This window comes from Paenibacillus sp. P2(2022), from assembly GCF_029522175.1.
Taxonomy (GTDB): Bacteria; Bacillota; Bacilli; order Paenibacillales; family Paenibacillaceae; genus Paenibacillus; species Paenibacillus polymyxa.
On the sequence record NZ_JAKWFI010000005.1, the window covers coordinates 57,672 to 173,014 of the forward strand.

Genomic DNA, 115,343 nt, shown 5'->3' on the forward strand with positions numbered 1-115,343 from the left:
TGGGTCGATTGATCATTAGTCTGGCGGAAATGCTGCAAATTACGACTCGAAACAAAAACGAGACCTGGAGCCTGGAAACCGATCTGAATTGGCTGGAAAAATACATTTATATTATGCAAAATCGCTTTGAGAACAAGTTCACAGTGGAGTATGATATTGATCCCATTTTACTTCAGATGGAGGTTCCCAAACTCTTCTTGCAGCCTTTTGTGGAGAATTCAATTATTCACGGCTTCGCCGAAATGGAATCAGGTGGTCGGATTAAGATCACAGCCTGGGTCGAAAAGCAATTGGTGTGTTTTAAAGTCGAGGATAATGGATTAGGAATTCAAGAAGATCATATACGCCGCATTCAAGCTGGAGAAATCCGGTCAACGGGCATTAAAAATGTAGACAGAAGAGTACGGCTGTTATATGGGATGGAATATGGGGTTGCGCTCCACTCACCAGAAGATAAAGGGACATTTGTCCTGATCCGAATCGGAGAAACACATAGATCTAATCAAATGACACCAATCCAATGAGAGTGCGACTTTCAAAAATGTAAGCGTTTGCTAAAATAAATTTAGTGACGAAGCAACAAACGAAAAGATAAAAAATAAACGGTTTGGGGGCGTTACTCATGTTAAAACGAAAGTTATGGATCATCTGCATGTGCTTGGTCGTTGGACTGATGTCAGCCTGTAGTTCAAATGAGAGCAGCAGTAAGCCAGTAGATTTGCAGGGGCACGAGCAAGTGACACTGACCTATGCCAGTTGGGGGAGCACCAATGAGAAGAAGGTTCAACAGGAGATCGCCCAAAAATTCACAGACAAATATCCGTGGATCAAAATCAACTATATGCACATCCCCGGGGATTACGTCACCAAATTAACGACGATGTTTGCCGCCAATCAGGCACCAGATGTATTTCCTATTTATAAAGCACAGGCTCTGCAATGGGCTGAACAAGGCAAACTATATAATTTAAATGAATTTTTGAAGGAGGATAAGGAGCTAACGAAGGAGAGTCTCATTCCTAATTCAGTCATCTATTGGGATAAGGATAAAGTGGCAGGGGTCAAGGTGACGGAGGAAGCCTTTGCGCTCTATTACAACAAGGATTTGTTTGATGAGGCTGGTGTTGCCTTGCCGCCAATCAAAGCTGAAGAGGCTTGGACATGGGAACAGTTCTTAGAGACAGCGCAAAAGCTCACCATTGATAAAGCGGGAAATAATGCGCTTAGCCCCAATTTCGATGCAAGTAACATCAAACAGTATGGAGTTCGGTTTGACACATGGATGTGGCATCTGCTAGTTCCTTCCAACAACGCAAGCGTTATTTCAGATAAAGGGGACTCGCTTAATCTTGAAAACCCTGATGTGATTGAAGCCGTGCAAAAGATGGCGGATCTGATCAACAAGTATCATGTGGCACCGTCGCCCACGCAGTCCAAAAATATCCCTTCCCCGGCCGTAGCATTGCAAAGCAAACGTGTAGCGATGGATCTGGATGGGCAGTGGGTCCAATTGGATCTCGGAGAATCGAAGGTGAATTTTGGTGTAGGCGTGTTACCCAAACTGAAAAGCAGCAAAACAATCCTGTTTGGCGAACCGGAAGTAATCTCTGCCAAAACCAAACATCCGAAAGAAGCATGGATGTTTTATAAATTCTTGCTGGATGCTGAAAGCGGGCTTGACATGCATTCCAGCGGATTGTGGATGCCTGTCATGAAAAAGTGGTACACCGAACCAGACTTGATTAGCAAATGGGCAGATGTCAAGCCAGGCCATGCGGATGGATATCGTGATGCAGTCATGAACCAAACGCTGCATAACGGTGTCAATTCTTACGACTATTATTTGAAGAATTCGGAAAAAATCAATGCAATTATTAACCCGGCGCTGGATCAGGTATGGCTGGGCAAGAAAACGGTGGAGCAAGCATTTAAGGAGGTTTCCGCCAAGGCCAACGCTGAATTTAAGGGGACATATCCGAAAGAATAAGGTGAGGGTTTTGACAGAAAGAGAGGGATAGAATGCAATCATTATCTTCTATTCGTAAGAAGGAAAATGGGTTGGGGTGGCTTTTTGCCGCCCCTGCTATTCTCGGCTTTGTCATTTTTGTTCTGGGACCGATGATCGCTAGTCTCTGGTTCAGTCTTACCGATTATAAGGTTGCTTCACAGGCCCATTTTATCGGTCTGGATAATTACGTCCACTTATTTGACGGTACGGACCAATTTTTTTATAAATCCCTTGGGGTTACGTTTTATTATGTGTTTTTGAGTGTGCCCCTGCAAATTATAGTAGCCTTCTTTTTAGCGATATTACTTAATCAAAAGGTAAAAGGTCTGGCTTTTTTCAGAACCGTTTTTTATCTGCCTACGATTGTGCCACTCATAGCATCGTCTATGATCTGGATGTGGCTGTTTGATCCCGATCTTGGTTTACTGAATGTGGTGCTGCGTGCGCTGCATTTGCCGGAAAGTCAATGGATTTATAGTGAAGGGTCGGTAGTTCCTACACTGGTTTTAATGAGTTTATGGACCGTTGGGGGAACCATGATTATTTTTCTGGCTGGCTTGCAAGATATACCTAGGCATTATTATGAAGCCATTGAAATTGATGGCGGGAGTGCTCTTCATAAGCTTGTTTATATTACAATTCCATTGACATCGCCTACGATTTTTTTTAATACGATTATGGGCTTCATCGGTGGATTTCAGGTGTTTGTCCAGCCTTACGTCATGACTCAGGGTGGACCCAATAACTCCAGCTTATTTTATACATTTTATCTGTTCCGTGAGGCATTTACTTTTTCGAATATGGGTTATGCCTGTGCTATTGCTTGGGTGCTCTTTATTGTCGTTTTGGTATTCACTGCCTTTTTGTTCAAGACAGCCCGCAAATGGGTGTATTACGAAGGCGGGGGGGCGTGAGCATGAAAAAACGCGGATGGAGTTGGAGCAGGGTTTTACTCTACGCAGTTCTCATCGTGGGCTCATTGTTCTGCATGTTTCCTTTTTACTGGCTGGTGAGAAGCTCCATGATGGATTTAAGTCAGATTTTTTTGATCCCACCGAAATGGATTCCGGAGCCATTTGTACTTGAGAATTTTTTTCAGCCGTTTGAAGAGTTATCGTTTGGGCGCTATTTTGTGAACACATTTATTGTCGTTGCAGGTACTTTAGCGGGTGTACTCCTGTCGAGTACCATTTCTGCCTATAGCTTTGCGCGAATGAGATGGAAAGGAAGAGATAAGGTATTTGCCTTGTTATTAAGCAGCATGATGCTGCCGTTTGCGGTCACGCTGATTCCGTCATTTATTGGTTGGCAGGCACTAGGCATGGTTAATTCATACGTTCCATTGGTATTACCTTCTTTTTTTGGTGGAGGCGTTTTTAATATTTTTTTGCTAAGACAATTTTACATGACTCTTCCGCGAGAACTGGATGAAGCTGTATTTGTGGATGGAGGCAACCATTTTACTATCTTTACTCGCATTATTTTACCTTTATCCCGGTCAGCGATTTTGGTCATCGGATTGTTTACATTTTTGAACACATGGAATGATTTTATGGGACCGCTCGTTTATCTTAATGATGAAAGCAAATTTACGTTGGCGATTGGGCTACAGCAGTTTCAGGGAATATATTCGGCGCAATGGGGTGTTCTGATGGCCGCTTCTTTAATTGTCGTGTTGCCAGCTATCATTCTTTTTGCCATAGGACAGAAGTATTTTATGGAAGGTATTGCCTTAACGGGGATCAAGGGATGAGGACAACTGCCAGGTACGCACTTTGCTTTTTTTGGAATCTAATAATAAAATGGAAGTAACTTTCGAAAAGGAGATGACGTGAATTGGCAGAGCAAGTGCGTATTGGCAAAACAGATTTATATGTAAAACCAATCGGTTTGGGTGCGAATAAGGTAGGAGGACATAATCTTTTTTCCGGTTTGAACAATGAAACGGGCAAAGAAGTCGTTCGCACAGCTTTGGATAACGGCATCAATTTTCTGGATACAGCTTTTATTTATGGGCCTGAGCACTCAGAGCGGTTGATCGGTGAGGTACTTAAAGAGCGCGGCAAACGTGAGGAAGCTGTCATAGCGACCAAGGGAGCGCATAAATTTGTGAACGGAGAGGTTGTTTTTGACAACTCGCCTGCTTTTTTACGTGAATCCGTCGAATCCAGTCTGAAAAGATTACAAACGGATTATATTGATCTGTTCTATATCCATTTCCCAGATGAAGCTACGCCAAAGGCAGAAGCAGTCGGAGAACTGAAGAAGCTTAAGGACGAAGGCAAAATTAAAGCTATTGGTGTATCTAACTTTACCATTGAACAACTTAAGGATGCGAATAGTGACGGCTATGTAGATGTGCTTCAATCCCATTATAATTTGTTGCAACGGGAAGCTGAGAAGGATCTGCTGCCTTATACTAAGGAAAATGGCATTTCGTTTGTGCCGTATTTCCCGCTAGCTTCTGGACTACTAGGTGGTAAGTATACGAAAGACATGACTTTCACGGACATCAGAGCGAAAGATCCATTGTTTCAGGGAGAGGCATTTGCTCGTAATTTGGACAAAGTGGAGCAGGTACGCGAGATCGCTAATGCGTTGAATGCAGAGGTTGCTCATGTGGTGCTTGCATGGTATTTGACCCGTGATTCGATTGATGCCCTCATTCCAGGCGCGAAGGGACCGGAGCAGGTTCTGGCGAATCTGAAAACGCTGAATGTCCAATTGAGTCAAGCGGATATCGAGAAGATTGACCACATTTTCAAATAATGAGTTGAGCTTGGACTGAATCGTATTTGAAATCATATATGTTTACCACCAGGAGGAGCTGCCGGACGGGCGGCTTCTTTTTCGTTTATTTGCGGCATATCCTTCTAAAGTAAGCTCATCGCTGCGGGGGGATCAGAATGAATAGAAAACCGCAATGGCACAGCAGACCGAACAGAAGGCGACGTGGCAGACGCAGGATGTGGCTCATTGTGGCATTGGCGCTGCTGGTAGGAATCGTACAGGTGGCCGCCTATGTGGAACAGCATTTGAAGCCACCCATGATGCATCTGGCTAAAGTGCGGGTCAAACAAATGGCGACAGAGGCTATTAATTCAGCAATTACTGCGCAGGTAGAGCAGGGGAAGACTGCTGATAATTTGATCGAATGGAGAACGGATACGCAAGGGAGAACCTCTGGATTTGTTCTAAATTATGCGGAGCATATGAGAATTACGTCAGACACGCTCAAAGCAGTCAAGGCAACGATGGACAGTATGAGTCATTTTGATGAAAGTGTTCCGATTGGTCAGGCATTGGGGAGTCCGCTACTGGCAGCTTATGGACCCAAGGTTCCCCTAAAAGTGGAGCCGCATGGAGCAATCAAGGTGGATTTAAATACACGTCAGCAGGATGCGGGCATAAACATGATCTTGGTGGAAGTGTACATTCGAATTACGACGGAAGTGTCTGTGGTTATACCGTTTGAAATGCAACCTCAGATTGTGGAGACGGAAATTCCGGTTTCTTATTTGCTGGTAGTGGGCAACGTCCCGATGTACTACTATGACAATCAGGGGAAACCAGTCGGCAAAAATGGTGCAACCGCTCCGCAGTTGGCACTGCCTTCCCATTCCATAGAGAGTAGCGGTGCTGTAGGTTCCAGCATAGAAAGTGTTCCAGAGATACAGGAAGACCCCAATTCCCTCAATCAGTCCCCAACGCCATAAACAAGAGGGGATGAGTGTGAGTTACTCAAAAAAACCAAAGGGACCTATGAGGAAGTCCCTTTGGTTTTTCCTGATTTGAGCGCTTTACGTTCACTCTGCTCCCACTGTCTTAATAGCGGATATGGATCAAAGGACCAGTCTGTCCAGCCATTGTCCCGGTATATACCATAGTGTAGATGTGGTGGGAATTTGCCTTGGGTACCCGGTTTCCCATAGCCCGAGCTTCCGACCCAGCCCACCGTCTGACCAGGCGTGACGATGTCTCCGTTATGAACGGTTTTATCAAAGCCGGAAAGGTGTGCATAGTAGTGATAGCGGTTGTTGAGATCACGAATACCGATTCGCCAGCCTCCGAAGGGGTTCCAGCCCTTCATTTCAACTACACCGTAGCAGGTGCTGCGAACCGGAACTCCGTAGCCAGCAAACAGGTCAGTCCCCTCGTGTATACGGTAGCCCCCCCAGCTGCGTCGGCTTCCCCAAGTGCTGCGGTAGCTATAAATGCTGCCTAGAGGCAGCGGAAAAGCTTGACTGACCAGATCAAGTTTGCCATACCTCTGATACAGCTTGGCAAACTGCTGAACTCTTTGAACCGAGCGGCTGTTATGGTAATATTCCCACATGGCAATACCAAATTCATCCTCGTTATTTCCATACTTTCCGAGATAAGAAGCGATGCTGAACAGCAAATCCTTGTCATTATTGCGGTCAGCGATTCCATCGCCTGAGCCGTCTTGTCCCAGCCCGGAAAATAGTTCAATGGAACGTGGATTTTGATCCTCGGCATCAGGGTTCAACAGACCGGACCATACCGGTCCCGTCACAAAAATACCTATGATCCGTTCCGCATGCTTGCGATCCTTGGGATGGGCCACCGTGAGTGTGCGTTCGTACTGGTCGATGGCAGCCAGTCTGTACCAAGGGACTCCTGTCAGGGCTTCAATGGAGTGATATAAGGCAAGTCTGGACGTATACGATGAAGACGAAGCATGTGAAGCATCCATATTTGTTGTCAGGTTATTTCCGGCTGACGAGGACTTTGTGTCCTCGGTAAAGGCGTGAGCAGGAAGCGGACAAGCCGTTGTCAGTGTAGTAGCGCACAACAGCAGCGATAACAGACGAACAGCGCGGACTGCCCGCATAGGGTAAGACACGTGAACCGACCTCCTATAAAAGGGCTTAAGCGCCCGGTAAATTCTTGGCCCGTATTTGCGTAATTAGGGCGCTTTTGATTAGATTGAGCCATATCCGCCGCTTTTATCCATCTCAAGAGTTTACTTTTTCCGGCATCAATGTCATATCAAAAAGGGAACAATGAATGGAGGTTTTTCCATGGCTTTCATGCTATAATGTATGGCAATGACAGCTTAAGCTTATCAGAAAGAAGGTCTATGCCATTGTCTAAAAAAGTGAAGGAAGCTAAACCCGATTGGATTCGTATTAAACTTACGACAGGCGATAACTATCAGGAAATCAAGAGCATGATGCGTTCCAAGACATTACATACCGTATGTGAGGAGGCACGATGCCCTAATATATATGAATGCTGGGCCAACAGGACAGCTACATTTATGATTTTGGGTGATATTTGTACGCGTGCGTGTCGTTTTTGCGCAGTAAATACGGGAATGCCTACGGAACTGGACTTGCAGGAGCCTGAACGCGTCGCAGAAGCGGCTGAGAACATGAATTTAAAACACTGTGTCGTAACCAGTGTGGCCCGCGATGATTTGAAAGACGGGGGCGCTACAATATTTGCAGAAACGGTTCGTGCGATTCGCCGCCGATTACCTTTTTGCAGTGTAGAAGTATTGATTCCCGACTTTATGGGCGACATTGAGTCGCTGCGAATCGTCATGGATGCCAAGCCAGATATTTTGAATCATAATATTGAAACGGTGGAACGCATGTCCGACAAGGTTCGGGCTAAAGCGAAATATCATCGCTCTCTGGAATTGCTTCAACGTGCAAAACAATTAAATCCGGATATCCCAACGAAATCAAGCATCATGTTAGGTGTCGGAGAAGAGTGGGACGAGATCTTACAAACCATGGATGATCTGCGCAAAGTCGATTGTGACATTATGACAATTGGTCAATACTTGCAGCCATCCGAGAAACATTTATACGTGCAAAAATATTATCCACCGGAAGATTTTGCGAAGTTAAAGGAAGAGGGATTACAGCGAGGATTCAGCCACGTCGAATCCGGTCCGATGGTCCGCAGCTCCTACCAAGCGCATGAGCAGGTGAAGTCGGCCGCTCAGCATAAGGAAGAAAGCGCCCTTTCGCAGGTTTGATCCGGGAAAGGCGGTCAGAATAGCTTGTTTCAAATTGGTGGTAAAAACTATGAAGTGTTGCAGGATCACAAGAACGGGTGGAATCCCGAAGCCTTTCGTGATCGATATAGTGAAGTGTTGGATCGCTATGATTATATTATTGGCGATTGGGGTTACAATCAGCTTCGTCTGAAGGGGTTTTATCGAGAAGGGCACCCCAAAGCCAATAAAGATACATCCATTGTGGTATTGGACGATTATATTAATGAATACTGCAATTTTGGCTGTGCCTATTTTGTGCTGCAAAAAAGCCGTGAAGTTGAAAATAAGAACGGTACCAGTGATGACTTCGTTCCTCCCGACATCCAGCAGTTGGTAGATGCTCAAAGGGAACAAGCGGAAATGTCAGAAACTGAAGAGCGCCAAGAAGGTTCGCAACCTTCAGCTGGACAAACGGAATGGCCGCAACCACAGCAGGATTCCGCAGCTACAGAGGAGTCGAGAGTGGAACAGCCTTCAGAAGCCCGCCAACCACGAGAGTTGCAACGTAGGGAACCGAAGGATGCGCAGGAAGCACGTGAACGACAGCCGCGTGAAGCTCGCGAAAGTCGCCCATCCAGAGAAGGACGTGAAGGAAATCGGCAGCGTGAAGCACGTGATTCGCGCCAGCCAAGGGAACCGCGTGAAGCAAAGGATGGGCGAAGTTCGGGGGAAGGGCAGCAAGCCCGGGAACCACGTAGGCAGCGCAATCCACAAGGAAACTTCGATAAAAAGGAATCGCGTGGGCCACGCTATGATCGCCAGCCAAAGGAAAATCGGGAGGGACGGCAAGTTCGTGTTTCGCGTGAACCCGAGGGCCAGCGTCAAAAAAATAAAACATTCACATCTCCACAACAAAACGGTTCCTGAATTTTCAGGAGCCGTTTTGTTTGTAAGTCCTCCACAACTGCCCATGTTATGATCAACTTTTTGCAAATTTTAAAATGGGACTAACGCTTCCTTCTGATCAATTAAAAAAAGAGCCAGGATTTGGCTCTTTTACAGATTCTAATTGAGGAAAGCGTTGCGTACCCGATCCCAAAATGGGAAAGGACGGTAACGAGCGAAGCTGATCTTCTGACTTGCAACCTGACATCGAACAGAGATCAAGTCATCCACAGGAAAGTTCAGGTGATCTACAGTCAGTAAAAGACGCTGATCTTTCCGTGAAAAAATATCACAATGATGATGTTTTGGCAGTAGCAGGGGGGATCCCAATGTCCGGTACACACGGTTATTAATGGAAGCGATCTCAGTCAACTGTAATGCTTCAATGGTAGGGTGAACCATAGCTCCGCCAAGTGCTTTATTATAGGCGGTTGTTCCTGAAGGTGTAGAAACACATATACCATCACCACGGAACATCTCAAAGGTGATATCGTTAATATCTACTTGGGCAACGACCGTGCCATCTACCCCTTTTAATGTAAACTCATTTAAGGCAATAAAAGAAGCATTGCCTGACTTCTTGTGAATTTCCAACTCAATCAGTGGATACTTAACGATTCTCGGGTTAAGCGGTCCCTTAGATCCGCTTTGGCTCATCAGGTGGATTAGCTCCTCCAGCTCGTCCGCACGCCAATCCGCGTAAAAGCCCAGATGACCGGTATGTACACCAACAAAGGCAATATCCGGAATGCGGTCAATGAAGGTATGAAACGCATGAAGCATCGTACCATCGCCTCCAATAGACACGACGATTTCCGGCGATTCGGCATCCAGCTTGAAATTCTTTTCTTGGGCAAGACGGTGAAATTGCTGACTCAAGTCCATGGAGTGCTGATCCCCGCGATCCAGAACATAATATCTCAAGATGAAAAGCTCCTTTGTCATGGGTATATATCGATCATAATCAATTATGAGCAAGAACACAATCGTTCATTGCCGGTGTGTTCCTTTCAATCGTATGAATAAGCGACTTGTACCCACGCTTAACCAGGAGAGAGCAAGCATTCCGGCCAGTATGCAGGCAAGAAGCAGCAGACTTTGCAGCAGCATAGCGGACGAGAAGCCAGGGGACCATGCGATATCGTGGACCGGAGAAAAGACTGGAGAGCTTCCCTGCCCCATTAATGGGCGCCATAATACGAGAGCTAGCAATGCAGAGATGATCCCGTGCGCAGCCCGGGCCAGCAAAAATGGCATATAGCGGAGATTTGTCATATTTAAAATACTTGCAACCTGTGCATGGACGGATAGCCCGCCCCAGGAGAGAACAAAAGCTGCTGCGGCTACCTTGAACGGTAATGCCGCTGCTGCGGCTTCACCCGCAGCTTGCGCACCTAAAGTGACTTCAAAAATACCACCTACGATGGACTCTGTTAATGTAGGAGGAAGACCACAGGCAGACAATAGGCTAGCCGTAAGCAGATGAAGCCCGCTCATTAAGCCGGAGTTCGTCAAAGCTTCTAAAATGACGCAGAAGAATACAACTAGCCCTCCTACGACAATAATAAGGCGTAGGGAGGAAGCAATCGCCTGACGAAGCAACTCACCCAATGGACGGCCATCTTCCAAACGTGCTGTATGCATGGCACATAACGCTTGGCGCAGTGGCCCAGGCTGTTTATTGCGACCTGTTGTTAATGTGTTAGCAGACTTCGACCAGGCTTTTTGAGGAGGTTGAGAGCGTTCGCTGCGAATATCGTTTTTTTCTGAACGGGAACCATGGAAGCGCATGAGTAGTCCGATGATGAGAACGCCACCGTAATGAGCCGCTCCCAGGACGAGTGCAATTTCGGGTTGATGGAAGAAGCCAACAGAAACTGCACCAATCAGAAATATCGGATCAGAGGAAGTCGTAAACGCGACCAAACGTTCACCTTCAATGCGAGTGATCCATTTTTGTTCCCACAACTTAGCGGTTAATTTGGCCCCTATAGGGTAGCCGGATGCACAACTGACCGCCGCGACAAACCCCCCGCACCCAGGTACACGGAATAGAGGCTGCATCAGTGGGTCCAGTAGCGCACCTATGAAATGGACAATTCCAAAGCCGAGAAGAAGCTCGGAAATAACGAAAAATGGGAATAGGGACGGGAACAGCACATCCCACCAGATGGCAAGACCGCGAAGCCCGGCATTCAAAGAAGATTGCGGATACGCGGCCATCAGTATGAATAGGAATAACAGCATAAGGATGAGCAAAGGAAGCGAGAAACGGCGGTACAGCGACATAGAGGCCCCTCCTTTGGAGTTGTACTATTATACCTATGTCGAGGATGGACAAAGAGTACAAAAAAGTAAAGAAAACGATTACATGGAATGCTGTTTTTTTGTAAAGAGTATGTTAAAATAAGAAAACAACGATTCCATAACCTTAAGGATGGAGTGATCAGGATGAGTATCGTTGCCGGTCTGTTTGTATGTGCTTTTGTGTATGTCATTCGTGCCTCTCTCGTCCATCCCGGTGAAGAGGATTGGCGGAGTTATTAGTGGTATTCATGGAATGACGAAGCGATGTGCAGTGAAGCAAACCTCTTCATATGTTAAATTGATAAAATGACGCTTATTTTTAGCGTCATTTTTTGTTTTTTGTTATAATACGAGTGTATATTTATTACCATAGCACAGAAAGTTGGAGGAAAAGTGAATCCTAGCCTGAGCATTTATGACAACCTTGGGGGTGCGGAAGGTATTCGTGCTATTATTGAGGCCTTCTACCCGAGAGTTTATAAAGATCCGTTGTTAAGTCCCCTGTTTCCTAAAGACATGGAGCCGGTAAAGGAAAAGCAGTTTATGTTCCTGAGCCAGTTTTTTGGAGGGCCGTCCCTCTTTTCTGATGCATATGGTCATCCGATGTTACGTGCCAGACATATGAAGTTCCCCGTGACGGAGGAGCGAGCAGAGGCATGGTTGTCTTGTATGGCAGATGCGTTAACGGATACGGGAATTGAGGAGCCGCTTCGTTCCATCATACTTAGTCGTTTGTCCGGTCCTGCGCATCATTTTGTAAATACCCCGTAAGCTTTCGGGGATTGCCGAATTTTGGAGAGGGTTGTAAAAACATTGGAACTTGAACCGTTATATCAGATCAAAATCGTCTGTCCGCAATGCGAACAAGAATTTCAGACATCCCGTGTCAGACCAAGCCTAAAGAAGGCTATTCGTACCGATTCAGATTTTTGCGCTTATTATAAGAACGAAAATCCCGATTTTTATGTCGTACGGGTCTGTCCTCATTGTGGATTTACTTCGACAGAGCACTCTACCGTTCAGTTAAGCGATCAGCAAACCAAGCTATTTAAGGATAAAATCGGTAATCGCTGGCAGCCTCGCGAATATGGCGGGCATCGTAGCTGGGAAGAGGCGTTAGAAACGTACAAGTTGGGTTTACTCTGTGCACAGGTCATCGGAGAAAAGGAACGCGTAGTAGCCAGTCTATTGCAGCATATTGCATGGATGTACAGATACCAGGGGAATGAGGAGCAGGAGCTTCGCTTTCTCAAATTTAGTTTGGATTCCTATGTTCGAGTCTATGAGCTGGAGGGCGTTGGTGCGAATAATGCCAAACTGCTTTATCTGATTGGTGAACTGCATCGACGTACGGGTAACTTTAACGAAGCAGTGCGCTGGTTTTCGCGTGTCATTAATGATAAGAAAATTATGGATGCAGCGATGATTAGAGCTTCTCGTGAACAGTGGTCTGTCCTGCGTGAACAAATGCTGGCAAAAAACTTCCAGCTACCTGAGGAAATGCAGAACGCAAGCTCCTCTTGAAGAAATAAAGGTGTGCACTATGACCAATTTAGGCTCATGGTTCACACCTTGTTTGTAAAACGAGTTATCTTGCAACTGCCTCATGAATTAATGATGGCGCAACGTGGTATCTGACAGCAAATAATCGTCGTCACAATCCACCAAAGTAACCTTGTTATGGCAGCATGGAAACACAAGCAGCTTTTTCATGCCTTCATGAATGAGCTTAAGCTCTTTGGGCTTCAGGGGCAGCAAGACGTTATCATGGTTGCAAAACGGACAAGACTGTACATAAACATCTCCCATGACAATGTCATAAGGCCAGGTTTTATCAAAAGGAATCATGATTTGTCCGATTCTCCGCCGTTCGAGCCAGCGGCTTCTTCTTTAGCTAGTTCGGCCAGCTTTTGCATCAAAATGTGCTGGGGTGTATGCATAAGGTGTTCCAGCGGAATGCCGAGTTTTTCGGATAATTTCACAGCCGTTTCCGGCGAAATTTGTAAGGGTCTCATCCTGTTTTCCTCCTAATTGTAGTGATTGTACCATCACGATGTAGCTTTATTGTATATGAAACCACATGAATTCGCCAAAAAAGAAAGGTGGAACTATTATGAAAACACCGTTAAAGCAAACATGGGATCTGGAATCTATTTTTAGCGGAGGCTCTTCCTCTGCCTCATTTCATGCATTTTTGGAAGAACTGGAGAGCAAGGTCCAACAGCTGCAATCCCAGCTTAAAGTAGCCAAAGTGCCACAAACGGTGTTGGATACCGAGCGTCTGGATAGTGTTCTGAATAGCATACAGGAGCTGTTTAATGGAGCATCGCAGGCAGGTTCTTTTGTATCTTGTTTAACTGCTCAAAATCAGCATGACAAGCTGGCTGTTCAACTGGGGGCGCGTGTCAATTCGTTGTATGCCCAAGACAAAAGTGCTTTAGTCGCTTTCCAGAACTTGCTGGCACAAACCAGTGAAGACATTTGGCAGAAGTGGATGGAGCGCGAAGCGATCAAGCCGATTTCCTTTGTCCTAACTGAATACCGGAACGAAGCGCGCGAAAAAATGGCTCCTGAGCTGGAGAGCCTTGCATTGGATTTGGCAGTGGATGGTTACCATGGCTGGGGTGATTTTTATGATACCATTGTCAAAAATATGACGATCCCGGTGCCTGAAAATGGTGAAATTGTACACCTGTCTGTAGGTCAGGCAGCGAATAAACTGGATGAAGCAGATCGCAGCGTACGTAAAGACGTATTTGCACGTTGGGAAGAGGCATGGACTCAGGTAGAGGACTACTGTGCCGATACGCTGAATCATCTGGCAGGCTTCCGCCTCAAGCTATATGAAAACCGAGGCTGGACTGACGTGCTTAAGGAACCGCTGGAAATCAGTCGTATGTCAGCCCAAACGTTGGATACGATGTGGCAGGTGATTAATGAAACAAAGCCTATTGTAGTCAAGTACCTGGAGCGGAAAGCCAAGCTGCTAGGCTTAGAAAAACTGTCCTGGCATGACATTGAAGCTCCGCTGGGAACATCGACCACTAAAATCCCTTACGACGATGCAGCCGCAACGATTGTTGAGCAATTTGGTAAATTTAGTTCGAGAATGGCCGACTTTGCCCAGATGGCTTTTGAGAAAAGCTGGATCGAAGCAGAGGATCGTCCAGGCAAGCGTCCGGGCGGGTTTTGTACATCTCTGCGTCTAAGCAAAGAAACCCGTATTTTTATGACCTATGCCGGATCACCATCCAACGTTTCGACACTGGCCCATGAGCTAGGACACGGTTATCATCAACATGTGATGAATGAATTGCATCCATTGAATCAAAATTATGCTATGAACGTGGCTGAGACAGCATCGACGCTGGCAGAACTGATTGTATCAGATGCTTTGCTGGAAGCTGCTGAGGGTCAGGAGAAGGTAGCTTTGCTGGAGGATAAAATTCAGCGTGGTGTAGCCTTCTTTATGAACATTCATGCCCGTTTCCTGTTTGAAACCCGTTTTTACGAGCTGCGGAAAAAAGGTGTTGTAGGAGCACAGCAATTAAGCGAGTTGATGGAAGAAGCGCAGCGTGAAGCGTTTTGTGGGGTTCTGGATGAGGCTCATCCTCATTTTTGGGCTTCCAAGCTGCACTTCTATATTACGGAAACTCCTTTCTACAACTTCCCATACACTTTCGGGTATATGTTCAGTGCAGGGATTTACGCTTTTGCGAAGGAAAATCCGGATGGCTTTGCCGACCAATATGATGCTTTGCTGCGTGATACAGGTCGCATGACAGTAGAAGAACTGGCCTCCAAGCACTTGGGGACCGATTTAACACAGGCTGACTTCTGGCGTAACGCCGCACAAGTTACTGTTCAGGATATTGAGCAATTTTTGCAAATGACAAAATAACCGAGTTACATTTTAGAAGGTCTCCCGTAAGGGGGGCCTTTTTTGTAATTTTTGCAGAGGATGATGAATAAAGTCGCAAAATGTCGAAGTGCAATTGATGCTACCTGTTAGCGAAATTTAAAATGATGGGTATACTTAGAAAATAGTTATAAATACCCAATTATGTTGAATTTGATTGTAAGCTTAAAAACCTTCGCATATAATTGAGCCGTAAGACCTATTAAATATTTTCATATAAGGTATATAGGAGGGTTTTTGATGAATGAAGTAGGTCAATTGTCGTTGGTGAGGCAGATGGATATTGTTTTTAAAGAATTGGATAATGAATTGGCGGGTTTATCGTCAGGGATCGTATTTGTACAAATACGGAACAATGTGGTTGGTAAATTTGGGATTCGGCATAATCCAATTGCAGGCAAAGGTGGCACATTTGCAGCAGTAGAACCAGGCTTATCTGTAGAGCATCGGGACCATTTTCGGCGTATGGCCCTGGAAACGCTAAATCACAAGCGTAGCTGGACTCATGGTGAGATTGCTTTCGATTTTGCCATCAGACAAGGAACAATCTTGGTAGATGCAACATTAGAGTCTAACTACAACATGGCGAATCTCATGATCCGCTATAACAAGCCTACATATCGCGCGGCTAAATCTGAATAACCATCGACATTAAAAGAGCAAAGAAAAGCGGCCTTCCGAAGGAAGACCGCCTTTGTTATATACCCGTTATAACGCATTTTGGTAAATTACGATAACGGAATGCTCATGTGGAATAATGACGCTTATTGACCTGAACGACCTGATAATTGCTGTTCGGCCAGCTGTACTAAGCGTTTAGTGATATAGCCTCCCAGAGACCCAGCTTCACGGGACGGCATATCACCATAGTAACCGTCTGCCGGAATGGTGATGCCCAGTTCTTGCGCAGCTTCATATTTCAATTGTTGCAATGCGTTGTTGGCTTGAGGAACGACCAGAGTATTGCTACGACGTCCTCTGCCTTGATTGGCTTCATACATGTGTAGTCACCTCCTTCGGCTGTGATGAGGTTAGTATGCGACAGAGTTATGAAAATATGCGCCGAAGGAAGAAAAGCGACTATAGGGAAATTAAGGATATATGATATGAATCTGAGTTTTGAGGTCGATGGATTGTTGAGGCTCCAGACGAATCAGCCCACCATCTCCGACTGGGTCAGGAAAATTGGGAGCATCAGATAGCCAGGTATAAGGCTCAATGCAAAGATACTGATCGCATTCCCCTTTGGTATATAGTACCCAATACTTAAAGTATTGCTCATCTGCGGTGTAGCGGATTTGATAGCCATCATCACGAGTCAAAACAGCTTCAGCAGGGCCTTCCGCTGCTCGCAGCACAGTATCCAAATTTGTTCCTTTCAAAGATAAACCTGAGGAGAGCTGTTCCAAATGATCTAAAGAAGTAATGACACCTGTAGGCAGCTGCTCAGCATCCTGTTCATATACTCCATTCACCGGTAGCTTCAGGCGCCAGCGCTGAGGTTCTCCATCCACCATAAACCAAGTGTGGTATCCCAAGCCGAATGGGGCTGTTTTTTCACCTAGATTAGTGACGCGCAGCGTTTGGCTTAATACAGTTCCCTGCAAACGATATGTCATTTCCAGCCGCAAAGGAATGGGGTATTGTTCCATCCAGTGCGGATCACTTTCTGTCAGAAACTCGGTTGTTACGCTGCAACCTTCTTCATCCTCTTCAATATCGCTGCAACGCCAGGATTGATTACGGTGCAGACCGTGTATATGATTGTCGTTGGCTGTATTACGGTCAAACTGATATGGGACGCCGTCAAACTCAAATTGTCCTTTGCGAATTCGGCCAGGAGGAATCAAAATAGGTAAGCCAAAATGATATGGCTTTTGTAAATAAAATGCCAATTCTTCCTCGCCAGGTCGACGTACGATATCCCGGTTCAGCTTCAGATCACGCACGGAGATAATATTATTCCCCAGACGAGGGATCATTGTAACTTCCAATTCACCACTATGTAAAACATACGTGTCGTAACCGTTCCAGTGTTCTTTGGTCACTTGTTTCATATTCATGCTCCTTTGTCCACTATAATCGGTTGAAGCTTCGTGTCATTATGATAACAGATTTTTGGTCATATGGCACAATCGTCATTTGACAATAACAGTAAGCGGAATTATCATTAATGTAGCTTAGAAAGAAATGACATGGATAACACGATGATGAGGACAAGTAAGCTTTTGCATAAGCTCTTCAGAAAGCCGGTGGTGGATGAGAATCGGCGAGCCTGCACTGCTGAATGGACCTTGGAGTGCCGTACAGAACAGGATTTTACTTTCCTCAGTATGACGGCCGATTGCTCCTCGTTAACGGAGCTTCAAGATTGCAGCGGCCACGGAGGATAGCTCCGACAACTCATAGGCTGACAGCAATGAATAAGGGTGGTACCACGGTCTCGCGTCCCTTGAGGATGCGGGGCCTTTTTGCGTTCTAAAATATTGAAATAATCGGAGGAGGAAGAATATGAAAACCGTACTTTCAGGTATTCAGCCTAGTGGACAACTTACTTTGGGTAATTACATCGGCGCAATGAAAAACTTTGTCAAATTGCAAGAGGATCATCAATGTTACTTTATGGTCGTAGACCTTCATGCGATTACTGTACCGCAGGAACCAGCTCAATTACGTGAGCAGTCGGAGGCGGTAGCGGCATTATTTATCGCAGCGGGTATTAACCCAGAGAAATCCAATGTCTTTTTACAATCCCATGTTCCACAGCACGCTGAGCTGGGATGGTTGATGACAACACTGACGAATATGGGCGAGCTGGAGCGTATGACTCAGTTTAAGGACAAAGCCGCTGGCAAGGATTCCGTAGGAGCAGGGCTGTTCGTATATCCGTCATTGATGGCAGCTGACATTTTGCTCTACAATGCGGACCTTGTCCCAGTAGGCGACGACCAAAAACAGCATCTGGAGCTGACACGTGATTTAGCGGGCCGCTTTAATCACCGTTATGGAGATTATTTTACTGTTCCGGAGCCGTATATCCCTGAAGTAGGGGCGAGAATTATGTCCCTGGATGATGCATCCAAGAAAATGAGTAAGAGTAATCCGAATGCAGGCAGTTTTATTGCACTGCTTGACGATCCAAAAGTCATACGCAAAAAAATCAGCCGCGCTACTACCGATTCGGGCAGTGAGGTTAGATATGATCCAGCCAATAAACCGGAAATTAGTAATCTGATGGGCATTTACAGCCAGTGTTCCGGTTTGTCGCTCCAAGAAGTGCAGGATCGCTATGAAGGTCAAATGTACGGGACATTTAAAAAAGAACTGGCAGAGACGGTTGTAGCTATGCTTGAACCGATTCAGCAGCGCTATCGCGATATCCGGGAATCCGGTGAAATTGGGCATATTTTGGCCCAATCCGCAGAGCGTGCTCAAGAAGCTGCTGAAGTCACGCTGTCTGCGGTCAAAGAGCGCATGGGCTTTTTGCCACGTCTACGCTAGAGCCAATTGAAGACAGACAGATGGGGTCTTCTACAAATTAACTTAAGAGCGGCGTTGTCGGGCCTTGATTACGAAGCCCCAGCCGATATTACCGACAGATAAAAGTCCCAGTAATATAGCAAGCCATGCAGAATAGCTGATGGATATAGCGGCTGCTGTCAGCAGAACAATGGATGAAACGGCGAACCATAGGGATAGACCTTTGCTCATGGTAAAAACCTCCAGCCTTCGAATGTTGAATTTCAGGAATAAGTAGATGTAAGTGAGCCATAATAATCTTGCAAGCTTGCAATGAACCTCACTCACAAAGAACTGAAAGGAGATTCAAATATGAGCAGACGTCGTTCAAACAACCTGCAAGTACCGCAGGCCAACGCCGCTTTACAACAATTAAAATATGAGGCAGCTCAAGAACTTGGCATCACCATCCCTCAGGACGGTTACTTCGGTAATGTCGTTTCCCGCGAAACAGGTTCTCTTGGGGGATACATCACGAAAAAGCTGGTCCAACAAGCAGAACAATCCTTGTCGGGCAGCAGCCGCTTGCAGTAATACACATAAACACTCCCATCTTGGAAGCTGTATTATGAGCAGCTGTGATGAAGAAAATCCGGAGCAAACATGCTCCGGATTTTTTTGCGCATGTTTATGACCATTGTGAATCACGTTAGTCTGCTTCGTCAAGAGGGCGCTTTCATGAAATGCTTTTTTTACGGGAATAGTCAAAAAAACAGCAAGCCCCCGTTTAAGGGAGACTTGCTGTCTGTAATACACTCGGCCTATTGTTAGCTTGGAAATATTTTAATTCGTATGCAAGGAAAGACGTTTTTGCATCTTTTCGTCACTGAGCCATCCAATATAACTGTTGATCAGTCCGAATTGCTTATCCATCGCGACCACCGCTACAAATGGATATTGCCTCCGGTGTCGATACCTGACGTCTCCCCATCGCACAATATAGCCCCACTCCAGTTCTTCCACCTCGGCAACGGCAAAGGAGGAAAAATAGCGAAATGCTTGCACATCGCGATAGGATTTGGAGGCCTCTACGGCTGGATGTGTGGATGGAGTTGCGTGTTTCGTCCAAAATAAATGCTTGCCATTTAATCCGCCAATGTCATAGCTTCCATTCTGATGAGCTTTTACCACATGCCACCGGTTCCATGATACCGTGGGAATGATATAATAGGTGTCGCCTTCCTGACGCTTGTTGTCCATATCACGTACCGCTTTTCTGGTAATAAAATGACTCCAGGTTCGCCAAATGTAATACAGGCCAATAATGACGTACAGCGTAATAAATAAGGGGGCGGGCGGAACCAATCCGGTGATCCACAGCATGATCGCAGCAACATGGGTGCCGAAAATAAAGGGATCAAAAATATGGATGATATTCCAAGATATCCACTTATTCGTAAACGGCCGAAATGCCTGGGTTCCGTACGTATTGAATAAATCTGTGAATACATGCAGGCAGACGGCAATCGTTACCCATAATGCTACATGACCTGGGGGCACATCCCTGAAGATCAGACAAATCAGTCCCGTTATGGACAAGATCCATATCAACCAGAAGGGGATAGAATGCGACAGTCCACGGTGATTGCGAATATACGCTGCATTATTTTTCAACCGAAGCAAGGTGTCAAAGTCCGGAGCTTGTGACCCTACGACTGTAGCGAGCAGTATGACCGCTGCTAGCTTGGGATCTCCGGCGACGACAGGATCAGTATAGGCCAGCCCGGCCAACCCGACTCCCATGACAAAGTGTGTGGCTGTATCCATATCTGTCGCTCCTTTTGTATTGTTTCCTGTACTTATTACTACCCAAATTTACTGTAAACGATCAGCAGGGGTGATTTGCCATCTGAATTGTGAACGTTTTGTGCGTTTTCTGTCAAACTTTTTGGGGTAGGTATATGATAAAATTTATATCGGAGTTCAACTTACTCCCGAATTCATACATCTCTAAGGGGGAGTTACTCACAATGGATAATATTAGTTATAAGACTTCTTCGGATGCGGCTACCTATTCTGTAAAATCTAAACCACCCGGTAAGGCGGGAACTTGGAAAGATTTTATTACAGTTACCAAGCCAGGCATCCTTCGTACTAATCTGGTTGCAGCCTTCGGTGGTTTTTGGTTGGCATCGCAATGGGACGTTGACTATATAAAGTTAATTCTTACACTCTTAGGTACAATGCTGGTTATGGCGTCTTCTTGTGTCTTTAACAACTACTTTGACCGTGAGTTGGATTTGAAGATGGAGCGCACACGTAATCGCTCACTGCCAACAGGACGTCTGACCCCTACAACGGTGTTGTCATACGCTATTATTTTGGGTATTGTCGGATTGGCTGTTTTATTCTTCTTCTCTGGTGTGAAGGCAGGACTACTGGGCATATTGGGTATGTTTGTCTACGTTGGCATCTATACACTCTGGTTGAAACGTTCATCTACATGGAGTACATCCATTGGCGGTATTTCTGGGGCTATGCCTCCGGTAATTGGTTATGTGGCCGCATCGGGCCGTATTGACATGGGTGCTTGGCTCTTATTCGCACTACTGTTCTTATGGCAACCGCCTCACTTCTGGGCACTTGCCATTCGCAGAGTTGAGGAATATCGCGCAGCAGGATTTCCATTGCTGCCAGTCGTGAAAGGCATTCATCGGACTAAGATTCAGATGATTCCTTATATTGTGCTGCTGATCCCGGTACCCATCCTTATGTATGCTTATGGATATGCCGGTATGATTTTTATGATCGTGTCCGTGTTACTGTCCGTGCTATGGGCGTTTTATGCCTTTAAAGGCTTTACGATTAAGGAAGAAGAAACGGATTCGTGGGCAAAAAAAGTATTTTTCTTTTCCATTAACCATTTGACACTCAGCTTCTTGCTGATGATTGTTGATACGGTTCATAAGTTCTAATACCAATCTTAGAAGCTGTACTATATAGAGCTGTCCAACAGGCATGAAATTGACCTGAGGACAGCTTTTTTGTTATTTGCAGGACTAAAGAACAGGAGGGTATACAATGTATTCCTCAAGCCCTGCTTTTTCCAGCTGGGCAATTACATATTCATCTGGAGTACCTTCTACGCCTGCATAGCCTTTGCGTGTATACATATGAAGGGCATCCGGAAAAGCGTCTGCAAGCACACCTCTTATTTTTTTCCCTGAGCTGTCGTTGTCCATAAATAAAAATATTTCGTCATGCTTGGTCCGCTGGCGGAGGGATTCTAATTTTATTGAGTTTAGTGTGCCGAAGGTGCATAAAATGTTGACCTCCGGATCGAGTAATCGGCGGAGTTTACTGCGGTCATTTTTTCCTTCGACAATCACGGTTATCGCCATTTTGCTCACCCCTTGCTTGATGCCTGTGCTCGAAATTCCCCGGGAAATGAAAGAATATGTGTATAGTTTAGCTCTAAAAGGGGTTCTCATGCAAAAAACAACAAAACAGCCTGCCGTAAGTGGCAGGCATGGGTTACAAAGCCGGATGTTAGGGCTAATTAGAACATTAGAACCAGCAAGTACGAAGAATGATGACGAGCAGAATATAAAGAACAAGAATGGTACCAGTTGAAGTTCCAAAAACAGGGCAAGGGCTTACAGGATGACAGTGGCTCATGGGCTGCACCTCCCTTTGTATTGAATTGTTCAGTCAAATTAGTCTATGAGGAGCAGGGTATTAGGTACTGTGCGTAAGCCCTCTAGAACGTATTTTGGGCTTTAAAGGTAGCATCTCAGCATGGCCCCTTAGTTATAATTAGGAATGGTAAGGACCCGAGGCAGATAGTGGTGGTGTAGGAGATAATCGCTGAACAGGAACGAATAGTAGACCAGTCATCAAAATTAGAAATGCGATAAAAAAAGGAGATATGTGATCCGGAAGCTGACCCGCCAGTACAGGCCCGGCAAAGGAGCCGATAGACGTTGCAATGGATTGTAGGGCAAAGGTTTTGCCCAATCGAGCCCCTCCGATTCGTATGAAAAGAGAGGCCAGCGCTGGAAAAATGATGCCTTTGGCTGTTCCCAAAATAAACAGGATGATGCCTATGGTCGCTTCAGGCGTGGTGGCGAGTGCGTAGAAGCTTAAAGACATCAGAATAATGCCGCAAATTAACCTTACCATCGGTGAATATTTGTTCAGAAAAAGCAAACTGAGCGTACAGAGTGCTCCCAAACTGATGATGGAAAAGAGCAATCCGGTGGACATCATGGACGCAGAACCGTTATTTCGTAATGGGATCTCGTAAAATAAAATGCCTTGTGCGCACGCCAAAACAAAAGGTAGAAGCAGATAACGCCAATTGAAGGGTAACCGCGTCTGTGCTGCTGACTGTGGAGCAGGTGTCGTATGACCATCAGATAATTGGGCCTGAGGAGCGGGTGCTTTTTTGGGTAAGGTGAAATAAGCCATAAGCCCCGTGATCACGAGAATGATGCCAAGGGAACTAAATGTCTCGCTAAAGCCGAAACTGGCTACAATAAATGCGCCTGCGGCTGGAGACAGAACAGAGGCCAACGTGTGGACGACACCATGTCCCGACATATATTTGCCCTGCGTAACCGGATGATCGGACAGTTGCGCCAGCATGGCCAGACAGGCTGGAGATAAAAAGGCCAACACATAACCACTAATCGCACGCAGAAAAAGCAATTCCCACGGTGTATGGATGTACGATTGAATGATCAGGATCAGGCCTGCAGCTGTCAGGCTGAACATAATATATCGGCGACTGCCGTGTTTGTCGACTTTGGGACCTGCCATCAAGTTACCAGGCAGGTGAGTCAGAGAGTAAATTCCCATCATCCAACCGATAAAGGTAGGCGCTGCCCCCAGAGAGATGGCGAATGGTGTCAAAATAGGATATTGTGCATGCAGATCAAAAAAGGCAATGAACAAGAAGAGATACAGCCAGAGGGCTGTTTTCATGTGAATGACCCCCTTTCCTAAATGTAAACTTTCATGTTACTTCGTATTGGCCCTTCCTAAGTTGTACGCCAGATTGGACGAACATAGACCACTTTGTATGGACAAGAATTGATTGACAAGGTATGTATAAGACCTAAGCTGACAGGACATTGCGTAATCATGTATAATTACAGAGACAATTTTGCAATTTGAATCATGTAGTTGGAAACGGGAGTGTAGCGAATGGATAAGAACGTCTGGTCAGAGTTTTTGGAACATAATTGGCAGATCGTTCAGGATAACTGGCTGTATATAGTGATTGGGCTTGTCCTATTGTTAGTCATATTGAAGATTGTAAGAACTCTCGTAAAATGGCTGATCGTCATTATTGTGATTGCAGGCTTGCTAGTCTACAGTGGTATTTCCTTTGAACAGGTTGGCAAGGTCGTGACTCAGGCAAAGGATGATGCAATTAACAAGGTTCAGAGCGAGGCTTTGAACATGATGATAAAAGAGGGGCAAAATGCCAAATACACCTCCAACGGAGATGGTACATTTACAGTGACCAGTTCCAACCTGGAAGTAAAAGGTCCGTTTGAGGGGGACAAGGTCAAGGTATGGTTTCAGGGAATGTCGTTGGGCGAATGGAGTATGAGTGACACAGTCAAGAAATATATCGAAAGTGCGAAAGACTTGGCTGCTGCACAGCCGCCACAGTCGCCGTAAAGACAGGAGGAACACAATGAACCCATCCTGGCTGGAGTCTATTCTTCATTGGAATGGCGTGACGGTGTTTCTGATCGCCATCGTAGTATTGTCGTTAATACAGGGGTGGAGGCGAGGAGCCTCCAGATCTGTAGGTGCGCTGTTTAGTCTCATTGTGGATGGCATACTCACTGTGGCGGGTATTTTGTGCTCGCTCGGGTTAGCGATGTGGCTTTCACCAAAGGTGCAGCAATGGCTGGCAGCTTACATGGAGCATTTGCCACAGCGAAAACTAAGTGGGATTGAGCAATTTTATTATACGCTTGTGGCGGGGATAGAGGGTTTTCCGCTGCTGCGGTTTGCCGTATTGTTCATGCTCAGTTATGCTATCGCCCAGTTTATACTGCGTGCCATTTATGTGCTGATGGTAGGTGGCAAATCAGATTCCTCTCTCCATGAGCATCCCCAAAAATCGGGCTTTTTCAGCAGGGTGGCAGGGGCCGGAATAGGTACTCTTATTGGTGGTGCTCGCGCCATGATGATCATAGCCCTGCTGTTCATAGGCGTAAGTCTGTACCCAGACAGCGGGTTTAGCAGCTACGTACAAGCTTCGCCGATTTATAAGCAAGGTGCGCAATCGGTCATTGAGCCGTTGTCCGGGACTCTGATTAAGGATAAGCTCCCTGTATTTACGCAAGCTGTTACCAAGGAATTGAATGGTATCATGCAGCGCAAATACGAAATAATTGACCGGGACATTCCAAGCGATATCGTTCAGGCAGCGGCCAAGATTACAGAAGGGGCTAGCGGTGACGAGCAAAAAGCCAGAGCGTTGTATGAATGGGTAGGCACCCGCATTAGCTATGATTACAGTAAGGTGGAGGCCTATGAGCAACGTGGTGACTGGCATGAACAGACGCCTAGAGATACGTTTGGTACACGTAAAGGAGTGTGCATTGATTATGCCCGCCTGTACTCAATGATGGCTCGTTCGCAGGGACTACAGGTCAAGGTCGTAACAGGTCTTGGATACAACGGACAGGGAGGATACGGGTCCCATGCCTGGAATGAGGTGTATTTGAGCGGACAGCATCAGTGGGTTCCGTTAGACCCGACCTGGGCACAAAGTGGAGACTGGTTTAACCCGCCAGGTTTTGCCCAAACACATATCAAGGATAAAGTGATTTAAGAAGGAGTGGAAAAGGGCACATGAGAAAGATGGACAACGAGCAAGGAAAAGACAATGAGACATCCGACCGAAAAAGATTTAGCTTCCGGATTAATCTGTTCTTTTTCAGCTCGTTCATTATATTTACAGTCATAATTGTAAGATTGGCGATACTTCAATTTGTAGATGGACCTCAGCTCAAGCAGCAGGAGGCCAGTAATGTTACTAAAAATGTACCACTTACGCCGATTCGCGGAACGATTTATGATTCAACCGGACAGAACCGACTGGCGTATTCGACACCTGTACAATCGCTGTATATCACGCTCTCCAAGAACTATAGTGACAGCATGGAGAATTTGCGTAATCCAGATAAGAAGTTATTGCCTGAGCTAGAAAATATGACACAAAAGCTGGCGAATCGATTTGCTCAATACGGCGATAAAGATGAGCCGCAAATGACGGCAGAACAAATTATGGACGCTATGGATCGGAACTATCAACGATTTAGCGGTTTTACGCCGCGTCTGATTAAAACGAATCTTAATAAAGATGAAGTTGCCTATTTTATGCAGCATAAGAGTGAGTTTCCAGGCGTAGATGTCGTTGAAGAGACGGTACGTCATTACGATCCTGATACGGTAGCTGTTCAAGCGGTCGGTTATATTAAAAGCTACAAAAGTGCGCGTGAAACGTTGGATAAATATAAGAATATTCAAAAATCCATGTCAGCTGAAAATGATCCGGGCCTCATTTATATGGATAATGAATCTGTTGGCTTTGATGGACTGGAATATCAATATCAGGAACAATTACGAGGGAAAAATGGCTATAAAACGGTTCCGATTGATCCTCGAAACATGCCGGAGGGTGTAGATTCTGTTACTCCTCCGCAAAAAGGGAACAACATTTATTCCACGATTAATAAAGAGATTCAGGTTAAAACAGAAGAAGCCATTACGGATCAATTGAGATGGCTCCATTCACACGCTGTGTCTGGCAAGACTCATCCTTATGCCAAAACAGGCTTCGCTGTAGCGATGGAAGTAGATACAGGAAATGTGGTAGCTATGGCTAGTATGCCGGATTACGATGCAAATTATTGGCAAACTGGAAATATATCCAATGATAACTATAAAAAAATTCAAAATGTATATTTAAATGGTACTATCCGCTCCTTTGGATCAGGTCAACCGGGCCAGCATCCAGAGTCAGTTGTCCTGCTCGGTTCCACCATTAAACCACTTTCAGTGTTAATAGGTCTGGAGGAAGGTTTATTCAGTACTTCATCTTACTACCAGGATACAGGAGCAGCCTATTTTGGGCGTAACAATTCTTCACGAGTACGGAACTCTTCTGGCCACGTGTATGGCGGGTTGGACCCGGCTTCTGCCATACGGCATTCCTCGAATGCATTTATGGTCGATATGGTAGGTAAGAGATTGTATAACAAATACATTAATAATGCCAAGGAAGATCAGGGTGTGAATGTATGGGACCGCTATATGAAGGAGTTTGGGCTAGGTGTGTCTACAGGTGTGGATTTACCAAGTGAATGGTCTGGTCGCAGAGAGTATGCTCATAATTCGAAAGAGTCCTCATTATCTAAACTGGCATATGCTTCTTTTGGTCAGCAGGGTAAATATACAACGCTTCAGCTTGCACAATATACAGCAGTATTGGCTACCAAGGGCAAACGGATGGAGCCCCATTTGGTCAGCCAAATTAAAGATACCAACGGTAATGTAGTTCAAACAATTAAACCGAAGGTGCTAAATGAAGTGAAATTCCCGGATGCCTACTGGAATGAAGTCATACGCGGTATGGCAACAGATGTCAGCGCATTTAAAGGTTTTCCGTATGACTTTGCTCGCAAAACGGGGACATCTCAGCAGAGTGTAGGCAGGGAACTGAAAGATAACGGGGTATTTATCGCCTTTGCACCACGTCAGAATCCTAAACTTGCAGTAGCAGTTGTCATTCCTGAAGGAGGCTTCGGAGCTTGGAGCGCCGGACCTGTGGCACGTAAAATCTTTGATGCTTACGACGAAGTGTACGGTTTGGACGGTGTTCCAAAGAAAAAGGATGCAGCGACAGCCGATCCTAATACAGCCAAACAGCCATAATCATTTTTATACAGATATTATTTCAGGTAAGCTTTCCTTAGCCATTGAGCTGAGGAAAGCTTTTTTGTGTTTTTTTATACGTTTTCTTACAAAATTGTCATCTTGGATTTCCTTGTTTCTTGTTTCAAATATGGTAGGATCAGGAATATGAGACCTGTTGGAAGGAGTAATGATCAGCTAATATGGACAGAGGAAGTTTGGATAAAAAATTTTCATTCAAAAAGAAAATTGGTGAAGAGGACGAAGAAACGCGAAAACAGCGGACGGTTTTACGAACCAACCTACTGTTTTTTAGTGTTTTTGTGCTGTTTGCCCTGATCATTACCAGACTAGCTGTATTGCAGTTTATACAATCAGAGGAGCTGAAGGGCCAGCAGCAATCCATAAATACAAAAAATGTTCCGCTAACCCCGAGTCGCGGTACGATTTATGACTCCACGGGTAAGGTTAGACTGGCATATTCGACTCCAATGCAATCCCTGTATGTGACTTTGCCTAAGGATTACAGCAAACGTACGGAGAAAGACCGCAAGCCGGCGGATAAGCTGCTCCCTGAGCTTAATGCTTTTGCTGGCAAACTTGCTAGCAAATTAAACGAGTTGGGGCATAGCGAAGGAGAGCGACTTGATGCAAAGGAAATTATACAACGACTCGACCCGGATTATATTCAATATAGGGGATTCACCCCACGTTTGGTCAAATCCAACCTGAGTCAGAAGGAAATCGCTTATTTTCTGGAGCATCGAACAGAGTTTCCAGGTGTAGAGGTTATAGAAGAAAGTGTACGCCATTATGACTCGGATCGAGTGGCAGTGCAAACGATTGGATATATGTACAAATTCAAAGGAGCTCGGGCGAACCGACCCAAATATAAAGAGTTGTATGAAGCCAATTCGGAGGTTCTAAGACCGGAACAAGTGTATTCGGAAAGCGAAATTGTCGGATATGATGGCTTGGAGCTTCAGTATCAAGACGAGTTAAGAGGGAAAAATGGCTATAAAACAGTAGAGGTTAACCCTCGAAGCATGCCGGAGGGCATTAGATCCATTACACCTCCAGCGAAAGGTCATCATCTGTACTCTACCATCAACAAGGAAATTCAACAAAAAACCGAACAGGCGATTATGGATCAACTCCGCTGGCTTCGTACCCATGCCGTATCGGGTAAACTTCATCAGGATGCAACTACTGGCTTCGCTGTAGCGATGGAGGTAGAGACCGGACATATCGTAGCAATGGCCAGCATGCCGGACTATGACTCGAATGTATGGAAAACGGGAAGTGCGTCGCCTTCAGTGTATGACGATATTCAGCATAAAATGGGGAACGGAACGATTAAATCTGTACCTAGTGGAAAAGTGGGTCCGCACCCGGAATCCTCGGTTCTGCTGGGTTCAACCATTAAGCCGCTGACTGTGCTGATCGGGTTGAAGGAAAATCTGTTTTCGCCTGGACAAACATATCAGGATACAGGAAGTGCGTACTATGGAAAAAATCGCTCCAGCCGAGTCGGTAATTCAGGCGGACATGTGTATGGTTCACTAACACCTAGTAGGGCGATTGAGGTCTCGTCAAATACGTTCATGGTCGATATGATCGGCAAGCCGCTGTATGCCAAATACGGAAGTAATGCAGGAATGCATCAGGGAATTGATGTATGGGACAAGTATATGAAGCAATTTGGACTGGGTGTACCGACGGAAGTCGATCTGCCCGGTGAGTGGGCAGGCAGACTGGAGTACACCAGTAAGCATGAAAGTGCACTGACACGTTTGGTACAGGCATCCTTTGGTCAGCAGGGGAAATATACAGCGATGCAGCTGGCCCAGTATACGACTGTACTGGCAACCAAGGGCAAGCGAATGCAGCCTCATCTAGTCAGTAAAATTGTGGATGACCAGGGGAATCTCGTACGTGAGTTTAAGCCGAAGGTGCTGAATGAGGTCGCTTTTTCAGATACGTACTGGAATACTGTGATTCGCGGCATGGCTACCGATGTTAAAGCCTTTAACGGATTTCCCTATGACTATGCCCGCAAAACGGGGACTTCTCAGCAGGTGGTGGGACGTACGGTTAAAGATAATGGGGTATTTATCGCTTTTGCTCCGCGTCAAAATCCGAAGCTGGCTGTAGCCGTGATCATCCCGGAGGGGGGCTTTGGTGCGACGAGCGCGGGACCCGTTGCGCGTAAAATATTTGATGCATATGACGAAGTATACGGGCTTGATGGTATTCCCAAAAAGCCTCTGGCAGCGAATTAAGGACTTGAATACTTTTGTGGGCTTCTCTTTTTCATGGTAAAATGTCGTTGGACATAAGGGACAACAGGAGGAAGAGAGACCATGGGAGAAAACCAATATAAATACAAACTGCTTGCGCTCGACATGGATGGAACTTTACTGAACGATAATCATGAAATAAGCTTGGAAACGATTAATTGGATTAATAAGGCGATTCAGGAAGGGATTCATGTATGCTTGTCTACTGGACGTGCAGCGATGCATGCTTTACCTTACGGTCAGCAACTCGGCCTAGAGACGCCAATGGTAACTGTAAACGGCAGTGAAGTATGGAAATCACCTCACGAATTGTGGCGCCGCTATTTACTTGATAAGGAGCTTATTCGCAAGATGCACCAGATTGCCGTAGAAACAGGCTCCTGGTTCTGGGCTTACTCAACCGACGAGTTATACAACAGAGATCGTTGGCCGGACACATTGGACACACAGGAATGGCTCAAATTCGGTTATAATACGGAAAATGACGAAATTCGCCATCAAATTTTGCTCAAGCTTCAGGATATGGGGGGACTTGAAATTTCCAATTCTTCGATGACGAATCTGGAAATTAATCCAGCTGGTATATCCAAAGCCAGTGGCATCGCTGAAGTGTGCGACCTGCTCGGCATTACCATGGAGCAGGTGGTTGCCGTAGGTGATAGTTTGAATGACCTGGCTGTGATTCAAGCGGCTGGACTGGGTGTAGCGATGGGGAATGCTCAGGATACGGTAAAAGAAGCCGCTAATGTGGTTGTGGCTTCGAATAATGAGGACGGCATTGTAGAAGTGATTCGAGATTATGTGCTTGTGTAATAAAATGATGGTGCACAAGCAAGATGAATAGACGAGAAGGAGGAGGCCCATGGACGTTGTAGGTTGGATTGTTGTCATTGTACTGTTCATTGTGGGCATGGCGGGAGCGGTGTATCCCGTATTGCCGGGGGCGCTCGCCATTTATTTTGCATTTTTTGTATACGGTTGGTTTTTCTCGTTCGCTCCATACAATGCATTGTTTTGGATTATACAAACACTAATCGTCGTTGCCCTTTTTATTGCGGATTATGCTGTGAATGCGTGGGGAGTCAAGCGATTTGGCGGCTCGCGTCTGTCAGCGATCCTTAGTACTGTGGGAATCATTATTGGCCCCTTTGTTATTCCAGCATTCGGTTTGATTTTGGGACCATTTATCGGTGCTGTGCTGGGTGAGCTGATTGGTAAAGCACCGCTGGATCGAGCTATAAAAGTGGGCTTTGGCTCCGTCTTAGGCCTATTTACTAGCACCGTGATGAAAGTAATTTTGCAGCTTGCCATGATTATTGTATTCTTAATTTGGGTGTTTTAACCTGAGATTCGTTTATTATGATTTACAGAGACAGAATCGACATGCGGCTCCGCACCGGTGATGGCTCAGGCCATGACTGTTTTTCGCGGAGCTTTTGCATGCATGTGAACAGCAAGAAAGAAGGGAACGCATTTTGTCCAATAAAGAAACATTCCTTAAAGGTACGCTTATTTTAGCCGCTGCCGCTTTGGTGGCCAGAGTGCTTGGTCTGGTACAGCGCGTTCCATTGGAGCATTTGCTCGGCTCCGTCGGGAATGCCTCGTTTACCATTGCGAACAACGCTTATTTGATGCTGCTCACAGTCGCTACGGCCGGTATTCCTAGCACACTGAGTAAAATGGTTTCGGAACGCTACGCACTGGATCGGCCTGCGGAAGCGCGACGTGTGTATCGTGCGGCTTTGATATTCGCGGCCGTGGCGGGTATTATCATTACGGCGCTGCTGTATTTTGGAGCGCCTTATTTTGCCGAGCATGTAGCAGGGGTTCCGCAGTCTGCTTTGGCTATTCAGGCTTTGGCACCCGCTTTGCTGTTGTTTCCTGCTATTGCCATGATGCGTGGATACTTCCAAGGACGTGGTAATATGACCGCAGGCGGTATTTCACAAATTGTGGAGCAGGTCGCACGGGTAGCAACCGCAATTCTGCTCGCCTTTATTATTTTGAAGCTTGGCTATGGAGATCGTGAGGTTGCGGCGGGTGCCTCCTTTGGGGGTGTCATGGGAAGCCTCGGCGCTCTGGCGGTCATGTTGTATTACACGGTGAAACTGCGTCGTCAGGATCGCCAAGATCGTCAAGAGCAATTCCAAGAGGAAAGCTCCGCGTTACCGATGATGCGGATTTACAAAGATATTTTTAAGCTCTCTATTCCCATCGTATTGTCGTCTCTGACGGTTCCGGCGGTTAATTTTATTGATACGTCGATTGTAGTTAGACTGCTGTCTGGACAAGTGGGATTGGATCAGGCGACTACTCAGTTGGGTTATCTAGGCTCTAGGGCACAGAGTGTGGCAGGTATTCCTCCAATTTTGGCCATTGCACTCAGTCAATCGCTCATTCCGATCATTTCGGCGGCTTTTGCCCGTAAGGATGAACAGCATTTACAAAATCAGATGACGCTTGCCTTGCGTATCTCTATTTTGACCGGAATGCCGATTGTGTTGGCTTTATGTGTAACTGCATATTCTATTAATGGTCTGTTGTTCAGCTCGCTTGGAGGCAGCGGAATTATCGCTGTTTTGACACTCGGAACGATCTTCCAGATTACGATGATGACTTCTAATTCGATATTGATCGGTATGGGCAAGCCGCGTATTTCAATGGTCAATGTGATGGTTGGTATCGTCGTGAAGTTGGCAGCGAGCTGGCTGCTGGCTGGTTGGCTTGGAATTTACGGAATTATTGCCGCAACCGAATTATGTTTTCTCGTCATTACGTTGCTGAATTTGCGTGTGCTGAAAGGTATTGTTACTTTCTCAATCATGGGCCGTCGCTGGGTAGGCTTCCTAACCGCCGTCGTAGTCTCGGGAGCTATCGGGTACGGAGTAAATGAAGCCTGCATTTTGCTGGTACACCTGATTCCTGCGCGTGTAGCCTTCTTGATCGCGTGCTGTATTGCCGGAGCAGTTGTACTGGTATGCTACTTGGTATTGCTGGTTGTATTGCGCGTATTGCGCAGGGACGAGCTGGGCAACTATCCGCGTATGTTGCAGAAGTTATTGCGTCCATTAATGCGCCTACAGCGTGAGTCCACTGGACAACGAAGCTAAAAGAATCCTTCCTCTGTTCAATGAAAGGACCTAAAGCTGTTATGAGCATCATGGGCCATTGCTGTTTTTTGAATGCCGTAGCGATGCTCATGGCGCATAGCAAATAACAGAGGCCGTCTTGGTTCACTGATATGCCCAAGTGTAGAACCGTCCTGAAACCAGTCATAACGGGGAATCGGATCATAGGCTGTATCTGACCAGACGGCGTTCAGTTCTGGGCTGTACAGACGTTGACTTGGCGGGAGCCATTCATGTGCTAAAAGCGTTGCACTCTCTTCTGGAGAGCGCAGCGCTTTTTGTTCATTTGGAGTGAACAGTCCCGGCCAATAGTCGCTGCGAGAACCGGTATGCGGCACACTGGCAGCAAATGCGGATGCCTGATCCAGTACCTGCTGATGGCCAAATAACATAGCGTAGAGACTTTTGCCAAAGCCGATCCGCTCGTCCAGATGGCCGAAACGCTCCATGACAAGTCCGGCAAGGCCACCGTTTAGCCCAAGCGGAAATATAACTTGATTGAGCTGAAGCCAGTCATGCAAATAAAAGCCCGGCTTGTGTGTCACAAATTTTTGAAAATACGGATCTTTCACGACACGTCCTTCAATATAGTTTTGTTCATTAATAATGAGCGCCACCGTCAAAAGAGAACTATCCCGCCAAGCCCAGAAACGTTCCCAAAAGGGCTTCATGAATGGCGAAACGTGAAAATAGGGCAACAAATGGAAGCAACTTCGTCCCAAATGACGGCTGTGCATGTAAAGCTGCAACTGTGGATAAGCGTCCTGAAAAATAAGGGCGTTACAGCGCTCAAGTAGTCGATACAGCCACTCCTTTTCCTGTTCGCCGAACAGGTCGCCAATGAGCTCTCCTTTCAGATCAGTCATATTATAGCCGCCATTACGAGAAACCAGATGGGCCAGTAATGCCCAGTGTAATTCCGGGTAGCCACGATAGCATTCAAGGTAAGCGGCAGTGCGCGTGATGTTGCTGCGATTCTCCTGTGCTGTATCGTTCTTGATCCGCTCCAGCAGCTCACAGTCTGTTTCGCATAAGGGCATATTAAGAGAAGAGGGACGCGTAGCGGGTCCGTTCACCAGCATTAATGCTTCAGCTTCATTCATGGCGGCTTGTGCCGAATGATAATCCCACGGCAGTTCACGTAAGGGATAGCGTAATTTACGGGATTCGGTCCAGGCCGCACGTTTGCCCTCCCATGCCTCCTCCGCAAAACGCGGAACGGAGCCGAGTAGCTTGAGCCCTCCCTGAAGCTGTCGAGATGCGACATGGAGCCATTCGGTGAGAGACATGTTTAAATAACCTCCTTTCAAGTGCAGGCATCCCCGTATTCCACTAAGTATGTTGGGTATGCTGTTAGAATGTCGTCGCTTATGTGGATTCTTAAGTATATCTTTAGTATGCCTCAATGAGAGGGCTTCCAATCGGCATGTGAGCATAATAGGGGAGTGTGCAAAAGCTTCACTTGGCGTTACAATAGAAACTACAGGATTTCCTGCATAAAAGAAGTTCAAGGAGGAAGTATGTATGCAAAAAATCGTCTCTCATGAAGACTTTAATAAGGTAATATCCACTTCAGGTGTAACGGTAGCTGTGTTTAAGGCGGACTGGTGCGGAGATTGTCATTTTATTGATCCGTTCATGCCTGATGTGGAACAACAATATGCAGACAAGCTTACATTAATTGAAATTGATGTAGAGCAGGCCGAAAGTGTCAGTCAAGAGCAAAATGTTCTAGGGATTCCCAGCTTTATCGCTTACAGCGAAGGGCGAGAACTGGTACGTCTGGTGAACAGGCTGCGTAAATCCCGCGAGGAAATCGAGCAGTTTTTGGACCGGGCTGTAGAAGTCCATGCTAACTTGGCAAAATAAATGATAACGGTATGTATGAGGGCTCCGAAGGGAAACCTAATCATCACGATATACAGAAAGCCGCTTCCTTCCGAAGGAGGCGGCTTTCTTACGGACACGTTCACATTTTGTCAACAAAGCTCGTATGTCAAGGAACGATATATCAGTTATAATTACTTTAAGTGATCATTTCACAACATCTAAAGTGAATAAATATTATATTTGGAAGGATACGGGTGAATTCATTGAATAACAAAATCAGAATATTAAAATGGCTGGCACTCGTAACATGTATTGTCATGTTTTTGGCTACCTTCGGTGGAGGTGTCGTGACGCGAACGGATTCGGGTCTCGGCTGTGGACGAGAATTCCCGCTTTGTAATGGTAAGCTGGTTCCGGCACATACCATCGCGTCCCTTATTGAGTTCTCTCATCGCTCCGTCAGTGCCATGGCCGGAATTCTTTCTATCGCCTCGTTTGTCGGCTTTTTGCTGTTTATGAAGCATCGGAAGGATTTACAGCTATTCTCGTTGCTTACGCTATTGTTTGTTATCATACAAGGTGCGATGGGGGCGTTGGCTGTCATCTTCTCCCAATCGGCTGCAGTCATGGGACTGCATTTTGGCTTTGCGCTTATCGCTTTTGCCAGTGCGACTATGATGACGCTGGGAGCCTGGCAGGAGCATGCGGATTCACGCTACACTCCACGTCTGATTCCTGGGCGTGTCAGTCGGGGCTATCGTAACTTTATATGGCTATCAACGATCTATACCTATATTGCTGTTTATTCAGGAGCGTTGCTTAGTCATTCGGTCATCCAGAAGGTTGTAAATATTGGGGGCTTCATATCTCCACTGCTGCTTCATCAGATTTCAGCCGGACTGCTGTTCGTCATTATTTTGGCTGTGGGTCACTACTCGTACCGTTATCACCCGAATCACCGGGATATTCGTACCCTAGGTGTCGTATCGGTCGTATTGATCATACTTCAAGTGGTGATTGGCATTATCCTGCTGTACGTCAACAGACCTGAAATTTATATGTTTATCGTGCTGGGACATATGCTGGTGATTGCATCGTTGTTCTCCATTTTGGCTTATCTGAGCTATCGTGTATGGCAATTGTCACCGGACCGCAAGCTTGTTCCGACCCAAGCACAGCGTACCTAAGCATTTCGTAGATCATTATAAAACGTATTTTGCCCAAGAGGCGTTGAAACACGTATAATAACATCATAAGAAACAAACCAGGCCCACGAGTTTCTCGAGGGCTTGATTTGCTTAGGAGGAATCATCCAGTTGATCTACCAGAATTTGCGCCAATTTATTGAAGCGCTGCGAAAAGAAAATGATCTTAAAATTATAGAAGCACCTGTCGATCCTTATTTGGAGCTGGCTGAAATCCACCGGAGAGTCATTGAGGAAGAAGGTCCGGCACTGCTGTTTACCAATGTCAAAGGAACCCCGTTTCCTGTCGCCAGTAATTTGTTTGGCACGAATCGCCGTGTGGACATGGCTTTTGGCCCTCGTCCAGAGCAACTGATGGATGCAATTGTAGGTGCGACCAAGACGCTGCTTCCACCTACACCCAAAGCGTTGTGGAATGAACGTGGCCTGATTAAGGACATGCTAAAAGTAGGACTAAAAACAGTATCTCATAACGAAGCTCCTGTATTGGGCGTTCGCCGTACGGATGCTCCGCTGGCTCCGCTGCCTAGAGTAACCAGTTGGCACGAGGATGGAGGACCGTTCATTACGCTTCCGCTCGTGTATACCGAAAAGCCAGGCCAGTCCAAGGACCATAATTTGGGGATGTATCGCATCCAGATTTATGATGATCAGACGACAGGGATTCATTGGCAAATCCATAAAGGCGGCGGCTTCCATTATCATGAGGCAGAGCTGCGTAATGAGCCGTTGCCTACGACGATCATCATCGGTGGCCCGCCTGCTCTGATTGCGTCTGCCATTGCTCCTGCCCCGGAAAACTTGCCAGAGCTGTTGCTGGCTTCTCTGATTATGGGGGGCAAGCTGCCCATGACAGAAGACCCGCTTGGAGGCCATCGCATTCCGGCAGAAGCCGAGTTTGCGATCAGCGGCTATGTGCCGCCTCATGAACGTCGCCCGGAAGGGCCGTTTGGCGATCATTTTGGCTATTACTCATTACAACATGATTTCCCTGTGTTTCATGTCAAACATATGCATCACCGCAAAGATGCCATTTATCCGGCAACCATTGTAGGTAAGCCACGGCAGGAAGACTACTATCTCGGCGAATTTTTGCAACGTCTGTTGTCGCCCGCCTATCCGCTTGTGATGCCTTCTGTCAAGTCGTTATGGGCATATGCAGAAACAGGTGTACATGCGCTGGCAGCGGCAGTCGTACGTGAAAGCTACTCCCGTGAAGCGCTGGTATCCGGCTTTACCATTCTGGGTCAAGGTCAATTGTCGTTGACCAAATTCCTGATGCTGACGGATCGGGTGATCGATTTATCCGACTTTAACCTGTTGCTAGAAACCATTTTGGAGCGATTTAATCCAGCCAGAGATTTGTTTATTTTTAACCATACGTCTCACGATACACTCGATTACACGGGCCGCAAGCTGAATCACGGCAGCAAGGCGATTCTGATGGGGGTAGGCGAGCCTGTGCGTGAATTGCCTCGTGTTTATGAAGGCGGCGATCTGCCGGGAATTCGTGAAATCGAACCCTATTGCGGAGGTTGCCTCGTTATATCCGGCTCGTCCTTTGAGCAGGAGCCTGAACTCGCTGCGCGTGTATTGGAGCGATTAGCTGCGGGTGAGCAAGAGTGGCCGCTTGTCTTTATCGTGGACGATGCCAAAGAAGTTGTTCGCTCCCAAGCCTCGTTCCTGTGGACGGTATTCACACGCTTTAACCCGGCTACAGATATGTACGCCGACAGCGAAGTACGTTTGCATCACCTGAACTATAAGCTGCCGATTATAGTGGATGCACGTATGAAGCCAGGCTACCCTGATGAGGTGCTACCGCGTGAGGATATAGTTAAGCTTGTAGATCAACGGTGGACGAGTTATTTCGCTTGACGCCTATTCAAGCATCTAACAGCCGGATTTTACAGATATGAAGGAGGCGTGAAGCATGATACGCAAGCTGTTGGGCGAGCCCCCACGTGAAAATCATGGCGTCCTGCTGGATGCCATGAATAGCATGTCAGACATGTTACATTTGCTGGAACTGCAAATCCAGGCCAGTGGTGATCCTACCCATGACTTTCGGAAGGCGGATATTTTAACACGTGGTCTGATGTCGTCTTTGGATGAACTGGAGCAGAGCCATCATGCTGCCGCCTTTTTCCGTATGAAAGTGAAAGCCGGATACGCTGAAGATATGAGCAAGGATGAAAAATCCGATTATGCTTTGTATGTTTTCTTTTATAAGGATGGGTTTGTGCGGGTATTCTCTATTTTGGATAAGCTTGGTAATTGGATGAATGATTTGTATGATTTAAAAACAGGGCAGTATAAGGCGCATTATTCGTATTTTACCGTGTTGAGACAGCTCAAGTATCTCAAAATGCATCCTGTATTGACTGATAATTTAAATGATATCAAGGACACATACAACGATGCCATCAATCGCTTGCGTAAGCGTCGAAATACGGAAATACATTATATGAACACGGAAATGCAGGACGATCTCTGGCAACGTCACCGTGCTTTATATGGAAAAATCCAACTGGAGGACCTTGATCACCATCTGGAAGATTTGCAGCAGGGCTTGGAAATGGTATGCCAGTCGCTATCAAAAGCATTTTCTTATACTGCGAAACAATGGGAGAACCGGGCAGTGCGCCCATAATTATGACAGAAAATATCCTTTGACAAAGCAATGTAAACTATCTATACTGAAACCTAGTTTCAGAAAAATGCTTGAATTATTTTTTTTATATAAACTTAACGGACAGCTAAAGCTGGAGTTTAACATATTTTTCTTATCCAGAGAGGTGGAGGGACTGGCCCGATGAAGCCCGGCAACCCGTTCTTTCCCGGTGTAATGCACCGGGAGGGAACATATGGTGCTAATTCCTACAAAACCGCTAGAGTTATAGCGATTTTGGCAGATGAGAAAAGGTTCGCAAGGTGGGGCCCTTTTCATTCTGTGAAAGGGGCTCTTTTTTGTATAAATAAATAGTGATTTTATACAATCCCGAGAGATGATAACTGGTTAACAGGGTAAGAAAGAAGTGAAGGAGGTCGCAGCACGTTGATAGAGCTTAAGCAATTAACCAAGCATTATGGTAAAGGTAACCGACGCGTTAATGCGTTGTCCGGGTTGAACCTTTCTATAAAGCGTGGAGAAATATTCGGGGTGATTGGTCATTCCGGGGCGGGCAAAAGTACGTTGATCCGCTGTATTAATTTATTGGAACGCCCTACTTCAGGCGAAGTATGGGTAGATGGGGTTAACCTTGTGACTGTGAGTCAAGCCCAGTTACAGAAGCAACGCCGAAAAATCGGAATGATTTTTCAACATTTTAATTTGTTGTCTTCGGCGACAGTGTATGACAACATTGCATTTCCATTGCGGCTGGTAAATACCCCAAAGCAGGAGCTAGACAAGAAAGTTCGCGAGCTGCTGGAATTGGTGGGACTGAAAGAACACAGTGGAAAATATCCGTCACAGCTCTCAGGTGGACAGAAGCAGCGGGTAGGGATTGCACGGGCACTGGCTAGTGATCCGCATGTGCTGCTGTGTGACGAAGCGACGTCTGCGCTTGATCCGCAGACGACAGGGTCTATCCTGAAATTGCTGTTGGATATTAACCAGCGCTTTAATTTGACCATCGTATTGATTACTCATGAGATGCATGTGATTCAAAGTATATGTGATCGAGTTGGCGTCATTCATCAGGGCGATATCGTGGAGCAAGGTCCGGTGGCGGAAGTGTTTTTGAAGCCACAGCATCAGGTAACTAAGGATTTTATCCAGCGGGAGGCAGAACATCCTGAGGAATTACAAGCAGCGATTGCAGCAGCAGGTAGCGGCGAATCGGCACAGGTGGTACGTATCTCCTTCTTGGGCAGTAAAACTTATGATGCAATTCTATCGCGTACGGCTCGAAGTACGGGGGTTGATTTTGCAATCTTACAGGGCACCATCTCTACGATTAAAAACGTACCGTATGGACAGCTGATCGTTCGTTTTGAAGGAAACCATTCAGATATAGAACATACGCTGCGCGAAGTGTCAGGGCAAGGACTCGATGTGGAGGTGATCGGACAATGAGCGAACTTGATTTTTCGCAAGTGAGTTGGGAAGAGCTAGGGAATTCTACTCTGGAAACCCTTCAGATGCTCGGGGCATCTGCATTGTTCACCCTCGTTATTGGTTTGCCGCTCGGTATATTGTTGTTTCTGGCAAGCCGTTCCTCGTTGACTCTGATGAAGGTGATATACGTTGTATTATCTTTCGTCGTTAACATTTTGCGTTCCGTACCATTTATCATCTTGATCGTCGCACTTATTCCTTTTACACGATCGTTGGTAGGTACCTCGACCGGGGTGCTGGGAACCATTCCGCCATTGGTTATCGGTGCTGCTCCTTTCTTCGCACGTCTTGTCGAAACGTCTCTGCGTGAAGTGGACAAGGGTGTCATTGAGGCTGCACAAGCGATGGGGGCTTCGACAGGACAAATTATCCGGCGTGTGCTGTTACGTGAGGCACTGCCGGGCCTGCTCGCCGCATTAACTATTACCGTCGTTACACTCGTATCTTACACGGCAATGTCCGGTATGATCGGAGGCGGTGGACTGGGTACGCTGGCTATCAACTACGGCTATTATCGTTACGAAACGGCTGTAATGATCGTTGCGGTCGTGCTGATGATCGTATTGGTACAACTGCTGCAAATGGCAGGAGATCGCCTTGTGCGGCATTATACTCGAAAATAGGGAAAACATATAGATATCCTTATTGATCAGGACGTCTGATCCTGAATATTACAAATTATTGGAGGGGTAACAACATGAAGAAATGGGTATTGGCTGTATTGAGCTTGACATTAATTGCGGTACTGGCTGCTTGCGGTACAAAGAGCACAACATCGGATACAAACAATGCGGCCGAAAATACAGGCGGGTCACCGCGTGAAGTCGAGCTGAAAGTTGGAGCTTCTCCTGTGCCACATGCGGAAATTTTGGAAGCGATCAAGCCTCAGTTGGAAAAAGAAGGGGTTCGTCTTCAAGTCGTTCAGTTTAACGACTATGTACAGCCGAACGTACAATTGTTTGACAAGCAACTGGATGCTAACTTTTATCAACATGTACCTTACCTGAATGTGATGAATAAAGAGCGTAAAATGGATCTGGTTTCTGTTGGCGCGGTTCATCTGGAACCATTCGGTATCTACTCTCAAAAATATAAAAAGCTTGATGAACTTCCAGACGGTGCAACAGTAGCGATTCCGAACGATGCGACCAATGGAGGCCGTGCATTGTTGCTGTTGGAGAAACAAGGTCTGATCAAGCTGAAGGACGCAAGCAACATTGAAGCTACCGTAAAAGATATTACTGAAAACAAGAAAAATCTGGAATTTAAAACTTTGGAAGCAGCTATGCTGCCACGTCAGTTGCCTGAAGTGGATATTGCGTTGATCAACACGAACTACGCTTTGGAAGCCAAGCTGAATCCGACCAAGGATGCATTGGCACTGGAAGACAAAGATTCACCATATGCTAACGTACTGGTAGCACGTCCTGATAATAAAGATTCCGAAGCGATCCAAAAACTGCTTAAAGCTTTGCAATCTCCAGAAACTAAAAAATTCATTGAAGACAAATATCAAGGCGCAATTATCCCTGCATTTTAAGCAGAAACTAAGAATGCGCTGAACGTAAACCCCAGCTTCTCTTGAACAAGAGGACTGGGGTTTCTTTTTGGTTGGAGTTGTAGGGATTGCTTAAATATTTTATACTTGGGGGTGACCGTTCTCTGTGAAGAGGAGGAAAACTGTTGAGAGACAAAGTCGCACTCATAACGGGTAGTGCCAAAGGTTTAGGTAAAATGACCGCTCTGCGTCTGGCTGATGAAGGTTGTGACATTGCCCTGAATTATGTCCATAGCCAGGCTGAAGCCGAAGCGCTTAAGCGGGTAATTGAGTCTAAGGGAGTACGCTGCCTGTCTTTACAAGCAGATATCTCGGTTCAGGAAGATATCACCAGGCTGATCGGTGAAGTGCAGGATCGGCTGGGCGGAGTCGATATTATGGTGAATAATGCCGGACCGTTCATCCGGGAACGCCGTCTGTTTGCGGATTATAGTGTAGCTGAAATTCATGCCATGATACAGGGGAATCTGGTCGGTACCATGTTGCTGGATCATTTGGTATTGCCGCACATGCGTAGCCAGCAATGGGGACGTATTATTCATTTTGGCTTTGGTCATGCTGGAGAAGCAAGGGCTTGGCCGCATCGCGCCGTCTACGCAGCTGCTAAGGTGGGGCTGGTGTCTTTTACGAAGTCACTAGCTGTAGAGGAAGCTCCCTATGGCATCACGGTCAATATGATCTGTCCCGGGGATATCCGAGGAGCGAACAAGGAAAAGTCGATTGCCGATGTCATCGGCATGCAGGATACAGAGACACCGCGTGGGCGTCCAGGAAGCGGAGAGGACATTGCGCGAGTGATCGCCTATTTGTGTGAGGAGCATTCGGATTTTATAACGGGTAATATTATGGATGTGTCCGGAGGGTTGGACCCCATTCGGCCAACCATATAAGATCGAGAGATCCTTTAGACGTTGTAACACAAAAAAGAGTCTTGAGCTTCGTTACCGAAGTCAAGACTCTCTGATCATTATGCATCAAGCATTAGAATACTTGTACCACTTCTTGGACGCCTTCGACTTCTTCGAGAAGAGCGCGTTCAATCCCTGCCTTCAGCGTAATTGTAGAACTTGGGCAACTGCCGCAAGCGCCTACCAGCTTCAGCTTAACGATACCATCTTCAACGTCAACCAGCTCAACGTCACCGCCATCGCGTTGCAGGAACGGACGGAGCTTATCCAGTACGTCTGCTACTTCATCATACATTTGAACGCTTTGTGCTTCGCTCATTAGAATTCAACTCCTTTCCTATACCTTATTTATTATATTACAAAGCGGGCCAAATTAAAATGCCCGTCATCCAAAGCAGGTGAAAAAAATGTTAAGACCTATTATTGAATTTTGCACCAGTAATATGCATTTTGGTACCGATGAGATTATGTCCAAACTAGAACAGAACCCGGATTATGATGTGATTGAATACGGCTGCCTAAGCAATTGCGGTCAGTGTAACGCTGAGCCTTATGCGATGGTTAATGGTGAAATTGTATCCGCAGATTCAGCAGAGCTTCTGTACGAAGTGATTCTAAACAAAATTAAAGAAGCCGAAGCATGGGACAACCTGGATTTGGATTAAAAATAGAAGTCATCGGCAAGCCAGCTTCCTCTTGTAGGAAATATGTATTATTCATAGATGCAACAACAAAGAAGACCTGCTCTGGAAGCAGGTCTTCTTTGTTTGTTGAGTATCCAATTAGCCAAAATGGCGTTTGGACTTCCAGAGCACACCGCTCTTCAGCAGACGCGGCACTCGTCCACGCAAAGAGGTACTGCCCATAAAGCCATAACCAAACCCGGCCTTCTTGCCAAGTGCACCTAATGTACCACGTAGCTTTAAAGGATGCGGGTGAGGCGTTTGGCCTTTCCATAGGTCGCGTACAATGTGGGCAATCTGCTCACCTTGCACCTCTGCCGCCTGAGCGCTTGGAGAGTAAGGAAGGCTCGCACAGTCTCCGACGACGTACACTTCAGGATGATCCGGTATTTGATAATATTCATTTAGCACGATGCGACCCTGAGGGTCTTTAGGAACTGCTAAATCCTGCACAATTTTAACGGGCTGAATCCCGGCTGTCCATACTACAGCATCGGTCATAATTGGCTCATTACGGTTGTAAATAGCCCCTGGCTCAATACGGGAAACCGCAACGTGATTCAGCGCATTCACTTGATGCTCCTTGAACCAGGCATGTACATAAGCAGACAAACGTTGCGGAAATGCTGATAGAACCCGCTCGCCCCGATCCATAATCGTAATATTCAAATCCGCGCGGCTTTCACGTAACTCCGCAGCAATCTCGACCCCACTTAGACCGCCACCTACAATATGGACATGTCCATAAGGCTTGATTTCATTCAAGCGCAGATACGTTTGGCGGGTATGATTAAAGGATTGGATCGTACAGCTGTATTCTTCAGCTCCCGGTGTATTATGAAAGCGGTCAGTACAACCTAGCGCGATGACAAGTTGGTCATAGGGCAAAGGATCACCATCTTGAAAATGAACCATTTTATTCTCAAGATCCATCGAAGTGACTTCTCCGTATTTGCGAATAAGGCGTTGTTCATCCGGAAAATGTACCCGCAAATCAAAATCAGATACGGTACCTGCCGCAAGGGCATAGTATTCTGTTTTCAGCCCCTGAAAGGGCATCCGATCCACTAAAATAACTTGAATATCGTCGGGAATGTGTTTATCCAGCAATTCTTTGGCAATGGTAAGGCCGCCATAGCCGCCCCCTAGAATAACGAAATTTTTCATCAAAATCCGCCGTCCTTTCGTTACCGTGTCCCCGGCAAATGGTCTGGTGTCTTGTCGATCTAGCACAAGTTTTGTTGTTGTAAAGCCCGGAAAGGGGCCTGCCTTTAGCAGACAGACCGACGTGTTCCGGGGCAGCTTGAGGCTGCTTGGTGTGAGTAATGGGGATAAAATGCACGCGGGAAATCTGAATCCGATGTTACACTTATTCGAAAACTTCGATTTCGTTATAGAAGGTGTCACGTTCTACAGGTATGCGTCCAGCACCTTTGACCAGCCAGATTAGCTCTTTGCGGGTCAATCCGGCAGGAGTCAACGCACCTGCGGCATGGCTGATCTGCTCGCGCACAATCGTACCATGGACATCAGATGCGCCAAAGGTAAGAGCGACCTGCGTCAATTGCGGACCAATATTAATGAAGTAAGCTTTAACATGGTCGATATTGTCCAGCATCAAACGGCTGATCGCAATGGTTTTGAGATCCTCGTAAGCAGAGTTGCGGCGCATGATGTTGGCGTTTTTGCTTTTCGGCTGCATGGACAGTGGGATAAATACCATAAATCCATTTGTTTCATCCTGCAATTCACGAATTTGCAGCATGTGCTCAATACGATCCTGATAAGTTTCGACTGAACCGTACAGCATCGTCGTATGAGTTTTCATACCGAGATTGTGGGCCGTACGATGTACTTCAAGATAGCGGTCCACATTGGCTTTGGTAACACGCATCTTCTTCCGATATTCATCGGATAAGATTTCCGCGCCACCACCAGTCAAAGATTGAAGTCCTGCCTTTTGCAGCTCTTGAAGAACTTCTTTAACACTCAAGCCGCTTATGCGTGTGAAAAAGTCAATTTCCGCTGCAGTGTATGCTTTCAGTGTAACGTTGGGATACTTTTCATTCAGTGCCTTCAATGAATCTACATAGTATTGGAAAGGCACATGATTATTATGACCGCCGACGATATGGAATTCTCTTACGCCTGGATGGATATGTTGCTCTACATAATCAATCATTTCCTGCCCAGACAACGTATAAGAGCCTTCCTCCCCCTGATCCTTGCGGAAATTGCAGAACGCGCAGCGCGCTTCGCATACATTGGTGAAGTACAGGCTCATGTTTTCGATAAAATAAACCTTTTTACCGTTCTTGCGTAAATTAGCTTCGTTAGCCAACTGGCCCAGTGTGAGAATATCGTCAGTTTCATACAAATATATACCATCTTCGAGGTTCAAACGAATCCCGTTTTGTACCTTTTCTACAATTTCCGCCATTCTGCGGTCTGTAAAAGGTGTAACTAATGTGGACATGCCTATTCCTCCTTCAAGTTGCTCTGTGCGAGGCTGTCCGCCGAATTAGCGGCACAAGCGCTTGATGCGCACAGGATGTCCCGTTCCGTCGGTAAAATCCGGCAGCGCGGATATACGATATGTGAAAAATGTTACAATGCCAGGCTACAATGATGGATGTCTCATAATTTCGCCTTTGAAATGACAAATTTCCGACAGTTTCTTTAACACACTCTTCACCTATTATAAACCTCACACCACTGGTGTTCAATACAAACGAGTAGAAAAAGAGGTGTTTAAGCCTGTAACGGAAGGACATTCCATGACTTGAGCACCTGCAAATAAGAGAGTATACTGAAGGGGAGCATGAAGTAAAAGAGGAGGATGGAGCTATGATTAACATCACCGATTCCGCTGCTGAACGCCTGAAAGAAATGCTGGAGCAGCAGGAAACGCCGAATATGTTTTTACGTCTGGGTGTTACGCCAGGTGGATGTACCGGATTTTCGTACGCCATGGGCTTTGACGACAACGAGACGGATCAGGATATATATATGAATGTACAGGATATGAAAGTAGTCGTGGAAAAGGATAGTATCCGCTATCTGGACGGTCTGGAAATCGACTTTGAAGAGTCTGGTATGTCTGGCGGTTTCACGATTCATAATCCGAATGCTGTAGCTACATGCGGCTGCGGTTCAAGCTTCCGTACAGCTACAGATGCAGGGAAACCAAGCGAAGAACCTTGTTAATCGGAACTAAGGGACTGTATGCTGAACGTTTCAGGGAAAATTTTAATTTGAAATGGCTTATGTAAATAAAAAAACAGGCGTTGGTTAAATACCGACACCTGTTTTTTTTGTGATTAATTAGTTGTTTTTGAATGTAATTTATTAAAAATATAACATTAAACATTACATTTCAAGGAAAAACATCTTATTCTAACGTCCGAGCTGAAATATGATATGAACCTCTAGAACCGTCATCATTATAAACGTATACAGAGTATTGACCGTTAGCACTAGGACCATATACATCATATAGAGGGAAATTATTGGTAGTAGATTCGCCTGGAGCAAGTGTTATTCTCATTAAATTCCGAGAACCTCCAGGGAAGTTAAGTTCAACATGAATCCTTTTATTACCTGTATTTTTTATATAGAACCGAAGATCAGCTGTTCCGTTATAATTAAAATATGAGGTTCCTTCTCCTGGAAAAGTAACGTCGTTATCCAAAAGTAAAGCTTGTGGAGTAATCACATGATCTTTAGGAAGTGTTAAGTTTTCTAAATCCAATAGATTGGAAGGTTCACCACTTGCAAATGCATTAACGGATCCAATTAGCGTTAATGAAAGAACGATAGGAGCTACCAACAAGTGTTTGTAAATATGCAAAAAATCCATCTCCTTATTGAAAAGATATTTTATTTTTATGTAATTCTTGTTGTCATTTCTAGAAATGATTGGATTTGAGCTCTATTAAAATATACAATTAATTCTTTTTTATGTCAATATATTTCAAAAAATATATGATATTATATATATTTGGAATATTATCTAGATGAAAACGTAAAATAGAGAGATTAGCGTATACTTGGATTCTAAACTACGGAAAGTATATATATTTAGTAGAATGTAGAGTTTTTATCTTCTTATAAAAAGAACGACAAGAAGTGGCTTTAAAAAATGATGTGCACTAACCCATCACTGGAGGGAGCCGATTAAGTGGTTCTTCTACTCTCCACTTGATGAATTGTCGGTAGTAACACATGATCGGCTTTACTTGATTGCGTTATAAAAAAGAAAGAACGCTACCCCTAAAAAGGCTAGCGCTCTTTTGCTGTATCTAATGGTTGCTGCTCTATAAACTCTACAACCTCTTCAATTTTACAGTCCAATTCCTCACATATACGTGCAATGACACTCATTGCTACAAATTCTCCATTAGACATTTTAGCCAAAGTTGATGGTGAGGGTATATGACACGTAGTACATAGTATAGCTTCTGTTTCCAGTATAACAAAGGGCTGTTCCCTTTTCTACAAGTGGTGTTAGGCTTTACTATTTTACCGTGCTACAATGCCCTGAATTGATCTTCAACGCCCCATCTATATTGTCCCAAATGCGTGTATAGCACATTTCATTTTCAATAGTTGTCGCACGCAACTTTTCCTCTTGTTCGATGATTCGATAATTCTGCACATATGCCCTATTGCTTCAAATCAGTAAACAGCTCCTGCGCAGTACGCACAAATAACTGTACAGCAAGTGAAGCATTGTGTAGAGAGGGGATAGCGATACCAATTTGACGCGTGATCAGAGGCGTGGTTTCCTTGACGGTTAGATCATGGGGGAACGTGGATAAGGCGAGTGAAGAGACAATGCCCATACCTAGTCCTTGTCGGACCATGCTGACCAGGGTGCTGATATTGTGAGTAATGAATTGTGCCTGCAACTGACTCTGCTCACGTTCAAAACCTTCCATAATGGCGACCTCGTGTCCACCTTTACAAAAGATCATCTCCTGTTGATTCAAGTCTCGGATGGCGATTTTGTCGCGCGATTGAAAAGGGTGACCGTCAGGCAGGAGAATAACCATGTCATCCTGACATAAAGGAATTACATCTACCTCAGGGTCTGGCAACAGGATGATTCCCGCTTCAATTTCTCTGGTATGTACCCACTCCTTGACTTCATTCGTGGAACCTTCGTGTAAATCGAAAACAAGGTTCGGATAGTGCTGACGAATATGATCAATAATCGGGGGCAGAAAATAGGCCGAGGCAGAAGGAAAGGCACCAATCGTGATCGTACCCACATCTAAGCCTTTTTCAGCGGCCACCTGCTGCTGCACTTTTTCCATGCTTTGCAGCATCATGCGAAATTGCAGTAGTACTTTGTGTCCAATATCTGTCAGGAGCACGCCTTTTTTTCGATCGCGCAGCAATAGCTGGACATCGAGCTCGTTCTCGATACTGGCGATGGCATGGCTGACCGCAGGTTGCGTCATATGCAGCTCATGGGCAGTTTGGGTAAAGTTTAGTGTTTCAGCTACGCGAACAAAGATCATAATCTGAGTAATAGTCATAAGTGAAAAGTTATCTCCCTTATTGAAAACATTCATTTTATTTATTAGTGACCACAGTATAAGCTAGTAAAGCAAAACTTTGCAAACGGCTGTTCAGATTTTAGTCGTAAGCAATGCGCAATGAAATTCTAAGGAGAGAGACATCTATGAAAAAATTAACGCCTAAAGCTACGTTGTGGCTTGTCTTGATATTAGTGATGGTATGGGGGATCAACTGGCCGTTGACCAAGCTGGCCTTGCCAGATACGCCGCCGATATTTTTTTCAGGAATCCGCACGCTGCTGGGTGGTGTGATTCTGCTGTTGTTCGCTATGCGTAATCGGAAAACCTTACGCCTTAGACAAAATGCGTGGACATATCTTGTGCTGGCTATATTTAATATTGCAGGCTACTATGGCTTGCAGACGGTAGGACTGCGTTATTTGCCTGCTGGATTATTTTCCACTTTGGTATTCCTTCAACCGATCTTGTTGGGATTATTCTCCTGGCTGTGGTTGGGAGAGCGTATGTTTCCTCTGAAGGTCATTGGACTGGTACTCGGTTTTGGTGGAGTGATCGTGATTAGCTCAGGCGGAATGGCAGGTCATTTGTCTGTGCTGGGCATTGTGTTGGGGCTAGCCTCGGGACTGTGCTGGGCGCTCGGAACGATTTATATGAAGAAAAAAAGTAAACAACTGGACTCCATTTGGGCGGTGACGATGCAACTCATTTTGGGAGGGATCATACTCAACGGGATTGGGTTTACGACCGAGAAATGGAGCGATATCCACTGGACAGCCTCCTTTATCGCGATTCTATTGTTTATTTCAGTATTCGTGATTGCGATGGGCTGGATGATTTATTTTAAGCTAATCGACAATGGGGATGCAGGAACCGTCGGCTCATATACGTTTATGATTCCGGTGTTATCCACACTCTTTAGTATGGTCATGCTCAGAGAGTCCCTCACTTTGACATTTGTAGTGGGGTTGGTGCTGATTGCAGGTAGTGTGTATTTGGTAAATACAGCTTCTCCCGGAAAGCGAGCGAACCAAAGCTCGAAGGCTAATGAAACGAATTCCTGTACAAATGCTTAGAAAATATAGAATTAGGAAAAATATACTAGAATATCAGAGAGGGGAATAGTAAAATATGACTATATAAATAGAGAGGAAGTTTGGTATGGGAGAGTTAAGCGGTCATACTCAGTCTGTGGAGCCACAACCACAGCCTATTCGTAAGCTGGCAGTTGTAGCAACGGTCATTTCTGGAGTAGCTATACTAGGCTGTATAGCCTTGGCGGTATGGAATTATAATCTGAATACGAAGGTCAATTCTTTAACTATAGCGAATGCATCGCTAAAACAGACAACACAAGCCTTAACCAAGCAACAAAATGATACAGAGGCCCTACTTGGAAAAGTTAAATTAGCAGCCAACCTGTCATCCATAACGCATCTGTTAGAGCAGACATCTGTCGTTACAGATGATTTTGTATTGGAAAAAGTGACTTTTGATGTGGCAGAGGATGGCAAGTTGAAGGGTGTGCTACTGAATGTGAACAACCAACCTAATCTCGGTTTTGGCGGTGCTTATCAAGGTTATGGCAAATATAATATGTCTTCTGCTGTATTGACGAAGAAGGCAGAGGAAGTCATCGACATAGCTATGAAGGAGTACAGTACATCTGACAAGCTTCCGGTATGGGATAAGAATACGAAGGTGGAAATGACGGTTCAAAATTATCCGCTTGGTAAGCGGGAAGGCGGCACTTTTAAGCTCACTGGTCAGCAATAGGAGGAACCTAACGTTAATCCGATGCTGGACTTTACAGATTTTTGTCTTAAGTATACAAATTGAGCGGGGGAGCTAGGATATGGACAGGTACACACCTACAGCGAGGGAACGCTGGCAGATGAAACAGAGTGAGCCGCAGCCGCAGGGCTGGGTGCTCGCTCTATTTGGTTGGATTTTTTCAGGTTTGGGGTTCGTATTTAGTTTTTTTGTTATTGGAGGCTTGTTTGGGCTTATAGGTCTTGTTTTCGGAATTTTGACTAGAAAGATGGAACAAAGAAACACGCAAGGCATCCTGATTATCGTTATCAGCTCCGTTGCCATTGGCATTGGCCTATTGATTTTTATGATTTTTTTCGCGCATGGTTTTGTAGAAGGTCTGAGAGAAGGTTATAATGAGCATTATTAGGTCAGGGAGGTAACACCATTGAGTGTCATTATTTCACAGCAAATCTCGGCAACGGGTGTGAAGGAATATACGAAGGTGATGAAAACATTTGATTCCCCTTTTACACCTTTGGTTGGACAGAAAATCAGGGATACGGCATTCGGCGATATGCAATATTATGATGTCGAGGACGTATTTATTGATCTAGCGGAGAATGAGTACTGGGTAATTCTACCTGCGATTTTGCTGCATACAGATGATATTGAGGATATACGAGATGCTGTGCGTGAGTATCGTTCACACGGTTGGGAATGTACGAAGCCTTTATAAATGCATACTGCTTAAGCATCTACACGGAGACGTCTTTCTTTTGCGAGATAGGCGTTTTCTTGTGTATTTGTGTATAAACTATTCCTAATAATTGGCATGAAAAGAAAGAAATTATGCTGAAAATGCGCAAAATGTATCATTTTTTATCATAAAACGACAAGTTGGGAAATGAAAACGGACTTAATGTGTTATACTTAGTATATCAAAGGACAAGAGTCTAAAACGACCGGTAAGGCCCTTTCTTTGAAGAGCCTCTGAATGGTTCAACGTTTATCCAAAATAAATGGTCAAAAGGAAAAGGGGAAATGCTAACGTGAGAGTGAATTTGAAATTTACGAACAAAGGGCAAGTTGCAGTTGAGAAGTTCAACAATGAGGAGCTTATCGAAATCTTTAGCCGCTACATTAAAACGTTATGCAAGAAGTATGATATCTCGGTTACGGTACCTGAGGATCTGAACGAGCAGATTTTGGAAGAGGGCACCGTGAAGGTCGTGCTGGATAAGATTAATTGTGACATGGACGCTTTTTTCAAAGAGCTGAGTCGGGATATCAAGGTGCCGCTGGTCAAACGATTGGGTACCAAACTGGATAACGTGTTTAAGACCGAGGTCGTGGAGCAAGAACAGAGCTAAGAATAAGGATCAAGCGAGACCCAATGAGAATTTGCAATATGAAATCATAAAACCTCCCGAATGGGGCGCATGGCTAGGCAATGTGCTCGTTCGGGAGGTTTTATATGCTTAAGCTGCTCTATTTAGGAGATAACATGCATGGCATGTCTGCACCTTTTAACGTGTTGTTGTGGACGTAAGGCGCAGTTTGGCTAAATCAAACGGAGGCACCAGCCCTTCCTGCGCAGCGCGACCGAGTAAGGCTTCAATGGCGGCATAACCGCTGTCGCCCAAATTGGCGGTAAAATCGTTCACGTACAGGTCGATATGCGATTTGGCGACATCGGGTGATAGCTCTTGCGCATGAGACAATACATATTCACGCGAAGCTTCGGGATGTTTCCAAGCATATTCGACAGAGGCACGTATCCAGTTGGTGATCGCATCCAGATCCAGTGTACGACGGGCAATAATAGCTCCGAGCGGGATTGGCAGCCCTGTATCTTCTTCCCACCAGTTCCCTAGGTCAACTTGCTTGCTAAGTCCATAGGACGGATATGTGAAGCGTGCTTCATGAATCACCAATCCTGCATCTATCTCTCCGTCACGGACAGCAGGCATAATTTGGTCGAACGGCATCACGACGATCTCGCCGACACCTCCAGGCACATGCTTGGCCGCCCATAGACGGAACAGCAGATAAGCGGTGGAACGTTCACTTGGAACAGCTACACGCTTGCCGGATAGGGCTTTCGGACCTTCGACGGTGGAACCTTCCTTAGTCAGCACGAGCGGTCCACAGCCCCGGCCCAGTGCACCACCACAAGGCAGCAGGGCGTATTCATCCAGCACCCAAGGAAGTGCAGCGTACGAAATTTTCATGATATCAAGTCCGTCTGGTGTGATCGCCAGATTGTTGGTGATGTCGATATCGGCGAATGTAATGTCCAGCGTGGGTGCGCCCGGAATCAATCCATGCACCAAGGCATGGAAGACAAAAGTGTCGTTAGGACAAGGTGAAAAAGCAATTTGCATCTATATAACCTCCGTTAATGTAGAAAATGCGGCTTCCAACGCTTGCAAAGCCTCTTTGATTCGCCAGGATGCACGGTCACGTGGACCAACAGCATTGGAAATCGTGCGAATCTCCATCATCGGCAGCTCGAACCTGTTGGCCGCCACGGCTACGCCGTAACCCTCCATCGCTTCGGCAGCAGCGCCGGGAACGCGTTTGGCTAGGCGTTCCGCTGTAGCCGCTGTGCCGGTGGCCGTCGAGACGGTCAGAATCGGTCCGGCGACGGCCGTCTGGCCAGCGTCACGCAACGCCTGAACGAATCGCTGCGCGGTGGCAGCGTTCACGGCAATGCGGCTGGAGCCAAAACCCAGCTCGTCCACGCTGCTGAAGCCCTCTGCCGTCTCTGCCCCTAAGTCGGCGGCAATAATCGCGTCAGCAACGACGACGCTCTCCAGTGCAGCGACCTCCACGAAGCCGCCCCCAATTCCGGCGCTAATGACCAGACGGTAGCCGCCAGTGGCCAGTGCCAGCGCGGTTGAAGCCGCTGCGGACGGAGCGCCTACACCAGCCAGCTCGACCACAAAGCGAGTGTCGCCTTTCAGGCCGCGCAGCACAGCCTCCCGTTCGCCTTCAACCGCGGTCATGACCAGGATGCGCCCATCTGATGTTGTATGCTCCATCGGTTGATTCCCCTTTAAATTTAGGTAATATGCTTTCTTATCATACTGCTTTTCCAAACGATGTTCAAAAAAAGTCGACAAAAAAAGCGCTCTATGGCGCTTTTTCGGAGAAAACTGCAAGATTCAACAGATATGAAAATTGGTAGATTAAACATATAACCATTCTAATCTGGAAGAACAGCGCAGACATAGCATATAATAATTATATCGGCTGATCCTTCGTGATTAGCTGAAACATGGTGATATTGCGGTCATAATGGCTTGGGGTCCCATCCTGATTGCGCACCCGAATCATCTCGCTACTGAACAATTCGATATAACCACAGCCTATCTCACAGTATACGCCCGCAGGGTCTTCTTGCCAGACCGAAACGAGGTGTTGAGACAGCGCCGCGGTAAAAAATTCGATGTTTTTTTGCAGTACGCGTGGCGTTTTCTTGGGTTCCATAATGTAAATCCTCCCTATATCATGCCATTTGAAAATCAGCAATTGAACGTGGCTACTAAGTGGTTATTACACATCATAATGAACTTAATCAACTGAAAAAGGTACGGTTCGTCATTCTACTCTATGAAACAGACGTAAACACTGTACCGCTTAATGCTATTTTTGTAAAGCATCCGTTTGACCTTTTCAACATCCATTGTGTGTTTACACACATTTTACATTGCGTTTACACTTCTGTGATGCTAGTGCGTTTCATCTAATAGTACAATAAAGGGTAACTATACTGCATGAAATTGATGGAGGCCATATGTTGATAGAGAGTCAGAAGAAGGATAAAGCCGGGTCAGAACGTTACTTTAACCGAGATTTAAGCTGGATTGAATTTAATCGCCGTGTGCTCCAGGAGGCTCAGGATGCAGATACACCGTTGCTGGAGAGAGCCAAATTCTTAGCAATTGTGTCCAGCAATTTGGATGAGTTTATGGCTGTTCGTGTTGCAGAGACGCGCGAGAAGATCAAGGCGGGTTTTATGCAAAAGGATTTTACGGGTTATACCCCCTCCGGTTTGTACAAGCGCCTGATCAAGCGTACCGTTTCGATGGTATCCGAGCAATACCGGACCTATCGTGATATTTCTCGCCTATTGACGAAAAAAGGTCTTTTGCTGCTTGAATATAATGACTTAAATACGACACAGCGCAAGTCGCTGGATGCATATTTTCATGAAATTATATTTCCGGTGCTTACACCGATGGCGGTCGATCAAAGCCGTCCTTTTCCACTGGTTCATAATAAATACGTATATTTGGCAGTTGTCTTGAAACGTCCAGGAGATACGGAGGAGGATAAGCCGCTTTTTGCCATTGTGCAGGTGCCTTCCAATATTCCGCGTGTCGTTTCGGTGCCGTTACGTTCCAATAGCAAGAAGAAATCATTTATTTTAATTGAGGAACTGATTAAGCATCATATACAAACGCTGTTTTCCGGATATATCCCCGAGGCGGTTCATGCCTTTCGGGTTACGCGTAACTCTGATTTGTCCATTAATGAAGAAGAGATCGAAGATTTGCTCGAAGAGATTGAAAAAGAACTGCGTCGAAGACGGCGGGGAGCACCGGTCAGACTGGAAGTGGAAAAAGGGATTAATCCCTTTGCCCTGATGGAACTTCAACGCGAATTCAAGCTGTTCGATCATGTATTTGAGATCGACGGGCCGTTAGATCTGACGTTTTTGTCGTCTTTTGCCGATCATTTGGAGGGGTATTCGCATCTGAAATTTCCGGCAATCAAACCATTGTATCCGGAAGAACTGCCTCCGCAAGAGGATATCTTTAACGTACTTCGCAAACGGGACGTGCTCGTGTACCATCCGTATGAATCGTTCGATGCGGTAACTGATTTTATCATTGAGGCATCAGAGGACCCGGATGTAATGGCCATTAAGATGACCCTGTACCGTGTCAATGGAGAATCGAAGCTCATTCCGGCTCTGGCACGTGCAGCCGAATCGGGCAAGCAGGTGACCGTAGTGGTCGAGCTGAAGGCGCGTTTTGACGAGGAACGTAATATTGCTTGGGCGCGTACGCTTGAAAAAGCTGGCTGTCATGTAGTATACGGGTTGGTCGGCTTGAAAACACACGCCAAAATTATTCTAATAGTACGTCATGAACGTAATGTGCTCAAACGGTACGTGCATGTGGGAACTGGCAACTATAATGAAAGTACGGCACGTGTATATACGGATATCGGGTTATTCACAGCGGATCCGGTGCTGGGTGAGGATGCCTCTGAGCTGTTTAATGAAATCACGGGCTTCTCGGCGCTCAAGACCCCGCAAGCTTTCACCGTAGCTCCGACGGGAATGAAAAATAAGCTGTTCGACCTGATCCGCAGGGAAGCGGAGCAAGCACTTGCAGGCAAGCCAGCCCGTATTATTGCTAAAATTAATTCTTTATCCAATCAGGAAATGATTGATGAACTATATGCGGCTTCTCAAGCAGGTGTGAAGATTGATTTAATCATTCGAGGGGTCTGCTGTTTACGCCCTGGAGTGGAGGGCTTTAGCGAGAACATTCGGGTTATCAGTATTGTCGACCGTTTCCTAGAGCATTCCAGACTGTTTTACTTTGAAAATGCAGGTCATTCGGAGCTATTCTTGTCCAGCGCGGATTGGATGACTCGCAATCTGACTCGCCGGATTGAGCTGATGTGCCCAATTTATGACGACCGAATCAAAGAAATGCTAGTGGATATTTTACGTTTATCCTTGAAGGATAATGTAAAAGCACGCCAGCTTCTGCCGAATGGCAGCTATCAATTTGTAGCCAGAAACAACGAAGAGGCTCCCATCAGGAGCCAATTCGAAGCAATGAAGGTTAAAAACTGGAAGAAGGAAGAATGGACCACGACAACGTAAGATTCCAGGCCTTTTGAAAATCTTTTGCGACAGCCACCAGCTCCCGTTGCTCCAGAATCGGTTCACTCTTGCTTTCCAGGCGAATATGCAGCGCATCGTCTCCTGTCGTGGGATGGATGCCGGAGATGATGCCGGATTCGCTACGATCCATACCGATTGCTAGCTGGAGCAGCGAGCCGAGCCGGTGTACACGTTCTTCGTCGGAAGGCTCCAAAATATCTGCATGTGTGCGCAGCAAGCGGGGGGTCCGGTTTTTGGGGTGGTAATCAGCGATCAGCGCGGCTAGCACTGTTTCCCGGTGAGATAAGCCGCCAATGCCTGCGTGCAAGATCCAGAACACGGAATGCTGGCGGAAGTGATAGTAATTCAAGGCTGCGCCTGTTTTGTAAAGAGTTGCTGCGGTCAGTAACAAGCGTTTGTCCATAGCGATTGAGGGTCCTTCAGCTAAAGTGTCATAGAGCCGGACGGCGTACTCGTTAACCCGCTTGACATGCGCTTCGCTAACCGGGACAGCAAACGACAAGATATTGCGAATGGACGCGATGAGCGGATTAGCCACCACAGGCTGTTCAGCGTTGACTAGCTCATGAAACAGGCCGTCTCGCAGACCCGCTCCACTGACCAAATACGCGGAGCCTTGAGCAGCTTCAAAGATCGTTTTCAATATAATGAGACCCGGTACGATAATGTCGGCTCTGTCTTTGGACAGGCCGGCTGTTTTTTTGCGTTTTTCATAGGGGAGATGAGGCAGACTGCTATAAAAATAATCGACATCTTCTATTGTCATTTCGTAATGGTGTGTCACAGGAAGCGAGTAATCCCGCCGTTTCTGATTGATTTTAGCCAAAGTACGGAGGGTTCCACCCAGCCCGATAAACGGCAGACCCGGATTGGAGAAGATCCAATCATGGTTTTGCAGTGAAGAATGGACAAAGCTCTCCATTTCTTCAATCTGTCCAGGAGACCATTCGCCATTCTTGACCTCACGTCCAAAGCGCCAATTCATATTGACTGCGCCAAAGGGAAATGAAACTGTATGCAGCCGTGTTCGATCCCGGAACAGCGTAATTTCGGTACTGCCGCCCCCGATGTCAATAATAATGCCGTCACTCACATTCATTGTATTCACTACGCCCAGAAAACCGGCATAGCCCTCTTGCTCCCCGCTCAGGATTTCCAATGTTAAATTTGTCTCTTCCGCAATCCATTGAACAATTTCGTCCGAATTGGCTGCATTGCGGATGGCCGCTGTTGCTGCTGCACGCATACGAACAACCCCATGCATACGGCAAACTTCCATAAATTGGCGTAGCAATGGAGCGATGCTGCGGATTGCTTCTCTTTCCATACGGCCGTTGGCCCCAACCTTTTCGCTCAGTCGGGCAGCTTCTTTGCATTCCTGCACAATTCGATAAGCACCTGTCTCTGTCATTTCATAGATCACGAGACGTATGGAGTTTGAGCCAATGTCCATGATGCCAATTTTGCTATTCATGAGTTGACCTCCTTGTTGAAAGAAACAATTTGCAGCAAATTCAACTGCTCCGTTCTAAATGGTATTCAGATTATTGTCATTGTACCAGTGTTGTCCGGTGCATGCTACCGTTCGTCATGATCTTGTCGAAATAGACACATGATCCTGACAATCACCCAAGAATAGCACACCTCTATTGAGTATGTATAAGTATAGCTGACGGCGAAAGGAGAGAATTAGATGAGACAACTTGCAAGCAAATGGCTAAAGACGAAGGCGCTCCTCCATCATCCACATACCGCCGTTTATATACCGGAAACCTGTCTATATAGTGAAGAACAATTGCGCATAATGCTACGGCGGCATGCTTTTGTATTTATAAAACCCGTAAGAGGAGGCGGAGGTGTCGGAGTCATGCGCGTGGCAAAGGAGGGGAACGGCTACACCTGTACGCGTATGGAACAAACATATCGGTTCAGCCATTTTAGAGCGCTTGTGGCCGGAATCAGTAAGCTCCGAATCCAACGTCCGTATCTCATTCAGCAAGGTATTCAACTAGCAAGTATCCAAGGTAGACCTGTTGACTATCGAGTCAAAGTCGTAAAGGAAGGGGAAAAATGGGAGTTTCGTGCAGTGGTGGCGCGTCATGCTCGTCCCGGACTGGTCATAACGAATCTGTGCAAAGGAGGAACTTTGCTGAAGGGAACAGAGGCACTTCGAATGATATATCCGCGACGGCTAGCTAGACGAAAGCGGCGGGAGATCGTTGAACTTACACAGCACTGTATTCCTATACTTGAAAGAAGATTTCCCGGGATCGGACAACTGGGATTTGATTACGGGCTTGATTGGAATGGACGGGTATGGATTTTAGAGGTAAACACAAGACCTCAATAACTTCAGGTTTTCTTCAAAAAGTTTCCATTATAATCTATTAACAAGATGCTAAATATAATATATTTGTATAAACATAAAAAAAAATTTTTTTGCGTTTAATCGCCAAAATTCTGTGTATAAATATTGTCCACATTATCCCCTGTCACATATAAGGGTTAACGACACTTACCAACAATTTATACACAGGATTTCCACAATTGACTGTGGATAATAGAACGCTTGTTCCGTTTTTGGTATTTTGATAGAATAGATTTTGAAATAAAAGGAAAGGTTGTGTCGAGGATGGCTATGCTGACGGATGAAATGCTTTTGGATTCCTATCAGATGGCAATCGAGCTTAAACTTGAATGTGACTTCATTGCACTGTTGCTGGCTGAAATTCACAAAAGAAATCTAGAGATGAATACAGCCGTAGTCCTTCATTAGACCGGACAAGCTCTCGTACTGCGACTGTAAAGTCATTCAGGGTTCGGATGACTTTACGGACAATCACTGCAACGAATAGGCACACCGTGAAAAAGGGTATTTCACTCCAAAGGTTCAAATCTGGAGTAAAATACCCTTTTTTGTCATAGTCTAAATTAACTACAATTTCATGTTACTGCTGTGTCCGGGAGACAACTTGGCGTCTGGATCTACATAGACCTTGGCGTTGTTGACTGCTGTAGGAGCTTCACCAAAACCAACCGCGATCAGCTTGAGCTTGCCTGGATAGGTAGTGATGTCTCCTGCAGCGAAAATGCCAGGAATATTCGTCTCCTGACGAGAATCGACCACGATGGAGTTACTTTCGATTTCAATTCCCCATTCAGCAATTGGACCAAGTGTGGATACAAATCCAAAGTTAACGATGACATCGTCCACTTCGATTTCCTGAGTTTCTTTGGTTTTTACATGAGCAAGAGTGACCTTTGTAATCGTATCTTCCCCATGCAATTCTGCAATTTCCGTTGGTGTAATCACGTTTACTTTGGAAGCGAGGAGGTTCTCGACACTGTGTTCATGCGCGCGGAATTTGTCACGGCGGTGAATCAATGTAACCTGTTCTGCAATCGGTTCCAGCATAAGGGCCCAGTCTACAGCAGAGTCACCGCCGCCACTGATTAGCACCTTACGACCTGCAAATTTGCTCAGGTCGCTGACAAAGTAATGCAGGTTCGTTTTTTCAAAACGATCGGCACCTGGAAGCTCCAGTCTGCGTGGCTCGAAAGCACCCACGCCAGCGGTAATGATAACCGCTTTACCATGATACTCGCCACCTTTGTCTGTTTTGACGATGAAGTGGCGTTCTTCTTTCTTCTCTAACGATACGACTTTCTCTTCTAGCTGCACCTCTGGATTAAAATGGTTCATTTGTTGAACCAAATTGTTGACCAGTTCCTGTGCAGTCACTTTAGGAAAGCCAGCAACGTCATAAATATATTTTTCAGGATAAAGGGCTGCAAGCTGGCCGCCCAGTTGGGGCATACTTTCAATTAAGGTGACGGATGCCTGACGCATTCCTCCGTAAAAAGCGGCGAAAATACCGGCTGGACCGCCTCCAATTATGATCAGATCGCGGATCTCCGCACCTGTGGATTGAGCTGTCACTCTAAAAACACCTCCGAAAGGGATAGTATGAATTGTAGATATTGAATCAGCCGCATAGAGGTTCAGATAGCCGCCGAACGTATGATTCACTGCTTATCATTATAAACTGCTGGGTTCTTCTTGCAAAGTTAAAGCGATTAATATTTGATGAAGACTTTCCGGTGAGTATAAGTTAACCGTGTTAAGAGAAAAGCTGTGAATATTGAATGATTATGTATATCGGAAGGGGTAGAAGCATGAGCAGTATTCCCAAAATTGTCATTGTGGGCGCCGGATATGGCGGTATATTGACGGCTCAGCAATTGCAAAAGGAGCTCAAGCACAATGAGGCAACTGTCACGCTAATCAACCGTCATGATTACCACTATATTACGACACATCTTCACATGCCTGCGGCAGGCACGGATACGATTGAGCATTCGAGGATTCCGATTGCGCAGCTAATCGATGAGTTCAAGGTGGATTTAGTCAAAGGAACAGTGAAGGAAATCATACCAAATGAGAAAAAAGTCGTGCTGGAGGATGGCTCGCTATCCTACGATTATTTGGTCATCGGATTAGGTGGCGAGCCGGAAACATTCGGAATTCCAGGGATGGATCAATTCGCACTGACGATTCGCAGTATTAACTCTGTGCGCCTGATTCGAGAGCATATTGAATACCAGCTGGCCCTGTATAAAAATGACGGTAAGCCAGGTCGCCTAAATTTCGTCGTAGGGGGCGCTGGTTTTAGTGGCATTGAGTTTGTAGCGGAGTTGGCAGATCGTCTGCCACAGCTGGCTAAAGCTTACGACATCGATTTTAACCGAATTCAAATCATTAACGTCGAGGCAGCTCCTACAGCATTACCAGGGTTTGATCCTGAGCTGGTGGAGTATGCGATGGATGTCCTCAAGCGTAAAGGGGTTAACTTCCGTATTGGAGTCCCGATTAAGGAATGCCAGCAGGATGGTGTAATTGTCGGTGAGGGTGAGAAAATTGAAGCCTGCACGGTCGTCTGGACAGGTGGAATCCGTGGAAACGGATTGATCGAGAAAGCCGGATTCGAAGTGATGCGTGGAAGGGTGAAAATCGACGATTTTCTGCGTGCACCGGGTCATGATGATATTTTCATTATCGGGGATAGTTCCCTGATGTTTAATCCCGAAGGCCGCCCTTATCCACCGACTGCCCAAATTGCAATGCAGCAAGGAGTACTTTGTGCCAAGAATCTGGCCGCTACGCTCCGCAAAAAGGAGCTTCACAAGTTCGTATTCTCCAACAAGGGTACAGTTGCATCTCTTGGAAAAGGTGAAGCTGTCGCCGTAGTAGGTAAACGAAAAATCAAAGGCTGGGTGGCTGCACAGTTGAAAAAAATTGTGGATCTACGCTATCTGTTCATCATTGGCGGCATTCCACTAGTACTGAAAAAAGGGCGGTTTTTCTAACGTCAGAAGGTTTCCATGACTCCTTGAAAGGAGCTTGGAGACCTTTTTTATTTAGATGAACGAAAAAAAGGTATTGACTCATATCTATTCGACGACGTATAGTATGGTTACTAATTATAGAGGGGGAGCTTCACGTTGAATTCTGATTTTAAAATCAATGCCGATCCCAAGAGAATAAATTTATTGACTGAAAAGTTTCCAAATGTGGACTCCCAATCGTTGAATACGTTCGTACTTTTCGTGCAGGCAGCACATGAAGTGTACAATGGAGTGTCTTCCAGACTCTCGGAATATGGGTTATCTGTAGGCAACCTGAAAATTTTAGTGCCATTGTTTTTACATGAACGTGCATTGACTCCATCAGAGCTGGCTGAATATTCAGGGGTTACTCGTTCAACAGTAACCAGCGTAATTGATAAGCTGGAACGGGACGGCATCATCCGCAGAAGTACGCTGACGGATCGACGTATGACCGCGATCTCCTTGACTGACGAAGGAAAACAGTTAATGACGGAAAAAATTCCGATGTTCATCCAGCTTTTTTCGGAGTTAATGAATGAATTTACGCAGGAGGATCATATTCTATTTGCTACGTTATTATATAAGCTTTCCTCAGGACTTGAGCGGATAAAACGGGAATAATCAATTTCCTGGCTTAAATAGTTAGACGCCGTACTATCAGGTCTCTTATTTATTTATTTTTGTCTATTATTTTTTAACTACCATGGGTTAAATCATCATGAAGGAGAGTTTGATGCAATGAATAAAAAGATCATTGTGTACGTGCTACTTGTTGTTGCATTAGGTACTGGAGGTACGCTGATGGCAATGAGCGGCAAGGATGCTGTGAGTATGGCAGCCCAACAAAAAAACACACTGCTTACGGCAGATACCGTGAATGTTGCTTTTCAGGGTGTAGGGGGAAGAGTAAACACGATTGAGGTGAAGGAAGAACAACAGGTGAAAAAAGGGGATGTAATCATGACTCTTGATCCTGTAGACCTTGATTTGCAAATCGAGAAATTAAAAACGGATATCGCACAGGTTGATGTGAAAATAAAACAGGCTAAAGACGGGCTGCAAAATCAGTCGGAGAAAATTTCAACTTCAGAAAAACAGGGACAATTGGACATTCAAGCCGCGCAAGCAGGAGAGTCCTTATTAAATCAAGGAACACGTGCGGAGGATATTCTAAGACAAAAGCTGGCTATTGAAGCAGCACAGCAATCGTTGGACGCAGCTCTGACAGGAGTAGAGACAGCCAAAAGGAATGCGGAAATCGCGCAAAAAACAGTATCATCCAGACAACAGGCTCTGGACTTGGCTAATGTGAATTACAAGCGCATCAAAGCGTTATATGATGCCGGAGCTGGAACCAAAGCAGAACTGGATAACGCCAAAAACCAACTGGATAATGCCCAAATCGTGTTAGATACAGCTAAGGATCAGGTTGAAATTTCTAATAATCAGATTACAGCGGCTAGCAAACAATCGGACATTGCTAGAAATGGGATCGCTCAGCAGCAAACTGCTTTGGATAAAATGGAGGCTGGCGCAACGGCTGAGGAACGCCAGCAGGCTCGTATCAAAACAGAAAAAGCCAAGGAAGCCTTGACTCAAACCTCGCAAACACGAAAAGATGTTAAGAATAGCGAATACAATGTGGATCTTCTGGCTCAACAAAAGCAGGCATTAAGTGTTCAACTCAAAACTTTGGAATTACAGCGGGGACGTATGGTGCTGAAGGCATCCACAGATGGTAAGGTGTCGCGTATTGTACCTAAAATGGGAGAGATCGTTTCTACGGGGGCAACGGGCGCCGTTATCGAAACCAGTCAGCTATACTACGATATTTATGTGGGTGAGGATTCCATGTCACAGTTTAAAGCTGGGGGAAATGTGACTTCGCACGTTGTAGCTTTAGATAAAGATGTCCAAGGCAAGGTGAGGTACATCACTTCTGCTCCTCAGTATACCAACATGAGAATGAGTCGGGACAAAGGTCTGTCGGATATAAGCTCCTTCCAAGTACGGGTGGATGTTCAGCGCACATCTGAATTATTACCTGGAATGACGGTAGAGGTTGTGACGAAATGAAGGCGTTTATAGAAGAATGGAAGCTGTTGATCGGCGGTAAGATGGTTTTTGTTATGCTGCTCGTTCCTATCATAGTAGCTCTAGCCTTTGGATTTGTTTTTAAAAATAATCAGCTTAACGATGCCTCTATAGCTGTAGTCGATTTAGATCATAGCAGTTATAGCCGACAGCTTATTAATAAATTAGATGCATCGCAGTATATTGATGTACGCCATGTGCAAGAGAATGAAGCCGATCCGAATTTACTCTTATATAATGAAAAGTTTTTTGCGGTGATTTACCTCCCGGCCGGGTTGGAGGAAAATAGGATCAAAGGAATTCAGAGCAACATCGGTTTTTATGTGGATAATACGGTAGGTCAGGCTACTGGAAATCTACGCTCGGCAGTCACAGAGATTATGGCGACGGAAAATGCGATGCTGGCTGGTGGTGGATTAAAGGGCATGGGAATGAGTGACAGCCAGGTTACAGGGCTTACTTCTAATATGCTGCTTCAGCAGCGCCTGTTATATAATCCTACCAATGCTACTTTGATGACCTCGGTTATGGGATTCATTAATACGGTCATGATTTCATTGATTGGTGCTACTGTACTGACAATCGTCCCGCGATTGCGGGAGCAAGGAAGATTAAAAGAGGAGCTTCAGCATTCGTATAGCTTGATTCTTAGGGTGTTACCGTATGCGTTAGTAGGATGTGTGTCCTTTTACCTGTCCATTGGTTTACTTAAGCAAATTGGGGGATTACGCTTTGAAGCGAATGTATGGCAGCTCAGTATTCCATTTTTCCTATACACGATTACGTTGAGTTTGTTTGCGATGGTTTTAGGGTGGAATGCTGCGAATCCTGGAAAAGCTTCCTCACGCCTCATGCTAATTATACTGCCTTCGTTTTTACTGAGCGGTGCTCAATTGCCCGTGGCAATGCTGCCTCCATCGCTGCAATATGTAAGTAACATTCTCCCATTGACCTGGCATTTCAAGTTTTTGAGAGGTATGGGCTTCAAAGGTGGGAGCTTAAAATATTTTATTCCCGAGTTGGGAGGCTTTTTGGTCTTACTAAGTGGTTTGCTGCTTATTATCTTTATTTTGATTGCTCTGGAGAAAAGAAAGCTGGCGAAAAGTGAGAATACATCCGTAGTGGTGGAGCCGGTGATGCAATAATCTGAGCTATTATTCCTTGGTTTATTACCTGGGCAATCATAAAAAAATACATTGTATCAGGCGCCCGTGCGGGGGCCTTTTCTCTTCTATTATAGTTTTAGATCTTATAAAAAAAGGATTCCGTCGTCCCGAAAGTGGGAGTTCACGAAATCCTCGGTTTTTTTCAGTAAAGAGTTGATGTCTGCGTCTTACAGCTTCAGCATGTCTTCAAATGTTTCTTCATTCAAAATGCTGCCGACATAGAAGGAACCGAATTCACCGTATCGGGCACTCACTTCATCAAAACGCATTTCGTAAATTAGCTTCTTGAATTGAAGTGCGTCGTCGGAGAACAGGGTCACGCCCCACTCCCAATCGTCGAAGCCGATGGAGCCTGAAATGATTTGCTTTACTTTGCCAGCATAGCTGCGTCCAATTAAACCGTGGCTACGCATCAAGGTGCGACGCTCGTCCATCGAAAGCATGTACCAGTTGTCATCCAGATCACGTTTCTTGTTCATTGGATAGAAACAAATATAACGTGCCTTGTTTAATACAGGCTTCAGGCGCGCGACAATTTGTGGATTTTGCATTGGATCTTCTTCCTTGCTCAAATAATTACTCAGTTCCACCACACTTACATAAGAATAAGTTTTGGTCGTATATTTGGCGAAGGTTGTTTTGTTGAATTCATTTTCCAATTTATTGAGGTCTTCCAGCGTTTCACGCAGGTGCAGCATAACAAAATCAGCCTTTTGTCCGACTATAGTATAGACAGCTGAGCTGCCCAGACCTGCTTCCTCGGTAACGCTCCATTCCTTCATAAACTCTTGAAGCTCGTCCAGTGCTCCCGCGCGTTCTTCATCGTCTGCAGTTTTCCATGCCGTCCAGTTGATGGACCGGAAATCGTGAAGCGCGTACCAGCCTTCCAGTGTGGAGGTTACTTCGTTGGGTGTTGCTGGGGTTTGTTGAGGTTGATGTTGATTCACGATCTACACTCCTTTACGATCTGTAAATGTAATCGGCTTAGCCGAAATATGTGTACTTCCGTATATCGTTCCTGTATCCAATACGTGATGTTTAACCATTATATTGTAGCTCAATTTGGAGCTTTTCACCAATGAAAGAAGTGTGAAGAATATTATTTTTCCATGATGCAGGTCACAAAAGTCATAAAATAGTTAGTATTCTCGAAAAAAGAAGAACTCGGACGAATACGGCTGCCAAAAAGGAGGACAATTGCCCTTATTTTGTTGGTCCCACCCGAGGGCAAGTATGATAGAATAGAAAAACATCTTGGAGAACGTTATGTCAGGAAAGGAAGAATGTCGGAATGCGGATGAAAAACCTGCTGCACTATACTGAGAACCACCGCTACTGCGTTTATCGGGAATTTGGCTTGAGCGCACTGGATGAATTGATGCTGGGAAGTGTCTATCAGCCGATGGTAGGCGCATTTGCGGTCAGTCTATATCGACTGTTGTTCCAGCATGTGCCAGTCGGACAGATTGGTTATTCGCCGTTGGAACAGCAACGTCGACTTTTTCTGACACTGGGACTGGAGCCAAGTGAGAAGGGACGCAAGTATTTGATTGAACAGACCTCCAAGCTGGAGGCTGTCGGTCTGTTGCAGACGTCCAGGCTGTATGCGCCTGAAACGGACGATTATATGTATGAATATGAGATGCAGCCACCGCTCGCACCTGCTGAATTTTTCAGAACGCAGCACCTTACCCTTTTGTTGAGAGACAAAATCGGTAAGTTTGCAGTGCTTTCTCTGAGAGAATCGTTGTGGAGCAGGGAATCTAGCGAATGGTCGCAATCTTCCCATAATAAAGAGAATATATCGGTTCCGTTTTATGAGCTGTTTGAGCTGAACACCCATGTTATCGATTATGAGCTGGAACAGGCGCTGTCCGAAGTATCTACGAGCCGCCAGACAGGAGCATTAGCGTCCGAATCGGAGGAAGCATTGAACTATGCAGATATTATTCTTCGTTTTCCGCGTGAATCCGCCAATCGCAAGCACGTGGAGCGTCTTCGATTTGAACACGAGCAACTGGGTATGGTCAATTACGTGGTCCGTAAATTTGATCTCTCTGTACAGGATATCAGTCGCTTGCTGGATGAGGACGGCATTTTTACCGAAGCAGGCGATTTATTGCTCGACGAGCTTCAGCTTCGGGCTAGCCAACACTCCAGGCAGGAACGGAAGCGTCAGGAGGAACAGCAGGTGCAGGCTGCCAAGGTGGTTGCCTTGCGCCAGAGGGAAACTTCCACACCTGAAGAGCCGCCTGCAGAGCAGGCTGTGGAAATGGAATTTTATGTAGAGGTTCCCCCACAATTCACAGCCAAGTGTGACATTCACCAATATAATATGATGCTGCGCAACGAGCCTTATCATCGTTTGCTGCAAACCTTTTTCCCCGGCACGGTTCCTGGTAACCTGCTGGATATATTCGAGAAGATTGATATCAGCTATAAGTTGCCTGGTGAAGTCATCAATGTGCTGATCCATTATTTAATGTCACTGCTCGTATCGGGGAGCGATCAGCGGATTAACCGCAACTTTGTCGAGGCCGTTGCCTCCAACATGCTGCTAAAGCAGGTAAACACTTACGAAAAAGCCGTTCAATATATAAGGGATCAAGCCAAGGTAAAAGGAAAACAGTCTACTGCTTCTTCCTCCGGGGGCAGATCCCGCACGTATGCCAAAAACAATGGGCCTGCCAAGCCGTCTATTCCGATCGTACAAGATCAGCCTTCCGAGGAATCCGTATCCGAGGAGGAATTGGATGAACTGCTTCGCCTGGCCGAACGACTGCAATCCGGTAAACAGAAAAAGGTGTAATGGAAGCCAATTCAATAATGTGTCGACTTTATGGCGGTCGGCAGCGAAGCGTCAATCGCCCTCCATAACTCTGCACATTTTAGAAAGGAGGAGCATTCTTGGAATCACTCGGTGATTTGCTTCAGCAGATGCAGAACCCTTCGTTTCGCCAACGTACTCGCAGCGTAGCCGATCAGGTTCTAAATGATCCGCTGGTGAAGGAATTTTGTGCTGCACATCCTGATGTAGACGAAACGCAATTGCGACTTAATATGAGTATGCTCTTTCAGTATACCCGGGATCGCCGAAATTGCGACAACTGTCCGGGACTGGAACAGTGTCCTAACGATTTCCAGGGTCACTTTTGCAAGCTGGGCGTGGAGTATCCCAATGGAACAGCGGAAATGGTGGACATTCGGACCCCGTGCGCCAAGCTAGTTGCCTCCCAGCATGAACAACGAGTGCGTCAGCGAATTAAAAGCTTTTATGTGGATGAGCGCGCGTTGTTGGAAGGATATAATGCTGTTGAGATTGCACGTAAGGATTTGCAACGCGTGCCCGCAGTCAATCAGGTATTCCGCTATATTGAAGAAACCAAAAGTCAGGGTTTATTAAAAAAAGGGCTCTATCTGGAAGGTACGTTTGGTACGGGGAAAACCTTTTTGATGGGCTATCTGTTGCACGAGTTGGCTCTGTCGGGTTTCAACGGTGTGATTGTGTACATGCCTGATTTTGTGGAGGACTTAAAGTCCATGATTCAGGATGGACAGAAGCTTAAGGAAACGACCGAAATGCTTAAAAATTGTGATCTGCTCGTATTTGACGATATTGGTGCTGAAAATTTGAGTCCATGGGTACGGGATCATGTAATGGGCTCCATTTTGAATTACCGAATGAACCGTAAACCGACCTTTTATACTTCTAATTACTCACTGCAAGGGCTAGAGAAGCATCTTAGCTTTACAAGCAAAGACGGAGAGGAAATGTACAAGGGACAACGCTTGATGGACCGGATTCGTCCTTTTGTGGATGTCATTACCGTCAAGGGGAAAAATCAGCGAGGGTAAGCGTTCATTCGTCTGCTCTTTTGATATCTTACAATTAAAAGACTATTGTGATATAATTAAAAGGTGTCGAAACAGACATTACAGGTTATAATAATCTTGACTTTTCTATAAAGGAGGAACATACAATGGCAATTGTTAACGTGTCCGATCAATCCTTCAACGCAGAAGTCGAAGGCACAGGAACCGTTTTGGTTGATTTTTGGGCGCCATGGTGCGGTCCTTGCAAAATGATCGCTCCAATTCTGGAGGATCTGTCTACAGAAGTTGGCGATAGTGTCAAAATCGCGAAGGTGAACGTGGATGAAAATCCAGAGTCTGCTTCTCGTTTCGGCGTGATGAGTATTCCTACCCTAATCGTCTTCAAAGACGGACAGCCTGTTGATAAAGTGGTAGGTTTGAACTCCAAAGAAGCATTGAAAAGCATGCTTACTAAACACCAATAATCATGGAATGTGACCCATGCTCCTGCGGGGGCTTGGTGGAGCGCCATGAACAGTCAATGCCTCCGGTTATATATACCGGGGGCGTTTTTGTGCATTATTCCTATATAATATAAGTAGTAAGCTGAGCAGTCATTAAGAATGGAAGGAGGAACCGGGCGAATGAAATCCTATGCGGAGGACTTGCAGAACCAGGAGAAGGCGCTGGAGAACATACGGCACAAATTAGCATTGCTGCCGGATGCATCAGGCTGTTACCTGATGAAGAACAGCGAAGGCACCATCATTTATGTCGGCAAGGCCAAAGTGTTGAAAAACCGGGTCCGTTCCTATTTTACAGGTAGCCATAACGGCAAGACGCAGCGACTGGTTGCTGATATTCGTGATTTTGAATATATCGTTACAGGCAGCAATATGGAGGCGCTCATTCTGGAGTGCAACCTTATTAAAAAGCACCAACCGCGTTATAACGTGCTGTTGAAGGATGATAAAACCTTTCCGTACTTGAAAATTACGAACGAGGCACACCCCAAGCTGGAGGTAACCCGTCGCGTTCTGAAAGATAAAGCGAAATATTTTGGACCGTACCCCAATTCCTACGCGGCACATCAGACGAAAAAGCTGCTGGATCGTATGTATCCGTTACGCAAGTGCGGTGTGATGCCAAAAGAAGTGTGTCTGTATTATCACATGCATCAATGCTTGGGACCTTGTGTAAAAGAGGTCGAGAAGGAAACATATGATCAGATCAGTCAGGAGATCGGTTCCTTTTTGAGCGGGGGACATGAGGAAATTAAAAAGGACCTCCAGCGTAAAATGCAGGAGGCCGCAGAGGAATTGTACTTTGAGCGTGCCAAGGAGCTGCGCGATCAGATTATAAGCATCGACGCGATGATGGAAAAGCAGAAAATCACCACATCTGATGCGAAGGACCGAGATGTATTCGGCTTTTCGGTAGATAAGGGCTGGATGTGTGTACAGATTTTATATGTCCGCAAGGGTAAAATGATCGAGCGCCATATGTCGACTTTTCCTTTCTACGGTGAAGCTTACAGTGATTTTATGTCCTATGTGACGCAATATTACAGTGACAACCCGGCAGTACCGCAGGAAATATTATTACCGGATTCTCCTAAGCTGATAAAGGCAAAATCGGCTGATGTCGATCAACCGATTGCAGCAGAAACTGAACTTTACAGTGCGATCACAGCTGAGACTGCCAGCATTACAGCTGAGACTGCCAGCATTACAGATGAGGAAGCAGTGCAAACGGAGTCAGACCGTTCTGCTGACCCACTGCGGGTAGCCGAAGCACGAGCGTTATATGCAGAAGGAACGATTCAAGACCCAGTTGGTGACCAAGCAGCCGAGGAAACAGAAACTGAAACTCAACTATCCGGTGGATTGGAGGACCCAACGGCGGCAGCTCTCGCTTTGGCTGAATGGCTGGATGTAAAGGTACTTGTGCCGCAGCGTGGGCTGAAAAAGCAAATGACGGGGATGGCGACGGAAAATGCACGTGTTGCTTTGGATGAAAAGTTTAAACTGATCGAGCGGGATGAGGAACGGACCTCCAAAGCTGCAAGCAATCTGGGACGTGCCATTGGGCTGGATAGTCTGCATCGGGTAGAGGCGTTCGATAATTCCAACATTCAGGGTTCCGATCCAGTGTCGGCCATGATCGTCTTTATTGACGGTAAGCCTGCCAAAAAAGAGTATCGAAAATACAAGATCCGTTCTGTGCAGGGACCAGATGATTATGAAACGATGCGTGAGGTTATTCGGCGCCGATATGAACGTGTACTGAAGGAAAATCTCGAGCGTCCCGATTTGATCATTGTTGATGGTGGTCGTGGACAAATAAAAGCGGCAACCGATGTATTGGAAAATGAGTTGGGCTTGTTTATTCCTGTGTGTGGTTTGGTGAAAGATGCCAAACACAGAACTTCCCAACTACTGATGGGGGATACATTTGAGGCCGTAACACTTGCACGCAACAGCGAGGAATTTTATCTGCTGCAACGGATTCAGGATGAGGTTCACCGTTTTGCGATTACGTTTCACCGTGAGCAGCGCGGCAAATCTATGGTAACTTCCCAGTTGGACTCCATTCCGGGCATTGGAGAGAAACGGCGTAAGTTGCTGCTTAAGCATTTTGGGTCGCTCAAAAAAATAAGAGAGGCCAGCGTCGAAGACTTCCGGCCTCTCTCTATTGGGGATAAACTTGCTCGTCAGATTATAGCTGCCCTTCGGGAGGAGGAGTCGTAGAATACGGCTCCTCTTTTTTCACGGATTCAAACATGATTCGATTAGGTTTTTTAGGACTAAACCAGTAAATGATGTAGCCTACAATAGCCGGAAGTAAGATCCAGAATAAACCGGCGCTCACATTCACGGTGTCTCCCAAACTTATCACACTAAGCCCCATTAATATGCTGTCAAAAATAACGTGGCTGAACATGGCAGCGATAAAGCCGTAACGCAGGAACACGAAGCTAAACAGCAAACCAAGAAAAGTCAGCTCAATAGGTCTTGAAATCACCGGATAGATTGGATAAAGCGTATGTCCCAGTGCCCAAATAAGCGTAGTGATCAGACAAGCAACAAACGTATTTTTGACTATTTTTTTTACCATCGGAATACCAAATAGACGGTAAACAGTCTCTTCTCCAATACCTGCCATCCAGGCCATAATCGGTAGTAGCCATGGATAAGCCATATTGTAAGGGGATTGCGTGGCGTCTGTAGTGGAGAATGTATTAAATGTACGCTCCAATACAAAGAACAAAATGGATTGTACGCCGAGTAAAATGAAGGCCCACAAGTAACCGACATACATACTGCGAAGCACATACAGCCCGTAGCCCGGCTCTTTGGCCCGTGGCCATGCATTGAGTCCAACCTGACGCATAAGGCCGTCACCACCAACCAAGGAGAAGTAGAGGGCTACAGCCATGAAGAAGGTAACACCGACCTGGAATACCATAAGAAATATAAGCATGCCCTTACTGCCTGCTTCAGCTTGTAATAAAGGCAGCATGTTCATGGTCCCAGCTATACTAGCAATAAAATAAACAATGGACAGAACAATACCGCGTACAAATGAAGTATGTCGTCGGGTGAGTGACGCATACACAATGGCAAGTACACCCAGGACAAAGCTAAATAGGGCATAACCCGCATAAGTCATCCAATTCGCCCAGTATGTTTGATTTTTAACATAGTCGGTATAAGACGAAGGGGCTGAAAAGCTTTGGGTAAATGAGCGAACATCCCCATCTTCAAAGGTAAAAGCCAGCGTAAGGACCGAGGCGCCGATTTTCTTTTCGTCCACGGTATATTTTAATCCACCTTCCCCCTCAGTGGTCGCAAGCTTCAATTCCGATGGCTTAAAGCCAAAGCGTTTGATCCATTTTGCTGCAGCCTGTTCCTTGGCTTCAAGCGTCATGTCGCCCTCAGCTATACGTACAAGCTTGCTTCGTGCTTGTTCATCTGTAGAAACATCAGCCTGTGTGTAATTGGTGCTGGAGGTGATCCGTTTAAAGCTAACGACCTTCCCGGTGGATAAATCCACATGAATTTGCAGCTTGCCCTTCGCTGAGGAGTCAGGCAAATCAACCCGAAAGGTTTCATAAGGATAATTTTTTTTCCATGTACGATCGTACGCTTGAAGCAGTTTTTCTCTGGATAAATAACCGTACAAATCTGTTTCAGCCTGATAGGTCACGACAGGCTTCTCTGGCTGTGATTCCGTATAGCCCAGCTCGGAACGGGCAAAGTCCAAGGCGTGTACGATCGCTTCTTGTTTGCTGATGACCTTTGCATTCATCAATGATTCCGGACTTGGATTGCTAAGCGAGGGAATAAGCAATTGAAAGATAAAAAAGCAAATCAGGCCAACCCCGCCCAGCAAGCCTAATTTTTTGAAGTTGGCCGTGAGCACGACCGGTTTCCCGATAGGATTCATGAGTTTCCTCCTTAATCTGTAAATAAGAACATCCATTAAAGATATCATACTGCACAGGTTCCCGCCAACAGACCAGCGATATTCATGAAAACAGAGTGAAAGCACTTTAAAGTTTTAATAAAATTAGATAAGCTGTGATTAAGCGATGCCCAATCGCAAATTAAAGCCAATTTCACGTTTTTTCGGCGAAATCGGTTTTGTGATCTGGATAGAGAAGGATTATAATCTTGAGGCAATGCCTATGAAATATATGGGTAATGACATACATTTAAGCCGAATTTCTGTGAGAAAACGGGGGAACCATGTTACTGGGGTGAATTTTACAGCCGATCCTGATGGATCGGAAGTGTAAATAGGGCATACTGTGCTGCCCGAATCCGTCAGCTAACCTCGTAGGCTGTGGGCAGGAACCAAGTCAGGCACTCGGTTTTCCGGTGTCTTTTTTTGTGTGTATAAGTGTGAATAAAAGTTTGCTGAGTTAAGGACGCTGCGCGTTCCATTTGATCTTCCAATCGCTGTTGCCACTGAATTTTTTTTGATTTTCTAGACCTTGATACGGGTAAAATTCAGAGTCAAAGGCGAGCGCTATCGCTTCTCCAGATTCAAATGGACCGCTTCGCTGCTGCCCGCCTTAAAGTCATCAAACGTTCCATGAGGTAGTTACGTATAAAGTGTAGTGAGTATTGAAAGGCAAAAGTATCCCGCTTTGCGGATACTTTTCTGATTTATAAAAGAAACTGAAAAGAATTGGTGATTTTATGAGCTGAGCGATCTCCATGCTCATAGTTCACCAAGGAGGAGAAGTGATGAATAAATGAATCCCAATGCAAGCTGGCTTCGGCTTTCTCCACCGCAAATATTCGTTGCAGGCTTTGCCATTATCATTCTAATAGGTAGTTTATTGTTAATGCTGCCCATTTCTAATACAACAGGAAAACCACTTGCGTTTATAGACGCTTTGTTTACTGCCGCTTCCGCGACCTGTGTAACTGGGCTTGTCGTTAAGGATACAGGGCTCTTTTTTACAACCTTTGGTCAAATTGTCATCGTTGCGCTGATTCAGATTGGCGGACTTGGCTTTATGACTATGGCTACCTTGATCGCGCTGGTGTTCAAGCGTCGGATTTCCTTGCGGGAGCGCCTTATTTTGCAAGAAGCGATGAATCAGACCTCTGTCGAAGGAATTGTCGGATTGATCCGCAAGGTGCTATGGTACTCGCTGATGATTGAGGGCGTATGTGCAGCTATTTTTTCGATTCGCTGGTCATTTGATATGCCTGTCGGCAGGGCGATTTATTTTGGAATCTGGCATGCCATTTCCATGTTTAATAACGCTGGTTTTGATTTGTTCGGTGAATTTCGTAGCCTGACAGGTTATGTATATGATCCGATTGTTAATTTTACAGCCATGTTTCTCATTATTTCGGGTGGTATTGGTTTTGTAGTGATGTCTGACCTGGCAGATTATCGCAAGCGTAAGAGACTGTCCTTGCATACCAAGGTGGTACTCAGCATGACAGCTGCTCTGATTGTCGTCGGGACGCTTGTCATTTTTGTATTTGAGTTTACGAATCCGAAGACGCTTGGCTCGCTTGATTGGGGTGGTAAACTGCTGGGTTCTTTATTCCAGTCCGTTACCCCTCGCACCGCAGGTGCCAACACGCTGGACATTGCAGGCTTGCGGCAGGCTACGCAGTTTTTTATCATCATACTCATGTTTATTGGGGCTTCGCCTGGCTCCACTGGAGGCGGGATTAAGACCACTACATTTGCTCTGCTCATTGGAGCGGTGTTTTCGATGCTGCGGGGACGGGAAGACATTGTGCTGTTCCGGTACCGACTTGCGCAGGCACGCATTTATAAGGCTTTGACTATTACCTTGCTGGGGTTGCTGTTCGTGATTGGGGTGACGATGATTCTGTCCGCAACCGAAGATCATCATTTTCTGATGATCTTGTTCGAGACGGTGTCTGCCTTTGGTACGGTAGGACTGTCCATGGGGCTTACACCTGATTTGACAGTTGTAGGCAAGCTGGTGATTACTCTGACGATGTTTGCAGGCAGGCTGGGTCCACTCACGCTAGCTTATGCACTGGGACCGAAAAAGGGTAAGGAATTGTATCGTCATCCAGAAGGTAAAATAATTATAGGGTAAGGGAGTTTTCGAGTAGATATGAAAACGCAGCAGTTTGTAGTCATTGGCTTGGGACGGTTTGGCTCAAGCCTGGCTTTGCAATTGGTGGATATGGGGTGCGAGGTGCTGGGCATTGATCGGAATGAGGATGTTGTGGACAGTATGAGTGAGATTCTGACACATACTGTCGTGGCGGACGCTACAGATGAGGATGCGTTGCGGTCACTCGGCATACGTAATTTCGATTGCGGCATTGTTGCGATTGGTGATGATATTCAGGTAAGCATCCTGACCGCCATTTTGCTGAAGGAGCTGGGTGTGAGAAAAGTCGTAGCCAAAGCCATATCTGTGCTGCATGGGCGTGCGTTAGAGAAGCTTGGGGTGGACCGAGTCATTTATCCGGAACGGGATATGGGTATTCGAGTAGCGCATCAGCTGGTCACGCCTAATCTGCTCGATTATTTGGAGCTGTCCAAGGAATACAGCATTGTAGAACTTAATGTGCCTGCATGTCTGAATGGCAAAACGTTGGCAGAATTAAATGCGCGCACCCGCTTTGGTTGCAGCATCGTGGCGCTTCATACGGCGAATGGTATCTTGATCGCACCGACAGCTATGGATCGGCTGAAAGCAGACGATATTATGGTCATTATCGGCTCCAATGATAATATCGGCCGCTTTGAGGATGAGGTCGTTAATGTCAATGAAGAGGGTTAAATCCTCTATACCATACGGTAGCCTGCAAACGATGCGCGTGTCTCGCTAATCCAGCGTCGTGCTGTTGGGCCGAGATCGGCCGTTTCTGAGTAGATGAGGGAGGTCGTTCGGCGTGTCTCCTTCAAATCAGGCAAGTACAATGCAGTAAGTCCATTATCTCGCAGCAGTTCGCTGCGCAAATAGGATTTGGGCAGCAAAGCGGATGCCTTGCAGGTGGGAAGCAGGCGTACAATCGCCTCGAAGGAGTCGATTTCCATGCGGATATCCGGCATAATGCCGCTACGCTGGAACAAGTCATCCGTCAGACTGCGGTACCAGGTTCCTTTGGAGAAAATAATCATCGGCAATCCTTGCAAGTCCTTCATTGAAGCCGTTCCTGTCTTGACAGTTAACTCATGTCCGATGGGGACGACTAGCTCCAAATGATCGTCAAATAACGGAATGCAACGCAGTCCAGCTTCATGAATGGCAGACCCGACAACGCCGGCGTCTGCTTTTTTGTCGCGTACAAAGGCAACGATTTCATGCGTCTTGCCGGTGAGCAGCTTTAACTCAGTCTGAGGATGCTTGCTCATGAAAGCTTCGACGAGGGTAGGCAGCGTCGTTTGGAGTGTCGTAAGACTTGCGCCCAGTGTAAGCATGCTCTGGGCTTCATTTTTGTGCTGGGACAGCTTTTGTAAGAAGCGAAGCTGACGTTGCCGTTGCTCCAGCGCGAAAGTATATACAAATCGGCCAGTCGATGTAATTTCGAGCCGTTTGCCCCGACGATCAAAGAGATGGACACCCAGCTCTTCCTCCAGCTTGGCAATTTTGCGGGACAGGGCGGGTTGGGACAAATTCAGCAGTTTGGAGGCTTTATTCAGGCTGGACTGCTCGACAATGACGGCAAAAGCGTTCAAATCCTCAAACAAATCTTCCACTTCCTCTCTATATGCAAAAAAGACATAATAATTAATACGTATATTGCAATTCCATTATAAGCCGAAAAGGAGTAACATGAAAGCGACACAAGATGTTCACACTTTTGTTTTTCCTTATAAGGGACACCTTGTTGAACATTCCCTGTCGGGAACTGTCATTTTATATGTTATATTACTATTGAAAACGCTATTATTGGGAGAAGGGAGCATGACCTAGATGAGAGGATTTTATTCCAGAAAGCTGCATTCGCTTCTTGGCGTCATTCCATTGGCTCTATTTTTTGTTGAGCATTTGGTGACGAACTTCACAGCGGTGGAGGGCGGCAAGGAAGGTTTTAATCGCAGCGTGGCCTTCCTGAATGGTTTGCCGCTGGTTATTGTGTTAGAAACGTTATTCATCTACTTGCCATTACTGTTCCACGGAATCTATGGCTTGTATATCGCTTATCAGGCTGACCCGAATGTCAAAAGGTTTGGCTATTCGCGTAACTGGCGCTTTTTGTTCCAGCGTATTTCCGGCGTCATTACGTTTGTATTTATTATCTGGCACGTATACGACACACGCTTTCAGGTGGCCCTGGGTAATGTAACTCATGAGGAGCTAGGCGGCGTAATGCATGGTATAGTGACGAACCCGGTCTATTTTATTTTGTATTTAATCAGTGTCGTTTCGGCATCATTTCACTTTGCTAATGGACTGTGGGCATTTATGGTCAGTTGGGGGATTACCGTGGGACCACGTGCCCAAAAAGTATCTTCCTATATCTGTATGACCCTGTTCGTGGTGGTGTCGATCGGCTTCGTTGCTTCCCTGCTTGCATTTCGCAGCGCGGAATTCCAGGAAACGGCAACAGCCTTGGTGCAATGCAGCGCCTTTAAACAGCTACTGTAAACGAGTTATTTAAATGATACATCGTGTTGAGATTCTATTCTGATTTGTAAAAGGGGATTTAGTACAAATCCTGAAAAGAAGGAGTGAGCAGAAATGGCAGCATCCAACATTATTGTCGTGGGCGGCGGTCTGGCTGGTCTAATGGCTACGATCAAGGCGGCAGAAGCGGGAGTCCACGTTCATCTATTTTCTTTGGTTCCGGTCAAAAGATCCCACTCCGTTTGTGCGCAGGGCGGCATTAACGGTGCGGTAAATACCAAAGGTGAGGGAGACTCACCCTGGATTCACTTTGATGATTCAGTCTATGGCGGTGACTTTCTGGCCAACCAGCCGCCGGTAAAAGCGATGTGCGAAGCGGCTCCGGGAATTATCCATCTCATGGACCGCATGGGTGTTATGTTCAATCGGACACCAGAAGGACTGCTAGATTTCCGCCGCTTTGGCGGTACCCAGCATCATCGGACAGCCTTCGCTGGCGCGACGACAGGACAGCAACTCCTGTATGCTCTCGATGAGCAGGTACGGCGCTGGGAATCTGCTGGTTTGGTGACCAAGTACGAGAACTGGGAGTTTTTACAGGCTGTACTGGATGATGAAGGCATCTGCCGAGGGATTTGCGGGCAAGATTTGCGTACGATGGAAGTGAAGACTTTTGCAGCGGACGCCGTTATTTTGGCATCCGGTGGTCCCGGAATTATTTTCGGTAAAACCACAAATTCCGTTATTAATACCGGTACAGCTGCCGGTGCAGTGTATCAGCAAGGCGTTCGCTACGCGAACGGTGAATTTATACAGATTCATCCAACGGCTATACCCGGTGACGATAAGCTGCGTCTCATGTCCGAGTCGGCACGGGGAGAGGGCGGTCGCATTTGGACATATAAAGACGGGAAGCCATGGTATTTCCTTGAAGAAAAATATCCGGCTTATGGAAATCTGGTCCCTCGCGACATTGCGACACGTGAAATATTCAGCGTATGTGTTGATGATGGACTGGGTATTAATGGCGAGAACATGGTCTATCTGGATTTGTCCCACAAGGACCCAAAAGAGCTGGATGTAAAGCTGGGCGGCATTATTGAAATTTATGAAAAATTCGTCGGCGACGATCCGCGTAAAATCCCAATGAAAATATTCCCGGCTGTTCATTATTCAATGGGCGGCATGTGGGTCGATTATAATCAGATGACAAATATACCGGGTCTGTTCGCAGCTGGTGAATGTGAATTCCAGTATCACGGAGCGAACCGCTTGGGTGCAAACTCGTTGCTGTCGGCCATTTATGGTGGAATGGTGGCTGGACCAAAGGCTGTGGAATATATCAAGGGCTTGAAAAAGTCTGCCCAGGATGTAGCTTCTTCGGTATTTGATGCGGCAGTCCATCAGCAGACTGAGAAATACGAGCATATTTTGCACATGGATGGAAAAGAAAATGCCTATGTTCTTCATAAAGAGCTGGGTGAGTGGATGACGAACAATATGACCGTGGTTCGTTATAATGACAAGTTGGAAGCTACGATTCACAAGATCAAGGAGCTGAAGGAGCGTTACTCGAACATTAACATTAATGACGCTTCGCGCTGGAATAATGCGGGTGCTGCGTTTACACGGCAGTTGTGGAACATGATGGAGCTGGCTGAAGCGATGACCAAAGGGGCGCTGCTGCGCAACGAAAGTCGCGGGGCCCATTACAAGCCGGATTTCCCGGACCGCAACGATGAAGATTATTTGAAAACGACGATTGCAGATTGGACACCGGAAGGACCACAAATTTCGTATGAAGAGGTCGACGTTTCACTGATCAAGCCGCGTGTTCGAGATTATTCCAAGAGCAAATAACAGAAGGGAGTGTATTTAGATGTCGGAGCAAGCAGTGAAGTCGAATAAAACAGTGAAGTTTGTGGTTACTCGTCAGGATGAGCCTAATGCTAGTTCCTATACGGAAGAATTCGAACTGGCCTACAGACCGGGAATGAACGTGATCAGCGCGCTGATGGAAATTCAGCGTAACCCGGTAGACAGCCAAGGTAAAGAGACGGCTCCGGTGTGCTGGGAGTCGAACTGCCTGGAGGAAGTATGTGGAGCTTGCTCCATGGTGATTAACGGCAAACCGCGTCAGGCGTGTGCGGCGCTTGTCGATAAGCTGGAGCAGCCGATTACGATTGCGCCGATGAGCACATTCCCGGTAGTACGGGATTTGGTCATTGACCGCAGCCGGATGTTTAACGCGCTCAAGAAGGTCAAAGCGTGGATTCCGATTGATGGTACCTACGATCTGGGGCCGGGTCCTAGAATGGCAGAGAAAAAGCGTCAGTGGGCGTATGAGCTGTCCAAGTGCATGACCTGTGGTGTCTGTCTGGAAGCATGCCCGAACGTCAATGAGAAGACGACGTTCATCGGACCTGCGGCGATATCTCAGGTTCGCCTGTTTAACAGCCATCCGACAGGGGAAATGAATCAGGAGGAGCGCCTGGATGCATTGATGACGGACGACGGGCTGGAGGGCTGTGGTAATTCGCAAAACTGCGTACGCTCTTGCCCGAAAGGCATTCCATTGACAACTTCCATTGCCGAAATGAACAAGCAAACGACCAAGCATATGTTCAAGCGCTGGCTGACTGTGTAGCAGAGCCAGCCCACAGGTTGTACTCAAACAGGCTTCTTCCCAAACCGGAGAAAGCCTGTTTTTTTGCGCTCAGGAATGATGGAGGGTAACATGGAGGAAGGAGCGAGGGACTGCACTATGGTATAATTAGAGTATTGTGTATCGTTTTGGAGAAAAGGAGGCTGGACAGGTGACTGTGCAACCGATAACGAATCGACCTGTCACGCGGTCGGATGTAATGAAAGGATTAAGGGAACTGGGAGTTCGGAGCAGCATGACATTGCTTGTTCACTCGTCGATGCGCAGCTTTGGACGCTTTGTTCCAGGCGGGGCCTCCACCATTCTTGCCGCATTAACCGAAGCGATTGGCCGGGAAGGAACGCTGGTGATGCCAACACAGTCACACGACTTGACAGATCCGTCCACCTGGATGAACCCGCCTTTGGATGAGTCGTGGTGGGAACTGGTCCGCGAGGAAATGCCCGCTTATGATCCGGCCTGGACGCTGACTGGAGGGATGGGCGTCATCGTAGAAACGTTCCGTGGCCTGCCGGGAACAGTGCGCAGCGGGCATCCGCACGTTTCTCTGGCGGGGCGTGGACCTGCTGCTTTAGGCTTGCTGGAAGCGCATGAGCTTGATTTTGGGCTGGGTGAGCATTCGCCCTTGGCAAAGCTGTATGAGGCAGATGCCTATGTACTGTTGCTGGGCTGCGGACATGACAGCAACACCTCCTTACATTTGGCAGAATATCGAACAGCCTATAATGGACGTGAAGTTGTCACGCATCAAGCCCCTATGATGGTGGATGGGATCAAAGCGTGGGTGTCTTTTCAGGATTATAATATTACCTCGGATGATTTTGAGCAGCTGGGACTTGATTTTGAGCGGGAATGTCCCACATCCTTTACGCGGGTGAACATTGGAGAGGCTTCATGTTTTTTCGCAAGGCAACGGGATTTGGTTGACTATGCAGAGCAGTGGTTATCCACTCATCGCTAGAGCTTCTGGACAGTAGGGAAATCTGAGAAATGAGATAGAAAGGACAGAACGCAAGGGGGAACGCATAATGAAGAAGACGCCGCAAATCCGCCGCGAGAGTCAGGATGGCCTACAACAGGAGGCCGCTATCCCTCCCGGTTCTTCGCGGCGTTCCTTATCGAATGAGCCAGCCAATCCTTCCCGCCGCCGTTTTTTGAAGAAAGCGGCTTTGGCCACCGCAGGAACTGCACTTCTGGCTGGAGGATATGCTTCCTTATGGGAGCCTAATCATTTGGAGATTACACGCTTCAACTTGTCTCTCCCTCGTCTTCCGTCTGCATTTGACGGAATTAAGGTGGTGCATTTCAGCGATGTGCACTTGGGGTTTCACATGGATGAGCAGGATCTGAGCGAGCTTGCGGACCGAATAGCAGGTCTGGAGCCGGATTTGCTCTGTTTTACAGGCGATATTGTAGATGATTATTCAGTATCCATGAAGGCTGCTGTTCCAGTTATGGATTCCATGCACGCTACCCTTGGTAAATTTGCTATTCTGGGCAATCATGATTATAGAGGCTTACCCGCCGGCGTTCAGGAGCTATATCCAAAAACCGGGTTTACACTGCTGAGAAATGAGCATGCGGTTGTAGAGCGCGCGGGACAACGTGTGGCCATTGTCGGTTTAGAGGATAACATCATGGGCAAGCCCAATCCGCAGCGTGCAATCCACGGACTGCCTGATGAGATGTGCAAGCTGCTATTGATGCATGAGCCGGACTATGCAGATGTGGCGGCACAAATGTCCTTTGATCTTCAATTGTCAGGACATACGCATGGGGGACAGGTACGTTTGCCTGTCATTGGAGCACCGATGCCGCCCCCAGGTGGACGCAAGTACATTCAGGGATTGTTTCATGTGGGAACGGATAGAATGCCATTGTATGTCAGCCGCGGCATTGGTATGACACATTTGCCGATACGGGTGCTGTGCAGACCGGAGCTTAGTGTCATTACGTTAAAATCTGGCCAATAGGCCATGATCTTTTTTTCATCTTCATCATATATGTTGGAACTACATAATGTTGGCTTGAATGTAGTGTAGAGATGTAGTCGTTTCGGGACAAAGGAGTGAGATTCAGATGGATCGTGTTGCTGTCATTTCAGATATTCATGGCAATTGGCCTGCTTGTGAGGCGGTGCTGGAGGATATTGCTTCCCGAGGCATTAGCCGTGTGTTTTGTTTGGGGGATCTGATCGGCAAAGGGCCTAGCCCGTGCGAGGTGCTGGATGCTATCCGCCAACATTGTGAAGTCGTCGTTCGAGGCAATTGGGATGAGTTGGTTAGCATAACGGATGATCTCAATTTTAGCTGGCAAGCCGAACGTTTAGGTGCAGAGCGAGTACAGTATTTGGCACAGTTACCGTTTCATTATGATTTCAGAATGAGCGGACGCCGTATCCGCTTGGTGCATGCCTCGCCGCAAAGCGTGTATCACCGTGTGCAGCCATGGGATGAGCCGGCCAAAAGGCTTGCCATGTTTGATCCACTAGCAGAGGAAAGTGGAAAAGTACCTTTTGCTCCAGAGGTCGTGGGATATGGTGATGTGCATAATGCTTTTATCCAGCATTTTCAGGGAAAAACACTTTTTAACGTTGGGAGTGTCGGGAATCCGTTGGATATCACCCAGGCTTCCTACTGCATTTTAGAGGGGCAATGGGGAGAGGAGCAGCTCACGCCTTTTTCCATTCAGTTTGTACGTGTACCCTATGATATAGAATTGGCAGTAAAACAAGCAGAGGAGGCAGATGTGCCTTCTTTGGCATATTATATTCGAGAGCTGCGTACCGGAATTTACCGGGGAATTCAGGACCTGGATTAAGTATAGAAATATGCATGGCTAAAAGCAGAATCCATCCGCAGGAGGGAACATTGTGCTGACCAGAGAAATGCTTCGTCTCGGATTGCCGGAGCTTTACACTCGCCGAGTCCGATTGCGCCAGCTCAGAGCGGAGGATTATCCTGCGCTGGAGCGGATCTTATCCGATCCATTGGTAATCCAATATGTGAATCGAATTCGCAAGCCAGTCTATGCAAGAATGAGGCGTCTGGTTGCGCAAATTAAAATATCTGCTGACTCCCTGGATTCCCTGCATTTCGCAGTGGAATGGCATCGGAAAAATACAGGAGAAAGCAATCTGCATGATGAATTCAACGAACGATCCTCCTCACCGTTGCTCGGTATCGTTTCTTTTCAGCAATGGAATGAAAGAAGGGGCGAGGCACAACTGGGCTATATTTTGGATCGGCCTTTTTGGGGACAGGGACTGGCTACAGAAGTTGTGGGAGAAATGCTGAAATTTGGTTTCGAATCTTTGAAGCTCCAGCGGATCGAAAGCCGTTGCCAAGAGAATAACCAGGCTTCTATGCGTGTGCTTATGAAAAATAAGATGCGCCTGCTGCGCACCATTGGTGCCTATGATCCCTCAGGAGAGGTGCCGAGTGTATTGGTATTTTCAATGACCCAAGGAGATTATGCCTAGAAATGACATTGGAATATTTTGTTACAAAGATGAAATATAACTGCAAAGCAACTCTAACACAGGACGGGTACAATACAGACATGACCCCCTTTTGAATAATATATGTTGCTGGGACCCGATCATTCGGGTCCTCTTTTTTTGGTTCTTTAACTCGGGATAATATGGATTGGACAGATCCTGTCTATGTTTCATTTTGTTACAAAAATGAAATATAACTGCAAAACTACTTTAATATAGACTGGGTACAACATAGACATGACCCCCTTTGAATCATATATATTGCTGGGACCCGAAGCTTCGGGTCCTCTTTTTTTATGATTCATAGGTACGGTTCAGGCTGATTACCAGCTCTGGTAACCATTCGTTTAGGGAGACGAATGAGTATCCCTCTGACTGGGCATTGGATGTATCCATGTACCACGACTGTGTAATACCGAATGGAGACATATGCTCGTCTGCTGTTTTTTCTTGGATCACAGCCTGTTTTCCCGTGACCTGCTCGATAATGGAAATGATATCTCCAATCCTTACTGTACCGTCGGAACAAGCATTTACAGGGCCTGTTAAATGAGCAGACCCAAGCCAAAGCAGAAAATCTGCAGCTTCATCGGAACGAATAAATGAGATATGGGCTGCGGGATTAGGTACTCCAATTTCTTGGCCTGCACGAACATGTTCAATATGAAAATGAAGTCTTTTCGTATAATCATCTGTTCCCAATACAATCGGAAAACGAACAGCCACTACAGGGAACGTAGCTTGCTGCGTAAAAACTGCTTCAGCCTGCCGCTTAGCCTCTTGATATGTAAAATCGTCCTTTCCGCCCTGGCGAACTGGATAAGCCTGAGGATCGAAGATATTCTCTGTCACCGCTTCCGGGCTTGGATCATAGACAGATAGGCTTGAGGTCATAATATACCTTTTGGCTTTAGCATCAAAAATACGACAGGCTTCGCTGGCTTCATCTGGGGAATAGCAAATATTATCATAAACAACGTCCCACACTTGCTCACCTACCGCCTCTGCGAGCGCTTGCGGGTCCGTACGGTCTGCACAGATCCGTTGAACACGGTCACCAAACGAATCGTTTGTGTGGCCCCGCGTGAGAATAGTAATGGAGTTCTCGGAACTGTCCAGCAGACGTTCCACCAGTCTCTTGCCGAAAAAGCGCGTTCCTCCCAAAACAAGTACCTTTTTCATACTTACATCACTCCTCATGGAATGGTTTTCATTTATATTAAGATAGACGGACTAAGGAATGTAAAAGATACAGGACGCAATAAAAAAGGGAGGATCACATGCCATACGTAAAAACTCGGGATTTAGAAATGTATTACGAAAAAATGGGTGTAGGAGACCCCGTCATATTTTTGCACAGTCATTATTCAAGGGGAATCCTGGCTTTTTCATCTCAATTACTTGATTTTCAGCAAAAGTATACATGTTATTTTCCAGACCATCGGGGACATGGCAGAACGAAATGTGATAGCCTGGAATGGAGTACCCCTCAACTCGCAGAAGATGTGCTTGATTTTATGCAGGCGTTACATATTTCTAAAGCTCATCTTATTGGGTACAGCTGCGGAGGCAATGTGGCTTTATACTGTGCGGTGAAGCACCCTCAAATGTTCGCAACCGTTACCACCATTGGGTGTAGTGGAGTCGCATGTCCTGAGGGGGCAGATGAGTTTGAGCCGGAGTGGCTCATTAAGAACGAACGCTATGAAATGATCCATCAAATGGTGGAACGCCATGAGGAAGCACATCAAGGTAATTGGCAGGAATTTATGCGTCAGAGCGCTCAGGATTGGCGCCAATATCCGCAATTGACACGTAATGAGTTAAGCCGCATTACGTGCCCTGCATTATTTATCGCCGGTGAACATGACGACTTTGCCACAGAAGAGCAGCTTCAGGAATTATGCTCATGCGTCCAAGATTCACGTTATCGAGTTGCTCTGGGTTGTAGTCATCGACCGCATATGCTTAGAGAGCAGCCCATCTTAATCAATGATTCTATTCTTCAATTTTTGAATAATCACGCTATTAGTTGATTCAGATTATTCCCCTAGAAGCTTCAAAAAATTGGCTGGCACCGTAATCTGCTGATTATTAATCATAATCTTTCGAAGCTCTTCCATAGAGTCTTCTTCACCTCTGGCATCTTTAATCTCCTTGATTTCACGATGCAGACGTTCCATTTGCAGATCCAGCGCATTAGCGGAATCCGCTGCGTTCTTTAATTCACGTGTCAGACTCTCGGGAACAGACTGGTTGTATTTATAAAAGATCTTATGCTCCAGGCTTGCCCAAAAATCCATCGCAATGGTTCGAATCTGCACCTCTACGCAGACTAGTTCCTCACAGTCCGACATGAATACAGGAACTTGAATCAGCAAATGCAGACTTTGATAACCGTTCGGCTTGGGATTCTTGATGTAATCCTTGATTTCCAGCACCTTGAGGTCACTCTGTCTCTGAAGCATGTTACTGACATCATAAATGTCAGAAATAAAAGAGCAAGTAATACGCAAGCCCGCGATATCTTTGATAGAATCTTTGATAGCATCCAGCGATAACTCGCTATTTTTACGAAGCATTTTGTTCATGATGCTCTCAGGAGATTTAAGGCGTGATTTGGTATGCTCAATAGGGCTGTAATCGTGCAACGCTTGAAATTCCTGTTTTAATATTTCAATCTTGGTTTCCATTTCGTCGAGCGCAAACTTATAGATGAGCATAAAGCGCGTGATGTCATGCTTTAGCTTTTTGAGCTTGTCCATAGGATCTTCCAATTGCATATGTAATTCTCCTCACACAAGATGTTGTTTATTAAAAATAATGGAGCTGTACGGTTTAAGGCGATTGGTAGCAGAGCGAGGATTTGAATCTGGAGAAGCATAGCGTTCGCTGTTGCAATGGGATTATTGCTATATATAGAATACCTAAGCATCCCATTGCAACAGCGATCCCACCTTTCATGCCTTTTAAAGCGCCACAGGAATTTTACGTTTTTCTTTAAAATAAACCCATTCCCGGAAGCCGATATCCTTCAGCATCGCTTTTACGTCTTCCCAATCGTCGCCTACCCGCGAAGGCTTATGGGCATCCGAACCAAAAGTAACCTCCACACCAAAATGGTGCGCTCTTTCTAAAATAGAAGCAGACGGGTACCATCCGCCACTCAGCTTGGTTTTACCTGAAGTGTTAATTTCAATCGCCACATTGGATGCTGCAATCACTTGCAAGGTTTCGTCAATGGCTTCATCGGCAGGAATGTCTGAAAAGGCAGGGAAATTCCCCTTCATGGCGTCAATATGACCTAAAATCTGAAACATGCCGCTTCGCGCAGATTGCTGAATGAGCGCATAGTAGGCTTGTTTGACCTCGACTTTACGAGCGTCACTTAGTTTTTTCCAACGGTTGCGGTTAAAAATGCTGTCCCCTTCAACATTGTGAATCGACCCGATAAGGTAATCAAATGGATAAGGAGCCAAAGTAGAACGATACAATTCAGCAAAATCAGGGAAATAATCCGTTTCCAATCCAAGAAGCACGTCAATACGACCCTCGTATTCCTTCTTAAGCTCCTGTACCTCTTTTACATATTCAGCAAGCTCTGACTTGGCCATATAAATTTTAGGAAAAGCCTGATCCTTTTCGCTGCATAGGAAGGGGGAATGGTCGGAAATACCAATAGCTTGTAAGCCTGATTGAATACCTGCTTCGATGTAATCCCGAATGTTGCCGTCTGCATGACCGCAGCGGAAATGGTGGGTGTGCAGATCAAATTTCATGGACTGTCTTCCTTTCGTAACCAAGGTTTATATTGTGTATGTTGTTCATAGCGAATTACGTTATTCAGAACTGGTGAAATTCGTCTCTGGCATCCCCTTCAGATCGCTTAAAAATTGCTGCATTGCTGAGTTTAGATAGCGGCCGGATTTATAAATCACCCCTACCGGATGACTAACTTCCAGCTCGGGAATATGGATCATTTTTAATGTGCCTGTACGCAGTTCAGAAGTGACTGACAATCTGGAAATGATGGCAGCCCCGAGATTGATTTCGACCATCCGTTTAACTTCCTCACTGCTGGACAACTCGATCACAACATGGGGAACGATTTGGTGCTTTTTAAAAACATCGTCCACGAATTTCCGTCCAACCGTATCGGGAGAGAGCAGAATGAGCGGAATTTCCCGAAGGGCTTCAATGGTAGCATGTGGTTGCGAGGCCAGCGGATGAGTAGGAGACACGACAAGTTCAAAGGAATCATAGTACAGAACTGAAGTGCTTAGATTGGGATTACGTTCGATCAGATAACCGATACCAACATCAATAAGTCCGTTCTCCACCTGCTGATAGATCATCGAGGAAGCCATCGATTGAATGGAGGTTTTGATGAGAGGGAACTGATCCTGAAAATAGGAGAGCACACGCGGTAAAATTTGAATGGCGATGGATGTTGTGGTACCCAGTGCAATGTGACCCTGCGGTGTTTCGTTTAAGTCGTACAATCTCTGTCTTAATTCCTCAACTACCTCTAATATGCGCTCGGCGTGTTCCAAAAAAACAACTCCCCGGTCGGTCAGGGTGACGGGCTGGTTGCGGTCAATCAGAATGGTTTTGAACTCATCCTCCAGACTTTTGATTTGGGCGGACACTGCCGGCTGCGTCAAATTGAGAAGTTCTCCGGCTTTACGGAAGCTCATCGTTTTGGAAATCATGATAAGCGTTTCAAGTTGACTGATGTTCATGAAGTTCCTCCTCTCTTTTCTTTAGCTTGTCGCAGCTGTATAGACTGAGTTTAGCCAATCTACTTGTTTATATGTAAAACCATCGTTATGCTTTATTTCATTAGATTATAGGTTATTCGAGCAGGAAGGGCAATGAATCGAAGCAGTACATCGTAAAGTGTGGTATATTGGGAAATAAAGACTAAAGTCCTGATATACTTTAAAATTAACCTGTCTAAATTCGGCATGGAGTAAAGATATAGGACATTATTCACATTTTTTGTGCTTTAGCTATAAAAAATTGCCGGACTGCTGTCGATAAGTGATAGAGAGAGCATTTTATTGCAGGTTGAGTCGTTATACAGCATTATTTGAATAAAAAACTCAAATTAAAATGGGACTTTTGTTGTGTGTCTAAAAGCCCATCGTAAAGGGGCGCAATGATCGTGAAGGCAGAAGTGATAAATCCTTTTTTGGAGTCGGCGAGACGGGTCATTGAACAATTGATCCAAGTATCTCCTTTACCCGGAAATCTCGGTGTGAAAAATGTCGAGCTGGTGGACGACCATATCTGGATTATGATCGGGATGACTGGACAGCTTAGCGGAAATATTGTGTTCGGCCTGAATGAACAGGTGGCGCTACGTATGGTATCGGCGATGATGGGCGGATTTGTGTTGACTGAAATTGATGAGATGGGAAAAAGCGCAATTTCGGAATTGGGCAATATGATTAGTGGCAATGCCAGTACAATTTTGTCCAGTCAAGGAATTGTCGTGGATATCACCCCTCCGCAGGTCATGAAATCAGAAAACTTAACCACTTTTGTGCCTCAGCGTGCCCTTTGTATTCCGCTTTCGGTGGAAGGAATCGGTGAGCTGGATATTCAGGTGATGATCTCTTAATATTAAAGGAGTAAGTTTCTTTAATGTGGAGGGATGTCCATGAGTACATTGCAGGATAAGGTAATTGTGATTACAGGTGCATCCAGTGGGATTGGCGCCCTTTGCGCTCAGTTGTTGAGCGCAAAGGGCGCGATTCCTATTTTAACAGCGCGCTCGCAGGAACGACTGAAGCAAGTATCTGCGGGAATCAGCGGCAGGCATGAGCTGATCCCACTGGACGTAACTTGCCAGGAGCAGGTAGAGGCTGTGGCTGCACGAGTATTGGAAGAATACGGACGGGTTGATATATTGCTCAACAATGCGGGGTACGGTAAGTTTGAGTATTTTAATGAGACCGACCTGACAGAGTTCGAACAAATGATGGACGTGAACTATATGGGGGTTGTTCGCTGCATCAAGGCATTTCTGCCACAAATGACAGAGCGGAACTGTGGGCAGATTGTTAATGTAGCATCGATGGCTGGGAAAATCGGGACAGCCAAATCGGCTTCTTATACGGCCACGAAGCATGCGTTGCTCGGTTTCAGTAATGCGCTCCGGCAAGAACTGCGCGGAAGTGGAGTGACCGTAACGACGATTAACCCCGGGCCGATTGATACACCGTTTTTTGAGCTGGCAGATCCCTCCGGGGGTTATGTGCGGAATGTTGGCTGGTTTATGCTAAAACCTGATAAGGTGGCACAGCATATCGTAAGGGCGATGGAGCTTGGTAAGGAGGAGGTTAATCTGCCACAGTGGGTATCTCCTTTTCTCAAGCTGTATCAATTAGCTCCCAGACTGATCGACAGGCTGGGGCATGGTGTGATGAATAAGAAATAATAGATGTCCCGTAGCCATTAGGTGTGGTGAGGGACATCTTTTATTTTTGTGATTTGGTAACAAGGCTATTTTCGCATATAATGGAGAGTAACGAATTTACGTATAGGGGTTGGACCTTTTCATGACATTGAATTTTGAAGCGCTCGGCGTTGAACAAGATCTGCTGGACAAACTGACCGAGCATGAAATTACACAGCCTTCGCCAGTTCAGGCAGAGGCTATACCGGAAATAATGAAGGGACAGCATGTATTGGCACGCTCGCAAACCGGCACAGGCAAAACACTGGCTTATTTGCTACCGCTGCTACAAGCCATTGACCCACAGAAAAAGGCTACGCAAAAGCTGATACTGGCTCCAAGCCAGGAATTGGCCATGCAAATTGTACGTGAGGGTCAGCGCTACGGAGAGCATCGTGGAATCCGTGTACTGGGTCTGATTGGTGGGGCAGCCATCAAGCGCCAAATCGAAAAGCTAAAGGATCACCCGCAGCTTGTGGTAGGCACACCAGGCCGTGTACGGGAACTCATCGCTTCGAAAAAGCTGAAGATGCACAATATTACAACTATTGTCATCGATGAGGTGGATCAGATGTTCCAACTCGGCGGAGCAGGCGATGTGACCAATATACTGGGCTCTGCCCAACGTGACCGTCAATTGGTATTCCTGTCCGCAACGCTGAATAATGAAATTCAGTCGCTGGCACAACGGGAGATGCCTGATTACGTAGAAATTGGGATTGATCCTGACCAGAAGACGGCCAGTGGACTGGAACATTACTACTTTGTATCCGAAGAACGGGATAAGGTGGATATGCTGCGCCGTCTGGTACGGCATTTTAATCCGAGAAAAGCGCTGGTGTTCGTGAATACAACCAATGCTATTGGGGAAATTGAAGCCAAGCTCAAGCATATGGGTCTAACTACGGCATCCTTGTATGGAGATGCAGATAAAGTCACGCGCAGCAACGTGTTGGCTCGATTCCGCGAGGACAAGCTCAAAGTGCTGGTCGCTTCCGATGTGGCAGCCCGTGGTCTGGATATTGAGGGCCTTGAAATGGTCATTCATTTTGACCCGGCTACGGATAGTCAAGCTTATGTTCACCGCGCAGGGCGGACAGGACGTATGGGACGCAAAGGATTAGTAGTGTCGGTTGTGACCGACCGCGAAACGTTCATCATGCGTAAGTTTTCTCGTGAACTGGGAATCGATATTGCAGAGCGTGCGTTGTACGGAGGTCGAGTTGTGGCGCCGCGCCCGGCGGATGCCAAGCGTGCCCCTGTAAGGCCATCTGAGACTAGATCCAATTCCAATGGAACAGTGACGGAAAACCGCAAGACACCTGTTCGGACTGAAGCAGGACGTCCAGGCAGGAATTCCGTGAACGGTTCAGCTCCAGGCAAGAGCAAAGGAGCAGCCTTATCCAAAGCAGGAAAGGCACAGCGCGAGCGTGATCGTAAAAACAAGGGTGCGCCAAGATGGCTGAAGGAAAAAGGATCAAAACCGAACGAGTAAGGGAGAAGAGGGGGAGCCATGGAACAACAGCCTGTGTTGCAAATTAACGGACTGACTGGTGGATACAGCGCCAAACGCCCGGTGCTGCATCAGATTTCGCTCGATGTGAAGCCGGGTGAAATGGTTGGACTGATCGGTTTGAACGGGGCCGGGAAAAGTACGACCATGAAGCATATTTTGGGTCTGATGACACCGCAGGCCGGAGAGATTCGCGTACAGGGGCATAAGCAGGATGAGAATCCCGAGGTATATCAGGGAGCTATTGCTTTTGTACCTGAAGCTCCAGAGCTGTATCCTGAAATGACAGTGATGGAGCATATGGAGTTCACGGCTAGAGCGTACGGAGTCAGCGAAGCAGATTTCCGCACGCGCAGTGATCAAATGCTGGATTTGTTCCGTATGCGGGATAAAAGCGGAAGTATGTCGATGCATCTCTCCAAAGGGATGCGCCAAAAAGTGATGATTATGTGCGCATTTTTAGCGGGGCCGCCGTTGTATGTCATAGATGAGCCTTTTTTGGGTTTGGACCCGCTCGGCATTCGTTCTCTGCTTGACTTTATGTTGGAGATGAAGCGTTCGGGCTCGTCTATTTTGCTCAGTTCTCATATTTTGTCCACGATTGAAAATTATTGCGATCGTTTCATTGTGCTTCATCAGGGTGCCATCATTGCTCAGGGTACGCTGGATGAAGTGACAGCACAGGCGGGTAAGCCGGGCATGCCGCTGGAAGATGCATTTTATGAGCTGGTACAGGGCAGGGAATGAGCATGGATTTGCAACGTTTGCATAAAGAAAGACGTCTAGCGTTCTGGGGACAGGTGCTGCCTTATCTGGGCTATGTCATTCAGAGCGGCCTTGCAGTGGTCTTCGGCTTTGCGCTGATTGCCTTTGCCGCATGGTACACGTCGCTACTCATGCATATTCCGCCGGATTTGCCCATCCGCTGGATCATGCTTATTGTAGCTATTCCAATTGCGCATGCGAGCTTTCGAACGTATTTGAATGCGGCAGATATAGTCTTCCTTCGTCCCCAGGAGTACGCGATGCCACAATATTTTAAGGCCAGCCGGATTCGAGGCGTGGTGTACAAAATATTCGGTCTGCTGCTGCTGTCCATGATTTTGTGGCCGTTGTATATCCGCAGTGATGCTGCACCTAAGCCGCTGCTACTGACTCTGCTGCTGTTCGTGCTACTGAAGGTGCTATTTAGCTACGGCGGCTGGCAGGAGCTTCGCATGGTATCGGTTGGCGGGAGCATAGGCTATCGTCTACTGCGGTGGGTGCTGGCTGTGCTGATGGTAGCCGCATGGCTATGGCAGCCTCCGTTACACAGCTTGCCGTTTATCGTATTGGTTGGCGTGGTGTACGTGCTTGTTCTGCGTTTGCCGGTCAAACTGCTAGTGGCTTGGGAAAAACTGATCCGCACAGAGGCTATGCAGGCTGCCCGCGTGATGCGTACGTTGGGCTGGTTTGTCGATGTGCCTGCCCTTACACAGAGAGTGACGCCGCGTCGCTGGCTCTCCTGGCTGGGTGGCAACATACCTTGGAACAGAAAGGGAGCGTATCGTTACCTGCTGTTTAAGACGTTCTTGCGTACAGAACCAGCAGGCATTGTCATTCGGTTAGGTATTCTGGGTCTGTTAATTATATATATCACCCATGCTAGCTGGATTGGTATTGCCGTATATTTATTTTTTATATTCCTCATAGGTGTTCAGATTACTTCATTAAGACAGTATCATAGGGATTCGTTATGGCTTCAGTTATATCCGATTCCTGCGCATAGTCGCCGTGCGTCTTTTCTTGACTTTGTTGTTCGGTTGACGTTGCCGGCTGCGGCGGTGCTGTGGCTTCCTTTTCTGGCAAAAGGAACGGAGGATTTACTGTCTACATTGCTCACGTTGGTTGGGGGAGTCCTTGTTGTGTTCCTGCTCCGTGGTACTCAAGCCAAAAAATGGCGTTTGGACGGACAGGATGAGGAAGAAGTGTGATCCATATCTGTGTCAATAAAGTAAAGGCTAATTCGCAAGCAGCAAAAGCTGAGCTGCCTGCGGATTAGCCTTTTTTGTACATTCACTGCTTATGGTAGTCGTGGGTGCAGATATCGGTCTGCTTAAACGAAGATCGTTTTGCTGATGATAACTAACAAAATGAACAGTACCAAAATTGTTCCTGTACTTGTGAATGCGCCGTAACCACCGTAACCGCCTCTTGTTTCTTCTGCTCCCATGCTCATTCTCCTCTCGGTCATTGTGATAAAGGATACATCGTATCTTATGAAGTGGGTTTCCAGATTGCGTGGGCCAATGTTCTGGTGTGTTGCCGAATCGCCCTATATTTTTCATCAGATGCAGGAGATGAGAGAGGAAAAGGTACGTATTATCGAGAATAGAAGAAGTATGTAATCATTATCACTTGGAAAGTGGGAAAGACGAGATGCTGGTAGATAAGCTGCTCGTGAACATATTTCTTGTGTTTGTACCGTTACTCGTATATAGCGCTTTGTCGGATCATCGGCATAGGAAGCATACCCCGCTGCTTATGGGAGGGGTGCTGGGTGTTTCTTCGGTGCTTTGCCTTATGTTTTCGTACATTTGGTACGGATTATATTGGGATCTTCGGTATGTTCCTTTGATTCTCTCTGTTTTATATTTTGGTCCCAAGGCAGGTCTAATGAATGTGACGCTAATGGTAATGGCTCGTATGTATGTAGGCCCCGAGTCTATGGTGGTGGGGCTTCCGAGCATGATGTTGTGTTATTTGGGACCTCTCTTGGTAAGAAAAAAATTTATGCAGCTCAAAAGCATGTTGCTTCGAGTGGGCATGAATATGGTAATGAGTATATGGATCACTGGAGTTATGCTGATTTTTCTTTTAATACATTCTTGGATCAATGGCAGACTGGATGAGGATGAGATTGAGCTGATTCGCTCAATACTCTGGTTCGGTGTGATTCAATTCCTAAGTATTGGAGCCTCTTCTTTCTGGATGGAATTTAGTTTGGAGCGGGAAGAAATGAGAAGAAAAATTAAATATGCCGAGCGTCTGAATACGTTGGGTGAACTGGCAGCCTCGATGGCTCATGAAGTACGGAATCCTTTAACCGTCGTAAAAGGGTTCCTGCAAATGGTTCAGTCAGGATTAGAAGGGAAAAATCGCAGATATGTTGCTTTGGCACTGGCAGAGGTGGATCGGGCTGAAAGAATTATTAGCGATTATCTGAATTTATCCAGACCGCAGATTGGGAACACAGAACGGATGGATCTGTCTGGCATGGTTCAACAGATCGTTTTGCTTCTGAAACCAATGGCGACCAAGCAAGGCGTAAGGCTGTATACAGAGCTAAGGAATGAAATTTATGTACATACAGATCGTAACCAGCTGCTACAGGCGTTAATACATGTGACGAAAAATGCGATTGAAGCTGCGGAAGATGGAGGCAGGGTATACATAAAGCTGGCGATACAGGAAGAGCAGGCATGTCTGAGTATCAGGGATACTGGAAAAGGCATGAGCCAGGAGCATCTCGAACGAGTGGGTACTTTGTTTTTTTCAACCAAAGAGGTAGGAACAGGACTGGGAACGGTCGTTTCCTTTCGAATTATTGAAGCCATGAACGGGAGTATACGCTATGAAAGTGAGCCCGGAGTGGGAACGGAGGTCGTCATCCTGCTGCCACTGGCACAGGAATCTCTGCTCGCTGCGGAAGGATAATTGTGCGGACGTATGATGGACAATAGTCAGCCGACCCAAAAAGCGGTATGCCCTAATATCTGGCATACCGCTAGTTATACTATATATTCTAACCTGATACAGACAGATTAGGCGTTCAACAAATCTTGTGCACCACGATACACAATGTCATATAGGTCTTCCAGATACTCCTCTTCGATACATGAGAACGCGATACGAAGATCGTATTCACCCAGTGCAATCGTGCCTACCCCATATTGTTCCAGCAAATGTGTGCGCAGTCGTTCAGCAGACAAGCCGTTCAGCTTGAGACACATAAAATAGCCTGAATTGAAAGGATAGTAGCTCCATACATCCCCGTATTTTCCGCTATCGAGCAACGCTTTGACTTTATTAGCCCGCCCCTTCATAATTTGGAACTTTTCATTCTTCTGTTGTTCAAATTCTGGTGATTTGAGAGCATCCAGTACGAAGGTTTGAGATGGGTGAGGACCGCTCGAAATCGTTGCCCGGATAATCCCTAGTGTTTTTTGTTCCAGTGCGCTCAGTACATCCTGATGCTCCGAAGCAAAGGTAATAAATCCCACACGGAAGCCCCAAACGAATTCTTCTTTGGTAGCTCCGTCAATTTTGACTGGTAAAATTCTCGGATGAAGCCCGGCTAGCTGACCGAATAGTGATTCATGCAGAGAGTCCTCGAAGAACAGGCCAAAATAAGCGTCATCTGTCACAACTACGACATTGATGCCTGCTTCCGCCGCTTCCTGAATGGCAGCGACAATTGCTTTACCTTCTTCAAGGCCCGGTGTATAGCCTGTCGGGTTGTTCGGGAAGTTCAGTACAACGATCGCTTTGCCGTATTCTTTCTGCGCCAGTAGCGCCTCGCGTAGTCCCTCACTATTAAAACGGTGATCCTCTGTGAACAACGGGAAATTCACCAAACGTCCATGACGGCGAATACCGAAAGTTAGTTCATAGTTCTCCCAGTTTTTATCTGGATAAATGACAGCATCTCCTTCATCCGTAAACAGGTCGGCAACGATGCTCAAACCGTGGGTCAGCGCGTTGGTAACTACAGGAAGGCCGTAGCCTTTTCCAGCCAGCGAAGGATTTTCTTTCAGCATTTTGTCACGCCATACGCTACGAAGTTCAGGCTTGCCCGCAGGGGGAGCGTAAGGATACAAATCCTTGGGACTGTAAGCGGACAGCTTCTCCTGAATAACCTCCAAATGCATAGGACCATTGCCTTCAGTAGCAATCCCGATCGTAGCATTATACTTTTTGGCAAGTTTCCCTGCCTCGGCGGATTGACTCAAAATCCCTTCTTTTGGAAAATAAATCTCTTTACCTAAAAGAGAAAGCATTTGATATACATGCTCGTTGCCTGTCTGAATGTTTTGATTTAACTGCGCTGCCAGTGGATTCATTCCCGTTTCATCCTTCCAAGTCATTTTGATTACATATTATAGCATTACACACGGTAAGCGTCACGCACAAGCATTAGGGGCCATAAGAGCGTATTTTTTGCTTAATCGTGGCGCTGCGCTTATATTATAAAATAACGGGATAACAGGACAACCAGAGATGAACCAAAGGAGGTACAGATTTTGCTGGATACATCTGCGTCATCGTTTATCCTGCTGCCGGCCTTTGCCAAAATTGTGTGCGAGCCGGGCTGGAAATGGCAGGTACGCGAGAAGCCGATGCCAAACTATGATTTATTTTATGTATGGAGTGGAGAGGGAACGGTTGTATTAAATGGGAAAGCCTATCCGGTGAGCAAGGGCAGTTGTTTTTTGTTCAAGCCGGGAGACGATACCCGTGCCACACATAATCCGCAAAAGCCGCTCATACTTACTTATATTCATTTTGATCTCACCGAACAACCCAAGCAAATTCCAGCCAGCTACCGCATGCTGGAAGAAACGTTCGAGGTGGAGCATATGCTTGCCAGATATGTCCGTCTGCGTCTGGAGCGTGCCTATGGGGCTGATGAGGAGGGCCGGCTGATCCTGAAGCAACTGATGATTCATCTGCTGCGTGCAGATCGGAAGGAACCGCAGGAGCAACAGGCCAGTAACCAGCTCACCGAGGTCATTCGAGAAACGGCCAACTACGTGCGCCAGCATCCGGGACTTCCTCATCGAGTCGAGGATTTGGCAGCACGTGCAGGGCTGTCACCGCGTTATTTTTCGATAAAATTCAAGGAGCTGCTAGGTGTTTCCGTGCAATCCCATATAATCAGCATGCGGATTGAGCGCGCGCAGCATCTGTTGCTACATGCCGGAATGAATGTAACTGAGGTGGCGGAGGCTTTGGGGTACCGCGACATCTTTTTCTTTAGCCGCCAATTCAAGCAGTATACAGGAAAAAGTCCGTCTGAGATTCGATAAGGCTATTAACGCATGACGAATATAAAGGATAAATCAAAAAGGACCGAAGCAGTTACGCTGGGTCCTTTTTCGTATGAGCCATTTGAATCATTCGATCCCCATGCTCAAATGTGCAGCTATTTTTTTGTTACAATCCTTTATTTATGCTTTAGGATCGTGTCGAAAGCTACCAAGACGTTGTCCCATTTTCACCACGTCCCCCAGCTTCAATGCGGGGTCTGGCTCAAATGTGCCGTTTTCAGTCAGCAAAACGACGGTTGAGCCAAATTCGAAATAGGCGAGATCGTCACCTTTTGTCCAGGAAGTCGCTTGTTCATCGGTATATTTGATGCTGCTCACATTCATTGCGCCAACCTTGACGACCGCCACCTCACCATATTCGTGGGCCATGTACGTAATCTGTCGCTCATTGCGGCTAAGAACTCCTCTCATATGCTGCAAGCCGAAGTCATTCACTGGGTATACTTTGCCGCGCAGATGCTCCTTTTCTACCAGTGTACCGGATACCGGTGCATGAATACGATGATAATCCGTCGGGCTGAGATAGAGCACAAAAGCATAGCCGTGTGTGTACTTCTCAAGACGTGGAGAGCGGTTAAGAAGCTCTTCCAGCGTATAGTCTTGCCCCTTGACGTTTAAAAGAGTGCCAGACGTAATTGGGCCGGTAAAAGTAATCCGTGCATCCACCGGACTGGTCATCACCTCGGCGTTCGTATCAATCGGGCGCATGCCCGCTTTTAATTTGCGTGTAAAATAGGCGTTCAGGGAGCGGTATTCTTTCCAATCCTGTTCCGCCTCATGCGTCTGGATCTGGTACGTACGTATAAAGGTGGGGATAAAAAGTCGGCTTGCACCGCTTTGCGCGAAGGAGCCCACAATCCGGCACACCCACTTGCGCGATGATAGCTCCGTCATAAGCCGCAGCCACTGTTTTGCCATTACAGATCCCCCTTGTTCATTTCCGAGCCGTCTTGGCCGGAACCTGTCCGGCCGCTCTGAACTATATTGACACAGAATGTGACGTAAATCAATACAGGGGACGGCCTGGTGAACGTTCGGTGCCTGACGAAGACATTTGTTCGAGAAGCCAACGAGCGTAAGCCATCGGCTGAGCATATGTTTCTTTCCAGACATTACTCATGCCTGCCTGGCTAAAGCCATAGCGCTGATCACGACCGTTGCATTCGATAAAAATAATCTTGCCTTCATGGGTAATTCCCAGATCCAGTCCGACATCGGCGAGACGGGGTAGGTGTTGTGCCAATCGGTGGACGATTTGCAATGAGAGTCTCTCTAGCTCATTCATCAGCCGGGCTATGTTTGAGGTCTGCACCGTCTCTGTTCGTGATAACACCTCTGGTAGGGAACGGGCCGTACCGCCCTGGGCTACATTCGAGACGAAAGTGTGGGATGGAGCAATTTTGGCAAACATGCCTGTCACGCCCCAGATTCCGCCATATCCGCGCTGAACGGTCACACGGATATCAAATGGACGATTATCGCATAAAGCAAGCGGAATGGTTTCCTGAATGATATGAGGTACACGCATCAGTCGCTTATGCAGAAATAAAGGGAGTTCTCCGACATTCAACCGTAGTGTGGACCAACGCCCAGGTATCGTTGGATGAGCACATTGCAATGTCCAGCTTCCGCTGGAATGCCTCAGCCGCATAATTCCTCTACCCACGCTGCCGCTACTGGGCTTAATTACAACATCCCCGGTTTGCTCCATCAAGGTGCGGATGGAAGAAGGATCGCCTTGCAATGTTTTGGGCAGGTGGGAATGTAGCAGAGGGTCTTCCTGTAGAATTGCATGTATATGGTCTTTGCCGAAACGGTTTTGTTCATTAAAAATATAGAATCCCTTGTGTACCAGCCTGTTGATATCGCGGGCATTTTCATTTTGCCGATAGAGAGTGCGATTGTGGATGACTGGCGGCAACGGAAGAGTCATCTGCCGATACTCGTTGCCGTTTTTAACAAAAGCCCGGCATGTTCCGGTCGATATATGAATATCTTCCAGACGAAGAAAGCAGGGGATTAGCTCGTAGCTTAACCCGGCCTCCTCGTAATTGGCGATAGATTCATATCGCGTCCTCATGACGGGAATGCCCCGGTAAGTTGCCGGGTTGAGCATGACGCCGACATGCAACATGAGTATGTCCGCCCTCCTTATCGTCAATCCAACTGACCATATTGTGATTCTAGTCCATCATATGTATCAAAGATCGGCCAGGCATGGACGCTAGCCTTGCGATATGCCCAAAGTCATAAACCAAGCACCTTTCAGAGCAAGAGACGATATGATACAAGATGAGTGTTGAAGGGTGAAGGAATAAGGTAAGGAAAGTAGGTGAGGTGATGCAGAGGCTGAAGGTAGCAGTCATTACACCGGGCTCTTTTGTTATACCTTCGTCCCGCAGCAGTTCAGTGGAGAGGGTAATTGCTCGTATGGTACCACTGGCTAGCCATAAGCTTCAGGCACAGATCTATGGCATAAGAGGGGCAGAAACACCGGATCACGGCGATGTTGACGGAATTCCTTGTATGCGCTATACGCGGGGAGCAGGATATATTCCCGAGGTAATCGCTGATTTGAAAAGATGGTTACCTGCGGTTATAGATGTACACAACCGCCCCGCAGTTGCTTATGCCATTCGCGAGGCTTTGCCCAATAGCAAAATTGTGCTGACTTTGCATTCCACCACGTTCATCCGGGAGCCTCACCTCAAACGGAAGGACATGGGTAGGCTGCTGTTGCCGCTGGATCGTATTATTGTGAACAGTGCGTATTTAGGGGCTGTTGTGGCTTCTGACAGTCCCGATGCGGTCAGAGAGCGCATCGTCATCAACAAGCTGGGTATTCATCCTGGCGATTTCCTACCACGGTGGACTCCTGCAGCAGAAGCGATCAGGTCGGCTCGATTGGAAGATTTCGGCTGGTCAGGCCGCCGAATCGTGTTATATGCAGGCAGACTGGTGCCGGGGAAGGGAGTTCATCGGTTGCTAAAGGCCTTGCGGCGTATCGTCCATACCTGTCCGGACGTGCTGCTGCTTATAGCAGGGAGTGCCTATTACGGTCACGACCGCCTCACGCCATACACCGCAGCATTGCATCGGCAGATACGTAAACTAAGGTTGGCGAGGCATGTGCACTTCCTGGGTTATGTGCCGCATCCGGCATTGGCCTCGTTATATCAGTTAGCCGATGTGGCGGTTGTTCCTTCAGTAGAAGCTGAAGCCTTCGGGCTGGTCAATCTGGAAGCCATGGCGGCAGGCGTGCCTGTGGTAGCCTCACGAATCGGTGGTATTCCGGAGGTTATACAACACGGCAAGACAGGCTGGTTGGTTTATCCGTCACACGGCGAGCAGGAAATGGCCGACGCCATCATCAGGTTGCTCCAGCAGCCTGACTTACGGCAACGGATGGGAGAAGCCGGGCTGGGGGAGGTGCGGAGCCAATTTTTATGGCAGCACTCTGCAGAACGCTGGGCTCAAATTGTAACAGACTGTGCAATTGAGTGACGTGGTCGTGGTTACGTGCATAGGCTATCGCATAGGCATTAGGCCATGATTCCCACCTGGGTGAATGAAGCGGAGCGACCGCTGTTTCACTCCTGTGTCAAAGGAGCGGTCATCATGAACCATCGCACGAACCATAACCCTAAGGATAAAAAAATAGCACGGCGTAACCATTCCAATACTGTCCCCTCTCCCCGTGTAAACAAGGAGAAAACGGTTTCGCCTGCTGGCGCTGGCAGTCACAGACCCACTCAGCGTGGAACGGCAAGTATACCTGTCCCCGTAGAGAAGAATACCTCGCTTCAAGCTGTAGAGGAAGCGGCATGGAAAAAGCATAAGCTTCCCAAAACGCTAGAGGAAGCGATGCAGATGAATCGAGCATCTGTGCTGCTGTTGTCTGTGCCTGACTCAGATACCGAATGCGGAACGGAACACGACATTGCATCTATGAAGACGGAAGGTCAGACCGAGCAAGATTCGTTATTGGATTGTTCCATAACCAGTATTCACATTGCGGAAGGGAGACAGCGTCCAAAGCAGCGAATGCGCTTGCTAGAGCAAGAAAACCATCTAGCTTCTCAGACTGAAAAAGAATTAGGTCGGAATGCCATTCATGATGGCTCAGTGACCGATGACGGGACTACTGACAGTGAAGTGACTTCACCTCAATTTGGTAGCACTTCTTTTTATCTTCCTGCACAAGAAGTTACAAGCAAAGTGAACGTTGTGTTTGAGAAGCCTTTTATAGATACGCAATATGCAATCACCGCCAATGCGAGCTTACCAGGAATAACCGTATCTGTTACCCAGCGACAGAGGTATTCGGCAGTGCTTACAGTGGAACGCAGACAATCGGGTTCGACATGTGAGGGATGGGTTCATTGGATTGCAATGGGACACTAGTAAAAGGCCAGAATGTAAGTTGCAAATCAACTTCATAATGAAAAAAGGCGTCCCATAATGGGACGCCTTATACATAAGGGTGGAGGCGGCAACGCGTGGAGAAGTTAGAAGGGACGTCAGATAATTGGTGAAGGCATTTTTTACTTCTGTTTAATAGGCAAAGCATGATAGCCAAAAGCCAAATCAAGCAAGGCGCTCGCTTCTTGACGCAGCAATAAATTCTTTGGACGGAAGGTAAAGGAGCCATCAGTATTGATGATGGTATCCGGATCTACGATTCCCTGTGAGGCAAGGGCTTGAATGGACTGGACCGCCCAGGCATCTGCAGCGTCGAGCAATTTCACCTGAGTGGCTTGGTCAGGTTGAATCTGCTTCAAGTTTTGAATCATGGTTGCTGCGACTTGTCTGGTAATCGGAGTTGCGCGATCATATTTTGGTATGCCTACTTTGAGTTGCTTCTTGATTTTTTCGATTTCGTCTGGGAAAATATAACCTCCATGTGCGAGCAACAAGGCGTCAGCAAATTCCCCTTGTGTCATCGTGCCCTTCGGGTTAAATAGATTACCTGTTTTAGCATTCATGATGTTTAAAGCATGAAGATTGTCTATATGGCTTCTATAGTTACTCTTTTGCGGGACATCTGCAAAAGGCGGTTTGAGATTGATTTTCTGAGATTGAGCTACAACGCCTAGACCTTTAGGACTGGTGTAATAAAAATACGCGATTTCTCCAGCTTTGTTTTTCTGGAAAGCGAGCTTGTTTCCTTCTGCATCTTCAAACAACAATGGGTGAATCATTTTGAGTACTTGCTTTCCCGCAGTTTCATCTTCCATGACCAACGCCCCATTCTCATAGGAAAAGTGAGTACGAATCGCGAATACACGTGTATTTTGATACATACCGACGTATTTTTGCGCTTCTTTTTCCGCTAACTGGTGGTACGTTGGTTTCTTCACAGTGATAGTTCGAGGGAAGTAATGATCCATGAACGCATCGTACACATCTAGACTCATCATGGAATCATTATTGTAGGACATGAAAAATGCGGTTTTTTGTTCAGGCACCAAAACCATCAATGAAGAATGTCCCGGCATGTTTCCGCCTTTTAAAACTACATGTTGACCGTTGGCAAAGTCGTTGAAATATGTCTCAAATCCAACTGTCGCAATAGGAATCGTCTTATCTGCGAAAACTTGGTAGGCATGCATCATATCTATGCTTTTTTTACTTACGATTTGTTTACCTCCAAACTTTCCATTCTGTAGCTGCATAATCATGTACTTTGACATGTCTTCTCCAGTAGACAAAATGCTTCCTTGTGGTCCATCAGTTGGAGCGTGCCCATATGTTGGATGAGGATCACCAGTGGGACTGTAATGTGTAGCCATTCTCTTGAGAAGGTCAGGCGTAAAGCGCACACTGGTAGACTTCATGCCTAAGGGTTTAAAAATATTCTTTTCCATATATCGTGAGAAAGGTATGCCCGTAACATTCTCTACTGCATATCCTGCGAGTAAAAATGAGAAGTTGTCATACGTATAAGCTTCACCGGGCGATCGTACCACTGTCGGCATATGTTTAGGAATAAACTCCTTCATAGATATATTTCGATTAACGTATTCGGGTCCGGTTATCGTGGTGATATCGGGATAATCTACGCCGCTGGTATAGGTCAACATATCAAACAAGGTGAGGGCTTTTCCTGTTTTATTGGGTATTTTTAATCCACCGAGATACCGTTGTACATCTTGATCTAGTTTAAGCTTTCCTTTATCGACTTGTTGCATCACGGCCAAGGCGGTAAAAGTTTTCGAGACTGAAGCGATTTGGAAGACCGTGTCCTTATTGACTGGAATCTTCTTCTCTTTATCTGCATAACCGTACCCTTTATTGACGACGACTTTTCCATCATGGACCACGACAAAACTTGAACCGTTCACATTGTACTTCTTCATTTTTTCCGCGAATAACGGATCAGCAAAAGATTCTACTTCTTTTGCATTATTGGGAGCTTTCGTCATTTGAATATTGGCCGTAGATGTCGATGGTTTTAATTCTCCAACTTCTAGTGATTGTTGGGAACAAGCAGAGATCATGCTGGTAGAAATGAGTAGCAGTGCAAGGCTTGCTTTATTTATTGCTTTTTTCATTTTCGAACTCTCCTTTTTTATTGCGATGTTCTTGTCAGCACACCGAGTTGTCGACTCACCCGTGTATGAACCGAGTGTAGCAAGCGGCAAGTCATAGTAGCTAGTGACCTTTCGTCTTCTAATGCATGACATCAAAAATAGAGCGTAGTACGGCGTGTTTTATAGTCATGACCTACAAATCATGACACTTTGACACTACCGTATGTGACAGACAACAAGTTAGGATTCGAAGGGCAATCATAACGTATTAGCAAATAAAATAAAGAGTAGGAGAGAATCAAATGACGAAAGAATCAGCTCGAAAAAGGTTGCAAGATTTCTACTTTTTGTTGTTTACCTTCGGATCTGGACTGTTTTATTTTTGCTTCTATTTGGCCAGCATTACATTTGCGTTAGCGATGACGGTTATCTTCGTGGGTATTCCCTTGTTGGCGCGTGTGTTGCGAACAACTCACACGTTTGTCCAATATGAACGCATTCAGACGAAGGTTTATACGGACATATCAATAGAGCCAATCCTGACAAGGACAAACAGTGGAAGGGATAAGTGGATGAAAGCGAGAGAAGCAATTCTTAGTAGTAGCAATTGGAGGGCCGTTTTTTGGCTTATGCAGAAATTTTTTATTGGTGTGATTAGCCTCATATGTGCCGTTATATTGTACATAGCTCCGCTCGTATTTATCGTTACACCGATACTTTTTCAACATCTTGAGCTATACTTATTGGGATTCGCTGTGGATTCATGGGAAAAGGCTATAAGTGTCATGATCGCTGGGTGTATTCTCGTCTGGATCAATACCCGCATTGGAAAGAGCCTAGTTCAAATCGTTGGAATGTACACGCGCTCTATGTTCAAAGCTATTAAGGAGTGATAATTTGTTTACAGCCTGGAAACAATGGCTCTGGTATGACTGGTTATTGCTTTGTATACGTTTTGTCATCTGGTTCTCATTGATGATAACTACGATCCAACACCAAGACCATTTAACTGTGCCCCTTTGGATCATCATTCTTTGGGAAGTTGTCTCATTTTCAGTACCTTGGATTTGTTTAATGTTCAGTTATCGCTACTATCTGCTTACTGAGATGGTTTTGTTTGGCGGAGTGTGCTTCTACTTAACCTTATTATTTCCGGGGGCGTATCTTGCATTTTTAATGCCAACTTTCATGATCGCGGCAAATAGTGCTCATAAATCATTCCGTTGGTCGGGTTCTATCACAATTGTTTTATTTCCGTTGCTCATTGCAATGTTTTCCCCAGGAACAGATCTATGGGCGATTATCCCACAAATCGGTCTGACTTTTGCGATGGGATTTTCCTTTCACTTACTAGTTTCTAATTACCGCCAAAATGAAGTTATTCGCAATCAGAAGCTTGTGCTGGAACAGTACCTATCTCAGATTGAGCAGATTACTTTGTTGGAGGAGCGCGATAGACTTTCCAAAGATTTGCATGATACGATGGGGCATTCCTATACCTCGATCATTATGGGGTTGGAAATATTGCGTACGGAATTAGCGACAAAAGATGGAGAGCAAAAAATCGACTCATTATTGCAATTGGCCCGTAACAGTATGGAGGAAGTGAGAGCCTATTTGCATCAAATAGATTCACCACAAGAGTCACTTCCCTTGACTGTTACTTTGCAACAATTAGCAGAGGAGTTCCAGAAACATGCACAAGTAAATGTACGCACTCGAATAATAGGGGAAGAGTACATAGTCTCCAAACAAGCGAAAATGACGTTCTATCGGAGCTTGCAGGAATCGCTGACTAATGCCGTGCGCCATGGACAATCCACTGAAATCATTGTGTCACTGCATTTTGAACCGCAACAGACGAGATTGGATGTGCAGGATAATGGCGGCGGAGTGGAGGAGTGGAAGGATGGCTTCGGATTAACTGCAATGAAAGAACGTGCGACACAGTTACAAGGAAGAGTCACTGTATACTCCGAAAAAGGCGAAGGGACGTTCATTTCATGTGTGTTACCCAGACTGGTACAATTGTCCGATGAACGAATCCGCTTGTGTATCGTCGATGATCATTCGTTTATCCGAGACAGTCTCCATACCATCTTGGACGGACAGGAGGACCTAGAGGTGGTGGGGGTGGCCGAAGATGGGGAACAGGCTGTGGAATTGTGCAGAAGCCTGAATCCGGATTTAATATTAATGGATTTGGAGATGCCCAATCAGGATGGGATTCGAGCAACCCAAATAATCAAGGAGACATGGCCTGACATTCGCGTCCTCATCCTGTCAACGTTTCAGGATACAGAGAGGGCGAAGGAAATCATGCGAAGCGGCGCTGACGGCTATTTGCTGAAATCCATAGAATCGCGTGAACTGGCTGAAACGATTCGCCTCGTCTATCGGGGAGGCACGGTAATTAACCAAGATTTGTTCCATAGAATGTGGGACGGAAATGATGATGAAGAGTCAGTCGGACCGAGGTCAGATGGAGAAGAGTATGGCTTAACGAAACGTGAACTAGAGGTTTTGAATCTTTTATCTCAAGGAAACCGTTATAAAACAATTTCTGAGAAACTTTACCTATCCAACGGGACAGTAAGAAATTACGCCTCCACTCTCTATGACAAGCTGGGAGTCAACAATCGAGAAGAAGCTGTGCAAAAAGCAAGAGATACAGGATTACTTTTATAAGAGAAAAGGACGCCCCTTTGAGGGGGCGCCATAAATAAGGGGGGAAGGGGTGCAGACTTGTACACTGCACCCCTATTTTTCGTCCATGGTATGGGCAGAGCCAAGTGACAGTTGCACAATGGCAAAGGTCGATGGACGAGAAAATGAGGAGGATCGTGTATGTGATTTAGTTTACGCCTACAGCGTCAAAAGACTTGGCAGCTGCAGTTGCTTCTGCTGAGTTCGCCCCGTACAGATCTTTTGCGGCTTGGATCACAGCAGCACGTGCGTTGGAGAAATCGGAAGAAGAAGTCAGGTAGTTCGTAAAGGCACTATAATAAATTTGCACCGCAGCATCGCGGCCAATTCCATTTACAGTAACGCCATGGAAAGTACCGCCTTGTGCCAACAAGTAGTAGGCTTTATTGATAATACCGCTGTTTGTATGAACGCCGCCGTTATCGGAGCTGCCTTTATACAGGTTAGAATAGTGATCTGGTTGATCGTACAGAGTAGGATTGGACATTGAGCGAAGGGCATCGCCCGCAATGTTTGGCGTATAAATATCATCGCCTACAAGCCAGTTTTTGCGTTGAATGTCATTACCGATAACGTCCGAGAAAGCCTCATTCAATGCGCCGGACTCTCCGTAATATTCCAAATTCGAAGTATACTCTGTGACACCATGTGTAAGTTCATGCCCTACTACATCGGGGTCCCCGCTGAAGGCGATAAATGTGCTACCGTCTCCATCTCCATAAGTCATTTGGGAGCCGTTCCAGAAAGCGTTGTTGTAGCGGCTGCCGTAATGGACTGTCGAACGGAGTTGCAGACCACGTCCGTCAATGCTGTTGCGTCCAAATTTGGATTTATAGTAATCATAGGTTTTGGCAGCATACGCATGGGCATCCACACCGGCTGGATCATTCCATACATTATCAGCATCTGTCAAAAGGGTGCCTGGGATGCTTTGGCGGTTGGAGGCCGTGTAAGTCACGATACCGTTACCGCGTGTGGTATCTTTTAACTGGTAGCTACTGCCGGAAGCGGTAGTAGTGAACGATTTGGAATCACCAAGCACACCTTTACCTGTGCCTGTCGCTTCATTAATGATGTCATACTGGAATACGATGCTGCCGTCATTGGCATCAATAATGTAGCGGGTACGCAGTGGGGCAGGTTCTAAAACATTAACTTCTGTCACATAAACTAGCAGCAGGTCATCCCCTTTAGGGTAGTAGTAGAGTTCTGCTTTAGGATCTACTTCAGGCTGTAGATTAGCGATTTTGGCAATGGAACTTTTTTCGGCCTCCACTGCTTCAATTTTGCTATCTTTCAGGACAGATGCCTTATCAAGACTCAGCTCGTCCTTATCAACAGAAAGCGTTTTGTCGTTGTTAGCTGCTTCGGCGTAAGTATCTTTACTTACACTGCTTGGCTCCTCAGCGTCTTTAGAAATAGTATCGTCGGAGGTAGGGAGGGCTTCAATACGTGCAGCTGCTTCTTTATATGCGGTGTAAACCGCTTCAGAAGCGCTGATTTTTGGAGTTGTACCTTGCGTAGCTTCTTCCTGCTGATCCTCATTAATCACCGCTCCTAAGTAAGAGGTGACCTCACCAGATTTGCCCACATGAATAGTTTGCTCAGCTCCATATACGGGAATCCCGTTTACATACTGCTTCAGTCGATAATGGCTCACACCGGACTTGTCGCTTGTGCGATCAACGATTCGGAATTGTTCACGTACACTGGAGCTATCCACACCCAGTAACGATTTCTTTTGTCGATTCAAATAGCTCCATACAATGTCGTCCCCTGATACCGAGGAAGGAGCTTTCCATTGCTCGGCGTGGAAGGTCGGTGTAAGCTGTGCTGGTCCCGAAACGGAACTCTCCGCAGATGCACCAGACGCCACAGACCCTAATAACATAGCTCCTCCAAGAAGCGAAAACCATACTTTTTTCATAAAAATTCACTCTCCTCGATTAATGTCAGGACGAATTATCCTGCTTTGAATAAGGCATTACGCCATTTATGTAGGTCGTGTTGTCGTCTGGAATAGAAGAATGGAACATGAAGAGAAATACCGAAGTGTTTTTCATGAAGCGTGCGTGAAAAGAGGGTACTGCATTTGAAGCAAGTAGCCTAAAAAGGTAACAAACTCCTCCCTTCCTGTCGTATAAAAAGATAGTGGAATAAAAGCGGATAATGGAAAAAAGTTGCCTTATGCAAAAAAAACAAAAGTTGATTTTTCGAACTCCCATCATCTGGCTCTGATATTAGCACAGAGAATGACGGACGAGAAGATCTATGTAACAAATTTATCCAAAATGATTCTTTAGACCCTAAAAACTCATTTATTTAATAGGAATAATAAGTTTTGTAAAATAAAGTCGAAAATTGCTGTGTCGAAAAGACTCCACGCTTGCCGTTACACACGGCTTTTGGACCGCATAGGTTATGTTGAACTGTCCTAATCATGCTGTTCATCTATACAGCAGCAAGGGAGGTGAGACGGGAGCATGAAAAAGCGTGGAAGAGCTGGATTCAAGATTAATCGGAGGCGGCATTCTAGGGCTTATTATCATTCTAAGATGTGGCTGCCGTACCGAATGCCGAACATGGATAAGAAGCCGATAGTCTCTGACAAGAGCGATGTACTCGAAACGGAGAGAGGGGCACAAATCGGCGAAGCGCGGCCATCTGAACCATCATCAGCGGGAAAGATTATCGTATCTGTCATTATTCCGGCCATGAATGAGCAAAGAACAATCGGAGCTGTGATTCGCGAAGCGCGCCATGTCCATCCACATACAGAGGTTATCGTCGTTGAGAACGGATCACACGATAGAACGGCGAAGGTGGCTGCGGCGGCGGGGGCTCGTGTACTTTCCTTCCCGGAACCGCTCGGACATGATGTTGGCCGTCGTATTGGAGCGGAAGCGGCATCCGGACAGATCCTGCTTTTTCTGGATGGTGATATCGTCATTCCCTGCGTCAGACTTCGGCCATTTATACAGGCCGTAAGTGCAGGAGCGGATGTGGTGCTGAATGATTACCATGGACCTGTGAATCGCACGCCCATACATCCTGTAGTTGAGGCAAAGCATGTATTGAATATCTTGTCGAATCGTGCTGATTTAGGGGGAGCCTCTATGACTGGTATTCCACACGCCATAAGTCAAAAGGCTTTAAAGGAAATAGGTCTAAAGTCCTTGGAGAAACCTCCCCTATTTCAAGTGATGTCCATCGTCTCCGGGTTGCGAGTGGTGACTGTACATGGAATAGCTGTCGGTAAAATGAACGCAACACGTAAAAAACAGAACGGCAAGGACCCGCTGGCAGATGTAATTGTCCAGGATCACCTGGATGCTATTGCCTGGCTTACATCACGTCTGGGAGCACGTGCGGGATATACAGATTTGGAGCGCAAACGGATCAGAGACGAGGTGAAAACGTGACTAGAGTATATCGTAGAAGAAAGCGTGAAGACCCGGGCTGGGGGCTAAGACGTATACAGCGAAAACGAGAAACGACGGCTTCGATGCATAGCCGCAGGGTGAGAAAACTCTCACCTCGGGCAAAAGAAATGCCCGAAGTCCATCTGACTGAGGAACGTGAAGCCTCCAGTGATATTGTATTGCAGGGGACCGCAGCAGCCGTGGTCAGCGTCTGTAATGAGGAGACTACGATTGACCGGGTACTGGGTGAGCTGGAAAAACTTCCGCTTGCGGATATCGTGGTCGTATTAAACGGCTGTACGGATGGTACGCGCTCCGCCGTAGCCAAACGTCATCCTGGCGCGACTCTCGTCGACGTACCGGGTCGTCTGGGGCATGATGTTGGCCGTGCGGTAGGCGCACGTCTGACGCAGGCTGATATTGTGCTGTTCGTGGACGGAGATTTGCCGATCCCAGCGTCTGATTTGCTGCCTTTTCTTCAAGCGGTGGATCAGGGAACGGATGTGGCGCTTAATGATCTGGGCAGACATTTGCCGCCTTATACCCAGCAGGACAGCGTAACACGGTGCAAAGGGTTTCTGAACCGCGTACTGCGCAGGTCGGATCTTGGAGCAAGCTCATTGACCGCTGTACCGCATGCATTATCTCGGCGTGTGCTGGATCAACTTGGGCCAGCCGTGCTTGCGGTACCGCCGAAGGCCCATGCGATGGCGATTCTGCATGGCATGATCGTGGCAGCCGTACATGCTGTCGATGTGATTAAAACAAACCGCAAGCGGACCTTCAATGTCGGGAAAGGGAACGCTATGGAGCAATTAATTATCGGCGATCATGCAGAGGCGCTGACGGCCGTGTTTCAGGTAGCCGGGTATTCTCCGTTAGGGCCTGTTCCAACACGGGTAGACGTTGCCAAAGGGAGGAATGCACGATGAGTCTGACGAGCATCATTATTCCGACTTATAATGGCCTGCATTTATTAAAACCGTGTATCGAGGCGATTCGAACACATACCATAGATGCACCGTATGAAATTATTGTTGTGGACAACGCTTCGAATGACGGGACGGATGATTTTTGCGCATCTGAGCGGCTAATTAGCATACGTCTTCCTGAAAACAGGGGCTTTCCGGCAGCTTGTAACAGAGGAATTCGTCTGGCTTCGGGTGACCAATTCGTCATTTTAAACAATGATGTGACGGTTACACGGGGATGGCTATCGAATATGTTGGCTGCTTTGCATAGTGAAAGCACAGTGGGATTGGTGGGACCGGTGACGAATTACGTCAGCGGTATTCAGCAGATTCACGGAATAGAAGGAGATATGGCCAGCTGTCTGAGGTATGCGGAGCAGAATAATGCAAGTAATCCCTCCAGATGGCAAGAGGTCAAGCGGTTGGTCGGGTTTTGCCTGTTATTCCGGCGTGAGCTGATGGAACGGATCGGATTGCTGGATGAACGGTTCAGCCCCGGACATTATGAGGATGACGACTATTGTCTGCGTGCACGCGTGCATGGCTACAAGCTGCTAATGTGCAATGACTGTTTTGTCTATCACCAGGGAAATGCGAGCTTTTCGCGCTCGGAATCTTCCTGGCTCAAAGAGCTGATCGAGCGGAATTATCGATTATTTATAGAAAAATGGAGCGTAGATCCCAGAGTGTTTATCGAAACGGGAATCCCATGCACTGAACATGCTGTCGAAGGAGGAAGGAAGATATGAAAGGGGTTATTCTCGCAGGAGGAACCGGGTCGCGCCTTCATCCGTTGACTACATTACTCAACAAGCATCTGCTTCCGGTCGGCAAGTATCCGATGATCGTATATGGTATTGAAAGGCTGCGACAAGCGGGGATTACCGATATGCTCATTATTATTGGTAAACAATCGGCCGGACTGTACACTGATTTTTTAGGCAGCGGCAGTAATTATGGTGTCCAATTGACATACCGGATTCAAGAAAAAGCGGGCGGCATTGCGGAAGCACTCGATTTGGCAAGAAGCTACATGCAGTCAGAGGAGAAGTTCACTGTTTTATTAGGTGATAATTTGTTCAAGGAAGACTTGGGACCTGTCATCGAACGCTTCAAACAACAGCCACCGGGGAGTGCCAGAGTCTTGCTGAAAAAGGTGGCAGATGCCCGTCGTTACGGGGTACCCGTGTTTGATCCCGAGCGCCCAGAGAGCATTACGCGGATTGAAGAGAAGCCGCAGCATCCCCAGTCCAAATATTGCGTTACGGGTATCTATATGTACGATACTGCCGTATTCGATAAGATCCGGGAAATAACGCCTTCAGCACGTGGTGAGCTTGAGATCACCGATGTTAATAACTGTTATGCTGCTGAAGGCAAGCTGGAATATGATATTTTACGGCGCTACTGGAGCGACGCAGGAACCTTCGATTCCCTTCAGGAAGCTGGAGTGAAAATGAAGGGACTTCTACCTTGATTTCAATGAAACACCATCCAGCCGGGCCAGGCATATAGTATAGGCATAATGCCACCCGGAGGAGTGAACGGCATGAAACGCCTGAGTACGCAAAGGAAACACAGCAAACGGCTCGGAAAGAAGGGCTATTGGTCAGGATATAACAGGGGCCAGGAGCAAGGCAGGAAGTTGGGGCAGGCTTCGTTCGGCAAGATTTTTGAAGGCGTAAGTATTATCATTGTGTCCTGCAATCAGCTTCAACAGCTCCGTGCTTGCATTCATCATATTGAGGAGAATACGAGCCATCCTCACGAAATTATTGTAGTGGACTGCGGCTCGACGGACGGGACACCTACCTATTTGCTCCGTAAAAGCATCGCTGTACGCTATGCGCTGCTAACAAAGGATGTTCAGATGATCGGCAGTCTGAATCAGGGACTGATGATGGCCAAAGGTACAACTATTGTTGTACTGGACCCAAACTCGATGGTGACTCCTGGCTGGCTGGACCGGTTGATGGGCTGTTTATACAGCGATTCGCGTATGGGAGTTGTCGGCCCTGTAACGAATGGTCCATTCGGAGAACAGCAGATTGAGGTTCCTGATATGAATGAAAATGAAGTACGTCCATTTGCCACGGCCCATAATATTCCCAACCCGGATGCATGGCGAGAGAATGAAAGCCTGGCCGCATTTTGTCTACTACTGCGCAGAGACACTTTGGTAAAGACGGGATATTGGGACGAAGGATGCCACAGTATTGAGGAAGCCTATGCAGATTGGCTGCTGCGTGTACGCTTGTTGGGGATACGTATGGCAATTGCCGGAGATGCGTTTATCCATTTTGCAGAAAGTGATCGGGATACGGTTTATGGTTTTCCTCAAACGGCCGAAAGCATCGGTTCAACGGAGGAAAGGAGCCGGAACCGATCCTTTTTTGTCCAAAAGTGGGGGGACGCGGATAAGCTGTTCCACGACCCGGAATTTGGAACAGCAGAGCCGCACGGCCAAGGATTATCAAGTAAGGAAGCCCACTTATCAGCAGCAAGTTTTTATCCCGTCGGAGCGCTTGTTCAGGGACCTTCCGGTGCAGTATTTCGGATAGAGCCGGGAAGTAGACGGCGGCTGCATGGAGCCAGTGATGCGGGAGATAAACATGTGCGTCTCGTTAGAGTGTCTCAGCTTGATTTGTTGGCGCTTCCCTTGGTAGGTGAGCCGGAGGCGACAGTCTCCGGCAGCGCTGACGCCCCCCCTGTAGCTGTGGCGCCTGAGGAACCCTTGCCCGTGCTGGCGGCTCCTGAGCTGGGGAACATGTCCATGTTGCCCACACTTCATATCCCGGCTCAACGCAAACGGTGGATTGAGTTACTGTATGCTGAAGGTGGGCAACTGTACCAAATCGGCAACGGCTGGAAAAGACCGTTCCTTACCCTCTACGCTGTGATGAGCTGGCGGGCTGAGGACTATCCAATTCAGTTTTTGTCCTCCGAAGAATTGTCGGCATTGCCGGAGAAGCAGCCTATTATTGCTCCACCAGTGTTGCAAGGGCATTTATGATGATCGAATAGGCTTTTTTAGGCGGAACCGACTACTCGCTGCGGCATACGCTGTAGTAGCGGAAAGCCCGTAGGTATTTCGTGCGTTCCGCACGGCGGAACACATAAAGGAGGGGCTTATGCATAACGAGTTAGATGATTTGCTGATCCATATTTCGCACTCGCAGCAGCAGATGTCTAGGCTGTTGGATGCGGAACGGCAGGTGGTCGTGCGCATGGCACAGATCATACATGAACTGCCGGATGAGGAGCCGCGTTTTGATGGAATTCCGGGCATTATTGATAGCTCGGGACAAGTAAACAAAAGCATTGTTGCCTATTTGAACGGTATTGCCGACCTTCAGGAAGCAATGGCTGAAATGCTCGTTCGTGTCGTGAAGGAGACGGCATACTCGGAAGAG

General features: G+C 46.5%; 111 protein-coding genes, 1 pseudogene, 2 riboswitches and 1 other annotated feature (2 of these 115 cut by a window edge). Of the genes and pseudogenes, 75 read left to right on the forward strand and 37 right to left on the reverse strand.

All coding sequences use genetic code 11. From position 1 onward, the window contains the following. The 6 genes from MMB75_RS17195 to yunB all read left to right on the forward strand — a co-directional run. Positions 1–524, forward strand: the 3' portion of a protein-coding gene (locus tag MMB75_RS17195; protein ID WP_277509274.1) for a sensor histidine kinase. It extends 1,333 nt beyond the left edge of the window; the window shows 524 of its 1,857 coding nt (coding positions 1,334–1,857); the start codon falls outside the window, past its left edge; its stop codon occupies positions 522–524. Positions 525–622: 98 nt separating this feature from the next. After that, the gene (locus tag MMB75_RS17200) at positions 623–1,987 is read left to right on the forward strand and encodes an ABC transporter substrate-binding protein (protein WP_277509276.1); all 1,365 of its coding nucleotides are present in this window, start codon (positions 623–625) and stop codon (positions 1,985–1,987) included. A gap of 32 nt (positions 1,988–2,019) precedes the next feature. Then, positions 2,020–2,922: a carbohydrate ABC transporter permease gene (locus MMB75_RS17205; RefSeq protein WP_016819973.1), complete on the forward strand. Its 903-nt coding sequence runs from the start codon at positions 2,020–2,022 to the stop codon at positions 2,920–2,922. Positions 2,923–2,924: 2 nt separating this feature from the next. Beyond that, the gene (locus MMB75_RS17210) at positions 2,925–3,761 is read left to right on the forward strand and encodes a carbohydrate ABC transporter permease (RefSeq protein WP_090890449.1); all 837 of its coding nucleotides are present in this window, start codon (positions 2,925–2,927) and stop codon (positions 3,759–3,761) included. A gap of 83 nt (positions 3,762–3,844) precedes the next feature. Beyond that, complete coding sequence (locus MMB75_RS17215; RefSeq protein WP_016819975.1) at positions 3,845–4,777, forward strand: aldo/keto reductase; 933 nt, start codon at positions 3,845–3,847, stop codon at positions 4,775–4,777. 197 nt (positions 4,778–4,974) lie between these two features. Continuing rightward, positions 4,975–5,724 (forward strand): sporulation protein YunB, encoded by a 750-nt coding sequence (yunB, locus tag MMB75_RS17220; RefSeq protein WP_017427260.1) that lies wholly within the window; start codon positions 4,975–4,977, stop codon positions 5,722–5,724. Positions 5,725–5,768: 44 nt separating this feature from the next. Here the strand turns inward: yunB and MMB75_RS17225 are convergent, their stop codons facing one another. Continuing rightward, a complete protein-coding gene (locus MMB75_RS17225; protein ID WP_277509285.1) occupies positions 5,769–6,875 on the reverse strand; it encodes a M23 family metallopeptidase in 1,107 nt (368 codons plus the stop codon). A 243-nt stretch (positions 6,876–7,118) separates the two neighbouring features. Here MMB75_RS17225 and lipA point away from each other — a divergent pair, with 243 nt between their 5' ends. Together lipA and MMB75_RS17235 are read left to right on the forward strand one after the other, a co-directional pair. After that, positions 7,119–8,021 carry a lipoyl synthase gene (gene lipA, locus MMB75_RS17230; RefSeq protein ID WP_016819978.1) on the forward strand — a complete coding sequence of 301 codons (903 nt, stop codon included), beginning with the start codon at positions 7,119–7,121 and terminating at the stop codon, positions 8,019–8,021. A gap of 24 nt (positions 8,022–8,045) precedes the next feature. After that, a complete protein-coding gene (locus MMB75_RS17235) occupies positions 8,046–8,909 on the forward strand; it encodes a YutD family protein (RefSeq protein WP_016819979.1) in 864 nt (287 codons plus the stop codon). Between the two features lie 138 nt (positions 8,910–9,047). On the opposite strand, the gene MMB75_RS17240 is transcribed toward MMB75_RS17235, so the two are convergent. Then, the gene (locus tag MMB75_RS17240) at positions 9,048–9,851 is read right to left on the reverse strand and encodes an NAD kinase (RefSeq protein WP_017427262.1); all 804 of its coding nucleotides are present in this window, start codon (positions 9,849–9,851) and stop codon (positions 9,048–9,050) included. Between the two features lie 66 nt (positions 9,852–9,917). Then, entirely contained in the window at positions 9,918–11,216 is a 1,299-nt protein-coding gene (gene ylbJ, locus MMB75_RS17245; protein WP_016819981.1) for a sporulation integral membrane protein YlbJ, read from the reverse strand. A gap of 411 nt (positions 11,217–11,627) precedes the next feature. On the opposite strand from ylbJ, the gene MMB75_RS17250 reads away from it, so the two are divergent. Beyond that, positions 11,628–12,005 carry a globin domain-containing protein gene (locus tag MMB75_RS17250; RefSeq protein ID WP_013372940.1) on the forward strand — a complete coding sequence of 126 codons (378 nt, stop codon included), beginning with the start codon at positions 11,628–11,630 and terminating at the stop codon, positions 12,003–12,005. Positions 12,006–12,047: 42 nt separating this feature from the next. Further along, a complete protein-coding gene (locus MMB75_RS17255) occupies positions 12,048–12,758 on the forward strand; it encodes a DUF2225 domain-containing protein (protein WP_017427265.1) in 711 nt (236 codons plus the stop codon). Between the two features lie 87 nt (positions 12,759–12,845). Here MMB75_RS17255 and MMB75_RS17260 read toward each other — a convergent pair whose 3' ends face one another. Together MMB75_RS17260 and MMB75_RS17265 are read right to left on the reverse strand one after the other, a co-directional pair. Next, a complete protein-coding gene (locus MMB75_RS17260; protein ID WP_013372938.1) occupies positions 12,846–13,082 on the reverse strand; it encodes a hypothetical protein in 237 nt (78 codons plus the stop codon). Then, positions 13,079–13,249: a YycC family protein gene (locus MMB75_RS17265; protein ID WP_016819983.1), complete on the reverse strand. Its 171-nt coding sequence runs from the start codon at positions 13,247–13,249 to the stop codon at positions 13,079–13,081. The genes MMB75_RS17260 and MMB75_RS17265 overlap by 4 nt, the downstream gene beginning before the upstream one ends. Before the next feature lie 98 nt (positions 13,250–13,347). Between MMB75_RS17265 and MMB75_RS17270 the strand changes: the two genes are divergently transcribed. Together MMB75_RS17270 and MMB75_RS17275 are read left to right on the forward strand one after the other, a co-directional pair. After that, positions 13,348–15,135 carry a M3 family oligoendopeptidase gene (locus MMB75_RS17270; RefSeq protein ID WP_277376086.1) on the forward strand — a complete coding sequence of 596 codons (1,788 nt, stop codon included), beginning with the start codon at positions 13,348–13,350 and terminating at the stop codon, positions 15,133–15,135. 258 nt (positions 15,136–15,393) lie between these two features. Beyond that, on the forward strand, positions 15,394–15,795 hold the full coding sequence (locus MMB75_RS17275) for an O-methyltransferase (RefSeq protein WP_103042576.1): 402 nt from the start codon (positions 15,394–15,396) through the stop codon (positions 15,793–15,795). Positions 15,796–15,917: 122 nt separating this feature from the next. Here the strand turns inward: MMB75_RS17275 and MMB75_RS17280 are convergent, their stop codons facing one another. Then, on the reverse strand, positions 15,918–16,154 hold the full coding sequence (locus tag MMB75_RS17280; protein ID WP_013372934.1) for an alpha/beta-type small acid-soluble spore protein: 237 nt from the start codon (positions 16,152–16,154) through the stop codon (positions 15,918–15,920). Positions 16,155–16,244: 90 nt separating this feature from the next. Next, positions 16,245–17,210: an aldose 1-epimerase gene (locus MMB75_RS17285; protein WP_017427268.1), complete on the reverse strand. Its 966-nt coding sequence runs from the start codon at positions 17,208–17,210 to the stop codon at positions 16,245–16,247. A gap of 141 nt (positions 17,211–17,351) precedes the next feature. After that, positions 17,352–17,609: a binding site (T-box leader), on the forward strand. Positions 17,610–17,664: 55 nt separating this feature from the next. Between MMB75_RS17285 and trpS the strand changes: the two genes are divergently transcribed. Next, positions 17,665–18,654 (forward strand): tryptophan--tRNA ligase, encoded by a 990-nt coding sequence (trpS, locus tag MMB75_RS17290; protein WP_016819987.1) that lies wholly within the window; start codon positions 17,665–17,667, stop codon positions 18,652–18,654. 42 nt (positions 18,655–18,696) lie between these two features. Here the strand turns inward: trpS and MMB75_RS17295 are convergent, their stop codons facing one another. Then, a complete protein-coding gene (locus tag MMB75_RS17295; RefSeq protein WP_016324694.1) occupies positions 18,697–18,864 on the reverse strand; it encodes a hypothetical protein in 168 nt (55 codons plus the stop codon). A gap of 120 nt (positions 18,865–18,984) precedes the next feature. On the opposite strand from MMB75_RS17295, the gene MMB75_RS17300 reads away from it, so the two are divergent. Then, positions 18,985–19,206 (forward strand): alpha/beta-type small acid-soluble spore protein, encoded by a 222-nt coding sequence (locus tag MMB75_RS17300; RefSeq protein WP_013311857.1) that lies wholly within the window; start codon positions 18,985–18,987, stop codon positions 19,204–19,206. Between the two features lie 249 nt (positions 19,207–19,455). On the opposite strand, the gene MMB75_RS17305 is transcribed toward MMB75_RS17300, so the two are convergent. Next, positions 19,456–20,439, reverse strand: a complete 984-nt coding sequence (locus tag MMB75_RS17305; RefSeq protein WP_016819988.1) for a metal-dependent hydrolase — start codon at positions 20,437–20,439, stop codon at positions 19,456–19,458. A gap of 203 nt (positions 20,440–20,642) precedes the next feature. Here MMB75_RS17305 and cyoE point away from each other — a divergent pair, with 203 nt between their 5' ends. Beyond that, the gene (cyoE, locus tag MMB75_RS17310; RefSeq protein ID WP_017427270.1) at positions 20,643–21,587 is read left to right on the forward strand and encodes a heme o synthase; all 945 of its coding nucleotides are present in this window, start codon (positions 20,643–20,645) and stop codon (positions 21,585–21,587) included. A gap of 84 nt (positions 21,588–21,671) precedes the next feature. Here the strand turns inward: cyoE and MMB75_RS17315 are convergent, their stop codons facing one another. The 3 genes and pseudogenes from MMB75_RS17315 to MMB75_RS17325 all read right to left on the reverse strand — a co-directional run bounded on the left by MMB75_RS17315 (position 21,672) and on the right by MMB75_RS17325 (position 23,598). Then, on the reverse strand, positions 21,672–22,013 hold the full coding sequence (locus MMB75_RS17315) for a toprim domain-containing protein (protein ID WP_017427271.1): 342 nt from the start codon (positions 22,011–22,013) through the stop codon (positions 21,672–21,674). 166 nt (positions 22,014–22,179) lie between these two features. After that, positions 22,180–22,248, reverse strand: a pseudogene (locus tag MMB75_RS17320) (YjcZ family sporulation protein); the annotation flags it as partial. Between the two features lie 180 nt (positions 22,249–22,428). Beyond that, positions 22,429–23,598 carry an MFS transporter gene (locus MMB75_RS17325; protein WP_016819992.1) on the reverse strand — a complete coding sequence of 390 codons (1,170 nt, stop codon included), beginning with the start codon at positions 23,596–23,598 and terminating at the stop codon, positions 22,429–22,431. 222 nt (positions 23,599–23,820) lie between these two features. Here MMB75_RS17325 and MMB75_RS17330 point away from each other — a divergent pair, with 222 nt between their 5' ends. The 7 genes from MMB75_RS17330 (at position 23,821) to MMB75_RS17360 (ending at position 32,965) form a co-directional block, all read left to right on the forward strand. Beyond that, positions 23,821–24,303 (forward strand): hypothetical protein, encoded by a 483-nt coding sequence (locus MMB75_RS17330; protein WP_016819993.1) that lies wholly within the window; start codon positions 23,821–23,823, stop codon positions 24,301–24,303. Positions 24,304–24,319: 16 nt separating this feature from the next. Continuing rightward, positions 24,320–25,471 (forward strand): transglutaminase domain-containing protein, encoded by a 1,152-nt coding sequence (locus MMB75_RS17335; RefSeq protein WP_103042575.1) that lies wholly within the window; start codon positions 24,320–24,322, stop codon positions 25,469–25,471. 20 nt (positions 25,472–25,491) lie between these two features. Beyond that, positions 25,492–27,576: a peptidoglycan D,D-transpeptidase FtsI family protein gene (locus MMB75_RS17340; protein WP_277376085.1), complete on the forward strand. Its 2,085-nt coding sequence runs from the start codon at positions 25,492–25,494 to the stop codon at positions 27,574–27,576. A 182-nt stretch (positions 27,577–27,758) separates the two neighbouring features. After that, a complete protein-coding gene (locus MMB75_RS17345) occupies positions 27,759–29,837 on the forward strand; it encodes a peptidoglycan D,D-transpeptidase FtsI family protein (RefSeq protein ID WP_126666231.1) in 2,079 nt (692 codons plus the stop codon). Between the two features lie 81 nt (positions 29,838–29,918). Beyond that, on the forward strand, positions 29,919–30,668 hold the full coding sequence (locus tag MMB75_RS17350) for a Cof-type HAD-IIB family hydrolase (RefSeq protein WP_222822036.1): 750 nt from the start codon (positions 29,919–29,921) through the stop codon (positions 30,666–30,668). 49 nt (positions 30,669–30,717) lie between these two features. Next, entirely contained in the window at positions 30,718–31,197 is a 480-nt protein-coding gene (locus MMB75_RS17355; RefSeq protein ID WP_013372920.1) for a DUF456 domain-containing protein, read from the forward strand. 133 nt (positions 31,198–31,330) lie between these two features. Further along, positions 31,331–32,965 (forward strand): putative polysaccharide biosynthesis protein, encoded by a 1,635-nt coding sequence (locus MMB75_RS17360; RefSeq protein ID WP_222822037.1) that lies wholly within the window; start codon positions 31,331–31,333, stop codon positions 32,963–32,965. 17 nt (positions 32,966–32,982) lie between these two features. Here MMB75_RS17360 and MMB75_RS17365 read toward each other — a convergent pair whose 3' ends face one another. Then, on the reverse strand, positions 32,983–34,272 hold the full coding sequence (locus MMB75_RS17365) for a DUF2515 family protein (protein ID WP_222822038.1): 1,290 nt from the start codon (positions 34,270–34,272) through the stop codon (positions 32,983–32,985). Between the two features lie 235 nt (positions 34,273–34,507). Between MMB75_RS17365 and MMB75_RS17370 the strand changes: the two genes are divergently transcribed. The 8 genes from MMB75_RS17370 to MMB75_RS17405 all read left to right on the forward strand — a co-directional run bounded on the left by MMB75_RS17370 (position 34,508) and on the right by MMB75_RS17405 (position 42,589). Then, positions 34,508–34,852, forward strand: coding sequence for a thioredoxin family protein (locus MMB75_RS17370; RefSeq protein ID WP_222822039.1), 345 nt, complete (start codon positions 34,508–34,510; stop codon positions 34,850–34,852). Positions 34,853–35,067: 215 nt separating this feature from the next. After that, positions 35,068–36,000 carry a COX15/CtaA family protein gene (locus tag MMB75_RS17375; protein ID WP_013372916.1) on the forward strand — a complete coding sequence of 311 codons (933 nt, stop codon included), beginning with the start codon at positions 35,068–35,070 and terminating at the stop codon, positions 35,998–36,000. A 129-nt stretch (positions 36,001–36,129) separates the two neighbouring features. Beyond that, positions 36,130–37,896, forward strand: a complete 1,767-nt coding sequence (locus tag MMB75_RS17380; protein WP_044788112.1) for a UbiD family decarboxylase — start codon at positions 36,130–36,132, stop codon at positions 37,894–37,896. A gap of 55 nt (positions 37,897–37,951) precedes the next feature. Then, positions 37,952–38,671 (forward strand): Cthe_2314 family HEPN domain-containing protein, encoded by a 720-nt coding sequence (locus MMB75_RS17385; protein ID WP_277376084.1) that lies wholly within the window; start codon positions 37,952–37,954, stop codon positions 38,669–38,671. Positions 38,672–38,801: 130 nt separating this feature from the next. Further along, positions 38,802–38,940, forward strand: a riboswitch (SAM riboswitch). A 136-nt stretch (positions 38,941–39,076) separates the two neighbouring features. Next, positions 39,077–40,099 carry a methionine ABC transporter ATP-binding protein gene (locus tag MMB75_RS17390; protein WP_031462167.1) on the forward strand — a complete coding sequence of 341 codons (1,023 nt, stop codon included), beginning with the start codon at positions 39,077–39,079 and terminating at the stop codon, positions 40,097–40,099. Beyond that, positions 40,096–40,764: a methionine ABC transporter permease gene (locus MMB75_RS17395; RefSeq protein WP_017427283.1), complete on the forward strand. Its 669-nt coding sequence runs from the start codon at positions 40,096–40,098 to the stop codon at positions 40,762–40,764. Before MMB75_RS17390 ends, MMB75_RS17395 begins: the two co-directional genes overlap by 4 nt. 74 nt (positions 40,765–40,838) lie before the next feature. Then, positions 40,839–41,681 carry a MetQ/NlpA family ABC transporter substrate-binding protein gene (locus MMB75_RS17400; RefSeq protein WP_017427284.1) on the forward strand — a complete coding sequence of 281 codons (843 nt, stop codon included), beginning with the start codon at positions 40,839–40,841 and terminating at the stop codon, positions 41,679–41,681. A gap of 143 nt (positions 41,682–41,824) precedes the next feature. Next, the gene (locus tag MMB75_RS17405; RefSeq protein ID WP_025365766.1) at positions 41,825–42,589 is read left to right on the forward strand and encodes an SDR family oxidoreductase; all 765 of its coding nucleotides are present in this window, start codon (positions 41,825–41,827) and stop codon (positions 42,587–42,589) included. Positions 42,590–42,680: 91 nt separating this feature from the next. On the opposite strand, the gene MMB75_RS17410 is transcribed toward MMB75_RS17405, so the two are convergent. Next, a complete protein-coding gene (locus MMB75_RS17410) occupies positions 42,681–42,926 on the reverse strand; it encodes a NifU family protein (RefSeq protein ID WP_013372910.1) in 246 nt (81 codons plus the stop codon). Between the two features lie 88 nt (positions 42,927–43,014). On the opposite strand from MMB75_RS17410, the gene MMB75_RS17415 reads away from it, so the two are divergent. After that, entirely contained in the window at positions 43,015–43,272 is a 258-nt protein-coding gene (locus MMB75_RS17415; protein ID WP_016820010.1) for a YuzB family protein, read from the forward strand. A gap of 117 nt (positions 43,273–43,389) precedes the next feature. Here MMB75_RS17415 and MMB75_RS17420 read toward each other — a convergent pair whose 3' ends face one another. Both MMB75_RS17420 and mqnE read right to left on the reverse strand, forming a co-directional pair. Beyond that, complete coding sequence (locus tag MMB75_RS17420; RefSeq protein ID WP_025365765.1) at positions 43,390–44,457, reverse strand: NAD(P)/FAD-dependent oxidoreductase; 1,068 nt, start codon at positions 44,455–44,457, stop codon at positions 43,390–43,392. 202 nt (positions 44,458–44,659) lie between these two features. Continuing rightward, entirely contained in the window at positions 44,660–45,766 is a 1,107-nt protein-coding gene (gene mqnE / locus MMB75_RS17425) for an aminofutalosine synthase MqnE (RefSeq protein WP_016820012.1), read from the reverse strand. Between the two features lie 371 nt (positions 45,767–46,137). On the opposite strand from mqnE, the gene MMB75_RS17430 reads away from it, so the two are divergent. Next, positions 46,138–46,497, forward strand: coding sequence for a HesB/IscA family protein (locus MMB75_RS17430; protein ID WP_016820013.1), 360 nt, complete (start codon positions 46,138–46,140; stop codon positions 46,495–46,497). A 184-nt stretch (positions 46,498–46,681) separates the two neighbouring features. Here MMB75_RS17430 and MMB75_RS17435 read toward each other — a convergent pair whose 3' ends face one another. The 3 genes from MMB75_RS17435 to MMB75_RS17445 form a co-directional block, all read right to left on the reverse strand. After that, positions 46,682–47,140, reverse strand: a complete 459-nt coding sequence (locus tag MMB75_RS17435) for a hypothetical protein (protein WP_025365764.1) — start codon at positions 47,138–47,140, stop codon at positions 46,682–46,684. 431 nt (positions 47,141–47,571) lie between these two features. Next, positions 47,572–47,706, reverse strand: coding sequence for a helix-turn-helix domain-containing protein (locus tag MMB75_RS17440; protein WP_025365763.1), 135 nt, complete (start codon positions 47,704–47,706; stop codon positions 47,572–47,574). A 248-nt stretch (positions 47,707–47,954) separates the two neighbouring features. Further along, entirely contained in the window at positions 47,955–48,833 is an 879-nt protein-coding gene (locus MMB75_RS17445) for a LysR family transcriptional regulator (RefSeq protein ID WP_025365762.1), read from the reverse strand. A 146-nt stretch (positions 48,834–48,979) separates the two neighbouring features. On the opposite strand from MMB75_RS17445, the gene MMB75_RS17450 reads away from it, so the two are divergent. The 5 genes from MMB75_RS17450 (at position 48,980) to MMB75_RS17470 (ending at position 51,958) form a co-directional block, all read left to right on the forward strand. Then, the gene (locus MMB75_RS17450) at positions 48,980–49,909 is read left to right on the forward strand and encodes a DMT family transporter (protein ID WP_045244894.1); all 930 of its coding nucleotides are present in this window, start codon (positions 48,980–48,982) and stop codon (positions 49,907–49,909) included. 85 nt (positions 49,910–49,994) lie between these two features. Continuing rightward, positions 49,995–50,609 carry a hypothetical protein gene (locus tag MMB75_RS17455; protein WP_045244893.1) on the forward strand — a complete coding sequence of 205 codons (615 nt, stop codon included), beginning with the start codon at positions 49,995–49,997 and terminating at the stop codon, positions 50,607–50,609. 79 nt (positions 50,610–50,688) lie between these two features. Continuing rightward, positions 50,689–51,015 carry a hypothetical protein gene (locus MMB75_RS17460; protein WP_016820018.1) on the forward strand — a complete coding sequence of 109 codons (327 nt, stop codon included), beginning with the start codon at positions 50,689–50,691 and terminating at the stop codon, positions 51,013–51,015. Between the two features lie 18 nt (positions 51,016–51,033). Beyond that, positions 51,034–51,324, forward strand: a complete 291-nt coding sequence (locus MMB75_RS17465) for a hypothetical protein (protein ID WP_019688524.1) — start codon at positions 51,034–51,036, stop codon at positions 51,322–51,324. A gap of 313 nt (positions 51,325–51,637) precedes the next feature. Beyond that, positions 51,638–51,958, forward strand: a complete 321-nt coding sequence (locus tag MMB75_RS17470; protein ID WP_013372898.1) for a hypothetical protein — start codon at positions 51,638–51,640, stop codon at positions 51,956–51,958. A 156-nt stretch (positions 51,959–52,114) separates the two neighbouring features. Here MMB75_RS17470 and MMB75_RS17475 read toward each other — a convergent pair whose 3' ends face one another. The 3 genes from MMB75_RS17475 to MMB75_RS17485 form a co-directional block, all read right to left on the reverse strand. Next, positions 52,115–52,972 (reverse strand): 1,4-dihydroxy-6-naphtoate synthase, encoded by an 858-nt coding sequence (locus MMB75_RS17475; RefSeq protein WP_045244892.1) that lies wholly within the window; start codon positions 52,970–52,972, stop codon positions 52,115–52,117. Continuing rightward, positions 52,973–53,632, reverse strand: a complete 660-nt coding sequence (locus tag MMB75_RS17480; protein ID WP_045244891.1) for a futalosine hydrolase — start codon at positions 53,630–53,632, stop codon at positions 52,973–52,975. 202 nt (positions 53,633–53,834) lie between these two features. Beyond that, entirely contained in the window at positions 53,835–54,080 is a 246-nt protein-coding gene (locus tag MMB75_RS17485) for a hypothetical protein (RefSeq protein WP_016820022.1), read from the reverse strand. A 307-nt stretch (positions 54,081–54,387) separates the two neighbouring features. Here MMB75_RS17485 and ppk1 point away from each other — a divergent pair, with 307 nt between their 5' ends. Beyond that, positions 54,388–56,496 (forward strand): polyphosphate kinase 1, encoded by a 2,109-nt coding sequence (gene ppk1 / locus MMB75_RS17490; protein WP_016820023.1) that lies wholly within the window; start codon positions 54,388–54,390, stop codon positions 56,494–56,496. Here the strand turns inward: ppk1 and MMB75_RS17495 are convergent. Then, entirely contained in the window at positions 56,456–57,991 is a 1,536-nt protein-coding gene (locus MMB75_RS17495) for a Ppx/GppA phosphatase family protein (protein ID WP_016820024.1), read from the reverse strand. The genes ppk1 and MMB75_RS17495 overlap by 41 nt on opposite strands. 219 nt (positions 57,992–58,210) lie before the next feature. On the opposite strand from MMB75_RS17495, the gene MMB75_RS17500 reads away from it, so the two are divergent. Together MMB75_RS17500 and sda are read left to right on the forward strand one after the other, a co-directional pair. After that, positions 58,211–58,867 carry a YheC/YheD family protein gene (locus MMB75_RS17500; protein ID WP_016820025.1) on the forward strand — a complete coding sequence of 219 codons (657 nt, stop codon included), beginning with the start codon at positions 58,211–58,213 and terminating at the stop codon, positions 58,865–58,867. Positions 58,868–59,149: 282 nt separating this feature from the next. Next, on the forward strand, positions 59,150–59,293 hold the full coding sequence (sda, locus tag MMB75_RS17505; protein WP_007431918.1) for a sporulation histidine kinase inhibitor Sda: 144 nt from the start codon (positions 59,150–59,152) through the stop codon (positions 59,291–59,293). A 159-nt stretch (positions 59,294–59,452) separates the two neighbouring features. Here the strand turns inward: sda and MMB75_RS17510 are convergent, their stop codons facing one another. After that, positions 59,453–60,457 carry an NAD(P)/FAD-dependent oxidoreductase gene (locus MMB75_RS17510; RefSeq protein WP_016820026.1) on the reverse strand — a complete coding sequence of 335 codons (1,005 nt, stop codon included), beginning with the start codon at positions 60,455–60,457 and terminating at the stop codon, positions 59,453–59,455. Positions 60,458–60,693: 236 nt separating this feature from the next. On the opposite strand from MMB75_RS17510, the gene MMB75_RS17515 reads away from it, so the two are divergent. The 4 genes from MMB75_RS17515 to MMB75_RS17530 all read left to right on the forward strand — a co-directional run bounded on the left by MMB75_RS17515 (position 60,694) and on the right by MMB75_RS17530 (position 65,144). Then, complete coding sequence (locus tag MMB75_RS17515) at positions 60,694–61,884, forward strand: NAD(P)/FAD-dependent oxidoreductase (protein ID WP_025365756.1); 1,191 nt, start codon at positions 60,694–60,696, stop codon at positions 61,882–61,884. 135 nt (positions 61,885–62,019) lie between these two features. Beyond that, the gene (locus MMB75_RS17520; RefSeq protein ID WP_016820028.1) at positions 62,020–62,526 is read left to right on the forward strand and encodes a MarR family winged helix-turn-helix transcriptional regulator; all 507 of its coding nucleotides are present in this window, start codon (positions 62,020–62,022) and stop codon (positions 62,524–62,526) included. Positions 62,527–62,643: 117 nt separating this feature from the next. Then, positions 62,644–63,981 carry an HlyD family secretion protein gene (locus MMB75_RS17525; protein WP_016820029.1) on the forward strand — a complete coding sequence of 446 codons (1,338 nt, stop codon included), beginning with the start codon at positions 62,644–62,646 and terminating at the stop codon, positions 63,979–63,981. Further along, positions 63,978–65,144 carry an ABC transporter permease gene (locus tag MMB75_RS17530; protein ID WP_045244890.1) on the forward strand — a complete coding sequence of 389 codons (1,167 nt, stop codon included), beginning with the start codon at positions 63,978–63,980 and terminating at the stop codon, positions 65,142–65,144. The genes MMB75_RS17525 and MMB75_RS17530 overlap by 4 nt, the downstream gene beginning before the upstream one ends. A gap of 188 nt (positions 65,145–65,332) precedes the next feature. Here MMB75_RS17530 and hemQ read toward each other — a convergent pair whose 3' ends face one another. Continuing rightward, a complete protein-coding gene (hemQ, locus tag MMB75_RS17535) occupies positions 65,333–66,112 on the reverse strand; it encodes a hydrogen peroxide-dependent heme synthase (RefSeq protein WP_045244889.1) in 780 nt (259 codons plus the stop codon). Positions 66,113–66,456: 344 nt separating this feature from the next. Between hemQ and MMB75_RS17540 the strand changes: the two genes are divergently transcribed. The 4 genes from MMB75_RS17540 (at position 66,457) to uvrC (ending at position 71,728) form a co-directional block, all read left to right on the forward strand. Further along, positions 66,457–67,974, forward strand: coding sequence for a replication initiation and membrane attachment family protein (locus tag MMB75_RS17540; RefSeq protein WP_045244888.1), 1,518 nt, complete (start codon positions 66,457–66,459; stop codon positions 67,972–67,974). Between the two features lie 98 nt (positions 67,975–68,072). After that, a complete protein-coding gene (gene dnaI, locus MMB75_RS17545; protein ID WP_016820033.1) occupies positions 68,073–69,020 on the forward strand; it encodes a primosomal protein DnaI in 948 nt (315 codons plus the stop codon). A gap of 125 nt (positions 69,021–69,145) precedes the next feature. Continuing rightward, entirely contained in the window at positions 69,146–69,463 is a 318-nt protein-coding gene (gene trxA / locus MMB75_RS17550; RefSeq protein WP_010347861.1) for a thioredoxin, read from the forward strand. Positions 69,464–69,622: 159 nt separating this feature from the next. Further along, complete coding sequence (uvrC, locus tag MMB75_RS17555; protein WP_045244887.1) at positions 69,623–71,728, forward strand: excinuclease ABC subunit UvrC; 2,106 nt, start codon at positions 69,623–69,625, stop codon at positions 71,726–71,728. Here the strand turns inward: uvrC and MMB75_RS17560 are convergent. Continuing rightward, positions 71,697–73,427 carry a CPBP family intramembrane glutamic endopeptidase gene (locus tag MMB75_RS17560; protein ID WP_016820035.1) on the reverse strand — a complete coding sequence of 577 codons (1,731 nt, stop codon included), beginning with the start codon at positions 73,425–73,427 and terminating at the stop codon, positions 71,697–71,699. The two genes, uvrC and MMB75_RS17560, sit on opposite strands and share 32 nt — an antisense overlap. Positions 73,428–73,688: 261 nt before the next feature. Then, positions 73,689–73,841, forward strand: a riboswitch (cyclic di-AMP (ydaO/yuaA leader). A 400-nt stretch (positions 73,842–74,241) separates the two neighbouring features. Between MMB75_RS17560 and MMB75_RS17565 the strand changes: the two genes are divergently transcribed. Together MMB75_RS17565 and MMB75_RS17570 are read left to right on the forward strand one after the other, a co-directional pair. Beyond that, a complete protein-coding gene (locus MMB75_RS17565; RefSeq protein WP_016820036.1) occupies positions 74,242–75,582 on the forward strand; it encodes a TrkH family potassium uptake protein in 1,341 nt (446 codons plus the stop codon). 18 nt (positions 75,583–75,600) lie between these two features. Then, positions 75,601–76,278: a potassium channel family protein gene (locus MMB75_RS17570; RefSeq protein ID WP_013372875.1), complete on the forward strand. Its 678-nt coding sequence runs from the start codon at positions 75,601–75,603 to the stop codon at positions 76,276–76,278. A 5-nt stretch (positions 76,279–76,283) separates the two neighbouring features. Here MMB75_RS17570 and MMB75_RS17575 read toward each other — a convergent pair whose 3' ends face one another. Continuing rightward, a complete protein-coding gene (locus MMB75_RS17575) occupies positions 76,284–77,189 on the reverse strand; it encodes a LysR family transcriptional regulator (protein WP_016820037.1) in 906 nt (301 codons plus the stop codon). Positions 77,190–77,415: 226 nt separating this feature from the next. On the opposite strand from MMB75_RS17575, the gene MMB75_RS17580 reads away from it, so the two are divergent. The 7 genes from MMB75_RS17580 (at position 77,416) to MMB75_RS17610 (ending at position 84,215) form a co-directional block, all read left to right on the forward strand. Continuing rightward, the gene (locus MMB75_RS17580; RefSeq protein WP_016820038.1) at positions 77,416–78,090 is read left to right on the forward strand and encodes a succinate dehydrogenase cytochrome b558 subunit; all 675 of its coding nucleotides are present in this window, start codon (positions 77,416–77,418) and stop codon (positions 78,088–78,090) included. 93 nt (positions 78,091–78,183) lie between these two features. Beyond that, the gene (gene sdhA / locus MMB75_RS17585; RefSeq protein WP_016820039.1) at positions 78,184–79,929 is read left to right on the forward strand and encodes a succinate dehydrogenase flavoprotein subunit; all 1,746 of its coding nucleotides are present in this window, start codon (positions 78,184–78,186) and stop codon (positions 79,927–79,929) included. Between the two features lie 19 nt (positions 79,930–79,948). Further along, positions 79,949–80,716, forward strand: coding sequence for a succinate dehydrogenase iron-sulfur subunit (gene sdhB / locus MMB75_RS17590; RefSeq protein ID WP_013372870.1), 768 nt, complete (start codon positions 79,949–79,951; stop codon positions 80,714–80,716). A gap of 169 nt (positions 80,717–80,885) precedes the next feature. Next, positions 80,886–81,695, forward strand: a complete 810-nt coding sequence (locus tag MMB75_RS17595) for an AAC(3) family N-acetyltransferase (protein WP_045244886.1) — start codon at positions 80,886–80,888, stop codon at positions 81,693–81,695. 67 nt (positions 81,696–81,762) lie between these two features. After that, positions 81,763–82,707: a metallophosphoesterase gene (locus tag MMB75_RS17600; protein ID WP_045244885.1), complete on the forward strand. Its 945-nt coding sequence runs from the start codon at positions 81,763–81,765 to the stop codon at positions 82,705–82,707. 106 nt (positions 82,708–82,813) lie between these two features. Continuing rightward, positions 82,814–83,554 carry a metallophosphoesterase family protein gene (locus tag MMB75_RS17605; protein WP_016820042.1) on the forward strand — a complete coding sequence of 247 codons (741 nt, stop codon included), beginning with the start codon at positions 82,814–82,816 and terminating at the stop codon, positions 83,552–83,554. Between the two features lie 52 nt (positions 83,555–83,606). Continuing rightward, on the forward strand, positions 83,607–84,215 hold the full coding sequence (locus MMB75_RS17610) for a GNAT family N-acetyltransferase (RefSeq protein ID WP_045244884.1): 609 nt from the start codon (positions 83,607–83,609) through the stop codon (positions 84,213–84,215). A gap of 312 nt (positions 84,216–84,527) precedes the next feature. Here the strand turns inward: MMB75_RS17610 and MMB75_RS17615 are convergent, their stop codons facing one another. Beyond that, positions 84,528–85,415, reverse strand: coding sequence for an NAD-dependent epimerase/dehydratase family protein (locus MMB75_RS17615; protein ID WP_045244883.1), 888 nt, complete (start codon positions 85,413–85,415; stop codon positions 84,528–84,530). 98 nt (positions 85,416–85,513) lie between these two features. Here MMB75_RS17615 and MMB75_RS17620 point away from each other — a divergent pair, with 98 nt between their 5' ends. Beyond that, positions 85,514–86,269, forward strand: a complete 756-nt coding sequence (locus tag MMB75_RS17620) for an alpha/beta fold hydrolase (RefSeq protein WP_031462153.1) — start codon at positions 85,514–85,516, stop codon at positions 86,267–86,269. 6 nt (positions 86,270–86,275) lie between these two features. Here the strand turns inward: MMB75_RS17620 and MMB75_RS17625 are convergent, their stop codons facing one another. The 3 genes from MMB75_RS17625 to MMB75_RS17635 form a co-directional block, all read right to left on the reverse strand. After that, complete coding sequence (locus tag MMB75_RS17625; RefSeq protein ID WP_016820046.1) at positions 86,276–87,016, reverse strand: GTP pyrophosphokinase; 741 nt, start codon at positions 87,014–87,016, stop codon at positions 86,276–86,278. A gap of 186 nt (positions 87,017–87,202) precedes the next feature. Further along, positions 87,203–88,012 (reverse strand): histidinol-phosphatase, encoded by an 810-nt coding sequence (locus MMB75_RS17630; protein WP_017427306.1) that lies wholly within the window; start codon positions 88,010–88,012, stop codon positions 87,203–87,205. 60 nt (positions 88,013–88,072) lie between these two features. Next, complete coding sequence (locus tag MMB75_RS17635) at positions 88,073–88,975, reverse strand: LysR family transcriptional regulator (RefSeq protein WP_016820048.1); 903 nt, start codon at positions 88,973–88,975, stop codon at positions 88,073–88,075. Between the two features lie 425 nt (positions 88,976–89,400). Here MMB75_RS17635 and MMB75_RS17640 point away from each other — a divergent pair, with 425 nt between their 5' ends. From MMB75_RS17640 to MMB75_RS17660, 5 genes are all read left to right on the forward strand, one after another. Beyond that, a complete protein-coding gene (locus tag MMB75_RS17640) occupies positions 89,401–89,859 on the forward strand; it encodes a chemotaxis protein CheX (protein ID WP_025365744.1) in 459 nt (152 codons plus the stop codon). A gap of 39 nt (positions 89,860–89,898) precedes the next feature. After that, positions 89,899–90,678: an SDR family NAD(P)-dependent oxidoreductase gene (locus tag MMB75_RS17645; protein WP_016820049.1), complete on the forward strand. Its 780-nt coding sequence runs from the start codon at positions 89,899–89,901 to the stop codon at positions 90,676–90,678. Between the two features lie 121 nt (positions 90,679–90,799). Next, entirely contained in the window at positions 90,800–92,191 is a 1,392-nt protein-coding gene (locus tag MMB75_RS17650; protein WP_045244882.1) for a DEAD/DEAH box helicase, read from the forward strand. A gap of 18 nt (positions 92,192–92,209) precedes the next feature. Next, a complete protein-coding gene (locus MMB75_RS17655) occupies positions 92,210–92,956 on the forward strand; it encodes an ABC transporter ATP-binding protein (protein ID WP_016820051.1) in 747 nt (248 codons plus the stop codon). Positions 92,957–92,958: 2 nt separating this feature from the next. Continuing rightward, positions 92,959–94,182: an ABC transporter permease gene (locus tag MMB75_RS17660; RefSeq protein WP_045244881.1), complete on the forward strand. Its 1,224-nt coding sequence runs from the start codon at positions 92,959–92,961 to the stop codon at positions 94,180–94,182. Positions 94,183–94,304: 122 nt separating this feature from the next. On the opposite strand, the gene MMB75_RS17665 is transcribed toward MMB75_RS17660, so the two are convergent. Then, positions 94,305–94,421: a hypothetical protein gene (locus MMB75_RS17665; RefSeq protein WP_013372853.1), complete on the reverse strand. Its 117-nt coding sequence runs from the start codon at positions 94,419–94,421 to the stop codon at positions 94,305–94,307. 206 nt (positions 94,422–94,627) lie between these two features. Here MMB75_RS17665 and MMB75_RS17670 point away from each other — a divergent pair, with 206 nt between their 5' ends. Then, positions 94,628–95,905 carry an ATP-binding protein gene (locus MMB75_RS17670; RefSeq protein WP_016820053.1) on the forward strand — a complete coding sequence of 426 codons (1,278 nt, stop codon included), beginning with the start codon at positions 94,628–94,630 and terminating at the stop codon, positions 95,903–95,905. 107 nt (positions 95,906–96,012) lie between these two features. On the opposite strand, the gene MMB75_RS17675 is transcribed toward MMB75_RS17670, so the two are convergent. After that, positions 96,013–97,311 (reverse strand): aminotransferase class I/II-fold pyridoxal phosphate-dependent enzyme, encoded by a 1,299-nt coding sequence (locus MMB75_RS17675; RefSeq protein WP_016820054.1) that lies wholly within the window; start codon positions 97,309–97,311, stop codon positions 96,013–96,015. A 180-nt stretch (positions 97,312–97,491) separates the two neighbouring features. Between MMB75_RS17675 and MMB75_RS17680 the strand changes: the two genes are divergently transcribed. Continuing rightward, on the forward strand, positions 97,492–98,277 hold the full coding sequence (locus MMB75_RS17680; RefSeq protein WP_045244880.1) for a helix-turn-helix domain-containing protein: 786 nt from the start codon (positions 97,492–97,494) through the stop codon (positions 98,275–98,277). A gap of 141 nt (positions 98,278–98,418) precedes the next feature. Here MMB75_RS17680 and asd read toward each other — a convergent pair whose 3' ends face one another. Beyond that, positions 98,419–99,216 (reverse strand): archaetidylserine decarboxylase, encoded by a 798-nt coding sequence (asd, locus tag MMB75_RS17685; RefSeq protein WP_016820056.1) that lies wholly within the window; start codon positions 99,214–99,216, stop codon positions 98,419–98,421. A gap of 88 nt (positions 99,217–99,304) precedes the next feature. Further along, positions 99,305–100,432, reverse strand: coding sequence for a YheC/YheD family endospore coat-associated protein (locus MMB75_RS17690; RefSeq protein WP_016820057.1), 1,128 nt, complete (start codon positions 100,430–100,432; stop codon positions 99,305–99,307). A gap of 206 nt (positions 100,433–100,638) precedes the next feature. Between MMB75_RS17690 and MMB75_RS17695 the strand changes: the two genes are divergently transcribed. Then, the gene (locus tag MMB75_RS17695) at positions 100,639–101,802 is read left to right on the forward strand and encodes a glycosyltransferase family 4 protein (protein WP_016820058.1); all 1,164 of its coding nucleotides are present in this window, start codon (positions 100,639–100,641) and stop codon (positions 101,800–101,802) included. A 114-nt stretch (positions 101,803–101,916) separates the two neighbouring features. Further along, on the forward strand, positions 101,917–102,702 hold the full coding sequence (locus MMB75_RS17700; RefSeq protein WP_029514348.1) for a WIAG-tail domain: 786 nt from the start codon (positions 101,917–101,919) through the stop codon (positions 102,700–102,702). A 140-nt stretch (positions 102,703–102,842) separates the two neighbouring features. Here MMB75_RS17700 and MMB75_RS17705 read toward each other — a convergent pair whose 3' ends face one another. Continuing rightward, the gene (locus MMB75_RS17705; protein ID WP_016820060.1) at positions 102,843–104,852 is read right to left on the reverse strand and encodes a serine hydrolase domain-containing protein; all 2,010 of its coding nucleotides are present in this window, start codon (positions 104,850–104,852) and stop codon (positions 102,843–102,845) included. Between the two features lie 281 nt (positions 104,853–105,133). Between MMB75_RS17705 and MMB75_RS17710 the strand changes: the two genes are divergently transcribed. Together MMB75_RS17710 and MMB75_RS17715 are read left to right on the forward strand one after the other, a co-directional pair. Beyond that, on the forward strand, positions 105,134–105,724 hold the full coding sequence (locus MMB75_RS17710) for a sensor domain-containing protein (RefSeq protein ID WP_016820061.1): 591 nt from the start codon (positions 105,134–105,136) through the stop codon (positions 105,722–105,724). 181 nt (positions 105,725–105,905) lie between these two features. Next, the gene (locus tag MMB75_RS17715) at positions 105,906–107,519 is read left to right on the forward strand and encodes a helix-turn-helix transcriptional regulator (RefSeq protein WP_016820062.1); all 1,614 of its coding nucleotides are present in this window, start codon (positions 105,906–105,908) and stop codon (positions 107,517–107,519) included. Positions 107,520–107,685: 166 nt separating this feature from the next. On the opposite strand, the gene MMB75_RS17720 is transcribed toward MMB75_RS17715, so the two are convergent. Continuing rightward, the gene (locus tag MMB75_RS17720) at positions 107,686–109,464 is read right to left on the reverse strand and encodes a M4 family metallopeptidase (protein WP_016820063.1); all 1,779 of its coding nucleotides are present in this window, start codon (positions 109,462–109,464) and stop codon (positions 107,686–107,688) included. Between the two features lie 556 nt (positions 109,465–110,020). On the opposite strand from MMB75_RS17720, the gene MMB75_RS17725 reads away from it, so the two are divergent. The 6 genes from MMB75_RS17725 to MMB75_RS17750 form a co-directional block, all read left to right on the forward strand. Then, the gene (locus tag MMB75_RS17725) at positions 110,021–110,959 is read left to right on the forward strand and encodes a glycosyltransferase family 2 protein (protein WP_016820064.1); all 939 of its coding nucleotides are present in this window, start codon (positions 110,021–110,023) and stop codon (positions 110,957–110,959) included. Further along, positions 110,956–111,891 carry a glycosyltransferase family 2 protein gene (locus MMB75_RS17730; protein ID WP_016820065.1) on the forward strand — a complete coding sequence of 312 codons (936 nt, stop codon included), beginning with the start codon at positions 110,956–110,958 and terminating at the stop codon, positions 111,889–111,891. Before MMB75_RS17725 ends, MMB75_RS17730 begins: the two co-directional genes overlap by 4 nt. Then, positions 111,888–112,679 carry a glycosyltransferase family 2 protein gene (locus tag MMB75_RS17735; RefSeq protein WP_016820066.1) on the forward strand — a complete coding sequence of 264 codons (792 nt, stop codon included), beginning with the start codon at positions 111,888–111,890 and terminating at the stop codon, positions 112,677–112,679. The genes MMB75_RS17730 and MMB75_RS17735 overlap by 4 nt, the downstream gene beginning before the upstream one ends. Beyond that, complete coding sequence (locus tag MMB75_RS17740) at positions 112,676–113,407, forward strand: sugar phosphate nucleotidyltransferase (RefSeq protein WP_016820067.1); 732 nt, start codon at positions 112,676–112,678, stop codon at positions 113,405–113,407. Before MMB75_RS17735 ends, MMB75_RS17740 begins: the two co-directional genes overlap by 4 nt. Before the next feature lie 72 nt (positions 113,408–113,479). Continuing rightward, positions 113,480–114,943 (forward strand): glycosyltransferase family 2 protein, encoded by a 1,464-nt coding sequence (locus tag MMB75_RS17745; protein ID WP_016820068.1) that lies wholly within the window; start codon positions 113,480–113,482, stop codon positions 114,941–114,943. A gap of 118 nt (positions 114,944–115,061) precedes the next feature. Further along, positions 115,062–115,343: the 5' portion of a hypothetical protein gene (locus MMB75_RS17750; RefSeq protein ID WP_016820069.1), read on the forward strand. Its footprint extends 6 nt past the window's final position; only the first 282 of its 288 coding nucleotides appear in the window; it begins with the start codon at positions 115,062–115,064; the stop codon falls past the right edge of the window.

What these genes read in the sequence shown, in the direction of transcription:
- MMB75_RS17200 (WP_277509276.1), top strand. Translation starts at nt 623, where the DNA reads ATGTTAAAACGAAAGTTATGGATCATCTGCATGTGCTTGGTCGTTGGA.
- MMB75_RS17205 (WP_016819973.1), top strand. Translation starts at nt 2,020, where the DNA reads ATGCAATCATTATCTTCTATTCGTAAGAAGGAAAATGGGTTGGGGTGG.
- MMB75_RS17210 (WP_090890449.1), top strand. Translation starts at nt 2,925, where the DNA reads ATGAAAAAACGCGGATGGAGTTGGAGCAGGGTTTTACTCTACGCAGTT.
- yunB (WP_017427260.1), top strand. Translation starts at nt 4,975, where the DNA reads ATGTGGCTCATTGTGGCATTGGCGCTGCTGGTAGGAATCGTACAGGTG.
- ylbJ (WP_016819981.1), bottom strand. Translation starts at nt 11,216, where the DNA reads ATGTCGCTGTACCGCCGTTTCTCGCTTCCTTTGCTCATCCTTATGCTG.
- MMB75_RS17260 (WP_013372938.1), bottom strand. Translation starts at nt 13,082, where the DNA reads ATGATTCCTTTTGATAAAACCTGGCCTTATGACATTGTCATGGGAGAT.
- MMB75_RS17265 (WP_016819983.1), bottom strand. Translation starts at nt 13,249, where the DNA reads ATGAGACCCTTACAAATTTCGCCGGAAACGGCTGTGAAATTATCCGAA.
- MMB75_RS17270 (WP_277376086.1), top strand. Translation starts at nt 13,348, where the DNA reads ATGAAAACACCGTTAAAGCAAACATGGGATCTGGAATCTATTTTTAGC.
- MMB75_RS17275 (WP_103042576.1), top strand. Translation starts at nt 15,394, where the DNA reads ATGAATGAAGTAGGTCAATTGTCGTTGGTGAGGCAGATGGATATTGTT.
- MMB75_RS17280 (WP_013372934.1), bottom strand. Translation starts at nt 16,154, where the DNA reads ATGTATGAAGCCAATCAAGGCAGAGGACGTCGTAGCAATACTCTGGTC.
- MMB75_RS17285 (WP_017427268.1), bottom strand. Translation starts at nt 17,210, where the DNA reads ATGAAACAAGTGACCAAAGAACACTGGAACGGTTACGACACGTATGTT.
- trpS (WP_016819987.1), top strand. Translation starts at nt 17,665, where the DNA reads ATGAAAACCGTACTTTCAGGTATTCAGCCTAGTGGACAACTTACTTTG.
- MMB75_RS17295 (WP_016324694.1), bottom strand. Translation starts at nt 18,864, where the DNA reads ATGAGCAAAGGTCTATCCCTATGGTTCGCCGTTTCATCCATTGTTCTG.
- MMB75_RS17300 (WP_013311857.1), top strand. Translation starts at nt 18,985, where the DNA reads ATGAGCAGACGTCGTTCAAACAACCTGCAAGTACCGCAGGCCAACGCC.
- MMB75_RS17305 (WP_016819988.1), bottom strand. Translation starts at nt 20,439, where the DNA reads ATGGATACAGCCACACACTTTGTCATGGGAGTCGGGTTGGCCGGGCTG.
- cyoE (WP_017427270.1), top strand. Translation starts at nt 20,643, where the DNA reads ATGGATAATATTAGTTATAAGACTTCTTCGGATGCGGCTACCTATTCT.
- MMB75_RS17315 (WP_017427271.1), bottom strand. Translation starts at nt 22,013, where the DNA reads ATGGCGATAACCGTGATTGTCGAAGGAAAAAATGACCGCAGTAAACTC.
- MMB75_RS17325 (WP_016819992.1), bottom strand. Translation starts at nt 23,598, where the DNA reads ATGAAAACAGCCCTCTGGCTGTATCTCTTCTTGTTCATTGCCTTTTTT.
- MMB75_RS17330 (WP_016819993.1), top strand. Translation starts at nt 23,821, where the DNA reads ATGGATAAGAACGTCTGGTCAGAGTTTTTGGAACATAATTGGCAGATC.
- MMB75_RS17335 (WP_103042575.1), top strand. Translation starts at nt 24,320, where the DNA reads ATGAACCCATCCTGGCTGGAGTCTATTCTTCATTGGAATGGCGTGACG.
- MMB75_RS17340 (WP_277376085.1), top strand. Translation starts at nt 25,492, where the DNA reads ATGAGAAAGATGGACAACGAGCAAGGAAAAGACAATGAGACATCCGAC.
- MMB75_RS17345 (WP_126666231.1), top strand. Translation starts at nt 27,759, where the DNA reads ATGGACAGAGGAAGTTTGGATAAAAAATTTTCATTCAAAAAGAAAATT.
- MMB75_RS17350 (WP_222822036.1), top strand. Translation starts at nt 29,919, where the DNA reads ATGGGAGAAAACCAATATAAATACAAACTGCTTGCGCTCGACATGGAT.
- MMB75_RS17355 (WP_013372920.1), top strand. Translation starts at nt 30,718, where the DNA reads ATGGACGTTGTAGGTTGGATTGTTGTCATTGTACTGTTCATTGTGGGC.
- MMB75_RS17365 (WP_222822038.1), bottom strand. Translation starts at nt 34,272, where the DNA reads ATGTCTCTCACCGAATGGCTCCATGTCGCATCTCGACAGCTTCAGGGA.
- MMB75_RS17370 (WP_222822039.1), top strand. Translation starts at nt 34,508, where the DNA reads ATGCAAAAAATCGTCTCTCATGAAGACTTTAATAAGGTAATATCCACT.
- MMB75_RS17385 (WP_277376084.1), top strand. Translation starts at nt 37,952, where the DNA reads ATGATACGCAAGCTGTTGGGCGAGCCCCCACGTGAAAATCATGGCGTC.
- MMB75_RS17395 (WP_017427283.1), top strand. Translation starts at nt 40,096, where the DNA reads ATGAGCGAACTTGATTTTTCGCAAGTGAGTTGGGAAGAGCTAGGGAAT.
- MMB75_RS17400 (WP_017427284.1), top strand. Translation starts at nt 40,839, where the DNA reads ATGAAGAAATGGGTATTGGCTGTATTGAGCTTGACATTAATTGCGGTA.
- MMB75_RS17410 (WP_013372910.1), bottom strand. Translation starts at nt 42,926, where the DNA reads ATGAGCGAAGCACAAAGCGTTCAAATGTATGATGAAGTAGCAGACGTA.
- MMB75_RS17415 (WP_016820010.1), top strand. Translation starts at nt 43,015, where the DNA reads ATGTTAAGACCTATTATTGAATTTTGCACCAGTAATATGCATTTTGGT.
- MMB75_RS17420 (WP_025365765.1), bottom strand. Translation starts at nt 44,457, where the DNA reads ATGAAAAATTTCGTTATTCTAGGGGGCGGCTATGGCGGCCTTACCATT.
- mqnE (WP_016820012.1), bottom strand. Translation starts at nt 45,766, where the DNA reads ATGTCCACATTAGTTACACCTTTTACAGACCGCAGAATGGCGGAAATT.
- MMB75_RS17430 (WP_016820013.1), top strand. Translation starts at nt 46,138, where the DNA reads ATGATTAACATCACCGATTCCGCTGCTGAACGCCTGAAAGAAATGCTG.
- MMB75_RS17445 (WP_025365762.1), bottom strand. Translation starts at nt 48,833, where the DNA reads ATGACTATTACTCAGATTATGATCTTTGTTCGCGTAGCTGAAACACTA.
- MMB75_RS17450 (WP_045244894.1), top strand. Translation starts at nt 48,980, where the DNA reads ATGAAAAAATTAACGCCTAAAGCTACGTTGTGGCTTGTCTTGATATTA.
- MMB75_RS17455 (WP_045244893.1), top strand. Translation starts at nt 49,995, where the DNA reads ATGGGAGAGTTAAGCGGTCATACTCAGTCTGTGGAGCCACAACCACAG.
- MMB75_RS17460 (WP_016820018.1), top strand. Translation starts at nt 50,689, where the DNA reads ATGGACAGGTACACACCTACAGCGAGGGAACGCTGGCAGATGAAACAG.
- MMB75_RS17475 (WP_045244892.1), bottom strand. Translation starts at nt 52,972, where the DNA reads ATGCAAATTGCTTTTTCACCTTGTCCTAACGACACTTTTGTCTTCCAT.
- MMB75_RS17480 (WP_045244891.1), bottom strand. Translation starts at nt 53,632, where the DNA reads ATGGAGCATACAACATCAGATGGGCGCATCCTGGTCATGACCGCGGTT.
- MMB75_RS17485 (WP_016820022.1), bottom strand. Translation starts at nt 54,080, where the DNA reads ATGGAACCCAAGAAAACGCCACGCGTACTGCAAAAAAACATCGAATTT.
- ppk1 (WP_016820023.1), top strand. Translation starts at nt 54,388, where the DNA reads ATGTTGATAGAGAGTCAGAAGAAGGATAAAGCCGGGTCAGAACGTTAC.
- MMB75_RS17495 (WP_016820024.1), bottom strand. Translation starts at nt 57,991, where the DNA reads ATGAATAGCAAAATTGGCATCATGGACATTGGCTCAAACTCCATACGT.
- MMB75_RS17500 (WP_016820025.1), top strand. Translation starts at nt 58,211, where the DNA reads ATGAGACAACTTGCAAGCAAATGGCTAAAGACGAAGGCGCTCCTCCAT.
- sda (WP_007431918.1), top strand. Translation starts at nt 59,150, where the DNA reads ATGGCTATGCTGACGGATGAAATGCTTTTGGATTCCTATCAGATGGCA.
- MMB75_RS17515 (WP_025365756.1), top strand. Translation starts at nt 60,694, where the DNA reads ATGAGCAGTATTCCCAAAATTGTCATTGTGGGCGCCGGATATGGCGGT.
- MMB75_RS17525 (WP_016820029.1), top strand. Translation starts at nt 62,644, where the DNA reads ATGAATAAAAAGATCATTGTGTACGTGCTACTTGTTGTTGCATTAGGT.
- MMB75_RS17530 (WP_045244890.1), top strand. Translation starts at nt 63,978, where the DNA reads ATGAAGGCGTTTATAGAAGAATGGAAGCTGTTGATCGGCGGTAAGATG.
- MMB75_RS17540 (WP_045244888.1), top strand. Translation starts at nt 66,457, where the DNA reads ATGCGGATGAAAAACCTGCTGCACTATACTGAGAACCACCGCTACTGC.
- trxA (WP_010347861.1), top strand. Translation starts at nt 69,146, where the DNA reads ATGGCAATTGTTAACGTGTCCGATCAATCCTTCAACGCAGAAGTCGAA.
- uvrC (WP_045244887.1), top strand. Translation starts at nt 69,623, where the DNA reads ATGAAATCCTATGCGGAGGACTTGCAGAACCAGGAGAAGGCGCTGGAG.
- MMB75_RS17560 (WP_016820035.1), bottom strand. Translation starts at nt 73,427, where the DNA reads ATGAATCCTATCGGGAAACCGGTCGTGCTCACGGCCAACTTCAAAAAA.
- MMB75_RS17565 (WP_016820036.1), top strand. Translation starts at nt 74,242, where the DNA reads ATGAATCCCAATGCAAGCTGGCTTCGGCTTTCTCCACCGCAAATATTC.
- MMB75_RS17570 (WP_013372875.1), top strand. Translation starts at nt 75,601, where the DNA reads ATGAAAACGCAGCAGTTTGTAGTCATTGGCTTGGGACGGTTTGGCTCA.
- MMB75_RS17580 (WP_016820038.1), top strand. Translation starts at nt 77,416, where the DNA reads ATGAGAGGATTTTATTCCAGAAAGCTGCATTCGCTTCTTGGCGTCATT.
- sdhA (WP_016820039.1), top strand. Translation starts at nt 78,184, where the DNA reads ATGGCAGCATCCAACATTATTGTCGTGGGCGGCGGTCTGGCTGGTCTA.
- sdhB (WP_013372870.1), top strand. Translation starts at nt 79,949, where the DNA reads ATGTCGGAGCAAGCAGTGAAGTCGAATAAAACAGTGAAGTTTGTGGTT.
- MMB75_RS17600 (WP_045244885.1), top strand. Translation starts at nt 81,763, where the DNA reads ATGAAGAAGACGCCGCAAATCCGCCGCGAGAGTCAGGATGGCCTACAA.
- MMB75_RS17605 (WP_016820042.1), top strand. Translation starts at nt 82,814, where the DNA reads ATGGATCGTGTTGCTGTCATTTCAGATATTCATGGCAATTGGCCTGCT.
- MMB75_RS17615 (WP_045244883.1), bottom strand. Translation starts at nt 85,415, where the DNA reads ATGAAAAAGGTACTTGTTTTGGGAGGAACGCGCTTTTTCGGCAAGAGA.
- MMB75_RS17620 (WP_031462153.1), top strand. Translation starts at nt 85,514, where the DNA reads ATGCCATACGTAAAAACTCGGGATTTAGAAATGTATTACGAAAAAATG.
- MMB75_RS17625 (WP_016820046.1), bottom strand. Translation starts at nt 87,016, where the DNA reads ATGCAATTGGAAGATCCTATGGACAAGCTCAAAAAGCTAAAGCATGAC.
- MMB75_RS17630 (WP_017427306.1), bottom strand. Translation starts at nt 88,012, where the DNA reads ATGAAATTTGATCTGCACACCCACCATTTCCGCTGCGGTCATGCAGAC.
- MMB75_RS17635 (WP_016820048.1), bottom strand. Translation starts at nt 88,975, where the DNA reads ATGAACATCAGTCAACTTGAAACGCTTATCATGATTTCCAAAACGATG.
- MMB75_RS17645 (WP_016820049.1), top strand. Translation starts at nt 89,899, where the DNA reads ATGAGTACATTGCAGGATAAGGTAATTGTGATTACAGGTGCATCCAGT.
- MMB75_RS17650 (WP_045244882.1), top strand. Translation starts at nt 90,800, where the DNA reads ATGACATTGAATTTTGAAGCGCTCGGCGTTGAACAAGATCTGCTGGAC.
- MMB75_RS17655 (WP_016820051.1), top strand. Translation starts at nt 92,210, where the DNA reads ATGGAACAACAGCCTGTGTTGCAAATTAACGGACTGACTGGTGGATAC.
- MMB75_RS17660 (WP_045244881.1), top strand. Translation starts at nt 92,959, where the DNA reads ATGGATTTGCAACGTTTGCATAAAGAAAGACGTCTAGCGTTCTGGGGA.
- MMB75_RS17665 (WP_013372853.1), bottom strand. Translation starts at nt 94,421, where the DNA reads ATGGGAGCAGAAGAAACAAGAGGCGGTTACGGTGGTTACGGCGCATTC.
- MMB75_RS17670 (WP_016820053.1), top strand. Translation starts at nt 94,628, where the DNA reads ATGCTGGTAGATAAGCTGCTCGTGAACATATTTCTTGTGTTTGTACCG.
- MMB75_RS17675 (WP_016820054.1), bottom strand. Translation starts at nt 97,311, where the DNA reads ATGAATCCACTGGCAGCGCAGTTAAATCAAAACATTCAGACAGGCAAC.
- asd (WP_016820056.1), bottom strand. Translation starts at nt 99,216, where the DNA reads ATGGCAAAACAGTGGCTGCGGCTTATGACGGAGCTATCATCGCGCAAG.
- MMB75_RS17690 (WP_016820057.1), bottom strand. Translation starts at nt 100,432, where the DNA reads ATGTTGCATGTCGGCGTCATGCTCAACCCGGCAACTTACCGGGGCATT.
- MMB75_RS17695 (WP_016820058.1), top strand. Translation starts at nt 100,639, where the DNA reads ATGCAGAGGCTGAAGGTAGCAGTCATTACACCGGGCTCTTTTGTTATA.
- MMB75_RS17700 (WP_029514348.1), top strand. Translation starts at nt 101,917, where the DNA reads ATGAACCATCGCACGAACCATAACCCTAAGGATAAAAAAATAGCACGG.
- MMB75_RS17705 (WP_016820060.1), bottom strand. Translation starts at nt 104,852, where the DNA reads ATGAAAAAAGCAATAAATAAAGCAAGCCTTGCACTGCTACTCATTTCT.
- MMB75_RS17710 (WP_016820061.1), top strand. Translation starts at nt 105,134, where the DNA reads ATGACGAAAGAATCAGCTCGAAAAAGGTTGCAAGATTTCTACTTTTTG.
- MMB75_RS17715 (WP_016820062.1), top strand. Translation starts at nt 105,906, where the DNA reads ATGTTCAGTTATCGCTACTATCTGCTTACTGAGATGGTTTTGTTTGGC.
- MMB75_RS17720 (WP_016820063.1), bottom strand. Translation starts at nt 109,464, where the DNA reads ATGAAAAAAGTATGGTTTTCGCTTCTTGGAGGAGCTATGTTATTAGGG.
- MMB75_RS17725 (WP_016820064.1), top strand. Translation starts at nt 110,021, where the DNA reads ATGAAAAAGCGTGGAAGAGCTGGATTCAAGATTAATCGGAGGCGGCAT.
- MMB75_RS17735 (WP_016820066.1), top strand. Translation starts at nt 111,888, where the DNA reads ATGAGTCTGACGAGCATCATTATTCCGACTTATAATGGCCTGCATTTA.
- MMB75_RS17740 (WP_016820067.1), top strand. Translation starts at nt 112,676, where the DNA reads ATGAAAGGGGTTATTCTCGCAGGAGGAACCGGGTCGCGCCTTCATCCG.
- MMB75_RS17745 (WP_016820068.1), top strand. Translation starts at nt 113,480, where the DNA reads ATGAAACGCCTGAGTACGCAAAGGAAACACAGCAAACGGCTCGGAAAG.